General features: G+C 56.8%; 99 protein-coding genes and 4 pseudogenes (1 of these 103 running past the window's edge). 62 read left to right on the top strand and 41 right to left on the bottom strand.

Translation table 11 applies throughout. The features are described 5' to 3' along the window. Positions 1 to 215, bottom strand: partial view of a DMT family transporter gene (locus GNG29_RS11445; protein WP_103822045.1) — the 5' portion only. 235 nt of this gene lie to the left of the window's left edge; only the first 215 of its 450 coding nucleotides appear in the window; its start codon is at positions 213 to 215; its stop codon lies beyond the left edge, outside the window. Next, positions 212 to 730: a GNAT family N-acetyltransferase gene (locus tag GNG29_RS11440; RefSeq protein WP_156654548.1), complete on the bottom strand. Its 519-nt coding sequence runs from the start codon at positions 728 to 730 to the stop codon at positions 212 to 214. Before GNG29_RS11440 ends, GNG29_RS11445 begins: the two co-directional genes overlap by 4 nt. A gap of 150 nt (positions 731 to 880) precedes the next feature. Here GNG29_RS11440 and GNG29_RS11435 point away from each other — a divergent pair, with 150 nt between their 5' ends. From GNG29_RS11435 to GNG29_RS11420, 4 genes are all read left to right on the top strand, one after another. After that, positions 881 to 1,456, top strand: a complete 576-nt coding sequence (locus tag GNG29_RS11435) for a helix-turn-helix domain-containing protein (protein ID WP_103822044.1) — start codon at positions 881 to 883, stop codon at positions 1,454 to 1,456. Positions 1,457 to 1,521: 65 nt separating this feature from the next. Beyond that, positions 1,522 to 2,562 carry an NADP-dependent oxidoreductase gene (locus GNG29_RS11430; RefSeq protein WP_103179693.1) on the top strand — a complete coding sequence of 347 codons (1,041 nt, stop codon included), beginning with the start codon at positions 1,522 to 1,524 and terminating at the stop codon, positions 2,560 to 2,562. A gap of 255 nt (positions 2,563 to 2,817) precedes the next feature. Next, positions 2,818 to 3,486 (top strand): GntR family transcriptional regulator, encoded by a 669-nt coding sequence (locus GNG29_RS11425; protein WP_103179692.1) that lies wholly within the window; start codon positions 2,818 to 2,820, stop codon positions 3,484 to 3,486. Positions 3,487 to 3,667: 181 nt separating this feature from the next. Beyond that, on the top strand, positions 3,668 to 5,206 hold the full coding sequence (locus tag GNG29_RS11420; RefSeq protein ID WP_156654547.1) for a methyl-accepting chemotaxis protein: 1,539 nt from the start codon (positions 3,668 to 3,670) through the stop codon (positions 5,204 to 5,206). A gap of 32 nt (positions 5,207 to 5,238) precedes the next feature. Here GNG29_RS11420 and pqqU read toward each other — a convergent pair whose 3' ends face one another. Further along, positions 5,239 to 7,353 carry a TonB-dependent receptor PqqU gene (gene pqqU, locus GNG29_RS11415; RefSeq protein WP_156654546.1) on the bottom strand — a complete coding sequence of 705 codons (2,115 nt, stop codon included), beginning with the start codon at positions 7,351 to 7,353 and terminating at the stop codon, positions 5,239 to 5,241. Positions 7,354 to 7,617: 264 nt separating this feature from the next. On the opposite strand from pqqU, the gene GNG29_RS11410 reads away from it, so the two are divergent. Further along, positions 7,618 to 8,679, top strand: coding sequence for a YncE family protein (locus tag GNG29_RS11410; protein WP_156654545.1), 1,062 nt, complete (start codon positions 7,618 to 7,620; stop codon positions 8,677 to 8,679). A gap of 415 nt (positions 8,680 to 9,094) precedes the next feature. Here the strand turns inward: GNG29_RS11410 and GNG29_RS11405 are convergent, their stop codons facing one another. Continuing rightward, positions 9,095 to 9,694: a TetR/AcrR family transcriptional regulator gene (locus GNG29_RS11405; protein WP_156654544.1), complete on the bottom strand. Its 600-nt coding sequence runs from the start codon at positions 9,692 to 9,694 to the stop codon at positions 9,095 to 9,097. 127 nt (positions 9,695 to 9,821) lie between these two features. On the opposite strand from GNG29_RS11405, the gene GNG29_RS11400 reads away from it, so the two are divergent. Continuing rightward, positions 9,822 to 10,223 (top strand): RidA family protein, encoded by a 402-nt coding sequence (locus GNG29_RS11400; RefSeq protein WP_103179686.1) that lies wholly within the window; start codon positions 9,822 to 9,824, stop codon positions 10,221 to 10,223. A 54-nt stretch (positions 10,224 to 10,277) separates the two neighbouring features. On the opposite strand, the gene ansP is transcribed toward GNG29_RS11400, so the two are convergent. The 5 genes from ansP to GNG29_RS11370 form a co-directional block, all read right to left on the bottom strand. After that, positions 10,278 to 11,774, bottom strand: a complete 1,497-nt coding sequence (ansP, locus tag GNG29_RS11395; RefSeq protein ID WP_156654543.1) for an L-asparagine permease — start codon at positions 11,772 to 11,774, stop codon at positions 10,278 to 10,280. 360 nt (positions 11,775 to 12,134) lie between these two features. Beyond that, positions 12,135 to 13,442 (bottom strand): HdeD family acid-resistance protein, encoded by a 1,308-nt coding sequence (locus GNG29_RS11385; RefSeq protein ID WP_197431841.1) that lies wholly within the window; start codon positions 13,440 to 13,442, stop codon positions 12,135 to 12,137. Positions 13,443 to 13,444: 2 nt separating this feature from the next. Continuing rightward, positions 13,445 to 14,692, bottom strand: coding sequence for an MASE1 domain-containing protein (locus tag GNG29_RS11380; RefSeq protein ID WP_156654542.1), 1,248 nt, complete (start codon positions 14,690 to 14,692; stop codon positions 13,445 to 13,447). A 136-nt stretch (positions 14,693 to 14,828) separates the two neighbouring features. Continuing rightward, the gene (locus tag GNG29_RS11375; RefSeq protein ID WP_156654541.1) at positions 14,829 to 16,073 is read right to left on the bottom strand and encodes an MFS transporter; all 1,245 of its coding nucleotides are present in this window, start codon (positions 16,071 to 16,073) and stop codon (positions 14,829 to 14,831) included. Positions 16,074 to 16,220: 147 nt separating this feature from the next. Further along, the gene (locus tag GNG29_RS11370; protein WP_156654540.1) at positions 16,221 to 17,756 is read right to left on the bottom strand and encodes a methyl-accepting chemotaxis protein; all 1,536 of its coding nucleotides are present in this window, start codon (positions 17,754 to 17,756) and stop codon (positions 16,221 to 16,223) included. Between the two features lie 346 nt (positions 17,757 to 18,102). Here GNG29_RS11370 and GNG29_RS11365 point away from each other — a divergent pair, with 346 nt between their 5' ends. From GNG29_RS11365 to GNG29_RS11235, 26 genes and pseudogenes are all read left to right on the top strand, one after another. After that, the gene (locus GNG29_RS11365) at positions 18,103 to 18,642 is read left to right on the top strand and encodes an adenylate kinase (protein WP_103179681.1); all 540 of its coding nucleotides are present in this window, start codon (positions 18,103 to 18,105) and stop codon (positions 18,640 to 18,642) included. A gap of 110 nt (positions 18,643 to 18,752) precedes the next feature. Next, positions 18,753 to 19,748, top strand: a complete 996-nt coding sequence (locus GNG29_RS11360; protein WP_156654539.1) for an LLM class flavin-dependent oxidoreductase — start codon at positions 18,753 to 18,755, stop codon at positions 19,746 to 19,748. After that, the gene (locus tag GNG29_RS11355; protein WP_156654538.1) at positions 19,745 to 20,866 is read left to right on the top strand and encodes an amidohydrolase; all 1,122 of its coding nucleotides are present in this window, start codon (positions 19,745 to 19,747) and stop codon (positions 20,864 to 20,866) included. Before GNG29_RS11360 ends, GNG29_RS11355 begins: the two co-directional genes overlap by 4 nt. A gap of 15 nt (positions 20,867 to 20,881) precedes the next feature. After that, a pseudogene (locus GNG29_RS23330) lies at positions 20,882 to 23,142 on the top strand (NtaA/DmoA family FMN-dependent monooxygenase). Positions 23,143 to 23,151: 9 nt separating this feature from the next. Next, positions 23,152 to 23,661 (top strand): GNAT family N-acetyltransferase, encoded by a 510-nt coding sequence (locus GNG29_RS11340; protein WP_156654536.1) that lies wholly within the window; start codon positions 23,152 to 23,154, stop codon positions 23,659 to 23,661. Positions 23,662 to 23,670: 9 nt separating this feature from the next. Continuing rightward, on the top strand, positions 23,671 to 24,594 hold the full coding sequence (locus GNG29_RS11335) for an amino acid ABC transporter permease (protein WP_156654535.1): 924 nt from the start codon (positions 23,671 to 23,673) through the stop codon (positions 24,592 to 24,594). Next, positions 24,578 to 25,351 (top strand): amino acid ABC transporter ATP-binding protein, encoded by a 774-nt coding sequence (locus tag GNG29_RS11330; RefSeq protein WP_156654534.1) that lies wholly within the window; start codon positions 24,578 to 24,580, stop codon positions 25,349 to 25,351. Before GNG29_RS11335 ends, GNG29_RS11330 begins: the two co-directional genes overlap by 17 nt. A gap of 9 nt (positions 25,352 to 25,360) precedes the next feature. After that, the gene (locus GNG29_RS11325) at positions 25,361 to 26,248 is read left to right on the top strand and encodes a transporter substrate-binding domain-containing protein (protein ID WP_103179673.1); all 888 of its coding nucleotides are present in this window, start codon (positions 25,361 to 25,363) and stop codon (positions 26,246 to 26,248) included. Between the two features lie 43 nt (positions 26,249 to 26,291). Beyond that, positions 26,292 to 26,912 (top strand): glutathione S-transferase family protein, encoded by a 621-nt coding sequence (locus GNG29_RS11320; protein WP_103179672.1) that lies wholly within the window; start codon positions 26,292 to 26,294, stop codon positions 26,910 to 26,912. Between the two features lie 32 nt (positions 26,913 to 26,944). Continuing rightward, positions 26,945 to 27,175, top strand: coding sequence for a tautomerase PptA (gene pptA, locus GNG29_RS11315; RefSeq protein WP_156654533.1), 231 nt, complete (start codon positions 26,945 to 26,947; stop codon positions 27,173 to 27,175). A gap of 300 nt (positions 27,176 to 27,475) precedes the next feature. Further along, complete coding sequence (locus tag GNG29_RS11310) at positions 27,476 to 27,754, top strand: hypothetical protein (RefSeq protein ID WP_231736635.1); 279 nt, start codon at positions 27,476 to 27,478, stop codon at positions 27,752 to 27,754. Next, positions 27,751 to 29,865 (top strand): DUF3274 domain-containing protein, encoded by a 2,115-nt coding sequence (locus GNG29_RS11305; protein WP_156654532.1) that lies wholly within the window; start codon positions 27,751 to 27,753, stop codon positions 29,863 to 29,865. Before GNG29_RS11310 ends, GNG29_RS11305 begins: the two co-directional genes overlap by 4 nt. Before the next feature lie 9 nt (positions 29,866 to 29,874). Next, positions 29,875 to 30,582, top strand: coding sequence for a hypothetical protein (locus GNG29_RS11300; protein ID WP_156654531.1), 708 nt, complete (start codon positions 29,875 to 29,877; stop codon positions 30,580 to 30,582). Between the two features lie 3 nt (positions 30,583 to 30,585). Then, positions 30,586 to 30,776: pseudogene (locus GNG29_RS23325) on the top strand (tautomerase PptA). Between the two features lie 448 nt (positions 30,777 to 31,224). Further along, positions 31,225 to 33,360: a DUF3274 domain-containing protein gene (locus GNG29_RS11290; protein WP_156654530.1), complete on the top strand. Its 2,136-nt coding sequence runs from the start codon at positions 31,225 to 31,227 to the stop codon at positions 33,358 to 33,360. A 9-nt stretch (positions 33,361 to 33,369) separates the two neighbouring features. Beyond that, on the top strand, positions 33,370 to 34,077 hold the full coding sequence (locus tag GNG29_RS11285; RefSeq protein ID WP_156654529.1) for a hypothetical protein: 708 nt from the start codon (positions 33,370 to 33,372) through the stop codon (positions 34,075 to 34,077). A gap of 3 nt (positions 34,078 to 34,080) precedes the next feature. Beyond that, the gene (locus tag GNG29_RS11280) at positions 34,081 to 34,788 is read left to right on the top strand and encodes a hypothetical protein (RefSeq protein ID WP_156655480.1); all 708 of its coding nucleotides are present in this window, start codon (positions 34,081 to 34,083) and stop codon (positions 34,786 to 34,788) included. A 321-nt stretch (positions 34,789 to 35,109) separates the two neighbouring features. Next, positions 35,110 to 37,620, top strand: a complete 2,511-nt coding sequence (locus tag GNG29_RS11275) for a type VI secretion system tip protein VgrG (RefSeq protein WP_156654528.1) — start codon at positions 35,110 to 35,112, stop codon at positions 37,618 to 37,620. Further along, positions 37,617 to 39,752 (top strand): DUF3274 domain-containing protein, encoded by a 2,136-nt coding sequence (locus tag GNG29_RS11270; RefSeq protein WP_156654527.1) that lies wholly within the window; start codon positions 37,617 to 37,619, stop codon positions 39,750 to 39,752. Before GNG29_RS11275 ends, GNG29_RS11270 begins: the two co-directional genes overlap by 4 nt. Before the next feature lie 9 nt (positions 39,753 to 39,761). Then, positions 39,762 to 40,468: pseudogene (locus GNG29_RS11265) on the top strand (hypothetical protein). Between the two features lie 3 nt (positions 40,469 to 40,471). Continuing rightward, the gene (locus GNG29_RS11260) at positions 40,472 to 41,167 is read left to right on the top strand and encodes a hypothetical protein (protein ID WP_156654526.1); all 696 of its coding nucleotides are present in this window, start codon (positions 40,472 to 40,474) and stop codon (positions 41,165 to 41,167) included. A 3-nt stretch (positions 41,168 to 41,170) separates the two neighbouring features. Further along, positions 41,171 to 41,866 (top strand): hypothetical protein, encoded by a 696-nt coding sequence (locus tag GNG29_RS11255; protein ID WP_156655478.1) that lies wholly within the window; start codon positions 41,171 to 41,173, stop codon positions 41,864 to 41,866. A 3-nt stretch (positions 41,867 to 41,869) separates the two neighbouring features. After that, positions 41,870 to 42,577 (top strand): hypothetical protein, encoded by a 708-nt coding sequence (locus GNG29_RS11250; protein ID WP_156655476.1) that lies wholly within the window; start codon positions 41,870 to 41,872, stop codon positions 42,575 to 42,577. A gap of 3 nt (positions 42,578 to 42,580) precedes the next feature. Beyond that, positions 42,581 to 43,288: a hypothetical protein gene (locus GNG29_RS11245; protein WP_156655475.1), complete on the top strand. Its 708-nt coding sequence runs from the start codon at positions 42,581 to 42,583 to the stop codon at positions 43,286 to 43,288. Continuing rightward, positions 43,275 to 43,559, top strand: a complete 285-nt coding sequence (locus GNG29_RS11240) for a PAAR domain-containing protein (RefSeq protein WP_409201132.1) — start codon at positions 43,275 to 43,277, stop codon at positions 43,557 to 43,559. The genes GNG29_RS11245 and GNG29_RS11240 overlap by 14 nt, the downstream gene beginning before the upstream one ends. After that, the gene (locus GNG29_RS11235; protein WP_231736630.1) at positions 43,559 to 44,941 is read left to right on the top strand and encodes a hypothetical protein; all 1,383 of its coding nucleotides are present in this window, start codon (positions 43,559 to 43,561) and stop codon (positions 44,939 to 44,941) included. The genes GNG29_RS11240 and GNG29_RS11235 overlap by 1 nt, the downstream gene beginning before the upstream one ends. 134 nt (positions 44,942 to 45,075) lie before the next feature. On the opposite strand, the gene GNG29_RS11230 is transcribed toward GNG29_RS11235, so the two are convergent. After that, positions 45,076 to 45,972 (bottom strand): LysR family transcriptional regulator, encoded by an 897-nt coding sequence (locus GNG29_RS11230; RefSeq protein WP_156654523.1) that lies wholly within the window; start codon positions 45,970 to 45,972, stop codon positions 45,076 to 45,078. A 129-nt stretch (positions 45,973 to 46,101) separates the two neighbouring features. Here GNG29_RS11230 and GNG29_RS11225 point away from each other — a divergent pair, with 129 nt between their 5' ends. The 4 genes from GNG29_RS11225 (at position 46,102) to GNG29_RS11210 (ending at position 50,597) form a co-directional block, all read left to right on the top strand. After that, a complete protein-coding gene (locus GNG29_RS11225) occupies positions 46,102 to 47,409 on the top strand; it encodes an MFS transporter (protein WP_156654522.1) in 1,308 nt (435 codons plus the stop codon). A gap of 16 nt (positions 47,410 to 47,425) precedes the next feature. Continuing rightward, complete coding sequence (locus GNG29_RS11220; protein ID WP_103179663.1) at positions 47,426 to 48,493, top strand: tartrate dehydrogenase; 1,068 nt, start codon at positions 47,426 to 47,428, stop codon at positions 48,491 to 48,493. A 3-nt stretch (positions 48,494 to 48,496) separates the two neighbouring features. Then, entirely contained in the window at positions 48,497 to 49,759 is a 1,263-nt protein-coding gene (locus tag GNG29_RS11215; RefSeq protein ID WP_156654521.1) for a glycerate kinase, read from the top strand. A 391-nt stretch (positions 49,760 to 50,150) separates the two neighbouring features. Then, positions 50,151 to 50,597 (top strand): hypothetical protein, encoded by a 447-nt coding sequence (locus GNG29_RS11210; protein WP_103179661.1) that lies wholly within the window; start codon positions 50,151 to 50,153, stop codon positions 50,595 to 50,597. A gap of 149 nt (positions 50,598 to 50,746) precedes the next feature. On the opposite strand, the gene GNG29_RS11205 is transcribed toward GNG29_RS11210, so the two are convergent. The 3 genes from GNG29_RS11205 to GNG29_RS11195 are packed head-to-tail and all read right to left on the bottom strand — an operon-like array spanning position 50,747 to position 51,938. Beyond that, the gene (locus tag GNG29_RS11205) at positions 50,747 to 50,983 is read right to left on the bottom strand and encodes a hypothetical protein (RefSeq protein WP_103179660.1); all 237 of its coding nucleotides are present in this window, start codon (positions 50,981 to 50,983) and stop codon (positions 50,747 to 50,749) included. After that, a complete protein-coding gene (locus GNG29_RS11200) occupies positions 50,983 to 51,459 on the bottom strand; it encodes a DUF2778 domain-containing protein (RefSeq protein WP_103179659.1) in 477 nt (158 codons plus the stop codon). The genes GNG29_RS11205 and GNG29_RS11200 overlap by 1 nt, the downstream gene beginning before the upstream one ends. Further along, on the bottom strand, positions 51,456 to 51,938 hold the full coding sequence (locus GNG29_RS11195) for an Hcp family type VI secretion system effector (protein WP_156654520.1): 483 nt from the start codon (positions 51,936 to 51,938) through the stop codon (positions 51,456 to 51,458). Before GNG29_RS11195 ends, GNG29_RS11200 begins: the two co-directional genes overlap by 4 nt. Before the next feature lie 282 nt (positions 51,939 to 52,220). On the opposite strand from GNG29_RS11195, the gene fusA reads away from it, so the two are divergent. Together fusA and GNG29_RS11185 are read left to right on the top strand one after the other, a co-directional pair. After that, a complete protein-coding gene (gene fusA, locus GNG29_RS11190; RefSeq protein WP_156654519.1) occupies positions 52,221 to 54,323 on the top strand; it encodes an elongation factor G in 2,103 nt (700 codons plus the stop codon). A gap of 16 nt (positions 54,324 to 54,339) precedes the next feature. Beyond that, positions 54,340 to 54,957, top strand: a complete 618-nt coding sequence (locus GNG29_RS11185; protein ID WP_103179657.1) for a trypsin-like peptidase domain-containing protein — start codon at positions 54,340 to 54,342, stop codon at positions 54,955 to 54,957. Positions 54,958 to 55,098: 141 nt separating this feature from the next. On the opposite strand, the gene GNG29_RS11180 is transcribed toward GNG29_RS11185, so the two are convergent. Next, a complete protein-coding gene (locus GNG29_RS11180) occupies positions 55,099 to 55,671 on the bottom strand; it encodes a flavin reductase family protein (RefSeq protein ID WP_156654518.1) in 573 nt (190 codons plus the stop codon). A 136-nt stretch (positions 55,672 to 55,807) separates the two neighbouring features. Between GNG29_RS11180 and GNG29_RS11175 the strand changes: the two genes are divergently transcribed. From GNG29_RS11175 to nhoA, 4 genes and pseudogenes are all read left to right on the top strand, one after another. After that, positions 55,808 to 56,500 (top strand): ABC transporter ATP-binding protein, encoded by a 693-nt coding sequence (locus GNG29_RS11175; protein WP_103179655.1) that lies wholly within the window; start codon positions 55,808 to 55,810, stop codon positions 56,498 to 56,500. Further along, positions 56,497 to 57,465: an ABC transporter substrate-binding protein gene (locus tag GNG29_RS11170; RefSeq protein ID WP_156654517.1), complete on the top strand. Its 969-nt coding sequence runs from the start codon at positions 56,497 to 56,499 to the stop codon at positions 57,463 to 57,465. The genes GNG29_RS11175 and GNG29_RS11170 overlap by 4 nt, the downstream gene beginning before the upstream one ends. A gap of 38 nt (positions 57,466 to 57,503) precedes the next feature. Continuing rightward, positions 57,504 to 59,159: pseudogene (locus GNG29_RS11165) on the top strand (ABC transporter permease). Between the two features lie 72 nt (positions 59,160 to 59,231). Then, on the top strand, positions 59,232 to 60,077 hold the full coding sequence (nhoA, locus tag GNG29_RS11160; protein WP_156654516.1) for an N-hydroxyarylamine O-acetyltransferase: 846 nt from the start codon (positions 59,232 to 59,234) through the stop codon (positions 60,075 to 60,077). Between the two features lie 97 nt (positions 60,078 to 60,174). On the opposite strand, the gene narI is transcribed toward nhoA, so the two are convergent. From narI to GNG29_RS11130, 6 genes are all read right to left on the bottom strand, one after another. After that, complete coding sequence (narI, locus tag GNG29_RS11155; RefSeq protein WP_156654515.1) at positions 60,175 to 60,855, bottom strand: respiratory nitrate reductase subunit gamma; 681 nt, start codon at positions 60,853 to 60,855, stop codon at positions 60,175 to 60,177. Beyond that, positions 60,852 to 61,547, bottom strand: coding sequence for a nitrate reductase molybdenum cofactor assembly chaperone (gene narW, locus GNG29_RS11150; protein ID WP_156654514.1), 696 nt, complete (start codon positions 61,545 to 61,547; stop codon positions 60,852 to 60,854). Before narW ends, narI begins: the two co-directional genes overlap by 4 nt. Beyond that, a complete protein-coding gene (gene narH / locus GNG29_RS11145) occupies positions 61,547 to 63,091 on the bottom strand; it encodes a nitrate reductase subunit beta (protein ID WP_114314924.1) in 1,545 nt (514 codons plus the stop codon). Before narH ends, narW begins: the two co-directional genes overlap by 1 nt. Continuing rightward, on the bottom strand, positions 63,088 to 66,828 hold the full coding sequence (locus GNG29_RS11140) for a nitrate reductase subunit alpha (protein WP_156654513.1): 3,741 nt from the start codon (positions 66,826 to 66,828) through the stop codon (positions 63,088 to 63,090). Before GNG29_RS11140 ends, narH begins: the two co-directional genes overlap by 4 nt. 66 nt (positions 66,829 to 66,894) lie before the next feature. Continuing rightward, the gene (locus GNG29_RS11135) at positions 66,895 to 68,286 is read right to left on the bottom strand and encodes a NarK family nitrate/nitrite MFS transporter (protein WP_103179647.1); all 1,392 of its coding nucleotides are present in this window, start codon (positions 68,284 to 68,286) and stop codon (positions 66,895 to 66,897) included. 197 nt (positions 68,287 to 68,483) lie between these two features. Then, on the bottom strand, positions 68,484 to 69,059 hold the full coding sequence (locus tag GNG29_RS11130; protein WP_156654512.1) for a TetR family transcriptional regulator: 576 nt from the start codon (positions 69,057 to 69,059) through the stop codon (positions 68,484 to 68,486). A gap of 115 nt (positions 69,060 to 69,174) precedes the next feature. On the opposite strand from GNG29_RS11130, the gene GNG29_RS11125 reads away from it, so the two are divergent. Beyond that, a complete protein-coding gene (locus GNG29_RS11125) occupies positions 69,175 to 70,668 on the top strand; it encodes an MFS transporter (protein WP_103179645.1) in 1,494 nt (497 codons plus the stop codon). Here the strand turns inward: GNG29_RS11125 and GNG29_RS11120 are convergent. Both GNG29_RS11120 and GNG29_RS11115 read right to left on the bottom strand, forming a co-directional pair. After that, positions 70,665 to 71,693, bottom strand: coding sequence for a LacI family DNA-binding transcriptional regulator (locus GNG29_RS11120; RefSeq protein WP_156654511.1), 1,029 nt, complete (start codon positions 71,691 to 71,693; stop codon positions 70,665 to 70,667). The two genes, GNG29_RS11125 and GNG29_RS11120, sit on opposite strands and share 4 nt — an antisense overlap. Further along, positions 71,690 to 72,448: an MBL fold metallo-hydrolase gene (locus GNG29_RS11115; RefSeq protein ID WP_156654510.1), complete on the bottom strand. Its 759-nt coding sequence runs from the start codon at positions 72,446 to 72,448 to the stop codon at positions 71,690 to 71,692. Before GNG29_RS11115 ends, GNG29_RS11120 begins: the two co-directional genes overlap by 4 nt. Positions 72,449 to 72,598: 150 nt before the next feature. On the opposite strand from GNG29_RS11115, the gene GNG29_RS11110 reads away from it, so the two are divergent. The 4 genes from GNG29_RS11110 to GNG29_RS11095 are packed head-to-tail and all read left to right on the top strand — an operon-like array spanning position 72,599 to position 76,464. Next, a complete protein-coding gene (locus GNG29_RS11110; RefSeq protein WP_103179642.1) occupies positions 72,599 to 73,582 on the top strand; it encodes an ABC transporter ATP-binding protein in 984 nt (327 codons plus the stop codon). Between the two features lie 34 nt (positions 73,583 to 73,616). Next, positions 73,617 to 74,762, top strand: a complete 1,146-nt coding sequence (locus GNG29_RS11105) for an extracellular solute-binding protein (RefSeq protein ID WP_156654509.1) — start codon at positions 73,617 to 73,619, stop codon at positions 74,760 to 74,762. Positions 74,763 to 74,815: 53 nt separating this feature from the next. Then, positions 74,816 to 75,643 (top strand): ABC transporter permease, encoded by an 828-nt coding sequence (locus GNG29_RS11100; RefSeq protein ID WP_156654508.1) that lies wholly within the window; start codon positions 74,816 to 74,818, stop codon positions 75,641 to 75,643. Beyond that, positions 75,643 to 76,464, top strand: coding sequence for an ABC transporter permease (locus GNG29_RS11095; protein ID WP_156654507.1), 822 nt, complete (start codon positions 75,643 to 75,645; stop codon positions 76,462 to 76,464). Before GNG29_RS11100 ends, GNG29_RS11095 begins: the two co-directional genes overlap by 1 nt. A gap of 75 nt (positions 76,465 to 76,539) precedes the next feature. On the opposite strand, the gene GNG29_RS11090 is transcribed toward GNG29_RS11095, so the two are convergent. The 7 genes from GNG29_RS11090 to GNG29_RS11060 are packed head-to-tail and all read right to left on the bottom strand — an operon-like array spanning position 76,540 to position 82,990. After that, complete coding sequence (locus GNG29_RS11090) at positions 76,540 to 77,766, bottom strand: Zn-dependent hydrolase (protein ID WP_156654506.1); 1,227 nt, start codon at positions 77,764 to 77,766, stop codon at positions 76,540 to 76,542. After that, positions 77,763 to 78,245 carry an L-2-amino-thiazoline-4-carboxylic acid hydrolase gene (locus tag GNG29_RS11085; protein ID WP_103179637.1) on the bottom strand — a complete coding sequence of 161 codons (483 nt, stop codon included), beginning with the start codon at positions 78,243 to 78,245 and terminating at the stop codon, positions 77,763 to 77,765. The genes GNG29_RS11090 and GNG29_RS11085 overlap by 4 nt, the downstream gene beginning before the upstream one ends. A 17-nt stretch (positions 78,246 to 78,262) precedes the next feature. Next, positions 78,263 to 79,420, bottom strand: coding sequence for a branched-chain amino acid ABC transporter substrate-binding protein (locus GNG29_RS11080; RefSeq protein ID WP_156654505.1), 1,158 nt, complete (start codon positions 79,418 to 79,420; stop codon positions 78,263 to 78,265). Positions 79,421 to 79,447: 27 nt separating this feature from the next. After that, positions 79,448 to 80,167, bottom strand: coding sequence for an ABC transporter ATP-binding protein (locus tag GNG29_RS11075; RefSeq protein ID WP_156654504.1), 720 nt, complete (start codon positions 80,165 to 80,167; stop codon positions 79,448 to 79,450). Further along, positions 80,160 to 80,927: an ABC transporter ATP-binding protein gene (locus tag GNG29_RS11070; RefSeq protein WP_103179634.1), complete on the bottom strand. Its 768-nt coding sequence runs from the start codon at positions 80,925 to 80,927 to the stop codon at positions 80,160 to 80,162. The genes GNG29_RS11075 and GNG29_RS11070 overlap by 8 nt, the downstream gene beginning before the upstream one ends. Next, positions 80,924 to 82,030: a branched-chain amino acid ABC transporter permease gene (locus GNG29_RS11065; protein ID WP_103179633.1), complete on the bottom strand. Its 1,107-nt coding sequence runs from the start codon at positions 82,028 to 82,030 to the stop codon at positions 80,924 to 80,926. The genes GNG29_RS11070 and GNG29_RS11065 overlap by 4 nt, the downstream gene beginning before the upstream one ends. 9 nt (positions 82,031 to 82,039) lie before the next feature. Continuing rightward, entirely contained in the window at positions 82,040 to 82,990 is a 951-nt protein-coding gene (locus GNG29_RS11060; RefSeq protein WP_103179632.1) for a branched-chain amino acid ABC transporter permease, read from the bottom strand. A 171-nt stretch (positions 82,991 to 83,161) separates the two neighbouring features. On the opposite strand from GNG29_RS11060, the gene GNG29_RS11055 reads away from it, so the two are divergent. After that, positions 83,162 to 84,094, top strand: a complete 933-nt coding sequence (locus GNG29_RS11055) for a LysR substrate-binding domain-containing protein (protein WP_156654503.1) — start codon at positions 83,162 to 83,164, stop codon at positions 84,092 to 84,094. Between the two features lie 42 nt (positions 84,095 to 84,136). Here GNG29_RS11055 and yddG read toward each other — a convergent pair whose 3' ends face one another. After that, the gene (gene yddG / locus GNG29_RS11050) at positions 84,137 to 85,024 is read right to left on the bottom strand and encodes an aromatic amino acid DMT transporter YddG (RefSeq protein WP_103179630.1); all 888 of its coding nucleotides are present in this window, start codon (positions 85,022 to 85,024) and stop codon (positions 84,137 to 84,139) included. Between the two features lie 221 nt (positions 85,025 to 85,245). Between yddG and fdnG the strand changes: the two genes are divergently transcribed. The 3 genes from fdnG to fdnI are packed head-to-tail and all read left to right on the top strand — an operon-like array spanning position 85,246 to position 89,838. After that, positions 85,246 to 88,293: a formate dehydrogenase-N subunit alpha gene (gene fdnG / locus GNG29_RS11045; RefSeq protein WP_156654502.1), complete on the top strand. Its 3,048-nt coding sequence runs from the start codon at positions 85,246 to 85,248 to the stop codon at positions 88,291 to 88,293. An 11-nt stretch (positions 88,294 to 88,304) separates the two neighbouring features. After that, positions 88,305 to 89,189, top strand: coding sequence for a formate dehydrogenase subunit beta (gene fdxH, locus GNG29_RS11040; protein ID WP_156654501.1), 885 nt, complete (start codon positions 88,305 to 88,307; stop codon positions 89,187 to 89,189). Continuing rightward, positions 89,182 to 89,838 (top strand): formate dehydrogenase-N subunit gamma, encoded by a 657-nt coding sequence (fdnI, locus tag GNG29_RS11035; RefSeq protein ID WP_103179627.1) that lies wholly within the window; start codon positions 89,182 to 89,184, stop codon positions 89,836 to 89,838. The genes fdxH and fdnI overlap by 8 nt, the downstream gene beginning before the upstream one ends. Positions 89,839 to 90,080: 242 nt before the next feature. On the opposite strand, the gene ppk2 is transcribed toward fdnI, so the two are convergent. Then, positions 90,081 to 90,899 (bottom strand): polyphosphate kinase 2, encoded by an 819-nt coding sequence (gene ppk2 / locus GNG29_RS11030; RefSeq protein WP_156654500.1) that lies wholly within the window; start codon positions 90,897 to 90,899, stop codon positions 90,081 to 90,083. Between the two features lie 200 nt (positions 90,900 to 91,099). Between ppk2 and araJ the strand changes: the two genes are divergently transcribed. Next, positions 91,100 to 92,275, top strand: a complete 1,176-nt coding sequence (gene araJ, locus GNG29_RS11025) for an MFS transporter AraJ (RefSeq protein ID WP_156654499.1) — start codon at positions 91,100 to 91,102, stop codon at positions 92,273 to 92,275. A 108-nt stretch (positions 92,276 to 92,383) separates the two neighbouring features. On the opposite strand, the gene GNG29_RS11020 is transcribed toward araJ, so the two are convergent. The 3 genes from GNG29_RS11020 to adhP form a co-directional block, all read right to left on the bottom strand. After that, a complete protein-coding gene (locus tag GNG29_RS11020; protein ID WP_156654498.1) occupies positions 92,384 to 92,983 on the bottom strand; it encodes an NAD(P)H-dependent oxidoreductase in 600 nt (199 codons plus the stop codon). 74 nt (positions 92,984 to 93,057) lie between these two features. After that, the gene (locus GNG29_RS11015; protein WP_156654497.1) at positions 93,058 to 93,651 is read right to left on the bottom strand and encodes a TetR/AcrR family transcriptional regulator; all 594 of its coding nucleotides are present in this window, start codon (positions 93,649 to 93,651) and stop codon (positions 93,058 to 93,060) included. A 242-nt stretch (positions 93,652 to 93,893) separates the two neighbouring features. Next, positions 93,894 to 94,904, bottom strand: a complete 1,011-nt coding sequence (gene adhP, locus GNG29_RS11010) for an alcohol dehydrogenase AdhP (protein ID WP_156654496.1) — start codon at positions 94,902 to 94,904, stop codon at positions 93,894 to 93,896. Between the two features lie 267 nt (positions 94,905 to 95,171). Here adhP and GNG29_RS11005 point away from each other — a divergent pair, with 267 nt between their 5' ends. Further along, positions 95,172 to 95,771 (top strand): inorganic diphosphatase, encoded by a 600-nt coding sequence (locus tag GNG29_RS11005; protein WP_156654495.1) that lies wholly within the window; start codon positions 95,172 to 95,174, stop codon positions 95,769 to 95,771. 36 nt (positions 95,772 to 95,807) lie between these two features. Here GNG29_RS11005 and GNG29_RS11000 read toward each other — a convergent pair whose 3' ends face one another. Further along, positions 95,808 to 97,517 (bottom strand): ABC-F family ATP-binding cassette domain-containing protein, encoded by a 1,710-nt coding sequence (locus GNG29_RS11000; protein ID WP_156654494.1) that lies wholly within the window; start codon positions 97,515 to 97,517, stop codon positions 95,808 to 95,810. A 349-nt stretch (positions 97,518 to 97,866) separates the two neighbouring features. Between GNG29_RS11000 and GNG29_RS10995 the strand changes: the two genes are divergently transcribed. After that, positions 97,867 to 99,069, top strand: coding sequence for an MFS transporter (locus tag GNG29_RS10995; RefSeq protein ID WP_156654493.1), 1,203 nt, complete (start codon positions 97,867 to 97,869; stop codon positions 99,067 to 99,069). Between the two features lie 52 nt (positions 99,070 to 99,121). Here GNG29_RS10995 and GNG29_RS10990 read toward each other — a convergent pair whose 3' ends face one another. The 3 genes from GNG29_RS10990 to bdm all read right to left on the bottom strand — a co-directional run bounded on the left by GNG29_RS10990 (position 99,122) and on the right by bdm (position 101,430). Beyond that, on the bottom strand, positions 99,122 to 100,819 hold the full coding sequence (locus tag GNG29_RS10990; RefSeq protein ID WP_103179618.1) for an NAD-dependent malic enzyme: 1,698 nt from the start codon (positions 100,817 to 100,819) through the stop codon (positions 99,122 to 99,124). 177 nt (positions 100,820 to 100,996) lie between these two features. Continuing rightward, positions 100,997 to 101,134, bottom strand: coding sequence for a stationary-phase-induced ribosome-associated protein (gene sra, locus GNG29_RS10985; protein ID WP_103179617.1), 138 nt, complete (start codon positions 101,132 to 101,134; stop codon positions 100,997 to 100,999). Between the two features lie 80 nt (positions 101,135 to 101,214). Further along, positions 101,215 to 101,430, bottom strand: coding sequence for a biofilm-dependent modulation protein (gene bdm / locus GNG29_RS10980; protein ID WP_139565102.1), 216 nt, complete (start codon positions 101,428 to 101,430; stop codon positions 101,215 to 101,217). Between the two features lie 364 nt (positions 101,431 to 101,794). Here bdm and GNG29_RS10975 point away from each other — a divergent pair, with 364 nt between their 5' ends. Next, entirely contained in the window at positions 101,795 to 102,223 is a 429-nt protein-coding gene (locus GNG29_RS10975) for an OsmC family protein (RefSeq protein ID WP_156654492.1), read from the top strand. Positions 102,224 to 102,248: 25 nt separating this feature from the next. Here the strand turns inward: GNG29_RS10975 and GNG29_RS10970 are convergent, their stop codons facing one another. Then, on the bottom strand, positions 102,249 to 103,154 hold the full coding sequence (locus GNG29_RS10970; RefSeq protein WP_156654491.1) for a LysR family transcriptional regulator: 906 nt from the start codon (positions 103,152 to 103,154) through the stop codon (positions 102,249 to 102,251). A 125-nt stretch (positions 103,155 to 103,279) separates the two neighbouring features. Between GNG29_RS10970 and GNG29_RS10965 the strand changes: the two genes are divergently transcribed. The 6 genes from GNG29_RS10965 (at position 103,280) to glgX (ending at position 113,894) form a co-directional block, all read left to right on the top strand. After that, positions 103,280 to 104,029, top strand: a complete 750-nt coding sequence (locus GNG29_RS10965; protein WP_156654490.1) for an SDR family oxidoreductase — start codon at positions 103,280 to 103,282, stop codon at positions 104,027 to 104,029. 217 nt (positions 104,030 to 104,246) lie between these two features. Next, entirely contained in the window at positions 104,247 to 105,479 is a 1,233-nt protein-coding gene (locus GNG29_RS10960) for a diguanylate phosphodiesterase (protein ID WP_156654489.1), read from the top strand. A 198-nt stretch (positions 105,480 to 105,677) separates the two neighbouring features. Further along, positions 105,678 to 107,228 carry a methyl-accepting chemotaxis protein gene (locus tag GNG29_RS10955; RefSeq protein WP_156654488.1) on the top strand — a complete coding sequence of 517 codons (1,551 nt, stop codon included), beginning with the start codon at positions 105,678 to 105,680 and terminating at the stop codon, positions 107,226 to 107,228. A gap of 263 nt (positions 107,229 to 107,491) precedes the next feature. Next, positions 107,492 to 109,276, top strand: a complete 1,785-nt coding sequence (gene treZ, locus GNG29_RS10950) for a malto-oligosyltrehalose trehalohydrolase (RefSeq protein WP_156654487.1) — start codon at positions 107,492 to 107,494, stop codon at positions 109,274 to 109,276. Further along, positions 109,276 to 111,792 carry a malto-oligosyltrehalose synthase gene (gene treY, locus GNG29_RS10945; protein ID WP_156654486.1) on the top strand — a complete coding sequence of 839 codons (2,517 nt, stop codon included), beginning with the start codon at positions 109,276 to 109,278 and terminating at the stop codon, positions 111,790 to 111,792. The genes treZ and treY overlap by 1 nt, the downstream gene beginning before the upstream one ends. A 26-nt stretch (positions 111,793 to 111,818) precedes the next feature. Then, positions 111,819 to 113,894 carry a glycogen debranching protein GlgX gene (gene glgX, locus GNG29_RS10940; RefSeq protein ID WP_103179609.1) on the top strand — a complete coding sequence of 692 codons (2,076 nt, stop codon included), beginning with the start codon at positions 111,819 to 111,821 and terminating at the stop codon, positions 113,892 to 113,894. Here glgX and GNG29_RS10935 read toward each other — a convergent pair. Together GNG29_RS10935 and GNG29_RS10930 are read right to left on the bottom strand one after the other, a co-directional pair. Continuing rightward, positions 113,891 to 114,175: a VF530 family DNA-binding protein gene (locus GNG29_RS10935; protein WP_156654485.1), complete on the bottom strand. Its 285-nt coding sequence runs from the start codon at positions 114,173 to 114,175 to the stop codon at positions 113,891 to 113,893. The two genes, glgX and GNG29_RS10935, sit on opposite strands and share 4 nt — an antisense overlap. Before the next feature lie 119 nt (positions 114,176 to 114,294). Then, the gene (locus GNG29_RS10930; protein ID WP_103179607.1) at positions 114,295 to 114,522 is read right to left on the bottom strand and encodes a hypothetical protein; all 228 of its coding nucleotides are present in this window, start codon (positions 114,520 to 114,522) and stop codon (positions 114,295 to 114,297) included. Positions 114,523 to 114,669: 147 nt separating this feature from the next. Between GNG29_RS10930 and GNG29_RS10925 the strand changes: the two genes are divergently transcribed. Continuing rightward, positions 114,670 to 115,290: a LysE family translocator gene (locus GNG29_RS10925; RefSeq protein WP_103179606.1), complete on the top strand. Its 621-nt coding sequence runs from the start codon at positions 114,670 to 114,672 to the stop codon at positions 115,288 to 115,290. Positions 115,291 to 115,343: the final 53 nt, after the last annotated feature.

Here is a 115,343-nt window from a genome sequence, read left to right as displayed (position 1 = left end):
CACCAGCGCACGGTGTGAACCAGCTCGCTGAACCCGGCGACGCCGTTTTTAATCAGCAAAATCGAGACAAACAAGACGATCCCCACCAGCGAGTTGAGCAGCATGGCGATAAGAATAGTGCTTGAGGTCTGGGTGATGCGTACCATCAGGGTGTTCTGCACCACCAACCCAATGCCCGCCGCCACCAGAAATACCAGCGTCAGGGTCTGGTTCATCCGATGTTATCCGGTTCGCTGCGCTCATCGAGCTGAAGCTGCATAAAGGTCAGATCCAGCCAGCGGCCAAACTTAGTCCCCACCTGCGGCATCTGGCCAGTGGTGACAAAACCTAACGTCTCATGCAGATGAACAGAGGCATGATTCTGCGCTTCGATCCCGGCCACCATCACGTGCTTGCCGATGCGTCGGGCCTCAACAATCAGCTGTTCCATCAGCGCCCGCCCGATGCCTTTGCCCTGATGATCCGGATGCACATACACCGAATGCTCAACCGTATGACGGAACCCGTCAAAGGCGCGCCAGTCGCCGAAAGAGGCATATCCCGTGACCACGCCATCATGCTCGCTGACCAGCACCGGATAGCCCATCACCTGGCGCGCCTCGAACCAGGCGATGCGGTTATCGGTGTCCACGGTGGTGTCGTTCCAGATGGCGGCGGTATGCAGTACGGCGTGGTTATAGATCTCGCCGATAGCGGCGCAATCCTCTTTAGTGGCGTGACGAATAAGCATCTGAAACCTCGGGGTGTGTTGTTCACTATAGTGGTACGCAGTGTCACAATATTACACAAACAGTCGCTGAAAACGCTACGGCATAACACATATCTTTTCGTTATGAGAAATGCCGGTTGTAATCCATTACTTTGTCTATAGTATGGCGTGATGAATATTCTGTCAGACAATATGAATCAACGGATCAGCGCGCGCATTCGGCTTGAACGCGAGTCGCGCGGATGGTCCCTGAGCGAGCTTGCCGAGCGGGCGGGCGTGTCGCGGGCGATGATCCATAAAATCGAACGCGGCGACAGCAGCCCGACCGCCACCTTGCTGGCCCGTCTCTCTGGCGCGTTTGGCATTAGCATGTCGACCCTTATCGCCCGCGCCGAGATGCAGGAGGGCAAGCTGCTGCGCTTTGAAAGCCAGCCTGTCTGGCGCGACCCACAAACCCACTATCTGCGTCGACACGTCTCGCCGCGTACCGATCTGCCTATCGACCTGGTGCAGGTTGAATTGCCCGGCAACAGCGATGTACCGATGCCCGCCTCCTCTTATGCCCTTGCGCGCCAGCTTATCTGGCTTCAGTCGGGGGAGCTGGTGTTTCAGGAGGGGGATACCCGCCATGAAATGCGGGCCGGAGATTGTCTGGAATTAGGCCCGCCGAACGACTGCCGGTTTATTAACGAAAGCGGCGAGCCGTGCGTCTACCTTGTCGTCAGGCTTAACCAGTCCGGCTCATAATGTTAAAGCGGGCAGGGGAAGATGAGGCTAGGCTCTAAGGACGTTTCTATAAAAAGGAGTGAGGTATGAGTCAATCTTCAACGCAAAATCGTCAATGGGTTCTGGCTTCTCGTCCCCATGGTGCCCCCACCGCTGATAACTTTCGTTTAGAAACCACCGACATCCCTCAGCCCGCCGACGGCCAGCTTCTGCTGCGCACGATGTGGCTCTCTCTTGACCCTTATATGCGTGGCCGCATGAGCGATGCGCCATCTTATTCGCCGCCGGTAGAGATCGGTGCCGTAATGGTGGGCGGTACCGTCAGCCGCGTTGAGGCCTCGAACCATCCTGACTATCAGCCGGGTGAATGGGTGCTCGGCTACAGCGGCTGGCAGGAGTATGAACTCTCCGACGGCAACGGGCTGGTGAAACTGGGTGAGAACCCGGAGCACCCTTCATGGTCGTTAGGTATTCTGGGCATGCCAGGTTTTACCGCCTACATGGGACTGCTGGATATTGGCCAACCGAAAGCGGGTGAGACCCTGGTAGTGGCCGCGGCGACCGGCCCGGTAGGTTCCACCGTTGGGCAGATTGGCAAGCTGAAAGGTTGCCGGGTGGTAGGCGTTGCCGGTGGGGCGGAGAAGTGCCGTCACGCCACCGAGGTGCTGGGCTTCGACCAGTGCCTGGATCATCACGCGGATGACTTTGCCGAACAGCTTAAACAGGCGTGTCCGCAGGGGATTGATATTTACTACGAAAATGTCGGCGGTAAAGTGTTTGACGCGGTGCTGCCGCTGCTAAATACCGCCGCGCGCGTGCCGGTGTGCGGTCTGGTGAGCGGATATAACGCCACCGACCTGCCGCCAGGGCCGGATCGTCTCGGGTTGCTGATGGGCACCATCCTGAAAAAACGCATCCGCATGCAGGGGTTCATCATCAACCAGGATTACGGCCACCGCATCGAAGAGTTTCAGCAGCAGATGGGGCAGTGGGTCAAAGAGGGCAACATCCACTATCGCGAACAGGTGACGGATGGCCTGGAAAATGCGCCCGATGCGCTGATTGGCCTGCTGGAGGGGAAAAACTTCGGCAAAGTCGTGATACGTGTCGCGAACAATAACGAATAGTACCGGGTATGGCGGATTATTCCGCCATACTAAACTGTGCAAATTCCAAAATAACGTCTTTAATTATACAGGCATAGAATAAACGAAACGCGGTATACAAATCGGGGTCTATTATTTTTTCAATCACACAAAGTTATGATTGAAGGTTATCTTTTGACGTAAATCAGGCATGCGATACAGGATATATCAAATACTCAGCGGTCCTTATTTAACCGTCTGTGAAATATAGTTAAGTGTGGGTAACAGGAATAGAACATGCTGGATTTGGATAATTTAGAAAAAGCTCAACGAATGAGTCTGACGATGCAGGTTGAGGTGAGTCTGAAAAGCGCGCTGATTGCCGGCGCGTTAAAGCCAGGCGCACGGCTCGTCACCAAAGATATTGCGGATAAACTCGGTACCAGTATTACTCCTGTTCGTGAAGCGCTGCTGCGGTTGGTCTCCGCGGGCGCGCTGCACGCGACCCCGGCGCAGGCTTTTCTGGTGCCGGAAGTCAGTTTAGAGCGTTATAGCGAAGTCAATGCCATCCGTAAGGAGCTGGAATGCATGGCTGTCGCGGCGGCATGCAATCAAATGTCCGACGAGAAGTTAGAGACGCTGCGCGATCTTTCAGAAAAATTTCACGAGGCGATGAGCAATGGTGAGGTGGAGCGGGCGCTTCACACCAACCGTGCTTTTCGTTTTACGCTCTATCATTATGCCGATATGCCCACGCTGATGTCGCTTATCGAACAGCTTTGGGTGCGCATAGGGCCTTGCTTCAACTGTCTGTACAATCCAGACATTGTGCTGCCGAGCCGCTCCTATCGTTATGATGAACTGCTTGATGCCCTTGCGAAGGGCGATCAGGAGGCCAGCCGTGCGGCGATTGATAAAGTGATCGACGAAGCGAATGAGATATTAATCAGGCAGTTTGTGAACTAACCGCGCCATAAATAAACGAAGCGGTAATTTCACTAAATATGACCTGTTCTTTTTTCCGGCAGACGTGCTGCTGCCGGAAAGTTTATTTATTAGCCTACTGATAAGACCAGCTTAACTATGAAATAACCCTGACCTCTGCCGATAACCTTAAAAGGCACATTCGCCTTTTAAGGAGCCAGGAATGAGTGTCAGTCAACGATTACGTAATATAAAAATGAGCAGAAAGCTCGCGGCGGGTTTTGGTCTGGTACTGCTGCTGGTTGCAGTATCGACCCTGCTCAGCGTGATGCGCTTTAAAGAAATTCGCGACGTTTACCAGCAAACCAACCTGATCTACAACATTAATATCGAAGTCTTCCAGGCCAAGATCAACCGCCTTAAATTCCTCTATACCGGTGATGAAAAATCTGGCCAGCTGATGGCGAATTATGTCAAACACGCCGTGGAACTGACCGAAGAGGCCCGTGAGCTGGAGTGGACGGCAAAAGAGAAGGCCATCGTTGACGCCATTGCCGGGCACCTGGCCCGTTTTGGCAGCAGCGTGACGGAAATGCAGAGCGCGATGATAGCCTGGAACGCCAACAAAAACGACCCGGCGGCCACCGCGGCGCTGAAAGCTGCGGAAGACAAAGTCAAAACCGCTGGCGACGACAGCAGCGCTTCAATCCGCGAGATCATTGCCCTGGTCAAGACCCATAACGATTCGCTGGCCTACAGCTCAAGTACCATCACCGCTATTATTGGCGTGGCGGCGATCCTCTTCGGCATTCTGGTCTCCTGGTGGGTGACCCGCCAGATCACCCGTCCGGTAAAACAGAACCTGCAATTGGCTGAGCGTATCGCCAGCGGCGATCTCAGCTCCGATATCCACCCGCAAGGAGAAGACGAACTGGGCAAACTGACCGGAGCGATGGGGCGGATGAACGATAAACTGCGCTTGATGATTGGCGAGGTGCGCAGCAGCGTGGCGCAGGTGTCGCTAGCCGCCAGCGAAATTGCCGAAGGAAATACCGATCTCTCCTCGCGCACCGAGCAGCAGGCTGCGGCAGTCGTGCAGACCGCCGCCAGCATGGAGGAGCTCACCGCCACGGTGAAGAACAACGCCGATAACGCCCGTCATGCCAGCCAGCTGGCGGCAGAGGCCTCGCAGACTGCGACCCAGGGCGGACGGGTGATGCGCGACGTGGTCAGCACCATGAGCGATATCAACACCAGCTCGCAAAAAATCGCCGATATCACCGCGGTGATCAACAGCATCGCCTTCCAGACCAATATTCTGGCCCTCAACGCAGCCGTGGAAGCGGCGCGGGCGGGAGAACAGGGGCGGGGCTTTGCAGTGGTGGCCAGCGAAGTACGCAGCCTCTCCCAGCGCAGCTCTCAGGCGGCGAAGGATATCGAGCAGCTGATCAGCGAGTCGGTCTCCCGCATCTCTACCGGCAGCGAGCTGGTGGCGAAAGCCGGGCAGACCATGGAGCAGGTGGTGGATTCCGTCACCCGCGTAAATAACATCATGGGCGAGATCTCTTCGGCTTCGGAAGAGCAGAGCCGTGGTATTGAGCAGATCTCCCGGGCGGTGATGGAGCTGGATACCACTACCCAGCAGAACGCCTCGCTGGTAGGCGCCTCGTCGACGGCGGCAGGAGCGCTGGAAGATCAGGCCCGTCTGCTGGAGTCGCTGGTGGCGGCGTTCCGTCTGGAACAGCGCGCACAGATGGCGTAAAAAAAACCGGCAGCCTCGGCTGCCGGTTTTTTTCACTCGAAGCGATACGAGACGGAAAGGCCCACCCCGTAGTTACGCCCCGGTGCCGGTTCGTAGTAACGCCCGTTGGATTCGTTCACAATCACCGAGCCGACATACTCTTTGTCGAACAGGTTATCCACGCGACCAAAGAGGTCCATGCCCCAGTTGCCCATATTCAGCTTATAGCCGGTGTTCAGACCCACAACGGTATAAGAGGGCGCTTTGGCGGTGTTTTCGTCATCGGCTTCGATGTCGCTCATATAGCGTACATCCGATCCCGCATACCACCCCTCGACCGGCTGCCAGCCAAAGGAGGCATAGCCCATATTGCGGGCAATGCCCGGCATCCGGTTGCCGTTACAGTCGCCATCGCCACAGACGTTGGTGCGGTAGGTGGCATCCAGATAGGTCCACGCCATTTTCAGCTTCCAGTTTTCAGCAAACTGCTGATCCAGAGAGAGCTCCACCCCCTGACGGCGGGTTTTACCGGCGTTCTTGTAGCTGGTGCGGCCGCCCGCGCTGGCGTCAACGACGATCTCATCGTCGGTATCGGTACGGAAGAGCGCCGCGGTGAACAGGCCATTGCCGATCCGCGTTTTGCTCCCCACTTCATAGGTATTGTTGGTCGACGGCTTGAGGCCAAAGTTCAGGCCGCTCTGGTTATCGGAACGGTAGGAGAGCTCGTTGATGGTCGGGGTCTCAAACCCGCGGCCTGCGGCGGCATAGAGGTTCCAGGCGTCGGTCACGCGGTACTTCAGCGCCCCGGCCGGAAGCCATTTGTGGTAGCTGGCCTCGCCGCTGTCGTCGCCATTAGCGCCCTGCACATAGTGGTCGTTGGAATCGAACCAGACGGAGCTGTAGCGCACGCCCGCATCGAGAGAGAGCTTTTGCGTCAGCTGCCAGTTAGTTTGCAGATAAGGGTCAACGTTCCACATCAGGTTACGTTCATCGCGGCGTTTCGCCCCTTTGACGCCGTAGTCCGGCACCCCGTTGTTCATCACGAAGTTTTCATACCCGCGACGATCTTCGCTCAGGTTTTCGTAGTTCAGGCCGGTGGTAAAGGTCATCGGCACCAGCAGCTCCCCGCGGTGGGTCCAGCGGGTATCGATGCCCTGGTAGTGACGCTGCATGTCGATCACGCCGCCAGCGTGAGTAGGGCGCAGCTGTGGCTGGTACGGGATCGACTGGTACTGGGTCATCTCACGTTCACCGGCGTAGGCCATCACGCTGAGGTCGTCCTGCGCGGTGAGCTGGCGCTCATAGCGCAGGCCGGCCTGGGTCTGCTTGATGGTTTTGCGGGTGTTGTACTGATCGCCGCGCGGCGACTGGCGCGGGTTGTCCCGCCACTCCTGATAGTCCAGCCCGCCGGGATCGTTGGCTTTCATATCCACGCTGTTGAAAATCAGGCTCAGCTTGCTGGCGTCGTCGATGCGCACGCCGAGCTTGGCGTTGGCGAGATTTTTACGCGCCCCGCTGTGGTCGCGATAGCCATGGGTGGTGAAGCGAGTGGTGGAGACGGTGTAATCCACATCCCCCGGCTGGGTGCCGTCGCCCATCGCGCCGGTGGCCTTCAGCCCGTAGCGCCAGCTGCCGTAGCTGCCGTAATAGCTGCTGGCCTCGACGGTGTTCGGCTCACGCCCGGTTTCGGTGGTCATGTTAACCACCCCGCCGGAGGCGTTGCCATAGAGGGCGGAAAACGGCCCGCGCAACACTTCTACGCTCTCAATGCTGTTGAGATCGATATTCGAGGTTTGCCCCTGACCATCCGGCATCGTCGCCGGGATACCGTCCACATAGAGGCGAATGCCGCGCACCCCGAAGGTGGAGCGGGCGCCAAAACCACGGGTTGAAAGCTGCAGATCCTGGGCGTAGTTCTGTCGGTTCTGGATCTGTAATCCCGGCACGCTGCCGAGGGATTCAGAGAGGTTAATCCGCGGGGTCGCATGACGTATATCCTCGCCGTTAACCACGCTGACCGCGGCGGGGGTATCTAACTCAGAGAGCGATTGTGGGGACGCGCTGACGATCATGGTCTGTTCGTCGGCCGCCATCGCCGCGACAGGGGTTAAAACAGCAGGAACCAACAGCAGGGGGAGCGTTGCCCTGCGGGCAGAAAAGATTTTCATGAATTAAAAAACCGCTTAAAAGAGAGACGAACCAAATGGAACATGTGCGGGTATGGTAAATCTTTTGTAAATATTTTGAAAACCAAAACCGCACATAGCGTTAACCCAAGTGTAGGTTAAATCAGCGAATAAGCTTGATGCGATCAAGAATTACTCCACATTGAGATAAATAATGATTACTATTCTCATCCATAATCAGGCGAAGCGATGACTTTGCCAGCCGGAAGCGATGTCAGCGGTACCATTTACTCGAAGGGAGTTGTTATGAATTTACGTCACCTGTGCTCGCCGCGTCTGCGTAGCTCACTGCTGTTGGGGTCTTTGCTGGTAGCTGGTTCTTTTAATGTTCATGCCGCAGAAGAGATGCTGCGTAAAGCGGTGGGTAAAGGCGCATATGAAATGGCCGTCAGCCAGCAGGAAAATGCTCTATGGGTTGCCACCACCCAGAGCCGCAAAATCGATAAAGGTGGGGTGGTCTACCGCCTCGATCCGCTGACGCTGGAAGTGACGCAGGCCATTCATAGCGACCTGAAGCCGTTTGGCGCCACCATCAATAACGCCACCCAGACCCTGTGGTTTGGCAATACCACCAACAGCGCGGTAACGGCTATTGATGCCAAAACCGGTGACGTGAAGGGCCGTCTGGTGCTTGACGATCGTAAGCGCAGCGAGACTGTGAAACCGCTGCAACCGCGTGAGCTGGTGGCGGATGACACCACGAACACTGTCTATATCACCGGTATCGGCAAAGAGAGCGTGATTTGGGTGGTGGACGGCGAAACGCTGAAGCTGAAAGAGACCATTACCGGCACCGGCAAATTCAGCACCGGCCTGGCGCTGGATGCCCAGGCGAAACGTCTCTACACCACCAACGGCGACGGCGAGCTGGTGACCATCGACACCGCCAGCCATAAAATCATCGAGCGTAAGAAGCTGCAGGACGACGGGAAAGAGCACTTCTACCTGAACCTGAGCCTGGACGTTAAAGGCCAGCGCGCATTCATCACCGATTCTAAGCAGCCGGAAGTGCTGGTTGTCTCCCTGAAAGATGGCAGCATCATCAGCAAGGTGGCAGCCCCGGAATCTCTGGCGGTGCTGTTTAACCCGGCCCGGGACGAAGCCTACGTCACCCACCGTGAAGCGGGCAAGGTGAGCGTGATTGACGCCAAAACCTACAAAGTGACCAAAACGCACGACACGCCGACCTTCCCGAACAGCCTGGCGCTCTCCGCCGACGGCAAAACCCTGTACGTGACGGTGAAGCAGAAGTCGACCCGCCAGCAGGAAGCCACCCAGCCGGATGACGTGATCCGTATCGCGCTGTAAGGTTGGTTATGCCGCCCGATGGATGTTAAACCCCAGGCCCGCGCAAGCGCAGCGCCGCCGGTCAACGAGGACGAGTGCGGTCTTTATGCCGGGTGGCGGCTGCGCCTTACCCGGCCTACCAACAGCCAAACCGTAGGCCCGCGCAAGCGCAGCGCCGCCGGGCAACGAGGACGGGTACGGTCTTTATGCCGGGTGGCGGCTGCGCCTTACCCGGCCTACCAACGGCCAAACCGTAGGCCCGCGCAAGCGCAGCGCCGCCGGGCAACGAGGACGGGCACGGTCTTTATATCGAGTGGCGGCTGCGCCTTACCCGGCCTACCAACAGCCAAACCGTAGGCACGCGCAAGCGCAGCGCCGCCGGGCAATGAGGACGGGTGCGGTCTTTATGCCGGGTGGCGGCTGCGCCTTACCCGGCCTACGGAGCAGGACGCTGGCACAGGCCGCTTGCCAGGTGCGTAAACACCTTAATAATGTCCGGCAGCGCCTTCTGCGGGTCCTGGCTGGCGGCGATCCACAGCGCGGCATTCATGGCCGCGCTGTTTAACATATAGGCTGCACTGCCCGCATCCACAGGCTTAATCACACCGCGTTCGAGCATCTTGAGGATGCTCTGGCGCGTGGATTCAAGGCAGCTCAACTGACCGGGCCACTGGGCGGGATCGCCGAGAAAAGCAGGGCCATCAAGCAGCACGATGCGTCGCACCTCCGGATCAAGCGCCATTTTGATATAGGCGATCCCCTCCGCCAGCAGTCTTTCCCAGTCATCTTCCACCCCGGCGGCCTCAGCCTTCGCACGCTGCGCCATATCTCGATCTATCTGGTCGACAACGGCGGCGAGCAGCCCCTTTTTATCACCAAAATTGTGGTACAGCGCCCCGCGGGTAAGGCCGACGCTTGCGGTTAATTCATCCATGGATGCGGCGGCAAAGCCGTTTTCCGCAAAGGCTTTTCGTGCAGCCATCAGCAGTTTTGCACGGTTCTCTTCCATCGTTTCGCTGCGGCGTCTGGCAACCATAAGCTCTCCAATTTCATTTGACATACGCGGCGTATGTGATATTAATTTGACATACGCCGCGTATATTAAATCATCTTTACGCGCTGCGCGTTGCCTTTTCCAACGTTAATACAATACAGGATACCTTATGATCCAGCGCGAACCGGTTTTCCCCGCCAACCGTCATGCTCTTTATGAAGCACACGGTTATTCTGCCGCCATCCGTTCCGGCGATTTGCTGTTTGTTTCGGGTCAGGTGGGAAGCCGCGCCGATGGCACCCCCGAGCCCGATTTCGCCGCTCAGGTGCAGCTTGCGTTTGATAATCTGAAAGCGACCCTTGCCGCGGCGGGGTGTACCTTTGACGATCTGATTGATGTGACAACCTTCCACACCGATCCTGAGAATCAGTTCCCAACGATCATGCAGGTCAAACAGGCGATTTTCCCGCAGGCTCCTTATCCGAACTGGACCGCCGTCGGCGTCACCTGGCTTGCCGGATTTGATTTCGAAATTAAGGTCATCGCGCGCATTCCTGCTCCGGTTGCTTAGGCTCCCGGGCAAAAAAAAGGGAAGGCATCTGCCTTCCCTTTTTTATTGAAGCGATTAACGCGCGGTATCTTCCACCAGCGGAGCGTCATGCTTCTCTTCATCCGGGTGCTTTGGCGCGGTGCTGTGGACCGCATGCACGCGCTTGCGCACACCAAACCAGCCCGCGACCAGCAGAACCGCCAGCAGCGGGATGGTGGCGATGGTGTAGGTGCCGTTCGGGTAGTCGAACGCCATCAGCACCAGCACGCTGAACAGGAACAGCAGTGTCAGCCAGGAGGTGACCGGCGCGCCCGGCATTCTGAAGCTTACCGGGGCGGCGGTGCCTTCTTTGATCGCCTTGCGCAGACGCATCTGGCACACCACGATGAAGGCCCAGGAGGCGATAATGCCCAGCGCCGCAACGTTTAAGACGATCTCAAAGACCTGGGACGGCACCAGATAGTTCAGGAATACGCCGAAGACGTAGACCACCAGCGTCGCCAGAATGCCCGCATAGGGCACCTGCTGTTTGCTCATTTTCGACATAAACTGCGGCGCAGAGCCGCCCATCGACATGGAGCGCAGAATACGCCCGGTGGAGTAAAGGCCGGAGTTCAGGCTGGAGAGCGCCGCGGTCAGCACCACGATATTCATGATGCTGCCCACGTACGGCACGCCGAGCTTCGAGAAGAAGGTCACGAACGGGCTCTGGCCCGCCTGATAGGCGTTCCATGGCAGGAGCAGAACCAGCAGCACCACGGAGCCGACATAGAAGAGGCCGATACGCCAGATCACGCTGTTGATCGCTTTGGGTACCGTTTTCTCCGGCTCTTTACATTCGCCCGCCGCGGTGCCCACCAGTTCAATGGAGGCAAAGGCGAACACCACGCCCTGCACCAGCACCAGGGCAGGCAGCAGGCCGTGCGGGAAGAAGCCGCCGTTATCGGTGATCAGGTGGAAGCCGGTCATGTTGCCATCCAGCGTTTTACCGCTGCCGAGGAACACGGTGCCCACTACCAGGAAGATGACGATCGCCAGCACTTTTACCAGCGCAAACCAGAACTCCATCTCAGCGAACCACTTCACGCCGATCATGTTCATGGTGCCGACAATCGCCAGCGCGCCAAGGGCAAACACCCACTGCGGCACATCGCCAAACGCGCCCCAGTAGTGCATATAGAGGGCCACGGCGGTGATATCCACGATCCCGGTCATCGCCCAGTTTACAAAGTACATCCAGCCCGCCACGTAAGCGGCTTTCTCACCGAGAAACTCGCGAGCGTAAGAGACAAAGCTGCCGCTGGACGGACGGTGTAACACCAGCTCGCCAAGCGCACGCAGAATAAAGAAGGAGAAGATACCGCACACCAGATAGACCAGTGCCAGAGCCGGGCCAGCCATCTGCAGACGTGCGCCTGCACCTAAAAACAGCCCGGTACCGATAGCGCCGCCGATGGCAATCATCTGCACCTGACGGTTGCCCATCGCCTTGTGATAGCCCTCTTCGTGGGCGTTCAACCAGCGACGTTTCGCAGCGTGATGATCGGCTGCGCTTTTATTGCTTGTTTTCATTGAGTTACCTGTTTGCCTGTCTGAATCAAGAACATCGTGTCCATAACCGGCGCTCGGCAATACAAACGATTGCTCTCGCGCGGAAATATTCTGCCTTTCCAGTCATTCTGCGTATGGATAAGGCAAAACATGGCGAAGCATCCTACCTGCAATTAATAAACGACGCAAAAAATAACGGCGTGAAAGTGATGCAGATGGAATGATTATTTGCGTCCAACTGGATGCGGATTTCCTGTTCCTGAAGGATGAACGCCCAGGCATACAGACCACATGTGTGGCAGGCGCATAATGAGGCCGCGATGACCCATATCGCCATCGTCGAAGCGGTGAACGGCAGCCAGGTGGACTGGCTGGAGAAAGTCACCGACGAGCACTATCCGCAGATGTAGAAAATCTGTTTTTGATAAAGGCGATCAGCGAAACGCCATTGGGATGCACGATGGCGTGCAGCGCCCGGGTATAGTCCAGCACCAGCCCGGGCGTCCAGGCCATATTGGTGGCGCGTTTGCGCAGCTGCGCGGCGATCCACAGCTCCGGAATGAGCAGCAGCCGCAAAAAACCGCCCCGGGTACAGCGCTCTTTCAACACGCCATCCAGAGCCGCTTCAAGGGCATACGCCACGCTGCTGGAGCAGTTGCGCCAGGTGAGGTTATAGGTTTCGGTCTGGCGGTACTGCGTCCAGAAACTGTTAAGCGACGCCGCATTAAAAATGGAGAAGTGGATTTTGCGGTTAGACTCGCACCAGATCCCCGCCTCATAGCGATAGTCAGGTTGGTATTTCCCCGCCACGGTATTCGCTTCCACCGCTTTGAGCAGATTAAAAAACTCGGAGGGGGAACGGTCGATCTCCGCTGCCGGATAGAGGCTGATGTAGAGGTGGGGAGGGCACTCCAGCGCCGCATGGCCGGTGGATATCACCCCGTTGGCATCCACGGCGGCGATATAGCGGTTAATGACCGGGCGCGGCAGGGGCTGCTGTTTTGCCGATCCTTCCGGGGTCCAGACATGCACAATCAGCTGATTGCCCGGCGTGTTTGTCACGGTGGGGGGCAGCGCCTCGCGCGGGGCGGGGATCAACGTCTGCGGGGCGAGAATATCAAACACCGAGCGGCCATGACGGACCTGCCGCATCCGCAGGGAGAGGAGCACCGACTGCACCCCGCCGGTGAGCATGACCATGCCGATAAACTGCGAGACGGTGCCATCATGCTGCGTTGGAAAGGGCAGGAATAGAAAAATAGCGAACAGGATCTGTGCCACCCCGGCGAGCAGCGCTCGCCGCCAGTGGGTAAAGCGCACCACCACGGCAGAGGCGATGGTGAACAGGCCGGTAATGAAGTACGCCAGCCCAAAGACGATGGCCAGCGCCAGCGTGCCGTCGTGGCGTCCGGATAAAATCAACATGGCGATGAGCAGGAACAGGCCGCCCTTGAAGTAAAAGATGCCGCGCTGGGTTCCTTTCGCCGCCGACCCCAATGTCAGGGATACCAGACTGTCGAGCAGCAGAAACAGGCCAAAGATATGCAGCGGAAAGTGCAGCCCGCCCTGCAAGCCATCGATAAAAATGGCCAGCCCAAGCCCGCCCCAGAGCACGCCTGCCAGCATAAAGTAAGGTGCCGCTTTACGGACAAATGTCGCACCGGCGAGCAAAAAGGCGATCTGCAGCATCGTTAAACCTCCTCCTGCGGCGTGGTCTGGAACAGGCTTCCTCTCTCGCCGGACCAGAAGGCGACAATTACCGGGCGATCCTTATCCGCCATCAGCAGCATATTGCGCTCTGTTATCGATAGCGGTGGGCGGTCCGCCAGCGCCAGGCTGAAACGAAAGGGCTCGGTTACGGGCTGACCCTGCGCTACCGCCTGCCAGCGGGCAACCAACTGTTGCTTCTGCTTTGCATCGGGAACCCGGGCGAGCAGGGCTTCCCGGCTGGTGAGAGGGGCTAATACGGCACTGAGGCGCGGGTCGGCATGAGACTCCCAGACCAGACGACCGCTTTCAGGATCCAAAGAGTACGCCACGCCCTGAAAACGGCCATCCCCTGGACGGTGTGTTTTCTGGGCGCGGATAAAGACCAGCAGCAGGGCGGCCGCGGAAAGGTAGCACTGTGCCAGCAATATCGACTCTTCCGGCGTCAGGCGGGCAAAATAGAAGGGGCCGGTCTCCTGCCATGAGGCGTAGATAACCACCGCGCTAAAGAGAATAAAGGCCAGCGACGCCAGACGATTACCGCACACCACGGTGGTTGCGGTCAGCAGGATCAACGGCAGGCAGGCGAGGGAGTAAATCAGGGCGATATTGTCGCCGCGATCGGGCACATCGCTAAAGATGAACAGGGTCGCCAGCAGTATTGCAAACACTAAACAGACCCCGAACAGCGACTCGCGCCGCGCCGCTTTATCCCCCGGGGCCAGCAGGCCCATCAGCGGCGGGGTGACAAACAGCGTGCCGGTGACGTTGGCGCCCCAGGCGAGCCAGAACCAGCTCATCTGAAGGGTGCCGGCAAGAGAAGAGAGCCAGATCGCCCCTGCGAGCGCGTTCAGGGTACTGAAGACGACCGTGGCAATCGTCCAGGTGACGATCTTATGCAGCCGATCGTAATGCCGTGAAAAGTAATGCACCGACCAGGCAATCCCCAGATGGCTGGTCAGTGAAAACGCCCCCAGCGCCAGGGAGACGTGAAAAGTATGGTGAAAGGTGAGCCCCAGCACCAGACGGGCAATAAACAGAACCAGCCACAGCGCGAGCCATTGCTTTTTTGGACTCAGCAGAAAGGCGGTGACGGCAACACCTGAAGGTAGCCAGATAAAAGCCGTCCGGATGTCGGGGCCGTCGAGACAGAGCGACAGCCATCCCAGGAGATAGTAGAGCGCCCCCCAGGCGAGTAAGGAATACGCTGACGTCAGTTTCGCTGCTTTCATCCAGGCTCCCGGCGGCGGTTATCGCTTTAAAAAGATATGACCTTTTCGCCGGGTTAGCCATTTTTGCGGTGATCGGTAAGGCGTATTAGTCAAACCCCCGATCTCATGTCATGCACCCGATATTCACGCGTATTGTTCAAATATCAGAGTGCTGTTCTGCCTTTTTGGGGGATGGGTGTCGGAGAGACAGCAATACGGCAGCTAATGTCAGTAACGGGATACCATGAAAAATGACAATAACCAGCGCGGGGGTAAACCAGATATAGAATGGCGCGACAATTAACATACCCACGCCAAATCCGGTCATCTGCAGCAGCGTCATCAGGCTAAAAACAGGCAATCGTAATGATTCAGGCTCGCGTTGAATACGCGAGATCAGACTGACGTCCGCCAGACCATCTCCCACTCCGGCCACTGCGATAAACAGCAGTGCCAGCGGAAGGGCTGTCTGTTGAAAGGTAAAGATAAAACCAAGGGACATAAACGCCACGCCATAAAAAAACAGCCGATCTGTACGCATCTCGCAGCGCACTAACAGGTAGTTTGCCAGACGCGCCCCGGCGAATTTTCCACTGGCCCAGACTGCCAGCAAAAGACCCATTGTTTTCCCGGCTGATGCGGGTGTAAAAAGCGCAGAAATGATGGGAAAGCCTACGTTATGGGCAGCACTGCCCAGGGTATCGGCCATGGTTACCAGCAACATGCCTGCCAACAGCGGAGCCGTCCGCAGCCCTGTGACCAGATTACGCCACTCTTTACGCTGCTGGGTTGACTCATCAGCAACAGGCTGCACCAAAAAGCGTAACGGCAGTACGCACAAACCCGCCACCAGATAAGTCACAATATTCGCAGCAAACACAATCTCGTAGCCGCTGGTCGCCAGAAGAATACCGGATACAAGGCTTCCCGTCACCGCCCCCGTCGCAGAGGCAGAGGTTAACCAGGCGTTTGTTGATACACGTCGGGACTCATCAATCCACAAGGGCAGCTGACTGTTAAGCCCGATAGCGAACATCGAATTTCCCAGTCCAATACCCAGTGCAATCAAAGGCAAGATATAAAGCTGAGTCGCCGCAGGCAAAATTAACAGCGAGGCTAACAGCGCAGCGCGTATTACATCAAAAGCCACTAAAGGCAGACGGCCATGAAAGCGGCGAAAAAAAGGCACACCGACAGCACTTGCAATGATGCCTCCTGTCACCCGGCAGGCCAGAAAGATACTCACATGCGTTACGCTCTGGCTCAGCAAATAGACATAGGTGGACAGCACCACCATATTCAGGAAAGCACCAAAATCAGAGATAAACCTGGCCGTAATGATTAAGCCGCTATTTCTGGCGGAACGGGTATTCACTCTTTCGTCTGGCAGTCTATCACTCATTCAGGTTGCCCTTGTGGAAAACAGCGACAGGTATCTGTCTGATTATGCATGGTTTAACATATTCTTAACCCAGATGCGCTTTCCATCAAGTCATCTTCAGTTGGCGTGCGACCACCGTCTGTTTTTTATCGTTTTACCCCATCACTTTTAGCCGCCAAACACCGCAATCGCCTGTTGCAGGCGGGTGGTGCGCTGGGTGAGGTGGTTGGCCGCCTGAGTGACATGCTCGACCATCCCGGTATTGTTATGGGTCATTACCCCGATACGGGAGATGGACTCATTAATCAGGCTCAGGGCCTGGGTCTGCTCCTGGGTAGCGTGTCCTATCTCCTTAATAAGTGATGACATATTCAGTACGTTGACAATCATGGTGGTCAGCTGCGCTTCGGTCTGCGCTACCATATCCACCCCGGCATTGACGCTGGCGACGTTTTTCTCGATAAGCGCGGCGATCTCCTTTGCCGCTGACGCCGAGTGCTGGGCCAGATTACGCACCTCGGCGGCCACCACCGCAAAACCGCGTCCGGCTTCTCCGGCGCGGGCCGCTTCTACCGCGGCATTGAGCGCCAGAATATTGGTCTGGAAGGCGATCCGGTCGATCACTGCGATAATATCGACGATCTGACCGTTATCCTTTGATACCGACTGCATCACGCCGATGGTTTGCTTCATCACGGCTTCGCCACGGTACGCGCTGGCGCTGGTCTGGTCCGCCATCTGAATAGCCTGCTCTGCTGTTTCTGCGGTCTGCTGAACCGCGCTGGCTATCTCTTCCACCGCCGCGGCCGTCTGCTGGAGATCGTCCGCCGTCTCTTCGGATCGCGCCTGCAGGGCATCGCCTTCCTTCGCCACCTGCTGGCTGATAGCGCGAATGCCGCTGATTTGCGTTCCCACATCATCCACCAGCGAATTGAGGTTTAAGCCGGACTGGTTAACCAGTCGCATCATTAAGCCTATTTCGTCGACACGTTCAAAATGGGTAGAGTCCGTTTTGCGCCCGGAAACCACGCACTGCATCTTTTTGACGATGGTTTTTAACGGGCGACAAATCTGGGCATTAAGAAACAACCCCAGCAAAATAAAGAGGAGCCCCAGCGCCGCAATTTGAATTAATCCGCCGGGGAGAGATAAAGAAACGGCAAAGGCGAGCAGGGCGGTTATCCCAAGGGAGTAATTAATCCGTTTTGCCGTGCTGAGACGTTTGAAAAGCGAGAGAAAGGAAAATAGTCCCCGGCGAACCAGCACCCCTTTATAAAAGCGGTGGCCTTTTAGCTGATTATTACGCACCCGTCCATAGAGCGCTTCACTGGCATCAATCTCATGGCGCGCGGGAATATTGCGCACCGAGATATAGCCGGTAAGCATGTCATTCTGATAAACCGGCGTTACGTTGGCGCGCACCCAGTAGTGATCCCCGTTGTGACGGCGGTTCTTCACCAGTCCCGTCCAGCTTTCACCTGCTTGCAGGGTAAACCACATATCGGCAAACGCCTCTGCGGGCATATCCGGATGGCGGATCACATTATGAGGTTCACCAATAAGATGTTCTTCTTTATAACCGCTGGCATCAATAAAGGCCGAGTTCGCGTAAGTAATATGGCTCTGGATATCGGTGGTCGACATTAAGGTCGAGCCTTCGTTAAGCAAATACTCGTTTTGTGTAACGTGATTGTTACGCCTCATAAATTACTCCAGGCTGATGTCTGCGTAAATAAAAGCCACCCGAAAAAGATTCAGGTAAGGTTGTATATTATTTTAAATAGTCCGGACGGCGTATTCTCCACAAATTCCCGATAATTAGAAAGTATCGCCATTAACTATTTTTTATTGGTTATGGGTGGCGCGCGTAATAAAAATGTCATCAACAAGGAGAAAAGGTTGGGGGTGGCGGGGAATAAATTGACTTAAGCCAAATATAAAGAAAGTAATGGATACCTGACCGAAACCGGACTCTTCGAAATAGCGTTTCATTAACAATGATAAAACATTATCATGGTTGACCACGGTTATCCGCTTAACAGGTGAGACGATGAAAATTAATATTATTGGCACCAGCGGCAGCGGCAAGAGCACGCTCGCCCGCCGGATCGCCACTGAACTGGCGCTGCCCTGTATCGAAATGGATACCCTCTACTGGCTCCCGGAGTGGCAGGGTACCCCGGACGATGTTCTCTTTGCGAAACTGGAAGCCGCCCTCAGCGCGACACCTGGCTGGGTGCTGGACGGCAACTATAACCGCACCCGGCCCCTGAAATGGCGCGACGTGGATCTGGTGGTATGGGTGGATTACGGCCTGGCCCGCACCCTGCGTCAGGCGGTGACGCGGGCGGTAAAACGCGCCTGGACGCAGCAGGAGCTGTGGCCCGGCACCGGCAACCGGGAGAGCTTTCGCCGCTCCTTTTTCAGCCGCGAGTCGATCCTGCTCTGGACGCTTAAAACCTGGCGCAGCAACCGGGCGCGCTACGAGGCGGATATGCGCAACCCCTCTTATGCCCATATCCGCTTCGTCCGTATTACCACCCGACAACAGGCCGAAGCGCTGCTCGCGGAGCTACGTGCAGCGCGCTAACCCGCCGCGGTATTTCTGAAATATGGCAAACCAAATGTAAATTAATTGTTTCTCAGCGGTGAAATCGCCCCTTAATAATGGCGACATGTTTAGTCAAACGAGATTGCAACATGTCCTGGCGAATCAGCATTCTGGATAAAAGTCCTGTCGCAGAACACGAAACGGCCGCCGATGCGCTGGCCCGCACCCTGAGCCTGGCGCAGCAGGCGGAGACGCTGGGTTATCACCGCTTCTGGATTGCCGAACACCACAACACCCCGCAACTGGCGAGTCCGTCCCCGGAGCTGCTGATTGCCTGGATCCTCGGGCAGACCCGGCGCATTCGCGTCGGTTCCGGCGGGGTCATGCTGCAACACTACAGCCCCTACAAAGTGGCGGAAAACTTCAACCTGCTGGCGGCGATTGCCCCGGGGCGTGTGGATCTGGGCGTCGGCAAGGCGCCCGGCGGGCTGCCGCTCTCGACAAAGGCGCTCCAGCTCGGCCTCAACTCGCAGGAGAAGGGCGATTTCGCCGCACAGCTGGCGCAGCTGGATGGCTGGATCAACCCAGGTTCAGAGGAGGAGGCGGTGCGTGCCACCCCGCGGCCGCAGGTGCCTGCCGCCGGTTTTCTGCTCGGTGCCAGCGTGGAGAGCGCGCGTCTCGCCGCCCGCCTCAACTGGGACTTTGTCTTTGCCGCCCATCTGAATGGCGACCCCGAACTTTTGCGTGAGGTCATTGAGACCTGGCGCGCCCACAGCGCCCGGGAGGTGATTGTCGCGGTGCAGGCCATCGTTGCCCCCACACAGGCGCAGGCCGGGGCGCTGGCAAGCGCAGTAGAAGTATGGGGCGTTGAGCTGGCCAACGGCCAGCGGGTGACCGTCGCCAGCGAAGAGCAGGCCTACGCCTTTGCCCGCCAGGCGAACAGTGAGCCGCTGCGCATCGCCCGTCGCGCCCAGTCCTTGCTGGTGGGTACTGCGGAGTCTGTGCTGGAACAGCTGGAGGCGTTGCATCAGCAGTGGGGCATTGACGAGTTCATCATCGATACGCCGGTGGCCGACGGCGCTGCGCGGGTGCAGTCCCTGCGCCTGCTGGCCCAGGCCCGACAGCAACGGGAGGTGGCGGTATGAGCCTGGAGCAACAGCTGATCGCCTGGCGCCGCGAGCTGCACCAGAACCCGGAGCTTTCCGGCGAGGAGGTAGAAACCACCGTGCGCCTGCGCCAGTGGCTGGGGGATGCCGGGATCGCCATCCTTCCCTATGACCTGCAAACCGGCGTGGTCGCCGAGGTGGGGAGGGGGGAAAAACAGATTGCCCTGCGCGCGGATATCGACGCCCTGCCGATTGAGGAGCGCAGCGGGGTGGCGTTCACCTCTCAGCGTGCCGGGGTGATGCACGCCTGCGGCCACGACATACACACCAGCGTGATCCTCGGCGCCGCCTTGCAACTGAAAGCGCGGGAAGAGGCGCTCAATGGCCGGGTGCGGATCCTGTTCCAGCCCGCGGAGGAGAACTTCGGCGGCGCCAAAAGCCTGGTCCGCGCCGGGGCCCTGCGCGACGTCAGCGCCATCTTCGGCATGCATAACGAACCTGGTTTACCGGTCGGACACTTTGCCACCCGTGGCGGCCCGTTCTACGCCAACGTCGACCGCTTCGTGTTGCGCATTACCGGTAAAGGCGCTCACGCCGCCCGTCCTCATGAAGGTCACGACGCTATCGTGACCGCCAGTCAGCTGGTGACGGCCCTGCAAAGCGTTGCCAGCCGCAACGTCAACACCCTCGACTCGGTGGTACTGAGCGTGACGCGCATTACCGGGGGAAATACCTGGAACGTGCTGCCGGAGCACGTCGAGCTGGAAGGAACCCTGCGCACCCATCGCACCGAAGTGCAGCAGAACGTGAAGGCCCGGGTAGCTGAGATCGCCGCCGGATTCGCCAGCGCCTTTAATGCGCAGATCGATATCACCTGGTATGCCGGGCCTACCGCGCTGGTCAACGACGCCACCTGGGCCGAGTTTGCCACCTCGGTGGCGCGGGAAACTGGCTACGAGACGCAGCAGGCGGAGCTACACATGGGCGGGGAGGATTTCGCCGTCTACCTCCAGCAGATCCCCGGCGCCTTCGTCAGCATTGGCAGCGCCAGCCCCTATGGATTGCATCATCCGGCTTTTAACCCGGACGAAGCCCTCATCGCACCCGCCGCGCGCTATTTCGCCCGGCTTGCAGAAAAAGCACTGAATCAACTTTAAGGGGAAGGAGTCACTATGACCGCAACACGACAGCTGCGTCTGGGCACGATATTGCATGGCGCGTCGGGGAATATGTCGGCCTGGCGCCACCCGGCAGCAATCGCCGATGCCAGCATCAATTTTGATTTCGTCAAAGAGACGGCCCTGAAGGCCGAAGCGGGCAAGCTCGACTTTATCTTTGTCGCGGATGGCCTCTACATCAACGAGAAGTCGATCCCGCACTTCCTCAACCGCTTTGAGCCCCTGACCGTGCTGTCAGCGCTGGCGACCGTCACCTCCCGGCTGGGGCTGGTGGGGACATTATCTACCTCCTACAGCGAGCCGTTCACCGTGGCGCGCCAGTTCGCCAGCCTCGATCACCTGAGCCATGGCCGGGCGGGCTGGAATGTGGTCACCTCGCCGCTGGAGGGGTCAGCAAAAAACTTCTCCCGGGATAAGCACCCGGAGCACGCCCTGCGTTACCGGATTGCCGACGAATATCTCGACGTGGTGAAAGGGCTGTGGGACTCCTGGGAGGGCGACGCCTTCGTGCGTAACAAAGCGACCGGGCAGTTCTTTGATCCGCAAAAGCTGCACACCCTCGATCACCACGGGGATTTCTTTAAGGTGACCGGGCCGCTGAACATTGGCCGCACGCCGCAGGGCAGGCCGATTGTCTTCCAGGCCGGCGCCTCGGACGATGGCAAAAGGCTGGCGGCGAAACATGCCGACGCCATCTTTACCCACCATGACACCTTTGATGAGGCCCGGGCGTTCTGGCACGACGTGAAAAGCCAGCTTAAACAGCATGGCCGTCGCGAGGACGAACTGCATATCTTCCAGGGGGTAAGCGTCATCGTCGGGAAAGACAGTGACGATGTGGAGCAGCAGTACCAGACCACCGCCGCGCTGGTCTCCATCAACGATGCCCTGAACTATCTTGGCCGCTACTTTGAGCATCACGATTTCAGCCAGTATCCGCTGGACGAGGCCTTCCCGGACATTGGCGAGCTGGGCAAAAACAGCTTCCGCAGTACCACCGATGAGATCAAGCGCAACGCCCGGGAGCGCAACTTAACCCTGCGTCAGGTGGCGCTGGAAGCCGCCTCGCCGCGCCCGCGTTTTTCCGGCACCCCGGAGCAGGTGGCCGATGGGTTACAGCAGTGGTTTGAAGGCCATGCGGCGGATGGCTTCATTATTCAGGGCGGCACGCCGGACACCTTCCCGCGCTTTGTTGACCAGGTGGTGCCGCTGTTGCAGGCGCGCGGCCTGTTCCGCACTGAATACCCCGGCACCACCCTGCGCGAGAGCCTGGGTTTAGCGCAGCCCGTTAATCAGTTCACAAAACAATAAGAGAACCTGCCATGAAAAAATCATCGCTTATTCTGGCGCTCGCGCTGGCCTTTACCCCTGCCGTCTGGGCAGAGAACGTCACAATTAACGGCACCGGGGTGAGCCTCGAGGCCAATAAAACGCCGATCAACACGGCAAAAAATCCCCAGGCCATCGCCCAGTTGCCCGCCAGTTTTAAACCGGTGGTACCGGGAAAATTCACCGTAGCGATTGCAGGCCTGAGCCAGCCGCCGCTGACGGTCTTCGCCGATGACAACAAAACCCTGATTGGCAGCGAGGCGGATATCGCCCGTCTGGTGGCCGACAGCCTCGGTCTGGAGCTGAACGTGGTGCCCACCTCCTGGGAAGACTGGCCGCTGGGGGTCTCCTCCGGGAAATACGACGCGGCGATCAGCAACATCACCGTGACTAAAGCGCGCAAAGAGAAGTTCGATTTCGCCACCTACCGGAAAGATTCGCTGGGCTTCTATGTCAAATCCACCAGCCCGATCAAGAAACTTGAGCAGGCTGAGGATATCGCCGGGCTACGGATCATTGTGGGCTCCGGCACTAACCAGGAGGCGATCCTGCTGGCGTGGGATGCGGAGAACCAGAAGAAGGGGCTGAAGCCGTTCACCCCCATCTACACCAAAGACGAAGCCGCCCAGACCCTGGCGTTACAGTCCGGTCGCGCGGACGCTTACTTTGGCCCGAACGTGATCGGCGCATGGAAAGCGGCCCTGAACGGGAAAACCAAACTCGTGGGCAGCGTGGACGGCGGCTGGCCGAAAGCGGCGCACATCGCCGTCACCCTGAAAAAAGGCAGTGGCCTTGCAGAGCCGGTGCAGACCGCGCTCAACGGCGTGATCAAGAACGGCGACTACGACAAGGTACTGAACCGCTGGGGTGAAGGCGTGGAGCGCATCCCGTACTCCGAAGTTAACCCGGCTGGTCTTGGCGACTAAGGAGATCCTATGACCGACCTTTTTCGTGACGTTTCACCGGAGGACGCCGATCTTCAGCCCATTATTAACGGGCTGTTCGGTGAATACGCGGCGCGCTACGGGGACTACTTCTCTAAAGATGCCGAGGTGGAACTGACCGAGTGGTATCTGCCGCCCCAGGGTCTGTTTATCGTGCTGGAGCGCGACGGAAAGATTATCGCCACCGGGGCCTACAAGCCTTTCGATGCCCGAACCGCCGAGATCAAACGTATCTGGACCGACAAATCCCTGCGTCAGCAGGGGCTTGCCGCCCGTGTGGTGCAGGAGCTGGAGCGCCGGGCGTGGCTTGCCGGTTACAGCCAGATCTACCTCACCACTGGCTTTCGTCAGCCGGAAGCGGTGCGGCTCTATCTGAGCCAGGGCTACGCGGCGCAGTTCGATCTTAACCGCGACCCGGAAGAGTACAGCCAGCCGCCGTTTGACGGACGGCTGCGCTTCACCAAAACGCTGGTACGCGAAGCGTTCAGCAAATCGGCATGAGGAACGACGATGAACAACGTTGAAACCATCAAAGTGGTCCCGGCGCGCTATCCGCTGCGCACGGTGGGGGCGATTGTGGCGCTGTTTGTGCTGGCGGTGGTCATTCAGTCGGTGGCCTTTAACCCCCGCTGGGAGTGGGCGGTGTTTGCCCGCTGGTTCTTCGACCCGGTGATCCTCGAGGGCGTTGGGCAGACATTGCTCCTGACGCTGATCGGCACCCTCCTTAGCGTGGTGTTTGGCGGCGTGCTGGCCCTGGCGCGGTTGTCCTCCTCGTGGCTGTTGAGCAGCCTCGCCTGGGGGTACATCTGGCTCTTCCGCTCCCTGCCGCTGATTGTGGTGCTGATCGTTCTCTACAACTTCTCCTATCTCTACGACAGGCTGTCGCTCGGCGTGCCGTTTACCGGCATCACCTGGGGCAGCTTTGAAACTATCAACGTGCTGGGGCAGTTCTCTACGGCGGTGGTCGGGCTGACGCTGGTGCAGAGCGCCTATACCGCGGAGATCATTCGCGGCGGCTTTTTAGGGGTCGATCACGGCCAGTATGAAGCGGCAGCGGCGCTGGGCTTACCGGCCTCACGCCGTACCCTGCGTATCATTCTGCCGCAGGCGCTGCGCACCATTTTGCCTTCCGGGTTCAACGAAATCATCAGCCTCGCCAAGGGCACAGCGATGGTTTATGTCCTGGCGATGCCGGAGCTGTTCTACACCATCCAGATGATCTACAACCGCACCCAGGAGGTGATCCCGCTGCTGATGGTCGGTGCCGTCTGGTATCTGGCGATCACCACCGTGCTCTCGGCCATTCAGCACCTGGTTGAGCGAGGCCTGGCCCGCAGCGAGCGCCGCTCGGCAGTGAACAGCTCCCGCGCCACCCGCACCCGTTCAGTCACCACCCCAACCACACAGGAGCCCGTCCATGCCAGCCTCTCCTGAAGGACATATTTCGATTACCGGTGTGAGCAAGTTCTTTGGCCGCCACAAGGCGCTGGATAACGTCTCGCTGGAGATCCCGCCCGGCTCGGTAACGGTGATCCTCGGCCCATCTGGCTCGGGCAAATCGACGCTGCTGCGCACCATTAACCACCTGGAGCGGGTCGATGAGGGCTTTATTCAGATTGACGGGGATTACATCGGCTATCGTCGGGAGGGCAACACGCTGTACGAGCTGAAAGAGAAGGCGATCCTCAAACAGCGGGTCAATGTCGGCTACGTGTTCCAGAACTTCAACCTGTTCCCGCATCTGACGGTGCTGGAGAACCTGATCGAAGCGCCCATCGCCCACAGACAGCTGAGCCGTAAAGAGGCCATCGAGCGGGCTTACGAACTGCTGGACGTGGTGGGGCTGCGGGATAAAGCCGACGCCTGGTCGCGTCATCTTTCTGGCGGGCAGCAGCAGCGCATCGCCATTGCCCGGGCGCTGGCGTTGCGTCCGCGGGTGATCCTGTTTGATGAACCCACCTCGGCGCTGGACCCCGAACTCGTTGGCGAGGTGCTGGATGTGATCAAAAAGCTGGCCCGCTCCGGCACTACGCTGGTGGTGGTGACCCATGAGATCGGCTTCGCCCGGGAAGTGGCGGACCAGGTGGTGTTTATGGTCGACGGCAAAATCGTGGAGCAGGGCAGCAGCGACGAGGTACTGAACCGACCGTCCCACGCCCGAACGCGGCAGTTCCTGTCCAAAGTGCTGTAAGGAGTGAAGATGAAAAAGGGCGTACTGGCGTTACTCATGGTGGCATCCACAAGCCACGCCGCGATTGATTTACAGGCCAACGAACAGCCACTGCCGGTGACGGTGGACAAGCAGGCGGTGGCGAAGATCCCGGCTAACTATAAATTTGTCGAACCGGGCACCCTGACGGTGGCCATTTCGGCGCTCAACTCCCCGCCGCTGGCGCTGCTGGCCAGCGACAACCGCACCCGCATCGGCAGCGACCCGGATATCGCCCGATTGCTGGCGGGCAGCCTCGGGCTGAAATTAAAGCTGGTACCGACGGCGTGGGAGGACTGGCCGCTGGGCATCACCTCCGGGCGTTACGACGTGGCGCTGGTGAACATTGCGGTGACCGAGCAGCGTAAAGAGAAGTTTGATTTTGCCACCTATCGCGTCGATAACCTGGCCTTCTCGGTAAAATCCACCAGCGAGGTGCAATCGATTAAAAGCGCCGCCGATCTCTCAGGCAAAAAGGTGATTGTCGGCTCCGGCACTAACCAGGAGCGCATTCTGCTGGGCTGGAACGAGGAGAACAAAAGCGCCGGGCGAGAGCCTGCGCTGCCGGTCTATCTGACCGACGACGCCTCCGGCAATCTCTATATCCAGTCCGGCAGGGCGGATGTCTTCTTCGGCCCGCAGTCGGTCTCGGCTTACAAAGCGGCGCTGACCGGCAAAACCCGGGTGGTGGGCTTAGGGCCGAAGAAGGCGTATGTGGCGACCACGACTAAAAAGGGGAACGGGCTGGTGTATGCCTTACAGGCCGCCCTCGACGGGGCGATCCAGCGGGGAGAGTACCAGAAAGTGCTGGCGCGCTGGGCGGAGCAGGGCGAAGCGGTAACGCAGTCGGAGGTCAATCCGCCAGGCATCACCTACTGATGCTGCTCTACACTTAGGGTTTTGACCCTGAAGTGGAGCGATCATGATCAAAGTGTATGGCGTACCGGGCTGGGGTTCAGCCATCAGTGAGGTGATGCTGACCCTCGCCGACATTCCGTATCAGTTTATCAACGTCGACGGGTTCGATAAGCCGGGGGCAACCCGTGAGCTGCTGGAAAAACTCAACCCGCTCTGTCAGGTGCCAACCCTCGAGCTGGAAAATGGCGAAATCATAACGGAGACGGCGGCGATTGCGCTGATGATCCTCGATCGTTGCCCGGAACTTGCGCCTCCGGTTGGACGCGCGGAGCGCCAGCAGTTTCAGCGCCTGCTGATCTGGCTGGTAGCCAACGTCTATCCCACCTTTACCTTTGCCGACTACCCGGAGCGCTGGGCACCGGACGCCCCGGAACAGCTACAGCAAAACTGCCGTGAATACCGGAAATCGCTCTACCTGTGGCTGGATAATCACCTCAAAGCCACCCCATACGCCTTTGGCGAGCAAATCACGCTGGTGGACTGCTACCTGTGCGTGATGCGTACCTGGGGACCACGTCCGGACTGGTTCGCTGCCAATACCCCGAAGATCACGGCCATCGCCGATAGCGTGTGCAAGCTCCCGAAACTGCACAAGGTGCTAAAAGACAACACTATTCTCTGCTAGTCTGGAATGCTCATTCAAAAGGAGCCCTGCACATGCCACACGTTGATATCAAATGTTTCCCGCGCGACCTGAACGACGAGCAAAAAACCGCCCTGGCGGCGGATATCGCCGAGGTGATTACCCGTCATCTGAACAGTAAAGATCGCGCCATTTCCGTAGCCCTGAACGAGGTCGCAGAAGCGGACTGGAAAGCGCAGGTCTGGGACAGGGAGATTGAGCCGAAGCTGGATGAGTTGATTAAAAAGCCGGGTTATTCGATGTAAGCCTTTTGCCCGGCCTGCGTGTACTGTACCCGTGTAGGCCGGGTAAGGCGCAGCCGCCACCGCAACCCGGCAAATAAGGTTGCCGGTTAAAATAACGTATTCGTCATTTTGATATTTAAAACTGGATGAACGGTATTTATTTTATATTTACGTGGTGATTTTTTAAAGAGTATAGATTTATTTTGTGAATAACCTGATAATTATCATATCTGGTTTCATATAGCCAGGTCATATTTTGATAACGGGTTTGGGTGTATTATTTAAAAATACACCCACCGTTTATTAAAAGGATGTTTAACTATGCCAGGGAATTCCGCGGCGGTCCAACAACAGGACACCTTGAATCGTTATTTGTTGTATTTTCCCCGAAGTAAAAGCGTTATTCCGGATGTTCACTCGTTTACCGGAACAGAGGGGTTAAGCGAGCCCTGGCTACCAACACAACAGATTAACGGCTCGACTACGCAATTTTCCCGCCTTAAGTCATACGTTGTTGAAGCGCTGTATGAGTGCGTGCTGGAGCATGAGCTGGCACTGCTGGTCAGACGCTATCGTTACAAAAAGGGGCTGATGGAATGAGGGAGACGAAGACAAAACCGTACGCCCCGCGGGTGGTCTCGGATGGCGATATTCCGGTACACAAAAGCCTGGGCGAAGTGGCCCAGACGCGCAACGTGGGCGTGCCGCGCCCGATGCCGGGCATTGTGATTCTGGTCCACGGGGTGAACGACGTGGGTGAGTCCTACCAGAACCAGGAGAAGGGCATTCTTGCAGGACTGGGAAAACGGCTTAACCGGCAGGATTTTTATGCCCATACCTGGAAAGACTACAGGATCACCGCTCCCGGCCGTTCGCCCGTCATCCCGTTTTACTGGGGATATAAACCGGTGACCTGTGACGACTACCGGGCAGACCAGAAACGCTACCGGGAGGAAGTCAGCAAGCTGAGTGAGAAAGCCCATCTGCCGTATGACGCCTGTCAGGAAAATAACGAGAAGAATAAAGCGGCGCTGGGTAATGACGGCAAAGGACTCTTTAAATTCCAGAGCGATAACTTTAAAAACGCGCTTGATATGCATTTTGCCAAAGGGGGCGGGACCTTTGCTAATGCGACGACCACTATTCCCGACATGTTAGGGCCGGGTGCCGGTGGCTTTGGTGTGGCCGCAGCGGGATTTGCTTCTCTGCACCTGAATGGCGGCGATTTCACCCATCCTGTTTATGAAAACCCGCACCGCATTTATCAGTTTTTTGCTGCGCAACGGCTGGCGGATTTGATTATTCAGATTCGAAGTGAGCCTGTCACTGAAAAGGATGTGATTAATGTGGTCGCCCATAGCCAGGGAACTATCATCACCATGCTGGCAAATATGCTGGTCAAACAGGCCGGTTATGACCCGGTTAACTGCGTCATTCTTAACCACTCTCCCTATTCGCTGGAGTCGCGCGCGTTTGAAAATATTCAGCCCGGATATCAACAGACCAACGCGGCCAGGCAGAACACCTTCAAAAACTTCTGTCGCCTGATGTACACGCAGTGGAAAGGGGGCGGAAAAATAACAGAGGGTGAACTGCAGGCGATGGAGGCCTCCTGCACCCTGCGTAAACCTTCCGATAATCCGCTGCGGACCGATGACCGGTATTGCCGGAGCAACGACGGCAAGGTGTACAACTACTTTTGTCCGAACGACGGTGTCGTGTCGCTGGAAAATGTGCAGGGGATGGGCTGGCGGGGCATCCCTCAGGAAATAGCCCGGGATATTCCTAATCTCTTTCAGCGCGTCTTTTATCAGCACGGCGAGGTAGGGAAAGCCCCCAACGCAAAGCCTTTTGCGTTGCCGCCGCGAAAGGAGGGGGATGCAGAATACGCTTTCCTGACCAACAGCAGCTACAGCTACCGCGATGTGGTGGTGAACGGCGAGGAATTACCGGAGCCGTTTACGTTTAAACTCCAGGGACAGGATAACAGGTCTGATAACGATCCGCAGACCAGTGACAAGCCCTATACCTATTATATCGATCCCGACAGCCCGGATGCCTACATCTCTTATTCCGCTAAAGCCAGTGCTATTAAGCGCACCGCATCGGCCGTTTATGCAGTTAATAAATATCAGAGTACTGGCTGGTGTCCCGGTCACGTTTTGACTCCTTCAGAGCTCAGTGTCGAGAGCATTGAACGTAAGCGTGAGGTCATTCATGGTGAGGTGTCAGGTTCACGTGACTTTCAGCTAGTCACTCTTACATGGCGTAAAACACCAGAAGAATTGCAGGCTGAATGGCAGAAAACCGATCCGGTAGGTTACAGCCAGCACTCGTCTATTGTGATGAGTGCATTTGCGCCATCACACGCGATGGCCTTTGATCTGGCTATTGGACAATGCAAATCATTTGACTATCAGGCGGGAAAGTTCTGGGAAGGGCTGTTACATCGTGCGGACTGGCGTGATCCGCAGAATAGCTATCCTGCCGCTAAAGAGTATTACCGTAGAGGAAAACTAGATGAACAACAGACCAAATGGTTTATGAATAAGCCAGATGAAATTTTACCAAAAGGTGAGTTTGGGGTAGAAAATCAGTTTAGCAATCCTACAACTGTCAAACCTTCACGCAATCTGGCCGCCGGAAATCAGGAGGTAAAAAATCTGCAATGGGATATGCCCAAACCCAAGAGTGATCGCCAACTGGCTTAAGGACTAAATATGAAAGGATTATCTGCATGTTTTGCGACGCTGATCTTTCTGCTTACTGCGGGTTGCAAGGCTTCAGAGCAGCCGACACAGATCATTTATCGTTTTGATGATCACCGATATCTGGAGCTTAAAGGGTGGAATTGCGAAGGTGAACTTTGGTATACGGACACGAAGCGAGGGATTCACACCAGGCCTGTCAGCCAGTTTTACAGGCTATTTACCCGTAAATTTGTCCATCCTTCAGAACGTTACATTGCAATAACAGGCTGGGGTGCTGGCGGTTTTATGGTGTCTAAAGACTATGGGCAAACGTGGCGTTCCGTTGCATTCGCTCCTGGCCATAATGAACCGAATGGGGATGATTACGCGCCTTATGAAGATGTTATTTCTTTCACCGTCGTCAACGATCAAGGCTTTTTGCAGACCAAACATAGGCTTTATATGTCTTCAAAACCGTTTGAAGATCCGCGCATTCTGCCGGGGGGCCCAGGGATTGAATTTTCCGTGGATGACGGTATGGGAAGCACAGTAAACGGGAAGCTGGAACCCCGATCCCCTGGCTGGGCCTGGGGGATGATCTACATGACTAAACAAGGGCTTGAAAACAGCACTCAACAATTTAAAACGAACTGGCAGGATTTACCCGACAAAGTCCCCGAAGTGAAGGGCTATACAGGTTGGGATCGTATGCGCTGTGACATGGATGCGGGGCGATAATTGATGAAAGAATTATGCACTGTTCTCCCTTGGGATATCGCCGAGGTGATTACCCGTCATCTGAACAGTAAAGATCGCACAATCTTTGTCTTGCTAACGAGGTCGCAGAAGCGGACAGGAAAGCGCAGGTCTGGGATACGGAGATTGGCCCGAAGCTGGATGAGCTGATTAAAAAGCCGGGTTATTCGATGTAAGCCTTTTGCCCGGCCTGCGTGTACTGTACCCGTGTAGGCCGGGTAAGGCGCAGCCGCTACCCGGAAAATGAGGCTACCGGATAAAATAAGGTGTTCGTCATTTTGTTATTTAAATCTGATTAAAAGGCGAGTGTTTTATATTTGCGCGGTGATTTTTTTACGTCACTAAATTTATTTAGTGAATATCCTTGTATCTATAACGTCTGGTTTTACATGGCTAAATCATATTTTAATGATAGAGGTGGGTATATTATTTGAAAACAAGCCCACCGTTTATTAAAAGGATGTTTATCTATGGCAGGGAGCAACGAGGCTGTCCAACAGCAGGCTATCTTAAATCGTTATTTATTGTATTTTCCCCGTAGTAAAAATCTCTGTATGAGTGCGTGCTGGAGCATGAACTGGCTCTGCTGGACAGAAGATATGGTTACAAAATGGAGTTGATGGGATGACGGAGTCAAAGACCAAACCATATGCCCCGAGGGTGATCTCTGAAGGCGATATTCCGGTACACAAAAGTCTGGGAGAAGTCGCCCAGACGCGCAACGTGGGCGTGCCGCGCCCGATGCCGGGGATCGTGATTCTGGTCCACGGCGTGAACGACGTGGGTGAGGCTTACCAGAACCAGGAGAAGGGTATCCTTGCCGGACTGAGTAAACGGCTTAATCGCCAGGATTTTTACGCTCATGAATGGAAAGACTACAGGATCACGGCTCCTGGCCGTTCGCCCATTATCCCGTTTTACTGGGGATATAAACCGGTGACCTATGACGACTACCGGGCAGACCAGAAGCGCTACCGGGAAGAGGTCGGCAAGATGAGTGATAAAGCCCATCTGCCGTATGATGCCTATCAGGAAAATAACGAGAAGAATAAAGCGGCGCTGGGTAATGACGGCAAAGGACCCTTTAAATTCCAGAGCGATAACTTTAAAAACGCCCTCGATATGCATTTTGCCAAAGGTGGCGGGACCTTCGCCAATGCCACCACCACCATCCCGGATATGCTGGGACCGGGTGCCGGTGGCTTTGGTGTGGCCGCAGCGGGATTTGCCTCGCTGCACCTCAATGACGGGGACTATACGCATCCTGTTTATGAGAACCCGCATCGCATCTATCAGTTTTTTGCCGCTCAACGGCTGGCGGATTTGATTATTCAGATTCGAAGTGATCCTGTTACTGAAAAGGATGTGATTAATGTGGTCGCCCACAGCCAGGGTACGATCATCACCATGCTGGCAAATATGTTGGTTAAACAGGCCGGATATGATCCCGTTAACTGCGTCATTCTTAACCACTCTCCCTATTCGCTGGAGTCGCGCGTGTTTGAAAATATTCAGCCCGGATATCAACAGACCAACGCGGCCAGGCAGAACACCTTTAAAAATTTCTGTCGCCTGATGTACACGCAGTGGAAAGGGGGCGGAAAAATATCAGAGGGTGAATTGCAGGCGATGGAGGCCTCCTGCACCCTGCGTAAACCTTCCGATAATCCGCTGCGGACCGATGACCGGTATTCCCGGAGCAATGACGGCAAGGTGTACAACTACTTTTGTCCTAACGATGGCGTCGTGTCGCTGGAAAATGTGCAGGGGTTCGGCTGGCGGGGTATCCCTCAGAAAATAGCCCGTGATATTCCTAATCTGTATCAGCGCGTTTTTTATCAGCACGGCGAGGTAGGGAAAGAGCCGGACGGTGCGCCTTTTACGTTACTGCCGCGAAAGGAGGGAGATGCAGAATATGCCTTCCTGACGAACAGCAGTTATAACTTTCGTGATGTAATCATTAACGGCGAGGAATTACCGGAGCCGTTTATTTTCAAGCTCCAGGGGCAGGATAACCATCCTGATAACGATCCAAAAACCAGTGACAAACCCTATACCTATTATATCGATCCGGAAAGTCCGGACGCTTACATCTCCTATTCCGCCAAAGCCAGCGCTATTAAGCGCACGGACTCTGCAATGTATATGCTCAACAGCTATCAGCGAGTTAGCTGGAAACCAGGGCATGTCTTAACGCGCGATGAACTTGAGATTGAAAGTATTGCCCGGAAACACACAGTCATTGAAGGGAAGGTTACGGGTTCAAAAGAGTACCCGGTACTGTCCATAACCTGGCTGAAAACCCGTGAAGAGCTGGAAGCAGAATGGCAGAAAACGGATCCGGTTGGTTACAGCCAGCACTCTTCCATTGTGATGAGCGAGTTTGCGCCGTCTCAGGCAATGGCCTTTGACCTGGCGATTGGACAGTGTAAATCGTTTGATTTCAAAGCGGGGAAATTCTGGGAAGAGCTATTGCATCGTGCAGACTGGCGGGATCCATTAAATGGTTTTCCTGCTGCTAAAGAATATTATCGTTCCGGAAGATTACCAGCGGGTACGACTAAAAACTTTATGAATAAACCTGACAATGTGCTACCACAAGGTGATTACGGTGTAAAGAATGATTATGCCGGCATCCGACCTCGGTCACGTCATCCGAAAGATATTGATATGGGTATTGTCAGGTTGGAAGACTTCAAGGAAATGAAGTTATTGCAATGGGAAATGCCAAAACCTAAAAGTGACAGCCAGTTGGCTTAAGGACAGAGCATGAAGGGACTTTGTGTTGTTTTCGCATTCGCTACTATTTTACTGACTGCGAATAGTTTGGCGAAAACGCCACCGACGCAGGTTGTTTATCGGTTCGATGACCATCGCTACCTTGAGTTAAAAGGTTGGGATTGCCAGGGGGAACTCTGGTATACGGATATAAAGCGAGGCATTCATTCACAGCCATATTTTCAGTTTTACCGAATATTCACCCGCAAATTTATTCATCCTTCAGAGCGTTATATTTCTATCCCAAACTGGGAGGTGGATGGATTTCTTGTTTCGAAAGATTATGGCGAAACATGGAAGGCTGTTGGCTTTGCTCCCGGGCATAATGAACCTAATGGTGATGACTACGCGCCTGCTGAAGACGTATTATCCTTCACCGTCGTCAACGATCAGGGTTTTTTACAGACCAAACACCGTCTGTATATGTCGTCAAAGCCGTTTGAAGATCCGCGTATTCTGCCTGGTGGCCCAGGCATTGAATTTACCGTGGAGGACGGTATGGGAGGCATAGTTAACGGGAAGCTGGAACCCCGTTCTCCGGGCTGGGCCTGGGGGATGATTTATATGACTAAGCAAGGGCTTGAAAACAGCACTCAACAATTTAAAACGAACTGGCAGGGTTTACCCGACAAAGTCCCCGAAGTGAAGGGGTACACCGGCTGGGATCATATGCGCTGTGACATGGATGCGGGGCGATAAATGATGAAAGGATTATGTACTATTCTCGCAGTCGTCACCGTTGTGCTGGCTTCTGAGTGCCAGGCGAAAGAGTCACCGACACAAGTTATTTATCGGTTTGATGAACATCGTTACCTCGAGTTGAAAGGATGGGATTGTGAAGGAGAACTCTGGTATACGGATACCAAACGGGGTATTCACACAATGCCAGCCAGTCAGTTTTATCGAATTTTTACGCGAAAGTTTATTCACCCCTCTGAGAAATATATAGCAATTACCAACTGGCAAGTGGATGGATTCCTTGTTTCAAAAGATTATGGCGAAACATGGAAGGCTGTTGGCTTTGCTCCCGGGCATAATGAACCTAATGGTGATGACTACGCGCCTGCTGAAGACGTATTATCCTTCACCGTTGTCAACGATCAGGGTTTTCTGCAGACCAGACACCGGCTGTATATGTCGTCAAAGCCGTTTGAAGATCCGCGTATTCTGCCGGGTGGTCCAGGCATTGAATATACCGTCGATGACGGTATGGGAAGCAAAGTAAATGGGAAAATAGAACCCCGTTTCCCAGGGCCAGCCTGGGGGATGGATTACATCACCAAACAAGCACTGAAAGATAATACAGCCCAATTTAAAGCAAACTATCAGGGCTTACCCGACAAGGTACCTGAAGTGAAGGACTATACCGGTTGGGATCGGATGCGCTGTGACATGGATGCGGGGCGATAGGTGATGAAAGGATTATGCCGGGCGGCGCTGCGTTTGCCCGGCCTACAGTTTCCGTGCCCTTCCAGGCCGGGTAAGGCGCAGCCGCCACCCGCAAATGAGGCCGCCGGATAAAAAAACGTGTTCGTCATTTTGTTATTTAAATCTGATTAAAAGGTGTGTGCTTTATATTTGTGTGGTGATTTTTTTATGCCTATGAATTTATTTAGTGAATATCCTTGTATCTATAACGCCTGATTTTACATGGCTAAATCATATTTTAATAATAGCGTTGGGTGTATTATTTAAAAGCAAGCCCACCGTTTATTAAAAGGATGTTTATCTATGGCAGGGAACAACGAAGTTGTCCAGCAGGCTACCTTAAATCGTTATTTGTTGTATTTTCCCCGTAGTAAAAGCGTTATTCCGGATGTTCACTCGTTTACCGGAACAGAGGGGTTAAGCGAGCCCTGGCGCTATACCATCCGCTTTACCAGTCCGGATCAGAACATAGCCATTGAGGCTGTTCTTAACCAGATGGCCGAATTTATTCTGCGAGCCCCGAATCCAAATGCCTCCTGGCAAGGGCAAACGCCCTGGCTGCCGGTACGACAGATAAACGGTACGATCACAAAATTTTCCCGCCTTAAGTCATCCGGTGACGAAGCCCTGTATGAGTGTGTGCTGGAGCATGAGCTGGCATTGCTGGACAGGAACTACCGTTCGGCGGTGTACATGGACATGACGGTGCCGGAACTCGTCACGAAGCTCATGAAGGAGAGTGGGTATTTTGACGGCTACAACATCGATTTTGACCAACTCATCCATAATTACCCGCGACGGGAGATGATTATTCAGTGGAAAGAAACCGATCTACAGTTTATCCGCCGGTTACTGGCGGAGGTGGGGATCTGGTTCCGCTTAGAGAATCACGACAAAGTGAAGGCTGAAACCGTCGTTATTTTTGGGGATTCTGAACGCCGTTACCTCTTCTGCGACAAACAAGTGCCTTATGTCCGCCGTTCTGGCATGACCAGTTACGCCGATTACATTACCGATCTGGAGGAACAGCACGATTTAATCCCCCAAAACGCGTTGGTACGCACCTATAACTACCGCGACCCGCACTCGCCTCAGGCCGACAAAACTATCGACATAAGTGATATCCCTCAGGGTGTCACCACAGGACAACATTATCACTATGCCGATCCTTACCTGACTAACGGTGATTATTATGGCGAAGAGGCGGAAACGGCCACGTTTTACGCCCGGCTTCGTTATGAGCGTCTGCTGAACGGCCAGAGTGTTCTGGGGGCGACGACCAGCGATCCCGAACTTCACCCGGGTATCATATTTCACCCCACGGGGCCCATTCCAGACGGTTTTAAACCCGGCTTTCTGATAACGAAAATGACCATCCGCAGCAGTCGCGCGGAACATTACCGCGCCGTGCTGACGGGTATCCCCTACATCCACGGCTACAGCTTCCGCCCTGAATATATACCCCGGCCAGTGATAGCCGGAACCGTGCCTGCAAGAGTGGCGGCTATCGGGGGAGATAAAACTTATGCCGGGCTTGATGCGCACGGGCGCTACCGGGTGAAGTTTGATTTTGACCTGGATGAGAAGCGTGACGGGTTTGAAAGCGCTCTGGTACGTCTTGGAAGAGCCTATGCCGGTGACACCTTTGGCATTCACTTTCCGCTGCTGGACGGCACCGAGGTGGCCATTGGTTTTGAAGGCGGCGATCCGGACCGACCTTTTATTGCCCACGCTATGCATGATGGCAGCCGCCCGGATTTAGTCACCAACCGCAACGATACCCGCAATGTGATCCGCACGGCTGCGTTCAACAAGATTCGTCTTGAGGACCGCCGCGGCCAGGAGCATATCAAGATTTCTACGGAGTACGGCAAGGGGCAATTCAGCGTGGGACATCTGGTCGATGCTGAAGGGAAAAAACGTGGCGAAGGCCTTGAGGCCCGTACCGATGACTGGATGTCACTGCGTGCCGCCAAAGGGGTGATGATCACTACTGAAGCCCAGCCACGCGCCGCAGGGAAACAGCTGGATATGGCAGCAGCCATCGCGCAGCTTGAGAAAGCTTTATCGCTGGCGATGACCCTGCAACAAAGTGCGCTGACGGCGGGGGCCTGTAATGTCGAAACCGACCAGCAGAATGCGCTCAGTCAGGCGTTAAGTCATCTCACGGAACCCGGCATTCTGGCCTATGGCAAAAACGGGATTGCTCAAATCACACCGGACAGTCTGCAACTGTCTGCCGGGAAGGACCTGATCGCCACGGCGGGCAATGATACCAGCGTGAATGTGGTGAAAAAATTCTCACTGGCCGTGGGGGAGAAAATTTCGCTGTTTGCCCGCAAGCTCGGTATTCAGATGATTGCCGGTGCAGGGGATATCACGACCCAGGCGCAGCGCGGTGAAATGCACATGCTGTCACAGCAGGATTTCACGCTGACCAGTACCGCCGGGAAGATGAACGGCAGTGCCAGAGAGGGGATGCAGTTTGTCTGCGGTGGGGGCGGGATCCGCATCAGTCCGAACGGGCTGGTCACCATTTTCTCGCCAACCGGCATTGAGCTTAAAGCACCGAACCTGAAATACGACGGTCCGGAAAGTGCGTCAGTTCAATCGCCATCCTTCGAGAAAGGTGCTTTTAAGCTCCGCTATAAGCTGCACGCGGGCGATGACCCGGAGCAAATTCTGGCAAACAAAAAATTCAGACTGACGAATTCGTCCGGCCAGATTGTAGAAGGCGTGACGGACAGCAATGGTCATTCACCGCTGCTTGATGCTGACGATCTCGATAGTTACAAAATGGAGTTGATGGAATGACGGAGTCGAAGACAAAACCATATGCCCCACGGGTGATCTCTGAAGGCGATATTCCGGTACACAAAAGTCTGGGAGAAGCCGCCCAGACGCGCAACGTGGGCGTGCCGCGCCCGATGCCGGGCATTGTGATTCTGGTCCACGGCGTAAACGACGTGGGTGAGGCCTACCAGAACCAGGAGAAGGGCATTCTTGCAGGATTAGGGAAACGGCTTAACCGACAGGATTTTTATGCCCATGAATGGAAAGATTACCGAATCACCACTCCCGGCCGCTCCCCCATTATCCCTTTTTACTGGGGATATAAACCGGTGACCTGTGACGACTACCGGGCAGACCAGAAACGCTACCGGGAGGAAGTCAGCAAGCTGAGTGAGAAAGCCCATCTGCCGTATGACGCCTATCAGGAAAATAACGAGAAGAATAAAGCGGCGCTGGGTAATGACGGCAAAGGACCCTTTAAATTCCAGAGCGATAACTTTAAAAACGCGCTTGATATGCATTTTGCCAAAGGGGGCGGGACCTTTGCTAATGCGACGACCACTATTCCCGACATGTTAGGGCCGGGTGCCGGTGGCTTTGGTGTGGCCGCAGCGGGATTTGCCTCATTGCACTTTAATGACGGGGACTATACGCATCCAATATATGAAAATCCTCACCGTATTTATCAATTTTTTGCCGCTCAGCGGCTGGCGGATTTGATTATTCAGGTCAGGGCAGAGGATATAACAAGGAATGATATTATGAACGTGGTAGCTCATAGCCAGGGAACTATCATCACCATGCTGGCAAATATGCTGGTGAAACAGGCTGGATATGCTCCGGTTAACTGCGTCATTCTTAACCACTCCCCGTATTCGCTGGAGTCGCGCGTATTTGAAAATATTCAGCCCGGATATCAACAGACCAACGCGGCCAGACAGAACACCTTCAAAAACTTCTGTCGCCTGATGTACACGCAGTGGAAAGGTGGCGGAAAAATAACAGAGGGTGAATTGCAGGCGATGGAGGCCTCCTGCACCCTGCGTAAACCTTCCGATAATCCGCTGCGAACCGATGACCGGTATTGCCGGAGCAACGACGGCAAGGTGTACAACTACTTTTGTCCTAACGACGGCGTCGTGTCGCTGGAAAATGTACAGGGGATGGGCTGGCGGGGTATCCCTCAGGAAATAGCCCGGGATATTCCTAATCTCTTTCAGCGCGTCTTTTATCAGCACGGCGAGGTAGGGAAAGCGCCGGACGCAAAGCCTTTTGCGTTGCCGACGCGAAAGGAGGGGGATGCAGAATACGCCTTCCTGACCAACAGCAGCTACAGCTACCGCGATGTGGTGGTGAACGGAGAGGAATTACCGGAGCCGTTTACGTTTAAACTCCAGGGACAGGATAACAGACCTGATGACGATCCAAAAACCAGTGACAAACCCTATACCTATTATATCGATCCCGACAGTCCGGACGCTTACATCTCCTATTCCGCCAAAGCCAGCGCTATCAAGCGCACGGACTCTGCAATGTATATGCTCAACAGCTATCAGCGTATCAGCTGGAAACCGGGGCATGTCTTAACGCGCGATGAATTAGAGATTGAAAGTATTGCCCGGAAACACACAGTCATTGCAGGGAAGGTTACGGGTTCAAAAGAGTACCCGGTACTGTCCATAACCTGGCTGAAAACCCGTGAAGAGCTGGAAGCGGAGTGGCAAAAAATCGATCCGGTTAGTTATAGCCAGCACTCATCTATTGTCATGAGTGAGTTTGCGCCGTCACACGCGATGGCGTTCGATCTGGCTATTGGGCAGTGTAAAGCGTTTGATTATAAGGCAGGAAAGTTCTGGGAGGAGCTGTTACATCGTGCAGACTGGCGCGATCCAATGAATGGTTTTCCTGCTGCTAAAGAATATTATCGTTCCGGACGACTGCCAGATGTCTCGACAAAGAACGTAATGAATAAACCAGATGAAGTGCTGCCTAAGGGTAATTACGGTGTGGATAATGATTATGCCGGTATCCGACCAAATGTTCGTAACCCGAAAAATATCGATATGGGCTTTTTCAAAGCAGAAGACTTTCAGGAAAGGAAGTTATTGCAATGGGATATGCCAAAACCTAAAAATGATAACCAACTGGCTTAAGGATTGAGCATGAAGGAACTTTGTGTTGTTTTCGCATTCGCCACTATTTTACTGACTGCGAATAGTTTGGCGAAAGAGCCGCCGACGCAGATAGTTTATCGGTTTGATGATCATCGTTATCTTGAGTTAAAAGGGTGGGATTGCCAGGGAGAACTCTGGTATACCGATACAAAGCGGGGTATTCATTCACAACCTTACTTTCAGTTTTATCGAATATTCACCCGCAAATTTATTCATCCTTCGAAACGTTATATTTCTATACCAAACTGGGAGGTAGATGGATTCCTTGTTTCAAAAGATTATGGAGAAACATGGAAGGCTATTGGCTTTTCTCCTAAGCATAATGAACCTAATGGTGATAACAGAGCCCCTGCCGAAGACGCGGTATCTTTTACCGTCGTGAACGATCAGGGTTTTTTACAAACCAAACACCGGCTGTATATGTCGTCCAAGCCTTTTGAAGATCCTCGCATTCTGCCCGGTGGGCCAGGGATTGAATTTACCGTGGACGATGGTATGGGAAATAATGTAAACGGGAAGCTAAAACCTGGCTCCTCAGGCCCTGCGTGGGGACTAGATTACATCACCAAACAGGGTCTGAGAAGGACATAGCCCAGTTTAAGACAAACTATCAGGGCCTACCCGACAAAGTACCTGAAGTTAAAGGCTACACCGGCTGGGATCATATGCGCTGTGACATGGATGCGGGGCGATAATTGATGAAAGGATTATGTACTTTTTTCGCCGTCGTCACCGTTGTGCTGGCTGCTGATTGCGTGGCGAAAGAGCCACCGACGCAGATAGTTTATCGGTTTGATGACCATCGATTTCTGGAGCTTAAAGGCTGGGACTGCGAAGGAGAACTCTGGTATACGGACACTAAACGAGGTATTCACACAACACCAGCCAGTCAGTTTTATCGAATTTTTACGCGAAAGTTTATCCATCCCTCTGAGAGGTATATAGCAATTACCAACTGGCGAGTGGATGGATTCCTTGTGTCGAAGGACTATGGTCAAACCTGGAGGGCCGTCGGCTTTTCTCCCGGTCATAATGAACCGAATGGAGATAACAGAGCGCCTGCTGAAGATGTTGTGTCGTTTACCGTCTTCAACGATCAGGGTTTTCTGCAGACCAAACACCGGCTGTATATGTCTTCAAAACCGTTTGATGATCCGCGCGTCGTGGCAGGTGGGTCTGGTATTACATACAAACTGAATGATGGCACCGTCCAGACAATTAGCCCCGACTTTCCAGGTTGGAAATGGGGAATGGTGTACTTTACTAAGGAATGGCTGAAAGGAAAGGTTGTAAGTCATGAACAAAACTATCAGGACCTGCCCGACAAAGTTCCGGAAGTGAAGAATTATACAGGTTGGGATCGTATGCGCTGTGACATGGATGCGGGGCGATAAGTGATGAAAGGATTATGTACTATTTTCGCAGTGTTCGCCGTTGTTCTGGCTGCTGATTGCGTGGCGAAAGAGCCGCCGACTCAGGTAGTTTATCGGTTCGATGACCATCGCTATCTTGAGTTAAAAGGGTGGGATTGCCAGGGGGAGCTCTGGTATGCGGATACTCAGAAAAAGATCCATTCGCAAATTTTTTCACAATTTTATCGAATATTTACCCGAAAATTTATTCACCCCTCTGAACGATATATTGCAATAACTGGTTGGGGTGCAGATGGCTTTCGCGTATCGAAAGATTATGGGAAAACCTGGGCAAGTGTACGCTTTGCGCCTGGTCATAATGAACCGAACGGTGATGATTACGCACCTTATGAAGACGTATTATCCTTCACCGTCGTGAACGATCAGGGTTTTCTGCAGACCAACCACCGGCTGTATATGTCTTCAAAACCGTTTGATGATCCGCGCGTCGTGGCAGGTGGGTCTGGTATTACATACAAACTGAATGATGGCACCGTCCAGACAATTAGCCCCGACTTTCCAGGTTGGAAATGGGGAATGGTGTACTTTACTAAGGAATGGCTGAAAGGAAAGGTTGTAAGTCATGAACAAAACTATCAGGACCTGCCCGACAAAGTTCCGGAAGTGAAGAATTATACAGGTTGGGATCGTATGCGCTGTGACATGGATGCGGGGCGATAAGTGATGAAAGGATTATGTACTATTTTCGCAGTGTTCGCCGTTGTTCTGGCTGCTGATTGCGTGGCGAAAGAGCCGCCGACTCAGGTAGTTTATCGGTTCGATGACCATCGCTATCTTGAGTTAAAAGGGTGGGATTGCCAGGGGGAGCTCTGGTATACCGATACAAAGCGAGGCATTCATTCACAGCCTTACTTTCAGTTTTATCGAATATTCACCCGCAAATTTATTCATCCTTCGAAACGTTATATCTCTATCCCAAACTGGGAGGTAGATGGCTTCCTTGTTTCGAAAGATTATGGCGAAACATGGAAGGCTGTTGGCTTTTCTCCCGGACATAATGAACCCAATGGTGATAACAGAGCGCCTGCAGAAGATGTCGTGTCTTTCACCGTCGTCAACGATCAGGGTTTTTTACAAACCAAACACCGGCTGTATATGTCGTCAAAGCCGTTTGAAGATCCACGGATTTTACCTGGTGGGCCAGGGATTGAATATACCGTAGATGACGGTATGGGAGGCATAGTAAACGGAAAATTAGAAGCCCGTTCTCCTGGGTGGGCCTGGGGGATGATTTACATGACCAGGCAAGGGCTTGAGGGGAGCACGCAACAGCTTAAGACGAACTGGCAAAATTTGCCCGACACAGTCCCCGATGTAAAGGGTTACACCGGCTGGGATCGAATGCGCTGTGATATGGACGCGGGGCGATAAGTGATGAAAGGATTATGTACATCTCTCACAGTTGCCGCTGTTGTATTAACTGCAGAATGCCTGGCGAAAGAGCCGCCGACGCAGATAGTTTATCGGTTTGATGATCATCGATTTCTGGAGCTTAAAGGCTGGGACTGCGAAGGAGAACTCTGGTATACGGACACTAAACGAGGTATTCACACAATACCAGCCAGTCAGTTTTATCGAATTTTCACGCGAAAATTTATTCATCCTTCTGAGAAATATATAGCAATTACCAACTGGCAAGTGGATGGATTTCTTGTTTCAAAAGATTATGGCAAAACCTGGAAGGCGGTTGGCTTTGCGCCCGGACATAATGAACCGAATGGAGATAACAGAGCGCCCGCAGAAGACGTGGTGTCTTTTACCGTCGTCAACGATCAGGGCTTTTTACAGACCAAACATAGGCTGTATATGTCTTCAAAACCGTTTGAAGATCCGCGCATTCTGCCTGGTGGCCCAGGGATTGAATATACCGTGGATGACGGTATGGGAAGCAAAGTAAATGGGAAAATAGAACCCCGTTTCCCAGGGCCAGCCTGGGGGATGGATTACATCACCAAACAAGCACTGAAAGATAATACAGCCCAATTTAAAGCAAACTATCAGGATTTACCCGACAAAGTCCCCGAAGTGAAGGGTTACACCGGCTGGGATCGGATGCGCTGTGATATGGATGCAGGACGATAAGGAGATAGAAATAATGAAAGGTGTCATTCGAGTAAACGACCCGCTGGTAAGCGGTGGAAAAGTAACGACAGCTTCCGGTGCGCCCTTTATGGGCAAACCCGTGGCCCTCAGGGCCGATCTGGTGACTTGCCCTTTGCACAGAGGGACATTTCCAATAAATGAATGTCATCCCACCTGGACTATGCGCGGCAGGGGGGTTGTGGTGGATGGTTGTCACGCGGCCTGTGGTTGCGAAATCAAAAGTACCTTGCCTGTCGCGGGGGCTGCGTGATGAAAGAGTGGTGGTTATTCAAGAAACAGCCAGATGCAGATACCGATGTGCCAGTCGCGGTTATTATTGTCCTGTATGTTGTCGCCATAGGAGCGAGCCTGCTGATCAGAGCTTTAACCTGGCCTGAAAAGGAACAGGTTACTGCCATTTTTTTTGTGCCTTCAGTTATTTTACCCTTTTGCCTTGTCTCTGTGATTGTTTATGTAGCGTTCATGTTTCATGACGCCAATATTCACTATTTTGAAACTCGTAAATTCATTGCAAAAGAGCGGGAAATTCATTTAAAAGCTTATGCTCGAAAAAATGTGGCTATTGCAGCATGGTCTGCCATCACTCCGCTGGAGCAACCGGCACTGAACATGTTGAAGCTGGAAGGGGAGTTTCCACTGGCGCCGAAAACACCGGTAAAAATTCTGCTGGAAGCGCTTTTCGACCAGACGCGCAATGAACAGGTATTTTGCCGCCTACTGGCTCCGATGGCCGAAAAGCTGAAGGGATACAATTACCGGGTTTTTGAAACCATTGTCTGGGTTCGCGGAGGGAATGAAAATTGTATAGAAGAGCTGAGGCGCTCGCTGGACCGATTAGGTGTGGTTCATGCCAGTACCTGCAAAATTGAATACAGCACTGAATGTCCCGATTATGCACTTATCAGCAAATGGACCAAACTGTCAGATTACAGGGTTGAAAACCGATTATTGGTTATCGTTGATTTACATGAAGAAGAAAATGAATCAAAGAACATGGAAAATGCTTGTGCATTCCTGCTGACCAACCATTATGTCCGGGAGGAAGGTGAAAAACCGGTTTATCTGTATCAGCCCATGGCCGGTGTGACAGATGTTGAGGCAAAAATGCCGATCTATCTGGAGGCAGGCTCGGTACTTACACCGAAAACGCTCTGGCATACCGGGCTGCCCCGTACTGAGAAATACCCGTTAATGCAGGTTCTGGATGAAAGGGGGCTGGCATCGGAGCGGCTGGATGTAGATGCCTCTTTCGGCGAAAAGAGTGCCGGGTATCGGTGGCTGGCGCTGGCTTTGGCGGCAGATGCGGTGAAATATGCCCAAGGGGAGCAGTTGGTGGCCTGTTCAGAAAAAAACAAATTTTGTATTACTGCACTCTCTTCCCAGAAAACCAGTATCCCGGCAAACCTTGAATGGGGAAGCTGGAGTAATCCACTTATGCCTTCGGTTATGGCTGCATTTTTCTGTGTAATTTCATTCTTTGCATATCAGATTACTTTCTCAGATAAAAATGTCCCGCTATCTCTTTGGGGGCTTATTGCGAGTATCTTTATCCCTTTCGTCGGGTTTATTAGCATAGGCTGCTTAGCGTTAGTTATAAAAACCAATGAAGCATATAGGGACATGGGATATTAGTGTGCAGCTGAATCAAAAGATCTGTTTCCCGAATTCAGACCGTCATCAGGATTTGCCGGGCGGCGCTGCGCTTGCCCGGCCTACGGCTTCTGTACCCTTGTAGGCCGGGTAAGGCGCAGCCGCCACCCGGCGATTCATACATACAGCTCCGGATGCGCTTCAAGCATCGCCAGCATATTATCCCGAATCTCATCCTGCGCCCCGGCCATCCACACCGCCTCCAGCGGCATCCCCATCTGCTCCGCACCGTTCAGCTGCACAAATTTCACGCCCGGCATCAGATAGCGGCTACTCCAGGCGGGCACAATCGCCAGACCAATACCCGCTGCCACCAGGTTGATAATGGTCTGCTTCTCGCCCGCCATCTGTGACACTGTCACTTCTATCCCGGCGTGATGGAAAAGATTCATGGTCAGGTCGTGGCTGTGCGGGCGCGAGCGCCGCTCCGGCAGGATCATCGGCATCCCTTCCAGCTCCGCGATATCGACCTTCTCCCGGTCAGCAAACGGATGGCTGGCGGGCAGGGCGAGAATTCCCGGCTCATTGCATAAAAATGCCCGGCCAAACTGGGCGTCGAGCTGGGCAGGCGGGCGGATAAAGACCAGATCCAGCCTGCCGCTTTTCAGCTTCGGCAGCAGATGCACGGTCTTATCTTCGAAAAGCTGGATCTCCACATCCGGGTAGTGCTGGCGGAAGAGATGCAGCAGTCCGGGCAGCAAACCGATGGCCGCGCTGTCGATGGTGCCGACGCGCAAAAGCGGCTGCGCCCGGCGTGGATTTTGACGAAATTGCAACATAATCGCGTCGGCATGGGCGAGCAGCTTACGTGCCTCTTCCCGCAGCAAGACGCCATTCTCCGTCAGCGCCACCCGGCGGGTCGAGCGGGTAAATAGCCTCGTGCCAAGTGCTTCTTCTAAAAGACGAATATTCCTTCCCAGGGCGGAGGGCAGCATATCCAGGCGCTGGGCCGCCTGACCGAAATGCAGGGTTTCGGCTACCGCCAGGAAACAGCGCAGGTGTTGTAGTTCCATTCTGGCTCGCTCTCGATTATTGCATTTTTTTGTATAAACCGATGCGCATGATCATGCAAGAAATATCAGCATACTCATCAAGGCAGCCCGACTGCGTACCCTACAAAATAATTATGAGGAACACCTCACATGACCTGCACAATCGAACAACGGGTAATGCGCAAAATCACCTTGCGCATCGTACCCTTCATCATGCTGTTGTACTTCATCGCCTTCCTCGACCGCGTGAATATCGGTTTCGCGGCGCTCACCATGAACGCCGACCTCGGCTTCTCCCCGGCAGTGTTTGGTTTCGGTGCCGGGATCTTCTTTCTCGGCTACTTCCTGTTTGAGGTGCCCTCCAACCTGATCCTCCACAAGGTCGGGGCGCGTATCTGGATTGCCCGGGTGATGATCACCTGGGGGCTGGTCTCCGGCGCCATGGCTTTCGTGCAGGGTACGACCAGCTTCTACACCCTGCGTTTTCTGCTCGGCGTGGCGGAAGCGGGCTTCTTCCCGGGGATCATCCTCTACTTAAGCTACTGGTTCCCGGCGCAAAAGCGCGCCCAGGTGACGGCCATCTTTATGGCGGCAGCACCCATTTCCACCGCCCTCGGCTCGCCGATATCCGCGGCGCTGCTGGAGATGCACGGCATGATGGGCTTCGCCGGCTGGCAGTGGATGTTTGTTCTCGAAGCGGTGCCGGCGGTGATCCTCGGCGTGGTGGTGCTGTTCTGGCTCACCGATCGCCCGGAAAAGGCGAAATGGCTCAGCGAAGAGGAGCGTGGCTGGCTGATTGCCACCCTGCAACGCGAGCAGGCGGCGAAACAGGCCACGGCCCAGCACAGCGTCTGGAAAGGGTTGCTGGATAAACGCGTTCTCGCCCTGTCGCTGGTCTACTTCGGCACCTCCGCCGGACTCTATACCCTGGGCATCTGGTCCCCGCAGATCATCAAAACCCTCGGCGTCTCCTCCATGACCGTTGGCCTGCTGAATGCGATCCCGGCGGTGCTGGCGGTAGCGGCCATGGTGCTCTGGGCGCGTCATTCCGACAGAACCGGCGAACGCTCCTGGCACGTAATTGCCGCCTGCATTGTGGCTGCGGCAGGGCTGTTTATGGCGGGCAGCACGGCAAGCATCGTTGGGGTGATCCTCGCCCTGACCATCGTTAACTGCGGCATCAGCGCCTCCAAGCCACCGCTGTGGAGCATGCCAACCCTGTTTCTTTCCGGTTCGGCGGCGGCGGCGGGGATCGCCACCATCAACTCCCTCGGCAACCTGGGCGGCTTCGTCGGTCCGTTCATGATTGGCCTGATCAAGCAACAGACCGGCAGTTACGCCTGGGGGCTGTGGTTTGTCGCCGGGCTGCTGATCCTCTCTTCACTGGTTGTGCTGTGGCTCTCGGCATCCAGCCGTAAAACGCAGGCCAACGAAACATTAATTCAGTCAAAACATTAATTTAAGGAAAAAAACTATGAAAGATTACGCCATTGCAGCCATCCCCGCAGACGGTATCGGCCCGGAAGTGATCACCGCAGGGGTTGAGGTCTTACACGCCCTGGCCCAGCGTCAGGGAGATATGCGTTTCTCAGTACATACCTTCGAGTGGGGCTCGGACTACTACAAAGCCCACGGCGTGATGATGCCGGAGGACGGGCTGGAGCAGTTAAAAGCCTTTGATGCCATCTACTTTGGCGCGGTGGGTGCTCCGGACGTGCCGGATCACATCACCCTCTGGGGGCTGCGTCTGCCGATCTGCCAGGGCTTCGATCAGTATGCCAACGTGCGGCCAACTAAAATCCTGCCGGGCATTCAGTCCCCGCTGCGCAAGGCGGTACCCGGCACCCTCGACTGGGTGATCGTGCGTGAAAACTCCGAAGGGGAATATTCCGGCCACGGCGGTCGCGCGCACCGCGGCCTGCCGGAAGAGGTGGGCACCGAGGTGGCGATCTTCACCCGCACCGGGGTGACGCGCATTATGCGCTACGCCTTTCGCCTGGCGCAGTCGCGTCCGCGTAAGCTGTTAACCGTCGTCACCAAGTCCAACGCCCAGCGTCACGGGATGGTGATGTGGGATGAGATCGCCGCCGACGTCGCCCGCGAATTCCCGGACGTCACCTGGGACAAGATGCTGGTGGATGCCATGACCGTGCGCATGACCCTGCACCCGGCGTCGCTGGATACCATCGTGGCGACCAACCTGCACGCCGATATCCTCTCCGACCTGGCCGGGGCGCTGGCGGGCAGTCTGGGGGTCGCGCCGACCGCCAATATCGACCCGGAGCGTCGTTTCCCGTCGATGTTCGAACCGATCCACGGCTCGGCCTTTGATATTACCGGCAAGGGTATCGCCAACCCGGTCGCCAGCTTCTGGACCGCGGCGCAGATGCTGGAACATCTGGGGGAAGGGGAAGCTGCCGCGCGCCTGATGGCGGCGGTGGAGCAGGTCTGCGCCGAAGGGATCATGACCCCGGACGTGGGCGGCACGGCCAACACCCGCGAGGTCACCCAGGCGGTGATCCGCGCCATTGCAGAAGGCTGATCTATGGCACAACACGACGATAGCGCCCTGCGAGGGGCGCTTACTGAGATCTTTATGGCGGCGGTGAAAAGCGCCGACCCCCATGAGGCGCTGATTAACGCCCTGCCGGCGAAACCGCACGGCCGCTGCATTGTAGTCGGTGCCGGGAAAGCCAGCGCCGCCATGGCCGCCGCGCTGGAGGCCGCCTGGCCGGATGTCGATCTGCAGGGCGTGGTGGTGACCCGTTATGGCCATGCCGCCTCGACGCAAAAAATTCGTATCGTCGAGGCGGCGCACCCGGTCTCCGATGCCATGAGCGAAGTGGCCTCAATGCTGATGATGGAGCAGGTGAAGCACCTCACCGCCGACGACTGCGTGATCGCGCTGATCTCCGGCGGGGGATCGTCCCTGCTGGCCCTCCCGCGCCAGGGCATTACCCTGGCCGATAAGCAGGCGGTAAACAAAGCGCTGTTGAAGAGCGGGGCGACCATCAACGAGATGAACACCGTGCGCAAGCAGCTGTCGGACATCAAAGGCGGACGTCTGGCGCTGGCGGCGCTGCCTGCCAGGGTGATGACGCTTATCATCAGCGACGTACCGGGTGACGATCCCCAGAGCATTGCCTCCGGCCCGACGGTGGCGGACAGCGCCACGCCAGAAGAGGCGCTGGAGATTATCGCCCGCTATGGCCTGAAACTGCCGGAGCCGGTAATGCGGGTGCTACGCACCCCGCGTGCCCCGGTGACGACAGCAGAGATTGACGAGGATATCCGCCTGATCGCCACCCCCTCCGGCGCGCTGGCCGCTGCCGCAGCCGTGGCGCAGAAGATGGGATACACACCGCTGATCCTGGGGGATGCCCTGGAAGGGGAAAGCGCGCAATTAGGTATCGTGATGGCCGGGATTGCGAAATCCGTGAAACAGCACGGCCTGCCGGTAGAAGGCCCGGCGGTGCTGCTGAGCGGTGGAGAGACCACGGTGACGATTGGCGATACGGGATGTGGCCGCGGCGGGCGCAACACCGAGTTCCTGCTGGCGCTGGCCTGTGCCCTGAAGGGCGAGGCGGGGATTTACGCCATCGCCGGGGACAGCGACGGCATCGACGGCACCGAGGATGCGGCGGGAGCGATAGTGACGCCGGATACGCTGGCTCGCACCGCCCTGGATGCTAAGGCGATGCTGCGCGGGCATGACAGCTATAGCTACTTTGCCGCCGCAGGCGATCTGGTGGTGACCGGCCCGACATTAACCAACGTGAATGATATCCGGGTGATAATGATCGCCTGACAGGAGCAGTGCCGGGCGGCGCTGCGCTTGCCCGGCCTACAACGGCACCGGCCCCGTAGGCCGGGTAAGGCGCAGCCACCACCCGGCGTTTTTTCAACAATTTGCGAGGCTGCTTCCGGGAATGCCTCTTGCCGTCTCGTCTGTATCGCAGTATCTTCTTGTTGCGCTTGCAAAATCAGGCGTCGGGATTAGCCTCCTGCAACCTTAGTGACGGCGCAAAGCTTCATTTGCGCCGTGCGACCTGCTACACCTCAATGGTGGGCTGGACGGGGGCGCTGCAAAGCGCGCCGGTGTCACTAAGGCCGGTAAGGCTAACTCCGTTCAGTTCACCACCAGCGAGATTAGCCTCTCCTGTGGTGATGTAAATTAATCACTTAGTGAGGTTGCCAATATGGCTACGACCCTAACCCCAATTCACGCATTAATTACCAGACCCTTCAACCATCTTACCGATTTCATCGAGCTTGCAGATAACTGCGAACGCTACGTTGAAGCGATGGTAGAAGCCGACGATCCCCGAGATAAACTGGCTCTGTGCGGACGGCTGTCTACCAGCCTCTCTCTGCTGATGCCGACGCTTAACGAGCCCATTCCTCCGGAAATGGTGGATGTGTTGACCATTGATACGCTGCCCACTCATCTCCCCGTGTTCGAGCCGGAAACCGATACTCTGTGCCGGTACTGTCAGGAACTCACTCAGTTGACAATGAGTGGCATGCTGACAAGCGAGCAGCAGCGCGTTATCGAAGATTTGCTGTTTGACCTAGTGAGTTATTTTACTTACAGGCTGAAAGCTCCGCGCTGGCTGAGGACAGAGCAGGGCGATGTATTACTTTGAAAACGATAAAATTTACTTCTTAATGCTTAGAGTATCTGGCATGAAAATGAATCTCTGAATTTAATTCGGCCAACATGTATATCGAAGAGTCGTTAGGTTGTGATATTCACGAAACACCCTTACAGTTATTATCTATAAGGGTGTTGATTTTATCTCTTTTTCAGTGATGCAGTTATATAAACGATGATGGCTACGATGAGTAATGATAAAATGCAGAGGGAAAGGAAATAATATTTATCCCATGTATCACCAGGGATGACATCTGTAAAGATTCTCACCAAACTATAGGCTTTCATTTCTGGTATCAGTAAAAATAAGGCCGCTAACACCAGGGTGTATAGCAGCGCTTCCCCAATCCATAATAACACGTAATGCAGTGGCTTCATTAATACACCTGTATAGTACCGAAAGCAGTTAATGAGGACGTTACTTGTATGGTTGGCGTTTTAAGCAAAGCATCGCGTAACAGCATAAAATCTGATAGACGCGGCAAGGTAATACAACCTTCGCTTACGCCTTTATAACCAGCGGGATGCAAGCGAAAGTGTCCTCTTTCTACCTGTCCTGTGAACGTAATATCATCAATCTGTGCGTCATGTCTGTACAAAGCAAACCATACTGACCTGTCCGAACCGGATACGAACGATGCAAAAGCATCACTCAACCCTGTTAGTGCACCACCTGTACCACGTGTAACAATGTAGTATAAACCTGGCGGTAGCGGTCCGATAGAAGGGATTGCAATATCATTAGCATTGTTGCGTGATGTGCCTGTACCAGAATAAGCCGGAAAAAAACCTATTCCGGGGCAGCTCAGATTACTTAGTTGATTCCCATTTAGATGGAAAGTGCATTGGATCATCGTTCATTCCAGCTATCGGAGAAAATGACATTCCCATCACAATACTTCCATGTTATTTTCTCATATCGTAAGGATACTGCTTCCAGATGATTATGCTTTTCAGTTGTTGGATTTTTACAATCGTGCATCATGGGGCAAATTGAAATAACCTTAACGTTCTCAAGTAACATATTGAAGTACTCTTCCTCTTGTCCTGAGTGATTAATTTTATACCATTTCAATTCTACGCTTTTTAGTGTCTGCCCCTGAGCTACAGCCTTGTATATATATGGGCTTGAGGAATCAAATTCTTTCTGAAATGTTAATGGCGCATGTAAGCGCGTTCCGGTGATTTTGCCTGTGCTATTATCAGTCGGTAAGTGTAATCCATGACTAAAACCCAGAACCTCAATGCTTCCTTCACGATCTTTAACATCAATCGATCCTTTAATATCAGCTCCACCATCGTCTTTCATCCATAAGTAAGCTGGAATTGCCATTTGTGTAATCCTTTAATTAGTTGATAAACGAAAAAAAGCCTACATACATTAAGGTTAATTTGCAAAAACATTGATCCCGAAAATAAATAAGGTTTTTTTATTCGTTTAAACAAAGTTGATTCATGCGGGCTAGCCTGCATCGAACTCCTGGCGTTGAAATGTTCTCAGTACATTCACCGCAGAATCACCCGTCCCCCCTTTGACAGGGCACTACACTGATCTACATACCTGCGCGCGCTAACCCAGCGCGTGTTTGTCATGTCCATAAAATAAGGATGCATCATGATCCGGCCTATTCCTCTCGAGCGTTATCGCAACATCGGTATCTCCGCGCATATTGATGCCGGTAAAACCACCACCACCGAGCGCATCCTCTTCTACACCGGGGTGAGCCATAAGATGGGGGAGGTCCACGATGGCGCGGCAATCACCGACTGGATGGCGCAGGAGCAGGAGCGGGGGATTACCATCACCTCGGCGGCGGTAAGCTGCTTCTGGTCCGGCATGGATCGCAGCTATGAGCCGCACCGGATCAATATCATCGACACCCCCGGCCACGTCGATTTTACCATCGAGGTGGAGCGCTCCATGCGGGTGCTCGACGGGGCGGTAATGGTCTATGACTCGGTAGGCGGGGTACAGCCGCAGTCGGAAACCGTCTGGCGGCAGGCCAATAAGTACCGGGTGCCGCGTATCGCCTTTGTCAACAAAATGGACCGTCCGGGGGCCGATTTCTTCCACGTGGTGCAGATGATGATCGACCGGCTGAAAGCGCACCCGGTACCGATTGTCATCCCCATCGGCGCGGAAGAGCATTTCACCGGGGTGGTGGACCTGATCCACATGCGGGCCATCATCTGGGATGACGCTACCCAGGGGATGACCTTTACCTATGCCCCGGTGCCGGATGACTTAAAGGCCACTGCCCGGACCTGGCGGGATAAAATGGTCTCTGCGGCGGCGGAGGCCAGCGACGAGCTGATGGATAAATACCTCGACACCAACGAGCTCGACGAGGCAGAAATTATCCGCGGCTTACGTAAACGGACGGTGGCCGGGGAGATCCAGCCGATGCTCTGCGGCAGCGCCTTTAAAAACAAAGGGGTGCAGCGAATGCTCGATGCGGTGATCGAGCTGATGCCGTCCCCCCTCGACGTGCCCGCTATCGACGGCGTAGATGAAAAAGGCCAGCACGCCGAGCGCCACCCTAATGATGACGAACCCTTCTCGGCGCTGGCGTTCAAGCTGATGTCCGACCCCTACGTCGGTCAGCTAACCTTTATCCGCGTCTACTCCGGGGTGCTGAAAAAGGGCGACGCGGTCTTTAACCCGGTAAAAGGCAAGAAGGAGCGGATCGGGCGTATCGTCCTGATGCACGCCAACGACCGGCATGACGTGGAGGAGCTGCGCACCGGGGATATCGCCGCCTGCGTCGGGCTGAAAGATGTCACTACCGGCGATACCCTGACCGACCCCAACGCGGCGATCACCCTTGAGCGGATGGCGTTCCCGGACCCGGTGATCTCCCTCTCCATCGAGCCAAAAACCAAAACTGACCAGGAGAAGATGGGCATCGCCCTGCATCGTCTGGCGGCGGAAGATCCCTCCTTCCACCTGCATACCGATGAAGAGTCCGGTCAGACGATCATTTCCGGGATGGGCGAACTACACCTGGAGATCATCGTCGACCGCATGAAGCGGGAGTTTGGCGTCGAGGCCAACATTGGTCGCCCGCAGGTGACCTACCGGGAAACCATTCGCAAAGCGGTGAGCGACGTTGAGGGCAAGTTTGTCCGCCAGTCCGGTGGGAAAGGACAGTATGGCCACGTGGTGCTGAGCCTTGAGCCGCAGGCGCCGGGCAGCGGCTTTACGTTTGTCGATGCCACCAAGGGCGGGGTGGTGCCCCGGGAGTATATTCCGTCGGTTGAGAAAGGGCTGCGGGAAGCGATGAACAGCGGGGTGCTGGCGGGCTATCCGGTGGTGGATATCAAAGCGACCCTGACTTTCGGCTCTTATCACGATGTCGACTCCTCGGAGATGGCCTTCCGCATGGCGGCGATCTTTGGCTTTAAGGACGCAGCGCGCAAGGCCGACCCGGTGATCCTGGAGCCAATGATGCATGTGGAGGTGGAAACCCCGGAAGAGTATGCCGGGAACATTATGGGCGATCTCTCCTCCCGGCGCGGGCTGGTGCAGGGGATGGAGGAGCGGTTCGGCAGCCAGATTATTCGCGCCGACGTGCCGCTGGCGGAGATGTTCGGCTACGCCACCACGCTGCGCTCCATGTCCCAGGGGCGGGCCACCTACAGCATGGAGTTCCACCACTACGCCGAAGCGCCGCGTATCGTGGCCGATGAGATCATCGCCGGGCGGTCGAAAAAGTAGGCCCGTGGGGTGAACCATGAAGCGTCTGCATTATGCTCTCGCCGCACTCATGGCACCCCTGTTACTGCTGGGGTGTGTGGTGATGTCTGGCACCAGCAAAACCGACTTTGCCGCCACCCGGCAGGCGGATCTCGTTTTTATCGGCCTGCCGGCACCGCTGAACTGGCTTGCCGCCGGGATGCAGGGCACCACATTCCCGGTTTCAAGCCAGCTGTCGCTCACCGCCGCGCACGTCGCGGTGCCGCTGCTCAAGCCGGTCAGAGCCCAGCATCCCACCTGTGATGTCGCGGTAATTGGCGATAACAACCGCGGCAAGATCGTCCATCAACTGGCCTGGGCCCGGGCCGGACGCAACGTTACGCTGTTTGGCTATAGCGCCATCAACAGTTTGCCCAAATCCAGCCGGGGCAAAATCGACGGCTTTGTGAAGCGCAACGGCTGCTACTACGGCATCATTACCGGGGCGGGGGCGGTATCGGGCATGTCCGGCGGACCGGTAATAGACAGCCTGACCGGGGAGACGGTGGGGATCATCACCAACGTCATCCCCGGCAAGGGCGCGGTGGCCTTTGTGGCGGTGCAGGACTTTACCAACCTGCTGGACCGCATGCGGATCCCTTATAAGACCTATTAGACGATATTGACTACAGTGCAGGACCTGCAACGCCGGGTGGCGGCTGCGCCTTACCCGGCCTACGTGTCCCGTGCTCGTGTAGGCCCGTGCAAGCGCAGCGCCGCCGGGCAAAATCCGGCACCTGAATAAACACCGGTTATTTCACTCAGGCGCTTTCACCTGCTTCCCGCTGGTCGCAAAGGTGCCTGCGCCCAGGTGGTGCAGGGTGTTGCGCTTGTCGTCGTCAAACTGCCAGCGTCCGGCCACGAACGCCCGTTCATCGGCGGCGGCTGAGACCACCTCGCCAAACAGAGTGTCATACTTTTCTGCCGCGGAGGTGGCGGGCAGCAGACGGCACTCCATCCACGCCAGGCACTTCTCTTCAATGACCGGCAGCCCCAGCACCGGACCGTTAATCACCGGAATCCCGTAGCAGTTGAACTTATCCTCATCGCGCCCGCTGACGCTGCCCACGGCCCAGGTCCAGTTAGTCGCCGCCACGCCGGGCACCACGATCCCGAACATGCCGCTGCGCTCAATCAGCTCCCGCGACCAGGCGCTTTTATCCACCACGATGGCGATCCGTGGCGGCTCGAACTCCACCGGCATCGACCAGGCGGCGGCCATGACGTTGCGTCGGTCCAGGCTGTCGTCGCGGCTGGTGATCAGGATGGTCGGGCCGTGATTTAACAGGCGGCTGGCGTGCATTAACTCAACGGGGCGGAAGTGGCTCATAGAAATTCCTCATCAATAGCATCAGAGCATTAAACGTCTGAAAGCCACCGGAAATCAATACGCAACAAAGGTGTCATGTTTTCGCAACACAAGCTGCCTACAGTGGCGGGCATCAAATCCCAAAGAGGATAACAAGATGCTCACTTCCATATCGCTTAAAGGCGTGTCGTACGCTTTTGGCGCGAATACCGTATTGAATCAAATCGATCTGCATATCGAGCCGGGTAGCGTGGTTGCGCTGCTGGGGCCGTCGGGCTGCGGCAAAAGCACCCTGCTGCGTCTGCTGGCGGGGTTAACCCAGCCTGCACAGGGTGAGATCCATTTTGGCGATCGCCTGGTGGCGAAAAGCGGATGGGCGCTGTCGCCGGAAGCTCGGGACATCGGCATGGTGTTCCAGGATTACGCCCTCTGGCCGCACATGACCGTGGCGCAGAATGTGATGTTCCCGCTGAAGATGCGCCATGTTCCGCGTCAGGAACGCGAAAGCCGCGTGGCGCAGGCACTGGATCGCGTCGGCTTAAGCGCTTTTGCCGATCGCAAGCCGGCGGGGCTCTCGGGCGGACAGCAACAGCGCGTGGCGCTGGCCCGGGCGATTGTCGCGGAACCGAGAGTGCTGCTGTTTGACGAACCGCTCTCTAACCTCGACAGCGAGCTGCGTAGCGCCTTATGTCACGAGATGGCGTCACTGCTGCGCCAGCTCGGCACCACCGCCGTCTATGTTACCCACGACCGCCGGGAGGCTGAAATCCTGGCCGATCGCATCGTGCATTTGTCTGCTGGCAGCGTCGCTGCCGATCGTTTGATTACCACCTCAGGGGAGTTCGCATGAAAGCTACAATGTCCGTTAGAAAAGGAGTGCTGTTAGCCATGGCGTTATCGTCCGTTATGATCTCCAGCGCCCACGCGCTGACCGTCTACACTGCCGGGCCCGGGTCGCTCGCCAAAAACCTGGCCAGCGGCTTTGAAAAGAAAACCGGCGTGAAGGTGGATATCTTCCAGGCCACCACCGGCAAAGTGATGGCCCGCCTCGAAGCGGAGCAGGCTAACCCGCAGGCCGATATTCTGATCTCCGCTTCCTGGGATACCGCGGAAGATCTGCACAACCGCGGCTGGCTGTTGCCGTACCAGAGCGCCAATGCGGCTAACGTGCCTGCGGATCTGAAATCAGAGGACTTTGTCGCCCAGGGCGTCTCGGCGCTGGGCATCGTCTGGAACACCAAAAGCGGCACCCCGGAACCGAAAGAGTGGCGCGATCTGACCACCGCCGCCTTTAAAGACAAAGTCACCACCCCGGACCCGGCGCTGTCCGGTGCTTCTCTCGATCTGCTGATCGGGTTGCAGAATGGCATGGGCGACAAGGCCTGGAGCCTGTTTGATGAGCTGAAAAAGAACGGCATGGTGGTAAGCGGCCCGAACGCGCAGGCGGTCACCCCGGTGATGCAGGGAGCCAAAGCGGCGGTGTTCGGCGCGGTGGATTATGTCTCGTATGGCAACATCAGCCAGGGCGAATCACTGAAGGTGATCTTCCCGGCCAGCGGCACGGTGATTGCCCCGCGTCCGATGATGATCCTCAAATCCACCCAGCATGCGGATGACGCTAAAGCCTTTGTGGATTACGTTCTCTCCCCGGAAGGTCAGGCGATGGTGGCCGACGCCTGGCTGATGCCCGCCCGCGGCGACGTGCAGGCCAAACGTCCGCTGCTTAACGACCTGAAAATTCTGCCGACCAAAAGCGATGGCAACAGCGAGCGCAGCGATATCCTCAAGCGTTTCAACACGCTCTTCACCTTATAATCAGGCGACGGGGGCAACCCCGTCTTCAGGACGGCTTCGTGAATCCTAAATATTTATCGGTAACGACGCTGGGATTATTGCTGATCCTGGTGGCGTTTCCGCTCACCTTTATTCTGCTCCAGGCGGTGTTTCCGCACCTCAGCGCCGGACAGTTCTCCGGGGCGTTCAGCGGCATCAGCCAGCTACTGGCGGAGCCGCAACTGCCGGGCATGTTGGGGGGTACGCTGCAAATTGCCCTTGGCGTCGCGCTGGTCAGTGCGCTGATCGGCTTTCCCCTCGGCGTGGCGCGCGGGCTGTTTAACCTGCCGCTGCCGAGGCTGTGGGATCTGCTGTTTCTGATCCCGTTTTTAACCCCGCCCTATATCGCCGCGCTCTCCTGGATGCTGGTCCTGCAAACCAACGGCTATCTGCAACAGATCACCGGGGTCAACCTCAACGACCTGCTGTTCAGCAGGAGCGGGATCGTGCTGGTGATGGCGCTGAATATCTTCCCGGTGGTCTATTTTGCGGTGTCGCGCAGCCTTCTGGCGAGCGGCCAGCGTCTGGCGCTGGTGGCCCGCGTTCACGGTGCCAGCCCCGGCCGGGCGTTCTGGCATATCACGCTGCCCATGCTTTCGCCGTCGCTGGCGGCGGGGATGCTGCTGGCCTTTACCCTGGCGATTGAAGAGTTTGGCGTGCCTGCCGCTCTCGGCACGCGCGCTGGCGTGGTGATGCTCACCACCGATATCGAGAAAAAGCTGGCGGACTGGCCGATCGATCTTTCGGGCGCATCGATGCTTTCCGTGGTGCTGGTAGTTATCGCCCTGAGTGCCTGGTGGCTGCAGAAAAAGCTGACCGGGCATCAGGATGTGACCAGCATTACCGGCAAACCGACCGAGAATATGGGCGCCAGCGCCGGGATTTTTACGCTGCCGGTTATCGCTGTTTTTGCGCTGACCGGGTTTATCGCGGTGATCCTGCCGGGGGCGTCGATGGCGCTGTCCGGGGTGCTGGGAACCCTGTCTGGCGGGGTGACGCTGGATAATCTGACCGGCGGGCACTATGCGGCGCTTTTCAGCCAGCAGGGGGATGCGCTGTCGGCGCTGGGCACCAGCCTGTCGCTGGCGCTGGGGGCGGCCTGTATTACCGGCGTGCTGGGCCTGCTGGCCGCGTGGCTGGTGGTGGTGCAGAAGATCAAAGGGCGCGGCGTTCTGGATGCGCTCTCCCTGATGCCTGCCGCCTTGCCGGGCGTGGTGGTCGGGGTGGGGCTGATCCTGCTGTGGAACCGTCCGTTCTGGCCGGTCTCGCCCTATAACAGCTGGGCGATATTGCTCCTGTCCTACTGCTGCCTGTTGTTGCCGTGGCCGGTGCGCTATGTCGGCAGCGCGCTGCGCCAGCTGGGAGGGAATCTTGAGCCTGCCGCGCGGGTGCATGGCGCCTCGGCGTTGCAGGCGCTGCGCTTTATCGTGTTGCCGCTGGTCTCCCCGGCGATGCTGGCGGCGATGCTGATGGTGTTTGCCATCGCCTCGCGCGAGCTGGTGACGTCGCTGCTGCTGGCCCCGGCGGGCACACAGACCGTCTCGGTATTTATCTGGCGGCAGTTCTAGCAGGGTTCTGTCGGACAGGGAATGGCGATGGCGACCCTGACGCTGCTGACCGGGCTGGTGCTGATGCTAACGGCGCTCGGGATCATGCAACGCACCACGCGCGGATAAAAAGCACTTTTGAAACAGTGACTGGGGTAAATTAGTTTATAAACAAGGAAAACTGTAAAAAGGAAACTGATTATGACCCCGTTTTTGACCGCTTATCTCGCCCGTACCGGCTGGCAGCAGCCGGTTTCTGCGGACATCGCCACCCTGCGGGGCCTGCACCTGCATCACAACAGCGCCGTCCCGTTTGAGAATATCGATGTGGTGCTGCCGCGTGAAATCCAGCTCGACGAGCAATCCCTGGTGGATAAGCTGGTCACCGCCCGCCGCGGCGGGTATTGCTTTGAGCAGAATGGGTTGTTCGAGCGGGCGCTGCGTGAGGTGGGATTCCATGTGCGCAGCCTGCTGGGGCGGGTGGTACTGGCGAATCCGGCCCAGATGCCGCCGCGCACCCACCGTCTGCTGCTGGTGGAACTGGAGGGCGAACGCTGGATCGCCGACGTCGGTTTTGGCGGGCAGACCCTGACCGCGCCCATCCGTTTGGTCGCCGAAGAAGAGCAGGCGACGCCGCACGGCCTGTACCGGCTAATCAACGACGGTTGCGACTGGGTGCTACAGTTCCGCCACCACGAGCACTGGCAGTCGATGTATCACTTCGATCTCACCGCGCAATACCAGGCCGATTACGTGTTGGGCAACTTCTGGTCAGCGCACTGGCCGCAATCCCATTTCCGTCATCATCTGCTGATGTGCCGCCATCTGCCGGACGGCGGCAAACTGACCCTTACCAACTTCCACTTCACCCACTGGCAGGACGGCCACGCCCTGGAGCAGGTTAACCTGCCGGATGCAGAAGCACTTTATCAGGTGATGCAGGAGCGATTTGGGCTGGGGGTGGATGATCCGAAGCACGGCTTTACGCTGGCGGAACTCACGGCAGTGATGGCCGGGTTTGAAACCCATCCGCAGGCGGGGAAATAGCCTGCAACGCCGGGCGGCGCATGCGCTTGCCCGGCCTACGGTGTGGTGCGCTTTTCAGGCCGGGTAAGGCGCAGCTGCCACCCGGCGTGGCTGGGGGCTACCTTCGCGACCGCACCAGCTGATAACGCCGCGTAATATACTCAAACGGCGCGCTCCAGACGTGTACCAGCCGGGTGAAGGGGAAGATCAGGAAAATGGTCATCCCCAGCACCAGATGGACGCGGAAAATAAAAGCCACGCCGCTGAGCATCTCCGATGAGCCGCCGCGGAAGGTGACAATCCCCTGGGCCCATCCCACCAGCTTGAGCATCTCACTGCCGTCCGGGTACTGCGCCGAAAACGGAATGGTCGTCAGGCCGAGCACGCACTGGATCAGCAATATACTCATAATGACGATATCCGGCGTGGTCGACGTGGCCCGCACCCGCTGGTTAAACAGGCGGCGGTAGAGCAGCATCGAGCCGCCAATCAGCGTCAGCACCCCGCAGATCCCCCCGGCGATCATCGCCAGCTGCTGTTTCACCGCCATCGGCAAAAACCAGGCGTACATCCAGTGCGGGGTCAACATCCCGAACAGGTGGCCGAAGAAAATTCCCAGAATGCCGATGTGGAACAGATTAGAGCCCCAGTTCATGCCGCGCTTATCCAGCAGCTGGCTGGAGGAGGCGCGCCAGGTATACTGGCCGTAGTCATACCGCAGCCAGCTGCCGAGGAAAAAGACCGCGGCGCAGATGTAGGGGTAAATATCGAAGAAAAAGACGTTCAGATGGTGTGTCATTTTGGGCCTCCGGCGCTGACGTCCACGTACTGAGGTGCGACGTCCTGGCTAAAGCGTCGTTGATACTGCTGCATCGGCGAGCTGTCGCAGGCCGTGGCGTTATCTTCAATAAACTTCACCTGTTCCTCTTCCCAGACCGCATCCAGTGCCTGGCGGGTGTCATCCCGTTTTTCGCCTGCCACCTGCTGCGTGACACTGTCACTTGATAGCTTGCTGCCTGCGAATTTCAGCAGGGCGTCGAACAGCTGATACTGCATCACCTCCCGCTGTTTTAATCGCCCGCCAATCAGCGCCAGGATCGGCGCCACGTTTTGCAGTCCCTCTTGCGCCTGCGCCTCGGGCAGGATGCTCAGATACTCCAGATAGAGCGGCAGATAGTCCGGCAGTTCGCGGCAGTCGAGCTGCAAGCCGGCCTGCTCGTACTGGTTCATCAGGTCGACCATCGCCTGGCCGCGATCCCGGGATTCAGCATGAACATGCTCGAACAGCAGCAGCGAGGTGGCACGCCCGCGCTCGAATACCTCGCACCACTCGGCCTGCCGGTCAAGCAGCGGGGCGTTGAGATAGTGCTCTGCAAACGGCATCAGCCTCGGCGCGTCCTGCGCCACCAGGGCGAGGGCTTCGTCGCGGCTCTCCCACAGCGCCTCGTCCGGGTACTCAATCAGCAGGGCGATAATTTTGAGGATCTGCATTACTCTCCCTCCCCATGTTCGCGCACCTCGGTGATGTTGATAGCGTCGATGCGGCTGCTGTTGAACAGATTGAATTTGGTGTCGGAGCCGTGGCAGCCGTCACCGAAAGTAAAGCCGCAGCCGTTGCGCTCCGGGAAGGCGTCCCGGGCCATTTCCCGGTGGCTGGTCGGGATCACGAAGCGATCTTCGTAGTTGGCGATGGCGAGATAGCGGTACATCTCCTCTACCTGTTCCACGCTCAGACCCACCTCTTCGATAGCGCGGGTATCGGTCACCCCCTCTACGGTCTGGGAGCGCTTATAGTGGCGCATCGCCATCATGCGTTTCAGGGCGCGCAGTACCGGGCCGGTATCGCCCGCGCTGAGCATGTTCGCCAGGTACTGCACCGGAATGCGCAGGCTTTCCACCGCGGGGAGGATGCTGTCGGTCTGCGGCAGGCCACCGGCATCGGCGTAAGACTGGATCGGTGACAGCGGCGGAACATACCAGACCATCGGCAGGGTGCGGTATTCCGGGTGGAGCGGCAGGGCCAGCTTCCAGTCCATCGCCAGTTTGTAGACCGGGGAGCGCTGGGCAGCATCAATCACGTTCTGGGGGATGCCCTGTTTCAGCGCCTCTTCAATCACCGCCGGATCGTTCGGATTGAGGAACACGTCGCACTGACGTTCGTAAAGATCGGTTTCATGCTCGGTGCTGGCCGCCTCCTGGATACGGTCTGCGTCATAGAGCAGGACGCCGAGATAGCGGATGCGCCCGACGCAGGTCTCCGAGCAGACGGTCGGCTGGCCCGATTCGATACGCGGATAGCAGAAGATGCATTTTTCCGACTTGCCGCTCTTCCAGTTGAAGTAGATTTTTTTATACGGACAGCCGCTGATGCACAGGCGCCAGCCGCGGCATTTGTCCTGGTCGATCAGCACAATGCCGTCCTCTTCACGCTTGTAGATGGCGCCGCTCGGGCAGGTCGCCGCACAGCTTGGGTTCAGGCAGTGTTCGCACAGGCGGGGGAGATACATCATGAAGGTATTTTCGAACTGGCCGTACATCTCCTTCTGCATCCGGTCGAAGTTGCGATCCCGGGCGCGTTTCTCAAACTCGCCGCCCAGCAGCTCCTCCCAGTTTGGCCCCCACTTGATTTTATCCATGCGCTTGCCGTCAATCAGCGAGCGGGGACGGGCGGTAGGGAGATGTTCGCTCTCTTTGGCCCGATGCAGATCCTGGTAGTCGAAGGTAAAGGGCTCATAGTAATCGTCGATCTGCGGCATTTGCGGGTTAGCGAAGATTTTGGACAGCACCCCCAGCTTGCCGCCCAGCCGCGGGGTCAGCTTGCCGGAGATGCCGCGGATCCAGCCGCCTTGCCACACCTCCTGGTCCTCCCAGTTTTTCGGGTAGCCGATGCCCGGCTTGGTTTCGACGTTGTTAAACCAGGCGTACTCCATCCCTTCGCGCCCGGTCCAGACGTTTTTGCAGGTCACCGAACAGGTGTGACAGCCAATGCATTTATCGAGATTTAACACCATGCCGACCTGTGAGCGTATTTTCATTTTTTCGCCTCCTGTACCTGGTCGTTACCTTCGCCATCCAGCCAGTTAATGTTTTTCATTTTGCGGATCATGATGAACTCGTCGCGGTTAGAACCTACGGTGCCGTAGTAGTTAAAGCCGTAGGCGAGCTGAGCGTAGCCGCCAATCATATGGGTTGGTTTCGGGCAGACGCGGGTCACGGAGTTATGAATGCCGCCGCGCCGTCCGGTCACTTCTGAACCGGGGATGTTCAGAATGCGCTCCTGGGCGTGGTACATCATGGTCATGCCCGTCGGCACGCGCTGGCTGACCACCGCCCGGGCGGTGAGCGCCCCGTTGGCGTTGAAGGCTTCTATCCAGTCGTTATCCTCAATGCCCAGCTCCCGGGCGTCGGTTTCGCTCATCCAGACGATGGGCCCGCCGCGCGACAGGGTCTGCATCAGCAGGTTTTCGCTGTAGGTGGAGTGGATGCCCCATTTCTGGTGCGGCGTCAGGAAGTTGAGCGCCTTCTCCGGGAAGCCGTTCGGCGGAATTTCGCGCATATGGCTGACGCTGCGGGTATCAATCGGTGGACGATAGGCCACCAGGCTTTCGCCGAAGGCGCGCATCCACTGATGATCCTGATACAGCTGCTGACGCCCGGAGAGGGTGCGCCACGGGATCAGCTCGTGTACGTTGGTGTACCCGGCGTTATAGGAGACATGCTCGCTCTCAATGCCGGACCAGGTCGGGCTGGAGATAATCTTGCGCGGCTGGGCCTGAATATCGCGGAAGCGGATCTTCTCGTCCTCTTTGTTCAGCGCCAGATGGCTGTGTTCGCGCCCGGTGAACTCCGCCAACGCTTCCCAGGCTTTGACCGCCACCTGGCCGTTGGTTTCCGGGGCGAGGGCGAGAATAACTTCCGAGGCGTCAATGGCCGTCTCAATGCGCGGGCGGCCTTTCGCCGGGCCGTCGAGCTTGACGTAATTGAGCTTGCCGAGGAAATCGACCTCATCCTGGGTGTTCCAGGAGATGCCTTTCCCGCCGTTGCCGAGCTTGTCCAGCAGCGGGCCGAGGGCAGTGAAACGCTCCCAGGTATCCGGGTAGTTACGTTCGACCACGGCGATAGTCGGCGCGGTTTTACCGGGGATGAGATCGCATTCACCCTTGCGCCAGTCGGCGATGTCAAACGGCTGGGAGAGCTCCGCCGGGGAGTCATGCTGTAACGGCTGCAACACCACGTCGGTTTCAGTGCCCAGGTGGCCGACACAGACCTCAGAGAAGACTTTGGCGATGCCCTTGTAGATCTCCCAGTCGCTGCGTGACTCCCAGGCCGGATCGACGGCGGCGGAAAGGGGATGAATAAACGGATGCATATCCGAGGTATTCATATCGTCTTTCTCATACCAGGTGGCGGTGGGCAGGACGATATCCGAGAACAGGCAGGTGCTGGACATGCGGAAATCGAGGGTGACCAGCAGATCCAGCTTGCCCTCAATGGCGGCGGTCTGCCACTCCACCTCTTCCGGCTTCACCTCATCGGTGGTGCCCAGATCGTCGCCCTGAATGCCGTTTTCGGTGCCCAGCAGGTACTTGAGCATGTACTCATGCCCCTTGCCGGAGGAGCCGAGCAGGTTCGAGCGCCAGACAAACAGGTTGCGCGGGTGGTTATTGCCGTTGTCCGGCTGCTCGCAGGCCATACGGATATCGCCCGATTTCAGCGCCTGGGCGGTGTACTCCTGGGGCGACATGCCAGCCACATCGGCCTGAGCCTTGATGTGCAGCGGGTTGAGGTTGAGCTGGGGGGCGGAGGGGAGCCAGCCCATCCGCTCGGCGCGCACGTTAAAATCGATCAGGTGGCCGGTGAACTTCGAGGCGTCCGCCAGGGGGGAGAGCAGCTCCCGGGCGGTGAGTTTCTCATAGCGCCACTGGCTGGCGTGGTTGTAGAAGAACGAGGTGCTGTTCATCTGCCGTGGCGGGCGGTTCCAGTCGAGGGCAAAGGCCAGCGGCAGCCAGCCGGTTTGCGGGCGCAGCTTCTCCTGGCCGACATAGTGCGACCAGCCGCCGCCGCTTTTACCCACGCAGCCGCAGAAGACCAGCATGTTGATCATCCCGCGGTAGTTCATGTCCATGTGATACCAGTGGTTGACCCCGGCGCCGAGGATAATCATCGACCGGCCATGGGTTTTATGCGCGGTGTCGGCGAACTCCCGGGCGATCTGCTCGATATGACGACGCGGTACGCCGGTGATCTGCTCACCCCACGCCGGGGTGTAGGCTTTGATCTCGGCGTAATCTTTGGCCGCGAGGTTATCCTCCAGCCCGCGGTCGAGGCCGTAATTTGCCAGTATCAGATCGTAGACGCTGGCGACCTGCAGCTGGCGGCCATCGGCGAGGGTCAACGTTTTCACCGGCAGCTGGCGCACCAGCACCGGCTCCTGCTTCACGCTGCGAAAATGCGGGTTCTCATTGCCGCCAAAGTAGGGGAAGGCTACCCCGGCGACGCTGTCGTGAGTGCCCAGCAGAGAGAGCGCCAGTTCGGTCTCGTGGCCTGCCGCCAGCGGCTCGAGGTTCCATTTGCCTTTTTCACCCCAGCGGAAGCCGATAGAGCCGTTCGGCACCACCAGATCGCCGGTGGTGGTATAGGCGACGGTTTTCCACTCCGGGTTGTTGGTTTCACCCAGCCCGTCGGCGAGATCGGCGGCACGCAGCATCCGACCCGGCACCAGGCTGCCATCCTCCCGCGGATCGAGCATCACCAGCATCGGCATGTCGGTGTAGCGGCGGCAGTAGTTAAGGAAGTAGTCGCTCGGGTTATCGATATGGAACTCTTTCAGGATCACGTGGCCCATCGCCATGGCTAAGGCGCTGTCGGTGCCCTGTTTCGGCGCCAGCCACTGGTCGCTGAGCTTCGCCACTTCCGAAAAATCGGGGGTGATGGCGATGGTTTTGGTGCCCTTGTAGCGCACTTCGGTGAAGAAGTGGGCGTCCGGGGTACGGGTCTGGGGCACGTTCGACCCCCAGGCGATGATATAGCTGGAGTTGTACCAGTCGGCGGATTCCGGCACGTCGGTCTGCTCGCCCCAGGTCATGGGTGACGCAGGCGGCAGGTCGCAGTACCAGTCGTAGAAGCTCAGGCAGGTGCCACCCAGCAGGGAGAGATAGCGGGTGCCTGCGGCGTAGGAGACCATCGACATCGCCGGGATGGGCGAGAAGCCCGCCACCCGGTCCGGGCCGTAGTGTTTGATGGTCCAGACGTTAGCGGCGGCGATAAGCTGGTTCAGCTCTTTCCAGTTTGAGCGAACAAAGCCGCCGTGGCCGCGGGCCTGCCTGTAGCTCTGGCGCTTTTGCGGGTCGTTCTGGATGGCGTTCCAGGCCAGCACCGGATCGCTGTGCTGCGCCAGCGCCTCGCGCCAGAGCTCAATCAGCTTCTTGCGCACCAGCGGATACTTCAGGCGGTTGGCGCTGTAGAGATACCAGGAGTAGCTTGCCCCGCGCGGGCAGCCGCGCGGCTCGTGGTTCGGCAGGTCGGGGCGAGTGCGGGGATAGTCGGTCTGCTGCGTTTCCCAGGTCACCAGCCCGTTCTTGACGTAGATTTTCCAGCTACAGGAGCCGGTACAGTTTACGCCATGGGTGGATCGCACAATTTTATCGTACTGCCATCGCTGGCGATAGCTGTCTTCCCAGTCGCGGTTGGTGTGCATCACCTGACCGTGTCCATCGGCGAAGGTGTCGCCTTTGAGTTTGAAATAACGAAAGCGATCCAACAATTTACTCATGACATTTCTCCTGACGGGGCGACGCACCACCCCGGGGTTACACTGCTCACAAAATATTGAATATCGTTATGATTTGACGTGCTTTTGCCGACGGCCATACACCAGCCAGGTGACGAACACGCAGACGATGTAGAACACCAGGAAGACCTTCATCGCCCCCACCGGTGAGCCGGTTAACGCCAGCGAGGTGCCAAAGGCTTTGGGAATGAAGAAGCCGCCCACGGCACCAATGGCCGAGATAAAGCCCAGCGCGGCCGCGGTGTCGGTAACTGCCTCTTTCTGCGCCTGTTCTTCCGTGCCGCCGCGCAGTTTCACTCTATAGACGGTGATTTGCCGGAAGATGACAGCGATCATCTGGAAGGTCGAGCCGCTGCCGAGCCCGGCGGTAAGGAACAGCCCCATAAACACCAGATAGAAGGCGGTAAAGCTGCCAGAACCGGAGCCTGGAAGGGTAAGGAAGAGCAGGGCGGTAAACACTGCCATAAAGATGAAGTTCACCAGCGTGACGCGCACGCCGCCGAGCTTGTCGGAGATCACCCCGCCAGCGGAGCGGGCCAGCGCGCCAATCAGCGGGCCGAAGAAGGCCAGATGCAGGATGTTAACGTCCGGGAACTGGGTTTTCGACAGCATGGCGAAGCCCGCGGAAAAGCCGATAAACGAGCCGAACGTCGCCAGATAGAGCAGGCTCAACAGCCACAGATGAAGGCGCTTGAGCACCGGCAGCTGGCTGGCGATGGTTGCTTTTGAACTGGCGATATCGTTCATGCCAAAAAAGGCAGCAACGGTTGCCAGCAGCAGCAGCGGGGCCCAGATCCAGGCGGCGTTCGCCAGAAACAGGGACGAGCCATCCTCCTGCGGCACGCCATGTACCCCGAGAAAGGTAAACATCGGCAGGAAGATCACCACCGGGGCCACCATCTGCATCACGCTGACGCCGAGGTTGCCCAGCCCGCCGTTAATACCCAGCGCGCTGCCCTGTTTCGATTTGGGGAAGAAAAAGCTGATGTTGCCCATGCTGGAGGCGAAGTTGGCGCCGGCAAAGCCGCACAGCAGGGCGATAATAATAAATACCGAATAGGGGGTAGCAGTATTTTGCACCGCAATACCCAGCCAGACGCAGGGAATAATCAGAATGACGGTACTTAATACCGTCCAGTAACGGCCACCGAATATAGGCACCATAAAGGAGTAGGGAACCCGTAATATTGCGCCGGAGAGAGACGGCAGGGCGGTTAACATAAAGAGCTGGTCGGTGGTGAAATTAAAACCGACCTTATTCAGATTGACCGCCACCGCGCTAAATAACATCCAGACGCAGAATGCCAGTAGCAAACAGGCCACGGAGATAACCAAATTTCGTCGCGCAATCGGCTTGCCTTTATTTTCCCAAAAAGCAGGATTTTCCGGTTTCCAGTTACTTAAAAGATAATGATTATTCTTCTCAGTTTGTTGCGACATATTATCCTCTTGCTTATCCGAACGGCAGAAAGAGAAGTACAATCAGACAGAAGTCTGAAATTTTGATGAAGGTTGTAGGAAGTTTTTGGGAGTCTTCTGAAAAGAATAGATAAAAAAAAGCGAGCTACTGCCCTGGGAGGGGAGAAGTGGGCTCGCTTAATGTGTTACAAATCGTAACAGTTAAACGAAATTAATCATTAATAGAGTTCGAGGGTGATTAATTTTTCCAGATGCTGATTAAATGCGGTCTCATCCATCTCCGGCATGGATAACACGTAAAAGCTGTCCAGGCCGCAAACCAGGCCTATTAAGCGCCAGGCAATATTTTCGGGCCGATCTTTTAACGTAAAGGCTTGCGCTTCTGCCCCGGCGCGAATAATCGCCACCGTCTCCTGATGCCACATCTCCATAGTTAATACGTAAGCGCCTTTTATTTCCTCGTCCCGGGTGGCTAACAGCTGCGCCTCGCGCCACAGGCGAATATAGGGCTCAAAACTGCGATCGTCGCTGCCGAGCATGGAATGCAGGCGTTCGCGCCAGCTGGCGTTTTCTGCCACCACGTCGGCATCCAGCAGGGTGCGGATCAGGCGGATAAAAGCCTGCGCCTTAAGTTCGCCTGCGGAGGAAAAGTGGTGGTGGACCTGGCCGGTCGCCACCTCTGCCTCGGTCGCGATCCGCCTGACGGTCATCGCCGTAAAGCCTTCGCTCAGCGCCACGCGCATGGCCGCCTGCAGGATCGCTTCCCGCCGTTCATCTTTGCTCAGATAGCTCATTTTTTTCACTCTCAACTGGGGGATCACGAGTGTAACAAAAAGCTGGACATGCGTTCAACTTTCCGTAGGATCGCAATCTGGACATGTGTCCAGTTTTGGTCAAATAAGGAAAATTATGATTCGTCAGTGGGTAGCGTTAGTGATTATTGTGCTCGTTTATATCCCGGTCGCAATTGACGCCACGGTGCTGCACGTTGCCGCGCCGACGCTGAGTATGACCCTGGATGCCAGCGGCAATGAACTGCTGTGGATCATTGATATCTACTCGCTGGTGATGGCCGGGATGGTGCTGCCGATGGGGGCGCTCGGGGATCGTATCGGTTTTAAACGCCTGCTGATCCTGGGCAGTAGCCTGTTCGGCCTCTCGTCGCTGGCGGCGGCGTTTGCGCCCTCCGCCGGGTGGTTGATTGCGGCGCGGGCGCTGCTGGCCATCGGGGCGGCGATGATCATTCCCGCCACCCTCGCCGGGATCCGCACGCTCTTTGCCGATGCGCGCCAGCGCAATATTGCCCTCGGCGTCTGGGCGGCGGTGGGATCTGGCGGGGCGGCCTTCGGCCCGCTGATTGGCGGCATATTACTGGCGCACTTCTACTGGGGCGCGGTGTTTTTAATCAACGTTCCCATCGTGCTGCTGGTGGTCTCCCTGGCGGCGCGTTTTGTGCCCGCCCAGCAGGGCCGACCCGAGCAGCCGCTTAACATCACCCATGCCCTGATGCTGATTGTGGCGATTTTGCTGCTGGTCTACAGCGCCAAAACCGCGCTTAAAGGGGCGATATCGCCGTGGTTGGTGGCGGGGACACTGCTGACCGGGGCAATGATGCTATTGGCATTTATCCGCATTCAGCTTCGCGCCCGCACGCCGATGATCGACCTGCGGCTGTTCGGCCATCGAATTATTTTAAGCGGGGTGGTGATGGCGATGACGGCGATGATCGCCCTGGTGGGCTTTGAGCTGCTGATGGCCCAGGAGCTGCAGTTTGTCCACGGCTTCACCCCCTTTGACGCGGGCATGTTTATGCTGCCGGTAATGGTCGCCAGTGGATTCAGCGGGCCGATCGCCGGGGTGCTGGTCGGGCGTCTGGGGCTGCGGATCGTGGCGACCGGCGGCATGGGCCTGAGTGCGCTCAGCTTCATTGGCCTGTCGATGCTCGACTTCAGCACCCAGCAGTGGCAGGCCTGGAGCCTGATGGTGCTGTTGGGGTTTAGCGCCGCCAGCGCGCTGCTGGCCTCGACCTCGGCCATTATGGCCGCCGCGCCAAAAGAGAAAGCCGCCGCTGCCGGGGCGATTGAAACCATGTCCTATGAGCTGGGGGCCGGGCTGGGGATCGCGATCTTTGGCCTGCTCCTGACCCGCAGCTTCTCGGCGTCTATTGAATTGCCCCAGGGGCTGAATGCCAGCCTGGCGGATCACGCGTCCTCCTCCATCGGCGAGGCGGTGAAGGTCGCGCAAGATCTGCCGCCAGCCCTTGCTGAATCGGTGATTGAGGCAGCGAAAACAGCCTTTATCACCTCGCACAGCGTGGCGCTGGGCAGCGCAGGCGGGATGCTGCTGCTGCTGGCCGTCGGGATCTGGTTTAGCCTGGCGAAGGTACCGCGCGACGGGGGCTAAGCCCCTTCGGGCCGGGGGGAGGTGAGCCGGTAAACCAGCTCCACCTTCACCCACTCCACCTGCGAAGGCTGGTGCGGGTTTTGCGCCCGCGCCAGCAGCCGCGTCAGGGCGCGGCGCGCGATCCCGGCGACATCCTGATGCAGCGTAGTCAGTTGATAGCTTAACTGACCGCTTTGCGGCGTGTTATCGAAGCCAATCAGATGAAAATCGTGCGGGGCCGATTTGCCCCGCTGGCGCATCCCATCCAGAAACCCGCAGGCCAGCTGCGCATTGGCGCAGAAAATTCCCTCCGGCAGCTCGGCCTGATAATCCAGGGCTGTGGCCAGCCCGCCATCGTAACCCTCCGTCGGGGCGGCGAGCCAGCTGAGCTGGCGCAGGGTGTCGACCCCCAGCTGTTGCAGCGCATGGACAAATGCCTCGCCCCGCATCATGCCCGCCCAGGTGGAGGCCGGGTGATTAAGCCAGCCGAAGCGACGGCACCCGGAGTGCCAGAGCTGTTCGGCAGCCAGCTGTGCGCCGCGCTGGTTATCCGAGCAGATAAAATCCACCCACGGCATGTCGGGAGGGCGGTTGATACCGACCACCGGGATCTGCTGGCTGACGCACTCATTCACGATAGCTTCCGGCGGCCTGCCTGAGGTGACTATCACCCCGGAGACGCGAAACTGGGTGAAGCGTCGCAGAGTGTTTACCAGATCCTCCTCGCCGGTGATCTCGCTCACCAGAGCCTGGTAGCCGCGCCGCTGGATCTCATGCAGTAATCCCTCCAGCAGGCTGCTGCGAAAGGGATCGCCAATGCGGGCGACGATCACCCCAATCAGCTGGCTACGCTGGCGGTTCAATCCCTGGGCGAGAAAATTCACCTGATAGCCGAGCTCCCGGGCGGCTTGTAATACCTTTTCCCGGGTGGCGGGGGAGATGCTGCCGTTGCTGCTCAGGGCGCGGGAGACCACGGCGCGGGAAACGCCCGCTCTTCTCGCCACATCCTCGGCGGTCACCGCCTGCTTGCGAGGGGCGTCGCTCACAGCGTTTCTCCCCGGCGAAGGGGCAGCTCGAAGGTCATGCCCTCTTCGCTGACGAACAGACCAGGGTGGGGCTGACAGGCCTGCGCCAGGATGGGGCGGGCGCTGTCGTGGCAATGATAGAGGCCCAGCGCAGGCAGTTTGAGCCGGGTAAAGAGCGCCAGGCAGTCGGGGAAATCGCCATGCGAGGCATCGCAGGGCAGCGCTGTTGCCGAGGCGCACTCCTGAAAGGCCAGATCGGCTCCCGCCATCAGGGCAATACTTTCCGGGGTCGGGCGGCCATCGCCGCTGTAAAACAGGGTGGCGCCCGGCGCCTCAATCCGCAGGGCAAGGTTCGGGATTTCGTGATGGGTAAAGGCGGTCCGCAGGAGCCAGTTCCGCCAGCGCCACTTCGGCGTGCTGTCGCGCCAGTCGATAGCAAAGCAGAGCCCGGTATCCGGCCAGTTCGCGAGGTTTGCCAGCTCAAGCAGTGCCGGGCGGTGGGCAGGCTGGGACCAGATAATCAGCGGTTTCGTTCGCTGAAAACTTTTCCAGTGGTTAAGGAGCGCCGTCAGCCCGGTGCAGTGATCCGGATGGATATGGGTGAAAAAGAGGGCATCAATGTCGTTTACGTCCAGTCCCCGTTGCCATAAGGCGCGGGGAATGGTTGGCCCGCAATCAATCAGCAGCTGATAGCCCGCGTTATCGATGACCCGGATTGCCGACGTATTATTCAGCAGGGAGAAAGCACTGCCGCAACCCAGAATATCTATTTTCATTTCGCCTCACCAAAATTTTTGCGGACTTAATCAAATTGTCACAAACAGACGACACAGTAGGCGCACATAATGGCGCTGGAACGTTGCGTTTTTTTTACAAAGAAATGAACACGTGTTCATCGGCGACGTGAAAGAATTAAGGGATCGTGCGTGAGTTATTTGCAAATAGATAAACTGAAAGTTGCCTACGGGAATAATATTGTCCTTCACGATATCCATCTGGCGGTCGGTAAGGGCGAGATGATCGCGCTTCTCGGCCCCTCTGGCTGCGGAAAGACGACACTGCTCAATGCGTTATGCGGTTTTTTACCCGTGCACTCCGGTACCGTGGCGATTAATGGCCGGGATATCACCCATAGCTCCCCGGAACAGCGAAATATTACCATGGTGTTTCAGAGTTATGCCTTGTGGCCGCATTTGACGGTCGCGCAAAATATCGGTTACGGATTAAAAGTCCGTCGCGTTAAAAAAGAGGAAATAACCCGTCGGGTGCAGGCGCTATTAAAAATAATTAACCTCGAAGGTTATGCGGAAATAAAGGTAACGGCCCTTTCTGGCGGTCAGCGTCAGCGGGTTGCCCTGGCCCGGGCGCTGGCAATTGAACCCGATGTGCTGGTGCTCGATGAGCCCCTGTCGAACCTGGATGCCAAAGTGCGCCTCAATGTGCGCCATGAGATCAAAGCGCTACAAAAGAGACTCGGCTTCACCTCGCTGATCGTCACTCACGACCAGCAGGAAGCGCTGGTGATGGCCGACAGAATTGCCGTGCTCAATAACGGTCGCATCGAACAGATCGGCACCCCGGAGGCAATTTACCACCGCCCGGCAACGCCTTTTGTCGCCGATTTTATGGGGGCGGATAACTGCATCACACCTGATGAGGGGCAGGGGAGAACGCTCTATTTTCGCAGCGCCGATATCGCCATGCATGCCGCACTGCCGTCCGCGCCGGGAGGATTAACCCTCGAAGGGATTGTTGAGGAGAGTGCCTTCTTAGGTCATCACTACCGGCACAGCGTGCGCTGTGGTGGAAAGATCTTACTCGCAGACTCAGCAACATGCTGGCCTGACCGTTCGCCAGTGGTGCTGCATGTGCCTGATGCTGCGCTCCATGCCTTTGAACCTGCTTTGTAATGCCAACCGACACACACTTTTCTGGGGATCAATCATGTCCGTAAAAACAAAAATGGCTATCACTACCGCACTTTATCTGGGCTGCCTGCACGCTGCGCATGCCGAAACGGTACTTAACGTTGCCACCGCCGGGGACCAGAATATGGTGGATTACGTCAAAACCTGGCTGGGGCCGAAATTTGAAGCCACCCATCCGGGAGTAAAAGTGCAGGTGGTCGGCACCGGGCCCGGCGATGCCGGATCAAATAAGATCGTTGAAAAGCTGACGGCGCAGGCGCAGAGCAGCGCGAAAAGCTGGGATATAGATGTGGCGGTGGTCCATCAGGCCGCAGGCGGCCAGCTGGTAGAGAAAGGGCTGCTTGAGAATTACCGCCAGGCGGTGAAAACCGGCACCATGACCACCGCAGAGAACGCTAAAAACGCCCTGGGGGTCAACGTTGACGGCTACGTGATGCCTATGTTCCTGAGCCAGACGGCGATGGCTTACAACAGCGATCTCATCACCACTCCGCCGAAATCTTATGACGAGCTGGTGCAGTGGTCGGAAAAAAATCCCAAAGCCTTCGGCTATAACGGCATCAAAAACGGTATGTCAGGCGTGAGCTTTGTGGTGGGCTGGATCTACGCCTATGGCACGCCAGCCGAGCGCCTTACCGCGCTGCCGTATGATAAAGGGGTTGAAAAAGAGTGGGGCCCGGCCTGGACGAAGCTGAAAGCATTTAATAAAAACGTCACCTTTACCCCGGGCAATGCCGGGACGCTGGATATGCTCAGCCGGGGCGAAATCGCTATGGGGCCGGTATGGGTGGATATGTTCTACAGCTGGAAAGATCAGGGCAAGCTGCCGCCGTCCATCAAGCTTACCTTAATCGCACCCGGTATGCCGGGGCAGCCAATGTATTACGTCATCCCGGCCAAAGCCACCCAGGCAAAACTGGCGCAGGAGTTTATCGAGCTGGCGACCAGCCCGGAGATTCAGGCGGAGGGGATCGTGAAGCAATTTAACTGGTACCCGGGCATCGACGCGAAATATGTGAAGGGGGCGCTGGATGATGCGACGTGGCAGAAGCTGTTCGCGGAAATTTCGCCAGAAACCTTAGCGGAGAACGGCAAAAGTTTCCCTCTCAAACCCTACTTTGACGCTATCAAAGAAGGTTATGAGAGCCAGGTTTCGAACTGAGGGTATGGCGTGCCTGGCAGAATATTGCCAGGCACCTTTAGCGGTGATTATTCATGCGACAGACATTTAACGCTTTCCTGCTGGTTCTTCCGGCGACGCTGATGATTGGCATCTTCTTTCTCTGGCCGCTGGGCTATTCGCTTATTTCGGCTTTTACCCATGAAACAGGTTTGACGCTGGCGCACTTTGAAAAAGTGTTTAGCCTCTATTCGATCGATATTCTCTTTACCCTGATCATTGTGCTGGTTTCACTGGCGATCCTGGCGCTGCTCTCCATCATTATTTCCGCCGTGATTGTGCTCTCGCCCTGTCGTCGTCTCGTTAAAGCGCTGGCCTTTTTATACCGCCTGCCGCTGTTTATCCCATTCATCGTTGCCGCGCAGATGATGCGGACCTTCCTGGCAAAAAACGGCCTGATGAACAATTCCCTGGTTGCCCTCGGCGTAATGACGCCGATGGAGACCACCTCGCTGCTGGGCTGGAGCGGGATCATTATTACCTTTGTCTGGAAACAGATGGCCTTTACCACGCTGCTGATTAGCGGCGCCATGGCGGCGGTGGAGTCTACCCATATTCTGGCGGCGAAAAACCTCGGTGCCTCCCGGGTGCGTATCCTGTTCGACATTATTTTGCCCCAGGTGTTGCCGACCATTGGCATCGCGATGGTGTTATCGACGGTCACCATGATGTCGGTGTTGTCAGTTCCTCTGATGATCGGCACTGGCGCCCCAACAATGATGACCGTTGATATGGCATTTCGCGTCAACTCGTATGGCGACTATCCGGTTGCCAATGCGATGGGGGTCATCTCGTACCTGATGTGCGCCGCGATGTCCTGGTTCTATCTGCGCCACAGCCTGAATGCAAAAGGAAACCCCTGATGAACACGCTGTTTAATAGAGTTCGCGGTAGCTTTATTCTGCAAACCCTGCTGCTTACCTTTCTGGTGCTGGCGCTGTTTGGCCCGCTGCTGAACCTGCTGATCTGGACGGTGGCGGAGAGCTGGTTTTTCCCGCACACCTTGCCCAGTCAGTGGGGGCTGAAGTACTGGGGGCAGGTTTTTAGCCCTTACAGTGACGTCTCCGGTTCGTTGTCCATCAGCGTCCTGATAGCCCTTCTGTCGGTGGTGGTGTGTCTGCTGATTTCAATCCCGGCAGGGTACGCACTTTCGCACCGGTCCATGCCGTGCCGCGCCTTCTTTATGCTGCTGTTTTTGATCCCGCAGGCTTTCCCGAACCTGACGGTCTATATGAACGTGGCGCGGCTGTTCTACCAGTGGGGGTTGAACGGGACGATTGCCGGGGTAGTGCTGGTGCACAGCGTGCACGGGCTGATGTACTCCATCTGGATAAGCGTCGCGGCGTTCTCGGCGCTCGATCCGCTGCTGGCGCGGGCGTCACGCAATCTGGGCGCCGGGTCGGTCTACACCTTTTTCCATATCATCCTGCCGCAGGCCGCCCCCGGGTTGATTGCCGCCAGTATCTTTGTCTTTCTTGAGTCGCTGGATGAGTTTACCGCCACGTTCTTTGTCGGCGCGCCGGAGATCAACACGCTGCCAATACTGCTCTATACCGCCAGCATGTCGGGAAATTATCAGATGTCCTCCATTACGGCGCTGATTCTGCTGGTGCCGTCGGTGATCTTTATGTTGGTGATCCATAAATTTATGCGCCCGGAGATGCTGTCGAAGCTGGGGAAATAACCGCAATTAGTTACAACATACTGTAAGCGTTTTCGATTAATGGTTCCCCGGCCGTTGGCCGGGGAAAGTGCCTGTTTATGACTCCTGCGCCGCACTCAACACGCTATGCAGCAACACATTGGCCCCTTTTTCTGACCATTCCGGATGAATCTTTTCCGCTTCGTTATGGCTAATGCCCTTCACGCAGGGGATAAAGATCATGCTGGCAGGCGCGATTTTGCTGACGTAACAGGTATCGTGCCCGGCGCCGGATACCATCGATTTTGATGAATAGCCCAGCGCGGCCACAGCCTGTTCCGTTCGGACAAGACAGGTTTCATCAAAGGCGACAGGTGCATAGTCGAAGATGCGCTCGACGCTGGCGCTCACGCCACGCGCCGAAAGACCTGCAGCCGCCTGATGCAGCGCGGTTTCCATCGCCTCCAGCGCCTCGCTGAGCGGATGGCGGAATTCTACGCTGCACACCACCCGGGACGGGACCACGTTACGTGAATTCGGGGTTACGTTCACCATGCCGATGGTGGCACGCCCGTCCGGGGCATGTTGATAACCGATCGCCTCCACCTTCAGCGCCAGCTCCGCAAAAGCGGTCAACGCATCGCGGCGGCTGTGCATTGGCGTGGTGCCCGCATGTGCGGCAAACCCGTCGAGGGTAAGGGTAAACCAGCGCTGACCCATCGCCGCACGCACCAGGCCGATATCGATGGCTTCGTCTTCCAGAATAGGCCCCTGTTCGATATGCAGCTCATAGCAGGCGTGGATCGGGAAGGCGCGGGCAGGGCGGGGGCCACGATAGCCGATGGCCTCAAGGGCGTCGCGAACGGTGATCTGTTTGCTGTCCATCCTGGCGTAAGCAAAGGCTTCGGAAAGTTGACCGGCCCAGACCCCGGAGGCGAGCATCGCCGGGGCAAAGCGCGCGCCTTCTTCGTTGGTCCAGTTCACCAGCACGATATCGCGCTCGGTTTCTACCTGACGATCGTTCAGGGTGCGCAGCAGCTCCAGCCCGGCCAACACGCCGTAGATCCCGTCATAGTTGCCGCCGAGCGGCTGGGAATCCACGTGGGAACCAGTCATCACCGGGGGAAGCGCCGGGTTTTTACCGGCGCGGCGGATAAACATGTTGCCCATGCTGTCCACTTCGCAGCTAAAACCGGCCTCCAGTGCCCACTCGCGCAGCAGGTTGCGGGCAATACGGTCTTCCTCGCTTAGCGCCAGGCGGGTCACCCCGCCGGCGGGGGTGCCGCCGATCTGCGCCATCGTCTCGAGCGTAGACCACAAACGGTCTGCATTAACGCGGATCATGCTTTGTCCTTCGTGCTGCGGTAGCGGAAGTCGCAGCATGCGCCGCCCTGCATAATGGTGGTGGTGCGGGTCAGCTCCACGTCCGGCGCGTAGCCGACGATGAATTTCTCATCCCGGGCGCACGACAGCAGATGGCCGATCTCGCCGAGGCCCATCTCGTGATACATCTCGGCATAGCGGCAGCGGGTCACGTTGTAGTTGTACTGCTGGTCGTCGGCGTCGATCACCTTCACGTCGAGAGCGTTATCCTTCTCCCACAGATACTGCAGAGCAATAAAGCTCTTCACGTCCGCGCCGTTTGGCTCCTTGCGGGCAAATTCTTTGCCCGCATTAATGGCGGCCTGCTCAATGGCCTCGCCAATCACCGCCTGGGCGCGGGACTTGCCGATCTCACGCACCAGGATTTCATAAATTGGTTTAATAATTTCTGCTTCAATTTTGCGGCGGGCAAGAATGCCCAGCTCATTATTATCACTCATCACATTGCCTCACTGCGTTACTTAGCTTTTGCGCCGCCGAGCACGGTCTGCGGCTGCCATTTGCCATCGACCACTTTATAGACGGTGAAGGACGGGGCCTTCAGGTTGCCCTGATCGTCAAAGGCGATCTGCCCGGTGACGCCGGAGTAGCTGATGGCGCGCAGGGCAGGCAGGTACTCTGCCGGATCAACCGAGTCGGCTTTTTCCATCGCGGCAACCAGTACGCGGGTGGCGTCATAGGCGAACGGGGCATGAAGTTCAATATGGGTGTGGTAGCGGGACTGGTATGCCTGCTCGAAGGTCTTGCCGCCCGGCATCTGATCCACCGGCAGGCCCGGCTCCAGCGCGACAACGCCTTCACCCTCTTTCTGCGCCAGCTGCAGGAAGGTCTGGCTGACAAAGCCGCCAGCGCCCATCAGGGTCGTCTTCATACCCAGCTGTTTGATACGACGTGCCAGCGGTGCCGCCTGGCTGTCCACGCCGCCGAAGAAGATCAGATCGGCGTTCTTACTGCGAATGGCGGTCAGTACGGCGCTAAAGTCGACGGTTTTGTCGTCAACGTACTGGCGGTCAACAATCTTCACGCCCTGGGCTTCCAGCGATTTAATAAACTCATCCGCCAGGCCCTGACCAAAGGCGGTACGATCGTCGATGACCGCGATGCGTTTGGCTTTAAGGGTATTTACCGCGTACTGTCCGGCAAACTGGCCGCCGTCATCGTCGTGGCCCATCACGCGGAAGCTGGTGTCGAACCCCTGTCTGGTATAGGCATGACCGGTAGCAACGGGGGCCACCTGAGCGATACCGGCATCGTGATAGACGCGGGCCGCCGGGATGCTGGTGCCGGTGTTCCAGTGGCCGACTACGCCTGCCACGCCGGTATCCACCAGACGCTGAGCCACAGCCACGGCGGTGCGCGGATCCGACTGGTCATCTTCCGACTGCAGCTTAAAAGTCACCGCCTTGCCGCCGATGGTCGGGTGCTGTTTGTTGATATCGTCAATCGCCAGCTGCGCGCCATTCTCCAGATCTTTACCGATACGGGCAGACGGGCCGGTCAGCGGACCCGCCAGGCCGATCACCACGGTTTCGCTGTCGGCGGCCCAGGCGCCGGTAGAGGCAAATCCGCTGAGCACAATGGCCGCGCTGAGCGCGCTGATTTTAATGGTTTTCATTATTTTTCCCTGATATTGGTTGGTGTGTTAAGCGGGCATTTCGCCCAAATAAATCTGTGCAATCTGGTCGTCGTCGAGCATCGCCCTGGACTCGCCGTGATGAACGATGCTGCCGCTGTCCATCACCCAGGCCTGATCGGTCACCTCCAGCGCCAGCCGGGCGTTTTGCTCGATCAGCAACAACGCCACGCCGCGCTCGCGCAGTCCGGCGATGACGGCGAAAATGTTCTCGACCATTTTGGGCGCCAGGCCCATCGAGGGTTCGTCGAGGATCAGCAGGCGCGGGCGGCTGAGCAGGGCGCGGTTCAGGGCTAAGAGCTGCTGTTCCCCGCCTGAGAGCAGTCCGGCCAGCTGGTGCTGGCGTTCGCCCAGACGCGGGAAACGTTCGAAAATCGCGTTCATCTCCTGCCGGACGGTGACAGTGTCACGGCGGAGCCAGGCGCCCATCTGCAGGTTTTCCAGCACCGTCATACGGGCGAAGATGCCCCGGCCTTCCGGGACCATCACCAGCCCGTCGCGCAGCAGCGCTTCGGCTTTCTGTTTGCGGATCGGTTTGCCATTAAATTCGATGTTACCGCCAAAACGCTCCAGTCCGGTGATGGCCCGCACGGTGGAACTTTTGCCTGCGCCGTTAGCCCCAATGAGCGTGGCCTGTTCGCCTTCACCCAGGCTAAAGGAGACATCCCGTACTGCCTGGATACCACCGTAATGCACGTCCAGACGTTCCACTTTCAGTAATTCAGACATGGGCATTGCCTCCAAGCCAGGCGGCGATCACCGCCGGGTCGCGACGCACGCTGTCAGGGGTACCGCTGGCCAGCGTTTTGCCGTAATCCAGCACCGTGAGCCGATCGCAAATCCCCATCACCAGCTTGACGTCGTGTTCAATCATTAGCAGGGTTTTGCCGTCGTCACGAATACGGGTCAGCAGCTCACCCAGCGCCACTTTTTCCGCCGCGTTCATCCCGGCGGCGGGTTCATCCAGCGCCAGCAGCAGCGGATCGGTCGCCAGCGCGCGAGCTATCTCCAGCCGCCGCTGATGGCCGTAAGCCAGATCGCAGGCGCGGTAGTGGGCAAACTTCGCAATGCCGGTGTAGGCCAGCCAGTGCCAGGCCTGCTCGAGGGTCTGAGCTTCTTCTGCCCGGGCGCGTTTGTGACGGCTCAACGCCGCCCAGAGTCCGTTGTGGGTGCGCACGTGGCGACCCACCATCACGTTCTCCAGCACCGACATCTCGTTAAACAGACGCACGTTCTGGAAGGTACGGGCGATGCCCGCGGCAGTTACCTTTTCGATCTGGTTCGGGAAGTAGGGCTTATCGGCAATGGCGAACTCACCGCTGTCAGCGGGATACAGGCCGGTGATGAGGTTAAAGCAGGTGGTTTTTCCCGCGCCGTTGGGGCCAATCAGGCCGTAGATCTCGCCCTTATTAATCGACAGCGAGACGTTATCCACGGCGGTAAGGCCGCCAAAGCGTTTGGACATATTGCGCACGGTTAACAGGCTCATGCTTTTACCTCCTTGTGGCGCTTCGGCCAGATGCCCGACGGGCGAACAAGCATCACCAGCACCAGCGCCAGGCCGTAAAACAGCTGACGCAGGATCTCCGGATCAATCAGTACCGAACCAAACAGCGCCTGCTGCACCGGGGCCGCCTGGCTGCGCAGCAGCTCCGGCAGGGCGGTGAGCAGTACCGCGCCGAGGATCACCCCCGGGATATGGCCCATCCCACCCAGCACCACCATCGCCAGTACGGCTATGGACTCCTGCAGGGTGAAGGATTCCGGCGAGACAAAGCCCTGGAAGGCGCCGAACAGCGCTCCGGCCACACCGCCAAAGGAGGCACCCATGGCAAAGGCCAGCAGCTTAAAGTTGCGCACGTTGATACCCATTGCCCGGGCGACATCTTCGTCTTCACGGATAGCGTGCCACGCCCGGCCAATACGTGAGTGTTGCAGGCGAAGGCAGACAAAAATGATCCCGACAATCACCAGCATCAGCAGGTAGTACCAGAGCCACAGGGCGGGCACTTTGACGCCGAACCAGTGGTAAACGCCGCTGAACTTCAGGCCGAACAGGTTGAGGGTGTCAACGCCGGTAATGCCTTTTGCGCCGTTGGTGATGTTCACCGGGCGGTCGAGGTTACGCATCAGAATGCGGATGATCTCCCCGAAGCCGAGGGTCACAATCGCCAGGTAATCCCCGCGCAGCTTCAGCGTCGGGGCACCCAGCAGAATGCCGCATACCGCCGCGACCAGCGCTGCAATCGGGATAATCAGCAGGTACGAGGTGTGCAGCCCGTGCGGGAACCAGAGGTTCAGGATCGGGAACACGTCTGCGAGATGCGGTGACGCCATAAGCGCCGCCAGATAGGCGCCAACGGCATAGAAGGCGATAAAGCCCATATCCAGCAGGCCGGTGTAGCCGACAACGATATTCAGCCCCAGCGCCAGCATGATGTAGAGCAGGGCGAAGTCGATCACCCGCACCCAGTAGTTGCCGCCCAGCTGGGTAGCCACAACCGGCGCAAGCAGGAGGGCAAGCACGAAGAGGGTCATGCCGGACCAGAATTTACCGCTGGCCGCCGGGGTTTTGATTTCAATGGCAGTCATGATTTCTCCTTACGCCCTGTGCGCCACGCGCTCGCCCAACAGACCAGCCGGACGGAAGACCAGCACCAGAATCAGAACGATAAAGGCGAATACGTCCTGGTAGTTACTGCCGAACACGCCGTGAGTCAGTTCGCCGAGATAACCGGCGCCCAGCGCTTCGATAATCCCGAGCAGGATCCCGCCAATCATCGCCCCGCGAATGTTGCCGATGCCGCCGAGCACCGCCGCGGTAAAGGCTTTAATGCCGGGCAGGAAGCCCATCGAGAAGCTGGCGTTGCCGTAATTGCTGGCCATCATCACCCCGGCGAGTGCGGCAAAAACGCCGCCGATGGCAAAGGTCAGAGTGATGATGGCGTTCGGATTAACGCCCATCAGGGTGGCGACGCGTGGGTTTTCAGCCACCGCCCGCATACCCCGGCCAAGGCGGGTATACTCCACCAGCAGCCACAGGCCGGTCATGACGATCAGTGCCAGCGCCACGGTGACGATGCCGGTGACCGTGACAATCGCCGGGGGATGCGCCTCGCTGCCCGCCGTGATAGCAATCGGGTCCATCGGCAGGATCTGCGGGAACATCAGCGGATTACGCGACCAGATAATCATCGCCACGGTTTGCAGCAGCACCGATACGCCAATCCCGGAGATCAGCGGTGCCAGCCGCGGCGCATTTCGCAGGCGGCGGTAGGCAAAGCGCTCAACGGACATCGCCAGCAGGGCGCAGACCGTCATGGCGATCAGCAGCGCAAAGCCGAGCTGTAACAGCTGCGGCATGGCGGGGAAATAGCCAGTCAGGAGATTCAGCGCCGACAGAGTGGTCAGCGCGCCGACCATCAAAATATCGCCATGGGCGAAGTTAATAATGCGCAAAATGCCATACACCATGGTATAGCCCAGCGCGATCAGCGCGTAGATGCTGCCCAGCATCACGCCGTTGATCAGTTGTTGTATGAGTGTGTCCAACGTTGTTACCCGACAAATTGCTCTTTTCAGCGGCTAACATCTAATAATTGAATTAAATTGTGAAATACACATATATTCTTTCTTATGATTTTTGGAGCTTGCTTTATCTGATTGATTTTAATGATGATGATAAATGGCTGATTAACCGGATTATCCATAACAGATCAATATATGAATAAAACAGAACAATCCCTGGCGTTGTCGGCCTTTGCCGAGAGCCGACTGGCGAACGATCCGCCGCTGCGGGCGGTGCGGGCCTTCGAGGCGATAGCGCGGCTGGGAAGCGTGACGCAGGCGGCTCAGGAGCTGGACATATCGCCCTCGGCGGTGAGTCACCAGCTGAAAGTGCTGGAAGGATACTTACAGATGCCGCTCACCGAGCGTCATGGGCGCGGGCTGATCCTGAGCCAGCAGGGGCGGGATTATTACCGTTCCATCCGCGCGGCCTTTAACGTGCTGCGCCAGGCCACCGGGCATCTGCTGGAGCAGGTGCAGACCCGCCAGGTGACCATCAGCCTGATCCCGCTTTTCGGCATGGGGTGGTTTATCCCGCGTCTGCCCGGGTTTATGCGCGCTAACCCACAGACCGAGATCAACGTGGTCTACGCCAACCACCGCAACTACCTGAGTGACGCGTCGGATATGTCCATCCGCTTCGGCAACGGCCAGTGGGCGGGCTACCAGAGTGAAAAGCTGATCTCCGGGCAGATGGTGCCAGTCTGTAGCCGGGCATTTTTGCGCCTTCACGGGCATGTTGATACTCCCGAACAGCTATTACAGATGCCGCTGTTGCATGATGAAGAGCGCGCCACCTGGCAGCAGTGGTTTATCCAGCAGGGGGTGAAACGCCCGCTGCGGCGCAGTGGCCCGATGTTTGAAGACGGGCTGTTAACCCTGGCGGGCGTGCAGGCAGGGCTGGGCTGCGCGTTGATGCGCGAACCGTTGATTGCGCCCTATCTGGAGAGCGGTGAGCTGGTGAAGATCTTCGATCTCCCTATCGACGATGGCCGGGATTACTACCTGTGCGTGCGTCAGGATGGAGAGATGAGTCAGGACGGGAAGTTGTTGCAGAGCTGGTTGCGGCGGGCGGCTGGGCAGGAATAGTCTTCGCCGGGTGGCGGCTTCGCCTTACCCGGCCTACAAAACTCACTCCCTACGTGCCCGGGTGGCGTACCAGCACAATAGCGATCCGGCGCACACCATCATCGCTCCCTGCCAGAAGCTGAACGACAGCGGCGCATTCAGCAGCACCGCTGCCAGTGCCGCTGACAGTACCGGGGTGAAATAGGATGCTGCCGCCAGCAGCGTTACGTTGCCGTGCAAGATACCGATATTCCACGACGCGTAGCCAAACCCCAGCGCCACGCCGCACATCAAAAGTTTGATCACCACCGGCACGCTAAACACCATCTCCGGCTGCGGGCTGAAAGCATATTTCAGCCACAGGGTCAGGGCGGTGAGCAATACAAACAGGGTGATCCCGTTCTGGCCGTTGGCGTATTTACTGGTCACGGTGCAGTAGGCTGCCCAGATGAAAGCGCCAACGAACGCCAGGCCGTAACTTAGCGGGTTGGAGGTGATGTTACGGGCGATATCCGTTGGGTTCAGCCCATTTTCGCCGCCTAATACCCAGCTTACCCCCAGCAGGGCGATGATCAGGCCCGGGATCACCCATAGGGTGGTTTTCTGGCCGTTGAACAGGATGGCGAACAGAATGGTCAGGCTCGGCCAGAGATAATTCACCATCCCCACCTCAATCGCCTGGTGGCGAGTGGCGGCATAGCCTAACGAGAGGGCAAGACAGATTTCATAGCTGACAAACAGTACGCTGCCGGCAATGAGATAGCGGGGCGAGAAACGTCGCAGCCTGGGGAAACCCACCGTTACCAGACAGAGTAAACCGCTTAGCGTATAGATTGCCGCCGCGCCCCCAACCGGACCTAATCCCTCGCTAACGCCCCTAATCAGACCCACCATCGTGCTCCAGAGCACGATCGCGGCCAGACCGACCAGGGTGGCTTTTTTTCTCTCCATCGCATTTCCACCGGCTATCAATTTAAGGGGCAAATTTATAGCACTGTTTCAGTACCTTCCGCGAATTTATCTGTGCCGAAGTAACCCTTTAGCATTAGCAAAAGCCGCCAGCGCTGACTATTAAGAGGGCGAAGATCGGCGATATTGATTTGCCGCAAAAAAAACAGGGGCTTTGCTGTTAGTTTTCTGCCGGATTTCTCAATGATCTAACGAGGACAACGATGGACGTCAGTCGCAGACAGTTTTTTAAAATCTGCGCGGGCGGTATGGCCGGGACAACAGTAGCCGCTCTGGGGTTTGCCCCCAAAATGGCGCTGGCTCAGGCGCGCAACTATAAGTTGCTGCGCGCCAAAGAGATCCGCAACACCTGCACATACTGCTCCGTGGGATGCGGGCTATTGATGTATAGCCTGGGTGATGGCGCGAAGAACGCTAAAGCGTCGATTTATCATATTGAAGGCGATGCGGATCATCCGGTCAGCCGCGGGGCACTCTGCCCGAAAGGGGCAGGTCTGCTGGACTATGTTCACAGCGACAACCGTCTGCGTTACCCGGAATACCGCGCGCCGGGCTCCAATAAATGGCAGCGCATCTCCTGGGATGAGGCTTTCACCCGCATTGCAAAATTGATGAAAGCCGACCGCGACGCCAACTTCGTTGAGACGAACGAACAGGGTGTAACGGTCAACCGCTGGCTCTCCACCGGGATGCTCTGCGCCTCGGCGGCGAGCAATGAAACCGGCATGCTGACGCAAAAATTTGTGCGCTCACTCGGCATGCTGGCGGTAGACAACCAGGCGCGCGTCTGACACGGACCAACGGTAGCAAGTCTTGCTCCAACATTTGGTCGCGGTGCGATGACCAACCACTGGGTTGATATCAAAAACGCTAACGTCGTGGTGGTGATGGGCGGTAACGCCGCCGAAGCCCATCCGGTGGGTTTCCGCTGGGCGATGGAAGCGAAAAATAACAACGATGCGACGCTGATCGTCGTCGATCCGCGCTTTACGCGGACGGCATCGGTGGCCGATATCTATGCGCCGATCCGCTCCGGTACGGACATTACGTTCCTCTCCGGCGTGCTGCTGTACCTGATCGAAAACAACAAAATTAACGCCGAGTACGTTAAGCACTACACCAACGCTAATCTGCTGGTGCGGGAAGACTTTGCCTTTGAAGACGGGCTGTTCAGCGGCTATGACGCCGAAAAACGCCAGTACGACAAATCCTCCTGGAACTATCAGTTCGATGAAAACGGCTATGCGAAGCGCGATGAAACCCTGACCGATCCGCGCTGCGTGTGGAACCTGCTGAAGCAGCACGTCTCCCGCTATACGCCGGAGGTGGTGGAGAACATCTGCGGTACGCCGAAAGCGGACTTCCTGAAAGTGTGTGAAGTGCTGGCCTCCACCAGTGCCGCGGACAGAACCACCACATTCCTCTACGCGCTGGGCTGGACGCAGCATACCGTCGGGGCGCAGAACATCCGTACCATGGCGATGATCCAGCTGCTGCTCGGCAACATGGGCATGGCCGGAGGCGGCGTAAACGCATTACGCGGTCACTCTAACATTCAGGGGCTCACCGATCTGGGGCTGCTCTCCACCAGTCTGCCGGGTTATCTGACCCTGCCGTCGGAAAAACAGACCGATCTGCAAACCTATCTGACGGCGAACACCCCAAAAGCGACCCTGCCGGACCAGGTGAACTACTGGAGCAACTATCCGAAGTTCTTCGTCAGCCTGATGAAATCGTTCTACGGCGATGCGGCGCAGGAGGAGAACGACTGGGGCTTTAACTGGCTGCCAAAATGGGACCAGGCTTACGACGTCATCAAGTATTTCAACATGATGGCGAAGGGCGACGTCACGGGGTACATCTGCCAGGGCTTCAACCCGGTGGCGTCGTTCCCGGACAAAAACAAGATTGTCGCCAGCCTCAGCAAGCTGAAGTACATGGTGGTGATCGATCCGCTGGTGACCGAGACCTCTAACTTCTGGCAGAACCACGGCGAGATGAACGATGTGGATACCGCGTCGATTCAGACCGAGGTGTTCCGCCTGCCGTCTACCTGTTTTGCAGAAGAAGACGGCTCCATCGCCAACTCCGGGCGCTGGTTACAGTGGCACTGGAAGGGGCAGGATGCGCCGGGTGAAGCGCGTAACGACGGTGAAATTCTGGCCGGGATTTACCATCGCCTGCGTGAGATGTACCGCACCGAAGGCGGGAAGGGCGTTGAGCCGCTGCTGCGGATGAACTGGCACTACAAACAGCCGGATCACCCGGAATCGGAAGAGGTGGCGAAAGAGAACAACGGCGTTGCACTGGCGGATCTCTATGATGCCAATGGCGTGCTGATTGCGAAGAAAGGCCAGCTGCTGAGCAGCTTTGCTCATCTACGTGATGACGGCACCACGGCATCGTCGTGCTGGATCTATACCGGCAGCTGGACCGAGCAGGGCAACCAGATGGCTAACCGCGATAACGCCGATCCGTCGGGCCTTGGCAATACGCTGGGCTGGGCCTGGGCGTGGCCGCTTAACCGTCGCGTGCTCTATAACCGCGCCTCGGCGGACATTAACGGCAAGCCGTGGGATCCAAAACGGATGCTGATCCAGTGGAACGGCACGAAGTGGACCGGGAACGATATTCCGGACTTCAACACCGCCGCGCCGGGCAGCAACACCGGGCCGTTTATCATGCAGCCGGAGGGGCTGGGACGTCTGTTTGCCATCGACAAGCTGGCGGAAGGGCCATTCCCGGAACACTACGAACCGATGGAAACGCCGCTCGGCACCAACCCGCTGCACCCGAACGTGGTCTCCAGTCCGGTGGTGCGTGTCTATCAGGAAGATGTTGTGCGCATGGGCAAGAAAGACAAGTTCCCGTACGTCGGCACAACCTATCGCCTGACCGAGCATTTCCACACCTGGACCAAGCATGCGCGACTGAACGCCATCGCCCAGCCGGAGCAGTTTGTGGAGATCAGCGAAACCCTGGCGAAGGCCAAAGGGATTGCCAACGGCGATCGCGTTAAGGTCAGCAGCCAGCGCGGGTTCATTCGCGCCGTGGCGGTGGTCACCCGTCGTCTGCAGGCCCTGAACGTTCACGGTCAGCAGGTGGAAACCGTGGGTATTCCGCTGCACTGGGGCTTTGAAGGGGTGGCGCAGAAAGGCTATATCGCCAACACCCTGACGCCATCGGTGGGGGATTCCAACTCGCAAACGCCAGAGTACAAGGCGTTCCTGGTCAACATCGAGAAAGCATAAGGAGCGAATAAATGTCGATGGAAACACAAGACGTCATCAAACGCTCCGCCACTAACGGCTTTACCCCCGCGCCTCGTGCGCGGGATTACAAAGCGGAAGTGGCAAAGCTTATCGATGTCTCCTCCTGCGTGGGCTGCAAAGCCTGCCAGGTGGCCTGTTCCGAGTGGAACGATATCCGCGACGAGGTAGGGCATTGCGTTGGGGTTTACGATAACCCGGCGGATCTGAGCGCCAAATCCTGGACGGTGATGCGCTTTAGCGAAACCGATCAGAACGGCAAGCTGGAGTGGCTGATCCGTAAAGACGGCTGTATGCACTGCGAGGATCCGGGCTGTCTGAAGGCCTGTCCGTCTGCCGGGGCGATCATTCAGTACGCCAACGGTATCGTCGATTTTCAGCAAGAGAACTGCATCGGCTGCGGATACTGTATCGCCGGGTGTCCGTTCAACGTGCCGCGCCTCAATAAAGAGGATAACCGGGTCTACAAATGCACCCTGTGCGTGGATCGCGTCAGCGTCGGCCAGGAGCCCGCCTGCGTGAAGACCTGTCCGACCGGGGCCATCCACTTTGGCACCAAGAAGGAGATGCTGGAGGTGGCACAGCAGCGGGTCGATAAGCTGAAAGCGCGCGGCTATCCCAACGCGGGCATTTACAACCCGCAAGGGGTGGGCGGGACGCACGTGATGTATGTTCTGCACCATCTCGACCAGCCGGAGCTGTATCACAACCTGCCGAAGGACCCGGCGATCGATACCTCCATCAATCTGTGGAAAGGGGCGCTGAAGCCGCTCTCTGCGGCGGGCTTTATCGCCACCTTTGCCGGGTTGATTTATCACTACGTGGGTATCGGGCCGAATAAAGAGGTGGATGACGATGAGGAGGAACATCATGACTAAATCGAAAATGATTGTGCGCACGAAGTTTGTCGACCGCGCCTGTCACTGGACGGTGGTGATCTGTTTCTTCCTGGTGTCATTGTCGGGAATTTCGTTCTTCTTCCCCACGCTGCAATGGCTGACGGAGACCTTTGGCACCCCGCAGATGGGCCGTATTCTGCATCCGTTCTTCGGGGTGCTGATTTTCGTGGCGCTGATGTTTATGTTCGTGCGTTTTGTGCATCACAACATCCCGGACAAGCAGGATATTCCCTGGCTGAAGGGTATTGTTGAGGTGCTGAAGGGCAACGAGCATAAAGTCGCGCGAGTGGGTAAATACAACGCCGGGCAGAAGATGATGTTCTGGACCATCATGAGCATGATTTTTGTGCTGCTGGTGACCGGCGTCATTATCTGGCGTCCGTACTTTGCCCAGTATTTCCCGATGCAGGTGGTGCGCTATAGCCTGCTGATCCATGCGACCTCGGCCATTATTTTGATCCACGCCATTCTGATCCATATGTATATGGCGTTCTGGGTTAAAGGCTCGATTAAAGGGATGATCGAAGGGAAGGTGAGTCGCCGCTGGGCGCAGAAACACCATCCTCGCTGGTATCGGGATGTGGAGCGTATGGAAGCGCAAAAAGATGTGAGTGAAGGGATGAAGTAAGGTGCTCTGTTGCCCGGCGGCGCTGCGCTTGCGCGGGCCTACGGGGAAGAACCCCGCTCCGGACGGTGTTTCGGAGCGGGTTTAATGCTCCTTACCGGCGTTCTTTTCCTTAATACTTGTTTCCATGAGTTAGTTCTTCTTTACGGGCAATGTCATATCCATCCCGAAAAATAAAGACAATATCGCTTCGCCTGGTAATAGTTAAATGGCACTCTCCCGATAAATAACCGGGAGGCCGATACTCAGAACTTCTCTTTAATATAACGGAACGGATAAGCGGTCGGCTTAATTTTGCCAATTTTTCGTTTCGGTAATTTCACCGGTTCTTCTGGAATATCTTTATAGGGAATCTGCGACAGCAGATGCGAGATAATATTCAGCCGCACGCGCTTTTTATCTTCGGAGCGGGCGACAAACCACGGGGCCCAGGCGGTGTCGGTGGCGGCGAACATCGCATCGCGCGCTTCGGTGTAATCATCCCAGCGGGTGAAGGATTTAATGTCCATTGGGGAGAGCTTCCAGGTTTTCCGCCCGTCGTTAATGCGGTCGCGCAGACGACGCTCCTGCTCTTTTGGCGTCACTTCCAGCCAGTATTTAATGAGAATAATGCCCGCATCGACCATCGCTTTTTCAATGATGGGCGCACCGTCGAGGAATTTCTCTACCTGCTCTTCCGTACAGAACCCCATTACCCGTTCCACCCCCGCGCGGTTGTACCAGCTGCGGTCGAAAATCACGATTTCCCCCGCCGAGGGCAGATGCGGGACGTAGCGCTGGAAGTAGAGCTGGCTTTTCTCTTTTTCCGTCGGGGCGGGCAGCGCCACCACCCGGAATACGCGCGGGCTGACGCGCTCTGTCAGAGCTTTGATCGTGCCCCCTTTGCCGGCGCCGTCGCGGCCTTCAAAGACGACGCACACCTTCAGGCCCTTACTCACCACCCAGCGCTGAAGCGTTACCAGCTCCTCATGCAGGCGATGCAGCTCTTTTTCATACTCCTTGCGTTTAAGGGGGACGGGAGGCGTGTTAGTCGCAACGGGTTTGCTTTTCTTTTTATCTGCCATGATGCGTTCCTTTCAGGGATTCTGCCGGGACGGAGTGACATAACACTTTGAAGTGTAATCACCGACAGGGGGATTGGTGGAAAATATTCACACCCCACCCGAAATAATGGATGAAGCTGCCAGCGGCGCGATTTGAACTGGCTCACCATACAAGATTGTTCAATAATGTCTGTCGCAATTTTTTAACAAGTGGCTGTGGTATGAAAAAGACGGTGTTTTCGTTAGCGCTTGGCACGTTCGGTCTGGGGATGGCCGAATTTGGAATTATGGGTGTATTAACCGAGCTGGCGCGTGATGTGGGCATTACCATTCCCTCTGCCGGGAATATGATCTCATTTTATGCCTTCGGGGTAGTGATTGGCGCGCCGATTATCGCGCTCTTTTCCAGCAAGTTTTCGCTTAAAACCATTCTGTTGTTTCTGGTAACACTCTGTCTGATCGGCAATGCGATTTTTACTTTCTCCAGCTCATACACCATGCTGGCGATCGGACGGCTGGTCTCCGGCTTTCCACACGGTGCGTTCTTCGGCGTCGGCACCATTCTTCTCTCCCGCATTGCGCCCCCGGGCAAAGTGACGCTGGCGGTAGCGGGGATGATTGCCGGGATGACGGTCGCCAATCTTGCCGGCGTACCGCTTGGCACCTGGCTTGGGCACCAGTTCAGCTGGCGCTATACCTTCTTTCTGATCGCTGCATTCAATCTGCTGGTGCTGCTCTCTGTCGCCCTGTGGGTGCCGCAAACGTTCGATAAGACGCAGACCCGTCTACGGGAGCAGTTTCTCTTTCTGAAAAAGCCGGAGCCCTGGTTTATCTTTGCCGCCACCATGTTCGGCAACGCTGGGGTCTTCGCCTGGTTCAGCTTCGTTAAGCCGTTCATGATCAACGTGTCGGGCTTTTCCGAAGGGGTCATGACCGCGATCATGATGCTGATGGGGCTCGGCATGGTGCTGGGGAATCTCTTTAGCGGCAAACTGTCCGGGCGCTACAGCCCGCTGCGGATTGCAGCCTTCACCGATCTGGTCATTGTTCTCTCCCTGCTGCTGCTGTTTGCCTTCGGTGCATTCCCTGCGGCCTCGCTGGTGATGGGCTTTATCTGCTGTGCCGGGCTGTTTGCGTTGTCGGCACCGTTGCAGATCCTCCTTCTGCAGAATGCGCAGGGCGGGGAGATGCTCGGTGCGGCAGGCGGGCAGGTGGCGTTTAATCTCGGTAGCGCCATTGGGGCTTACTTTGGCGGGATGATGATTACCCTGGGCTATAGCTGGAGTTACGTCACATTACCGGCGGCGCTGCTTTCATTCTGCGCCATGTCGTCGCTATTGATTTATGGCCGTCTGAAATCGCGGCGGGGAGAGGCTAACGCACAGGCGATAGCCTAAGCAACGTGCGCGCAGATGCCCGGCGGCGCTGCGCTTGCACGGGCCTACGTTTTCCCCGGTCTGGCTTTTGTAGGCCGGGGAAGCGAAGCGCCACCCGGCAAAAAGCATTCACATCACGCTTTCGAGGTTTTTCAGGAAATCTTCAACCTGCTCTGACGAGGCAGTGTCTGCCTCGTAAAGAATATCCAGCGTGACATCCTTCAGGCCGCAAAAACCGAAAACGCCTTCAACCAACTGGGTTCGTATCGCCGTCGAATAGCCGTGTTTATCAAAGCCCTTGAGATCGCTGCCCGCCGTCGCGACAAGGCGTACCGGTACATCGCGTAAGTTACCCACAATCCGACCATCTTCCGCCACCTTGTACGCCCAGTTCAGGGTGAGTACCCGATCAAACCAGCCTTTCAGCAGACCCGGAACGGACCACCAGTAGATCGGGAAGACAAACACCAGCATATCTGCCCGCTCCACGCGCAGTTGTTCACGCCGGATATCGGCAGGCGGGGCGCTGGTCTCCCGGTGATACAGCGCAAGATCGGGACGCAGCATTGCCGGTGTAAAGGCTTCAGCGTGGAGATCGGCAATCTCGACCTGCGTACCTTGTTCACGTAAGCGGGCAGCAATTCGCGCCGCCAGTGTGTGGGATAACGAATTTTCGACAGGATGAGCCGTCACGATCAGCGCATTATCTATGACATGTGTTACAGACATAACCACCTCAGCACGCAGTTAACCTGTCACTTATCTTACTATTGGTAACTTACATGTCAATCCGGCAACACCACTCATTTTGTGCTGTCGGCACAGGTGTTCAGTACGCCAAACATCGCGCCGCAGAGCATATCTTCTGCGACGTTACGGGCCAGTGCCCCGTTGCTCGCGGCGGTACTAAGCGCCTCCGCCGCACCGATAATGGCCGTTAGCGCCGCTTCACCCTGCACCCCTTTCAGGGTGATATAGGGGGAGAGCGCCATGCGCAGGCAGTCTGCACATTCGGCAACGCAGGCTTCCCGAAATGTCAGCAGCGCCCGGGAGCCGGACAGGGCAGCAGCGATAGGGCCTGTCTCTGGCCCGGCGCTGATGGCGCAATCAATATAGGCGGCACTGAAAAAACGGACGGTGTTTTCCAGGGTTTTATTATCGACATTCAGCGTTTCACGGAATTTTTTTAACTGCCGATCGCTGTAATCCTGATACAGCGCCATCAACAACCCTTCACGATCGCCGAAGTGATCGTAGGGAATGGGCTTGGTGACGTTTGCCCGCTCGGCCAGATAGCCCAGCGTCAGTGCCTCGGTGCCTTGCTGACGCACGATCCCACGTGCCACTTCCAGCAACTGTACCCGTCGATCCTCTTTTCTTAACCGTTTAACGACCATATTGTCCTCGCGCCAGTGCCTACTAAAGGTAGTTTACACGGTTTATTCGCGAGGCTGTATGCTTTGCAATAATATCGCCGTCTCGTTGCTCCATACCAAATGGTTCCCTGGGTTAACATCAAACGGTTAACGCTCGCGAGGACCGCGGCGGCAGGATATGTTTCATATTACGGTGCAGAAGTGGATAGCGGGGTGTTGTGGCCGTAGGCCCGGCAAGCGAAGCGCCGCCGGGCATGCGAGAGTTATGAACGGAAATCAATCACCATACGGCCACGGATCTGGCCTTGCTCCATCTCTTTAAAGATGGCGTTGATATCCCCCAGCGGACGCAGCGCCACTTTCGGCACCACTTTGCCTTCGGCGGCGAACTGGAAGGCTTCGGTCAGATCCTGACGGGTGCCCACCAGCGAGCCCACCACCTGAATGCCATCCAGTACCAGACGTGGAATATCAAGGCTCATTGACTCCGGCGGCAGGCCAACGGCCACCACGCGACCACCGGCACGAACGGCATCTACCGCCGAGTTAAAGGCCACTTTCGCCACCGCCGTTACCACCGCAGCGTGGGCGCCGCCGGTTTTTTCCTGGATGAATTTCGCGGCATCCTCCGTGCGGGAGTTAACCGCCAGATCGGCGCCCATGCTCTCGGCCAGTTTCAGCTGTTCATCATTGATATCAACCGCAATCACTTTGGCGTTGAACACATTTTTGGCGTACTGCAGCGCAAGGTTCCCCAGCCCGCCGAGGCCATAGATAGCGATCCACTGGCCAGGCTTAATCTCAGAGACTTTTACCGCTTTATAGGTGGTTACCCCGGCGCAGGTGATACTGCTGGCGGCGGCGGAGTCCAGGCCGTCCGGCACTTTTACCGCATAATCGGCGGTGACGATGCACTCTTCCGCCATCCCACCGTCTACAGAGTAACCGGCGTTCTTCACGTTTCGGCACAGGGTTTCGTTACCGGAGTTACAGTATTCGCAGTGGCCACAGCCTTCGAAAAACCACGCCACACTTGCGCGATCGCCCGGTTTGAGCGAGGTGACGCCCGGGCCAATCTCTTGTACCACACCAATGCCTTCATGCCCGAGGATCACCCCGGTTTTATCCCCAAAATCGCCGTTTTTGACGTGAAGATCGGTATGGCAGACGCCGCAGCAGTCCATCTTCAGCAGCGCTTCCCCATATTTCAGCGGGCGCAGGGTTTTCTCGGTCACTTCTACCTGATGGTCTTTGGCCACGACAGCAGCTTTCATATGTTTCTCCATTTTCATATTGCGGATCTGCGGGGCAGGTTCGACAGAACGAAATACCCATTAAGGATTAGGTTATTTAATGATTGTGACAAGGCCATAGCAACATAATGTAATAATTTAATTGATTTTGTGCGGCCCGGGTCGCGCAAAATGAGTAATGGGCATAATAAAAGAGCGGTTATTATTTCTGCAGTAAATGTGTAATGTTTCTGACATAACCAGACCGTAAGGTGTTGTCTTCTCAATAACCGAAGAGTTAAAAAGACGATGCATCTGGTAAAAAAACTTCTCGCAGTGAGCGTTCTTTTGTCCGCTTCCGTACAGGCGCAAAACATCCTCGAATTCCCTCAGCCTGACAACAACCCGGAAGAGTTCTACGCCGTCACCGAAATTCCGGCGGGCGGGATCATTAAGTATGAAACCGACGCCAAAACCGGCTTTATCATCGCCGACCGTTTCCAGTCGATGCCGGTGGCTTACCCGGCAAACTACGGCTCGCTGACCCAGTCGCTGGCGGGGGATGGCGATCCGCTGGATGTGATTTTCTACACCCGCGCGCCGATGGCCCCGGGCACCCTGATTAAACTCCGCGCCATTGGCGTGCTGAAGATGATCGATGGCGGCGAGAAAGACGATAAAATTGTGGCGGTGCCAGCCAGCAAAATTGACCCGACCTATGACGACATCAAAGAGTTGAGCGATCTGCCGAAGATTGAGCAGCAGCGCCTGGAGTCGTTCTTCCGCGTCTACAAGCAGTTGCCGGAAGGGCGCAAGACGGTGGAACTGAACGGCTTTAACGATGCCGCCACCGCGAAGCAGGAGATCAAACAGGCATGGGATGCCTGGAAAACCCGTCAGCCGAAGTAAAAATTGCCCGGCGGCGGCTACCCGCCGGGCGATCTCCTACAGCTGCGCCGTCAGCGCGGCAATCTCCTCCAGCCACTGCGCCTGAAGCTGCGGCTTCTGATGTTTAGGCTTACGCAGCCGATCTTCTTCCAGCAGTCTTTCCAGCGTGATCAGCCGCTCCAACAGATCGTCAGCGGGTTCAGCCTGGCTGACGGACAGGGTAGCGGGAACCGGTTGGGCTTGTAATCCGCTCTCCTCACGCAGCCGGGCAAACACCGCGTCGGCATCGTGCCATTCGCTGAGTTTGCCCTTTTCAATCAGCCAGAAACGGTTACAGCTCTGACTGATTAACTGCCGATCGTGGCTGACCAGCAGCACGCCGCCTTCAAACTGTTGTAGCGTCTCCGCCAGCGCCTCTTTGCCTTCCATATCCAGATGGTTGGTTGGCTCATCAAGCATCAGCAGACTGAAGCGGGCCAGCGTCAGGCCAATAAAGAGCAGGCGCGAACGCTCTCCGCCGCTGAGGGTGCTGACCTTTTGCCCGTGGCGCGCCCAGGCGAACCCGGCGGAGATCAGCGCCATTTTGCGATCCTGGATGTTCGGTGCGAAGGGCTCCAGAGCATCAATCAGCGTGGCGTCATCCGCCAGCTGATGCAGGGTCTGGTCGTAATAGCCCAGCGTCACGCGCGGATGGATAGTCAATCCGGCGTGGCTTGCACTGGCGATAATCTGCTGCCAGATAAGCCGCATTAACGAGGATTTACCGCAGCCGTTACGCCCGACAATGGCGACCCGATCGCCGCTTTTTAAGCGGACGTTTTCTACCGAGAAGAGCGTCGGCAGCCCTGGAGCAGGCGCCACACCCAGCCTGTCGATCTCCAGCAGACGGTCGGCCCGCAGGGCATCGCCGCGCAGGGTTAAGGTCCAGGGGCTGCCCGAGGTCAGCGCCGTCTGGCTCTCCTTCAGCCGCTCTACCTGGCGCTCCATCTGTTTGGCTTTGCGAGCCAGATCTTCGTTGTCGTAGACCTTGCCCCAGGTCGCCAGCCGTTTCGCGCTGGCGGTGACCCGGTCGATCTCCTTTTGTTCCGCTTTATGGCGCAGGGCGTCGCTCTCGTCTTTCTCTGCCAGCGCCTGACGCGCGCGGGTGCAGGGAAGGGCGAAGTAGTGCAGCGTTTTGTCGCGCAGGATCCAACTGCCGTTGGTAACGGCATCCAGGAGCTGTCTGTCGTGAGACACCAGCACAAAGCTGCCGGACCAGCGCTGGAGGAACTGTTCCAGCCACAGCAGCGTAGGCAGATCCAGGTGGTTGCTGGGTTCATCGAGCAGGAGCAGATCCGGCTCGCTAATCAGCGCCCGCGCCAGCAGCAGACGGGTATGCTGGCCGCCGCTGAGGGTCGCCGAGGGCAACGCCATATCGTCCGGGGTAAAGCTCATGCTCGCCAGCAGCGTTTCTGCCTGCCAGCGCAGGCTTTCACGCTCGGCTACCGGCAGCTGCGCCAGCACCGCATCCAGCATGGTTAACGGATAGATCGTCTCCGGAAGATGCTGTTCCACCCGCGCCATCAGGCAGTGGCCGGCCAGCGCCACCGTGCCGGAAAGCGGCGTTTCGGTGCCATCGAGGATCTTCAGCAGGGTACTTTTGCCGCAGCCGTTATCGCCCAGCAGACCAATGCGGTCGCCTTTTTTCAGGCTAAAGGTGAGGTCGTTAAACAGCGTGTCAAAGGCGGTATCAACACGAAGAGAAAGTGCAGTCAGTAATGTGCTCATTTGCTTACTCAAGAGTTACAGGCATGGAAATGCCTCGTCAATCAACGCTGACGATAACCCGGTAAGCCCGAGAGAAGGGATGTCTTAGGTGTCTTCGCTCAAGCCGAAGTTATCGCAGCACGAAACCGATAACGCTTGAGCAGGTGCGATCACCAAGGTGGAATGAAATATCAAAGATTTCATTGCACAGCATAATTAGCCTCCTTTTTATTCAGTGGGTTGATGGATGAAGCGAGTGTAGCGGGGAAGGTGTCTTTCAGCAAGGAATGTTAGTTGGTTGCATTTTAAAACCACATCATCTAGCCTTTATTTGGTTTTACTTTAAAACCAATTGAGAGGATGTGAGAGCATGAAAGTGGAAATGGCGTTATCGACAGGGGAGGCGAAACCTGCGGGTCTGTCGCGTAGCCTGGTATGGCTCTTCGCGATCGCCAGCGGAATGAGCGTGGCGAATGTCTATTTCGCGCAACCGCTGCTGGATGCGCTGGCGCAGGATTTTGCTATCAGCCAGGCGGCGGTCGGCGGCGTTGTCACTGCTACCCAGGCCGGTTGTGCGCTGGCGCTGCTCTTTCTGGTGCCGTTGGGCGACGGGATGGATCGCCGTCGATTGATGATGATCCAGCTTCTGGCACTGGTGGCCGTGCTGGTGGCGGTGGGGATGGCACAATCCGCGCCTGTGCTGCTGACGGCGATGCTGGCTGTCGGCCTGCTCGGTACGGCGATGACCCAGGGGTTGATCGCTTATGCGGCGAATGCGGCTGCGTCTCACGAGCAGGGGCGTGTGGTGGGGGCGGCGCAGGGCGGAGTGTTTATTGGTTTACTGCTGGCGAGGGTTTTCGCCGGGAGCGTGAGTGATCTCGCGGGCTGGCGCGGGGTCTATTTCTGCGCAGCGGGCCTGATGCTAATGCTTGCGATCCCCCTGCTGCGAGGGCTACCTGCCACACCCGCGGTTAGCGGTACGCTCAGCTATCCGCGTCTGCTCGCCTCAATGGTGACGCTGCTTCGTCAGGAAAAGGTCTTACAGGTCAGGGGCATTCTGGCGCTGCTGATGTTTGCAGCGTTCAACATTTTCTGGAGCGCGTTGGTATTGCCCCTGAGCGCGCCACCCTTTAATTTCTCCCATACCGCCGTAGGCGCGTTTGGGCTGGTTGGGGTAATTGGTGCCCTTGCCGCAGCGCGGGCCGGGCAGTGGGCCGACCGGGGACTGGCGCAACGCACCAGCGCGATGGCGCTTCTGGCGCTGCTGCTTGCCTGGTGGCCGCTGTCGCTGATGGAGGTGTCGCTGTGGGCGCTGGTGATCGGCATCGTGTTGCTCGATCTGGGCGGTCAGGCATTGCATGTCACCAATCAGAGCCTGATCTTTCGCACCCGGCCAGAGGCGCACAGTCGGCTGGTTGGCCTCTATATGCTGTTTTACGCCGTCGGCAGCGGGCTGGGGGCGATTGGCACCACTTTTACCTGGGCTCATCTGGGCTGGCAGGGGGTCTGTTTGCTGGGGGCGATGGTCAGCCTGCTGGCGCTGGTGTTCTGGTGGGTGACGCGGGGCAGGTAAGGTGCGGTCGGTTCGCCGGGCAAGCGTAAGCGCCGCCCGGCGATGCAGGAGGTTAGATCGAAGTCCGACGGTAGCTGCGGTATTCCGGCTTCCAGAAGTTCTCGTCAATCGCCTGCTGCAGGGCGTCAGCAGAGGTTTTCACCGCCACCCCTTGCTGCTGCGCCATCTTACCCACCGCAAAAGCGATCGCTTTCGACACCACGTGAATATCCTTCAGTTCCGGCAGAACCAGCCCTTCACCGTTATTGACCAGCGGAGAGTGCTTCGCCAGGGTTTCGCTGGCGGACATCAGCATCTCATCGGTGATGCGCGAGGCACCCGAGGCGATAACGCCAAGGCCAATCCCCGGGAAGATATAGGAGTTGTTGCACTGGGCGATGGGGTAGATTTTGTCCTTCCAGACCACTGGCGCAAACGGGCTGCCGGTGGCGACCAGCGCATTGCCTTCGGTCCAGGCGATGATGTCCTGCGGGGTGGCTTCCACGCGCGAGGTCGGGTTCGACAGCGGCATCACGATTGGGCGGGCGCAGTATTTATGCATCTCGCGGATGATCTCTTCCGTGAAGAGCCCGGTCTGGCCGGAAACGCCGATCAGAATGTCCGGCTTCACGTTGCGGACCACATCCAGCAGTGAAAGCACTTCGTTATCGGTATCCCAGTTTTTGAGGTTCTCGCGCTTTTGCACCAGCTTGGTCTGGAACGGCAACAGGTTCGGCATGGCGTCGGTCAGCAGGCCGAAGCGGTCGACCATAAAGACGCGGGAACGCGCCAGCTCTTCGCTGAGCCCTTCGCGCTGGGTCTGGGCGATGATCTGCTCGGCGATGCCGCACCCGGCGGAACCGGCGCCGAGGAAGACGATTTTCTGGTAGCTGAGCTGATTGCCCGCCGCGCGGCTGGCCGCAATCAGCGTACCGACCGTTACCGCTGCGGTGCCCTGAATATCATCATTAAAGGAGCAGATTTCGTCGCGATAGCGATTCAGCAGCGGCATGGCGTTTTTCTGGGCGAAATCTTCAAATTGAAGCAGTACGTCCGGCCAGCGGTGTTTTACCGCCTGGATGAAATCATCCACGAACTGATAGTACTCGTCGTCGGTGATGCGCGGGTGGCGCCAGCCCATATAGAGCGGATCGTTGAGCAGCTGCTGGTTATTGGTACCTACATCCAGTACCACTGGCAGGGTGTATGCCGGGCTGATGCCGCCGCAGGCGGTGTAGAGCGACAGCTTACCGATCGGAATGCCCATTCCGCCGATCCCCTGATCGCCGAGTCCCAGAATACGTTCCCCGTCGGTTACGACGATCACTTTGATGTTATGGTTGGAGACGTTCTGCAGAATGTCATCCATGTTGTGACGGTTCTGATAGGAGATAAACACGCCCCGTGAGCGGCGATAGATTTCCGAGAAACGTTCGCAGGCGGCGCCGACGGTTGGGGTGTAGATCACCGGCATCATCTCGTCGAGATGGTTTTGCACCAGGCGGTAGAAGAGGGTTTCGTTGGTGTCCTGGATATTGCGCAGGTAGATATGTTTATCGATCTCGGTTTTGAATCCCTGGTACTGGATCCACGCGCGTTCGGCCTGTTCTTCAATGGTTTCGACCACTTCCGGCAGCAGGCCCAGCAGGTTGAAGTTGCTGCGCTCTTCCATGCTGAAGGCGCTGCCCTTGTTCAGGAGGGGAAACTCCAGCAGTACCGGACCGGCGTAAGGAATATAGAGGGAGCGATTTTTTTTGGCTTTGTTGTCCATGTTACTCACTTAATTTTTTGGAAATCCGTCCCTGGCACTGGTGTTGATCATTGTCGCTGTCGTGCCCGCAGGGGATGTCAGGCGCATAGTATAGAGGAGGTGAATGTTAAAAACTGCAACATACAAATAAAAACACCATCGGTTTTGCCGATGGTGTCGGGGATCTTTAGGGAGAACTTACTTTGGTTGCTGGCGTTTTCTGCCGGTGGCGTGGGTGACCTGCGTTTCGCTGCCTCCCTCAATGACCACTTTGCGCTGGTTAGACACCTTGTAGTTCATTCCCAGAATATGGCGTGCCTGACGGTTCGATTTCATATTGACTCCTCCATCCTGTTGATAGTGATAAGGTGATCGAAATATAACCCTTAAGGTTGCCTCTCCAGCATAGCAGGTTTTCAGAAACTGTCGTGCTGGCCGCTTACGACGTAGTTAATGGTTTGCTGGTAGATATCACTGAGGATGTCATTGTCTGAGGCTTCTACCCACTTTGTCAGTTCCATTAAAATGTCATCTTCAGTGACCGCGCCCATTTCAGCGCGTAAACCCTGTGCGATAGCGTTAACCAATTCCGGCTGTGCGGATGTCGTATTTGCAGAATAATAATTAAACATGTTGCCTCCGTGTCGTTTTCTGTTTAATGGTCCGGCTCGCAAAAACATCGTGATATTCAGAATGACAAATATTTTTGCCGCTGTGTTTAAGAATCCTCTCAGAAATATTGCTGTCATAAAATCATGCTTTTTCATGATCTTAGAAAATAGAATATATTCTTTAGACTCCTTAAAAATAATCCTGTGTCAGTTGGCCCCGAATTAAATATTATTGTAGACAGATTTAAATTACACGGAAAAATCCTGGTTGCAATAGTCATAACCTCTCCGACTTCACAGATTAATCCTGATATATCACACTTTCGGGCTCTCTCTTCAGCGTGGTCTATACTGAAGGCTTTGTAAGCCAACAAGGAGAGCAAGAATGACAATTCATAAGCACGGTTCAGCACACTGGTCTGGTGATATTAAACGCGGCAAGGGGACGGTTTCGACTGAGAGCGGCGTTCTTAATCAGCAACCTTACGGCTTCAACACCCGCTTTGAAGGGGACAAAGGCACCAACCCGGAAGAGTTGATTGGTGCTGCGCATGCGGCCTGTTTCTCTATGGCCCTGTCGTTGATGCTGGGTGAGGCGGGCTATACTGCGGATTCCATTGATACCAATGCAGATGTCTCTCTGGATAAAACCGACAGCGGTTTTACCATCAGCAAAGTCGCTCTGCAGAGCAAAGTAACCGTTCCGGGCATCGACCCGCAGCAGTTTGACGGCATTATCCAGAAAGCGAAAGCGGGATGCCCGGTTTCACAGCTGCTGAAAGCGGAAATCACCCTCGACTATCAGCTGAATTGATTGTCCTGCCGGGCGTTGCGCCCGGCTATCCCTTCACCGCGGCGGGAAAGACCTCCGCCAGCCACGCGATAAATACCCTCAGACGATGCGTCATATGCCGGTTTTGCGGATAAACCACGTAAAATGGGTAGTGCGGCGGGCGCCACCTGTCGAGGATCTCTACCAGCGTGCCCGCTTCCAGCAGTGCGCCTGCTGAGTAACGAAACGTCTGTATTATCCCCATCCCGGCCACCGCTGCCGCCAGATGACCGTTGCTCTCGTTCACACCTATATGATGCACCAGATTAATGTCGCGGATCTCATTCTCATGGGTAAAGCGAAACGGCACGGCGCGTCCGGTTACTGGCGACAGATAACTTACCAGCTTATGGCCGTTGCGCAGCTCCTCCGGATAAGCGGGGGTCCCGTACTGCTTCAGATAGCCCGGTGTGGCACAGGTGACCATCTCTGCATTGCCAATATGCCGGGCAATAAGCGAAGAGTCCTCCAGCGCGCCGCCGCGGATAACGCAGTCCACGTTGCCGCTGATAAGATCCACTGGCCGGTCGGCCACACCAAGATCGATACGGATAGCGGGGTAGCGGCGTATAAAATCCGGCAGCGCAGGGATCAGCACGTCTCGCGCCGTAGAGCCGCCCACGTCGATGCGGAGGTGCCCCTGGGGCTGCTGTTTCGCCTGGCTGAAAGAGGTGTCTATCTCTTCGATATCAATCAGCACCCGGCGGGCTTTTTCGTAATAGTCCTGGCCCTCTGGCGTCGCCGTCACCCGGCGGGTTGTGCGTTGCAGCAGCCGCACGTCCAGATGGGCCTCCAGCGCTTTCACCAGCTTGCTGAGGCTGGCGATGGGCATATTCAGTGAGTCCGCCGCCCGGGTAAAGCTGCCGGTTTCTACCACGCGCGTAAAGGCGCGCATGGCCTGTAATTGATCCATAGAGGGGCGCTCCGCCACAGAGATTATTCCCACAGGGAAAAAGTGATTTCCATTTTTGCTAATTTTTCACTAATGCCGCAAGGGCTACAGTGCTTCCACACCAACAATGTGGAAGGAAAAGCAAAATGAACACAGCATTAACAGATAAAATCGCACTCGTCACCGGCGGCACCAGCGGCATCGGTCTGGCAACGGCAAAAGAGCTGCAAGCCCAGGGGGCGAAGGTCTATATCACCGGTCGCCGCCAGGCGGAGCTGGACAACGCCATCGCCACCCTCGGCGGGCAGGTCACCGGCATTCGCGCCGACGCCTCCGTACTCGCCGATCTTGATACCGTTTATGCCCAAATCGCCGAACAGTCCGGGCGGCTGGATGTGCTGTTCGCGAACGCCGGCGGGGGCGATATGCTGCCTCTGGGGGCGATAACCGAAGAACAGTTCGACCGCATTTTTGCCACCAACGTCCGCGGCGTACTGTTTACCGTTCAAAAAGCGCTGCCGCTGCTGGCCGACAAAGCCTCGGTGATCCTGACCGGCTCCACGGTCTCCATTAAAGGTACCGCTAACTTCAGCGTCTATAGCGCCAGCAAGGCGGCGGTAAGAAACTTCGCCCGCTCCTGGGCGCTGGATTTGCAGGGGCGCGGTATCCGGGTGAACGTGGTCAGCCCGGGCCCGATTAAAACCCCGGGGCTGGGAGAACTGGTGCCAGAAGATCAGCGGCAGGGGCTGTTTGATGCCTTAGCCGCTACGGTACCGATGGGGCGTATTGGCGAGCCGGAAGAGGTGGGGAAAGCGGTGGCGTTCCTCGCCTCCGATGCCGCCAGCTTTATCAACGCCGTCGAGCTGTTTGTGGACGGCGGGATGGCGCAAATCTGACGCAAACAGGACTGACTGAACGTGCCACGGACGGCATGTCTGTCTGCAACAACAAGGATGTTTCTCTACTTTATGGCACCAATAAGCATTCACACTGATTATTTTTGAGCCGAATCGATCTTTTCTGAATATATCCTCGTAATACTATTAGGCCACGAATGTAATTTATGCTAAACAATAGCTTAAAAGCCCTAACATTCGACCAGGAACACTAGCTGTGCTGACGACTCTTATTTATAAAAGCCAGTTAAATCCATCCTGCCAATCATTATCTCTTATTTCACTTGTTGAAAAAGCCAGGCAGCGGAATTCCGCCCTGGATGTGACGGGCATTTTGCTGTTTAACGGCGTCGACTTTTTGCAGATCCTTGAAGGATCGGAAGAGGTCATTGAAAAACTGTTTTGTAAGATCCGTAGCGACAAACGCCATCACAGCGTGGTAGAGCTGATGCGCGATTATGGCCCGCACAGACGCTTCGAAAATGTCGGCATGCTACTCTTCGACCTGCTGGTTGATAGCCAGAAATCGGTGCTCTCATCGGTGCTGCGCTACAGCAAGCTGGACTACTATCTGGCAGCGCAGGATCGGGTGTTCAAGTTTATTCAGTCGTTTATTACCCGGGAACAGCCCACCCGCGACCGGACGGTCTTCCTGCCGGAGAGATGGAGACTGGCCCCGGAGCATGCCCCGTTTGGGCAAGGCATCAACGCGCTCATCGAAAATCAGGTCTGCCAGTTTGCCCTGCAACCCATTATTGAACCCACCGAGGGGAAAATCTCCTCGCTGGAGGCGTTAATTCGCGGTAACGACGGAGGAAGTCCGGAACGCTTCTTTAGCGCCATCGATCAGGACAAAATGTACGAAGTGGATCTCCAGACGAAGGCATATGCTTTTGCCCTGGCGGAGAAAATCGGCATCGGCAATCATAAAATCGCCGTCAATCTGCTGCCGATGTCGCTGGTGAATGTCCCTGGTGCTGTTGATTTTCTGATGGACCAGATCCTCATCCACGGCCTGCAGCCGGAGCAGGTGGTGATTGAAGTCACCGAAAACGAAATGATCTCCGGGTTCAACCAGTTTAACAGCGCCATTAAGCAGCTTCGGGCGGCAGGTATTGGCCTGGCGATCGATGATTTTGGCTCCGGGTATGCCGGGCTGTCGCTGTTAACCCGTTTCCAGCCGGATAAGCTCAAAATCGACCGTGAGATTGTCAGCGACATCCATTTGAGCGGCCCGAAGCAGGCAATTGTGAAGTCGATTATCAGCTGTTGTACAGACCTTGAAATTGCGCTGGTGGCCGAGGGCATTGAGAAGATCGACGAGTGGTGCTGGCTGGAGTCGGCTGGCATTAAGCGTTTTCAGGGCTTTCTCTTCTCCCGGCCAAAATTAAACGGGGTAGGAGAGATCCACTGGCCGCAGTTGTCCAGCACACCTTTCCTGAGCGATTAAATATTCAGCAATAAGGATTGGGTAAATAGTTGAATATTTACAATGCTTCGCAGGTTAAATTATTAGCAAATATTTTGTAATGCAGTGATTTTAATAAATTTAATGTTTTTTCGGCTTTTTTATTAATAAATAACTTTAACTCAATGTTAATTTTGCGCTGCCGATAATACCTCAGACCGTATTGTTTCTGAGGTATTTATGTCATTAAAAAAGTCATCTCTTGCCATCCTGCTTGCCCTGCTGTTTTTCTTTGTCGCCAGTGCCGCAACTAACGTCTGGCTGGCCATTAAAAGCAACAACTCCCTGGATAACGTGAATAAAGAGATTCAGGTGGTGTTATCCATTATCGATCCCATTAACCATAGCCGTACCCTGCGCGTGCGGGTTATGGAGTATATGAAACAGGTGGAAAGTGGCGACACCACCGGTCTCGATGAGAAGCTGGCCTCCGTTAAGCTGGCTCTGACCAAAGCCGATGGCGCCTTCGCCGCGTTTAATGACGCCCCCCGCCTGGCGGACGAAGCGCCGCTGGTGAAAAACTATAATGACGGCTGGCTGGCCTACCGCGATCGTGGCCTGGTGCCGATGATTGAGGCGGCTTCCGCCCATGACAAGGCAAAGTTTGATGCGCTGATCCCGCAGATTTCTGGCCTCGACCGTCAGTACGAAATTGTCCTCGATCAGGTGCTGTCGGTGCACCAGAAATACGCGAAACAGTTAAATGATGATGCGCGGACGCAGTTTTCATCCGGCTTAACCATCATTATTGCTTTTGCCGCCCTGTTTGTGGTGGTCATTGTCGGGGTGAGCGTGCTGATGAAGCGGTTTGTCTTAGCGCCGATTCATCTCGCCCGTGAGCACTGCAGCCAGATCGCCGCCGGTAAATTAACGGAAGCGGTACCGCAGAAAACCGGATCGAACAATGAGATCGACCTGCTGATGGGCTCGATGGAGGAAATGCGTCTGGCCCTGCTGGATACCGTCTCTCAGGTACGTGCCGCCTGCCATACCGTTAACCACGCCTCGCAGGAGATTGCCTCCGGCAATATCGACCTGGCTTCCCGCACCGAGCAGCAGGCTGCCGCCCTGACGGAAACGGCCGCCAGCATGGAGCAGCTGAGCGCGACGGTTGCCAATAATACCGAGAACGTCAACCAGGCAGGTAAGCTGGTGCAGGATGCGGTAAACAACGCCCGTACCGGGGAGGCCGTGACCCGCGAGGTGATCGAAACCATGAACACCATCGCCGCCAACTCTCAGCGCATCGAAGATATCACCAGCGTCATTAACAGCATCGCCTTCCAGACCAACATTCTGGCGCTGAATGCCGCCGTTGAAGCGGCGCGCGCCGGGACGCAGGGGCGTGGATTTGCAGTGGTGGCGACTGAAGTGCGCACTCTGGCGCAGAAAAGCGCCGTGGCGGCGAAGGATATTGAGAACCTCATCGCCCAGTCGGTTTCCAGCGTGAAAAACGGTTCGCAGCTGGTGAATCGCTCGGGTGAGGTCATTCATGCCATCATCACCTCGGTGAACAAAGTCAACGCGCTGATGGAGCAGATTCAGGTGGCGTCCGAAGAGCAGAGCCGCGGCATTGGTCAGGTAGGGCAGGCCGTGACCGAAATGGATGGCGTGACCCAGCAGAACGCCGCGCTGGTGCAGGAGTCTGCGGCGGCAGCGGCTTCGCTGGAAGAGCAAGCCAGACACCTCACCCAAAGTATTGCCAGCTTCCGCCTTCCGGAACCAGCATAAGGCAATGTCTGATTGCCCGGCAGCGCTGCGCTTGCCGGGCCTGCAGTTTTATCGTTCGTAGGCCGGGTAAGGCGCAGCCGCCACCCGGCGATACCCTGACCACACCTTTTCCTGCCGCTTCGTCGTGACCCATCTCACATTAATTTCCTGGTCTATGCTTGATGTGCATGCGCGGCGGATTGCCGCCGCACTTTCTCTTTTTCCCTCTGCGTAACGATAAACGTTAAGCACCCTGAGGAACACGGGTCAAACGAGGTGGTGGAATGACAGCTAAATCTATTACGTATTGGGGTTGTGAACACATTGATGCTAACACGGTTCGCTTCCATCTATGGGCCAGCGGTCAGGAGCAGGTCTCCCTGCGCCTCAACGACGAAACGCTGGCGATGCACCCGACCGGTGACGGCGGATTTGAACTGACGGTTGACTACGTCAAACCCGGTTCACCCTACAGTTATATTCTGGCAGACGGCACTGCGGTGCCGGATCCCGCCTCCCGCGCCCAGCAAGGGGATGTCAACGGTCCTTCGCTGGTGTGCGATCCCGACAGCTATGTCTGGCGCAATACTGAATGGCAGGGCCGACGCTGGGAAGAGAGCGTGGTCTATGAGCTGCATATCGGTACCTTTACCCCGGAAGGCACCTTCCGCGCGGCAGCCGACAAGCTGCCGTATCTGGCCTCGCTGGGTATCACAATGATTGAACTGATGCCCGTATCGCAGGCCGGAGGCAATCGCAACTGGGGCTATGACGGAGTGCTGCTCTATGCCCCGCACAGCGCCTACGGTACGCCAGATGAGCTGAAAGCCTTTGTGGATACCGCTCACGGACTGGGACTGTCGGTGGTGCTGGATATTGTGCTGAACCATTTTGGTCCGGAGGGAAACTACCTCCCGCGCCTCTCCCCGGACTTTTTCCATCCGGAGCGAATGACCCCCTGGGGAAATGGCATCGCCTACGATGTGGCCCCCGTGCGCCAGTTTATGATCGGCGTGCCGCTGTACTGGCTGGAGGAGTTCCGCTTCGATGGATTGCGCTTCGACGCCATCGATCACATTGCAGATTCGTCTGAAAAACATATCCTGGTTGAAATTGCTGAACGCATCCGGGCGCAGATAACCGATCGCCCGATCCATCTCACCACCGAAGACAACCGCAACATTATCTCGTTGCATCCTTACGGTGAGGATGGCTCCCCGTCGCTTTATACCGCCGAATGGAATGACGATCTGCACAATGCCATTCACGTCCTGGCCAGCGGGGAAACCCACGCCTGGTACCGGGACTTTGCGCATCAGCCGGAAAAATGGGTCGCCCGGGCGCTGGCGGAAGGGTTTGCCTATCAGGGCGAAATCACTCCCCGGGACCGGGAGCCACGCGGGGTTAAAAGCATCGACCAGCCGCCGGTGGCCTTTGTCGACTTTATCCAGAATCACGACCAGGTGGGTAACCGGGCGCAGGGGGATCGTCTGCTCTCCCTTATCGGGGAGGATCGCACCCGGGTGCTGCTGGCCGCGCTGCTGCTGTCGCCGCATATCCCGCTCATGTTTATGGGCGAGGAGTTCGGCGAAACCCGGCCATTCCTTTTCTTTACCGATTTTCACGGTGATCTTGCGCGGGCGGTACGGGAAGGACGGGCGAAGGAGTTCGCCGACCATGCCAGCCACCAGGAGGAGGGCGTGCCCGATCCGAATGCGCTGGAGACCTTTACACGATCGAAACTCGACTGGGACAAAGTTAACCAGCCGGAGGGGGAAAGCTGGTTGAGCTTTACCCGTCACCTGTTGCAGCTGCGTCAGCAGGTGATTGTGCCGCTGCTGGCAACCGCCCGCAACGGTGGGGGCAAGGTGCTGGACCTGGCACCCGGCTGCGTGGCAGTCACCTGGACGTTTCCACGGGGAACCCTGTCGCTGGCGTTTAACGTCGGCGGCCATACGGAGGCGTTGCCCGATCTGCCGGGTGAAACCCTCTTTGCCTGGCCTGAGATCCATACCGAATTACGGCCCGACACCCTTATTGTCCGCTTTGCCCCTGGAGAACCAACCTGATGATCCCCACAGCGACCTGGCGTATCCAGTTTCGTAATGGCATGACGTTCGATCGTGCCGCCAGTCTGGTGCCCTATCTGCAACAACTTGGCATCAGCCATCTGTATGCCTCGCCGATTTTTACCGCTGCCCGTGATTCGACCCACGGTTATGACGTGACCGACGCCAATGAGATCGACCCGGCCATTGGTGGCCGCGCCGGATTTGAACGGCTGGTCAGTGCCCTTAAGGCGGCTGGCCTGGGGCTGATTCTCGATATCGTCCCGAACCATATGTCCACCTCGCTGGAAAACGCCTGGTGGCGTGATGTGATTGAACATGGCGAGAAGAGCCGCTATGCCCGTCACTTTGATATCGACTGGTCCCGCCGCCTGACGCTGCCGTTTCTGGGCGATGACTTTGACGTGGTACTGGCAAACGGGGAGATCAGCATCCAGCGCGATCCCAACACCGGTAAACCGGCGCTGGCCGTTTATGACAACTTCTATCCGCTCACCCCGGAGAGCTGGATGGGGCGCGAGGAAGAGGTTCTGAACCTGCGCGAGCCTGAGGCGATTGCACGCCTGCATGACCAGCAGCCGTGGCGGCTCAGCAGCTGGCGCGACGCCCCGCGGGATCTCTCCTGGCGGCGCTTCTTCGAGATCACCGGTCTGGTGGGTGTGCGCGTTGAGGACGACGCGGTCTTTGATGACAGCCATGCCCTGATCCTGGCCCTGGTGCGGTCGGGGGCGGTGGACGGGCTGCGCATCGATCATGTGGATGGTCTGGCCGACCCGCGCGCTTACCTGCAACGTTTGCGGCAGGAGGCGGGAGCCGATTGCTACATCACGGTAGAGAAGATCCTCAGTAAAGGGGAGAACCTCCCCGCAGACTGGCCCATCTCCGGCACGACCGGGTATGAATTCATCGCCTCGCTCTCGGAAGTGCTGGTGGATGACGACAAAATCGACAGCCTGCGTCAGGCTTACGACGCGGTGGTGGGTAGCCCGGTGGACATGCACGCTGAACTGCGTGCGGCGCGCCTGCTGATGGTGGATCGCAATTTCGCCGGGGAGTTCTCCACGCTGCTGACGCTGGCCAAAAAACTGGCGCAGGTGGAGGGCGTGGCGATTGATGAAGAGCTGCTGCGCCTGGCGCTGCGGGAACTGCTGGTGGCCTTCCCGGTCTATCGCACCTATGGCACCGCGCAGGGGATGTCCGGCGCGGATATCCGGCTGCTACAAAACGTGCTGACCCACGTTAACGCCGACCCGGACGCGCTCACGCTGTTGACCCGTATCCTGACCGGCGAGGTCAGCGATGAGGCCCGCGATACCGCCAGCCAGTTCCGCACCCGTTTCCAGCAGCTGACCGGGCCGCTGATGGCGAAATCCGTTGAAGACACGCTCTTTTTCCGCCAGCACATGGATCTGGCGCTTAACGAAGTCGGGGCCGAACCGGTGCCGCGCGCCTTCTCACTGACACGTTTCCATACCGAAATGACGGCGCGGCGTGAACGCCAGCCGGATGCGCTCTCGGGCACCTCAACCCACGACACCAAGCGCGGGGAAGATGCCCGCGCCCGGCTCTATACCCTGACCGAAGCGCCGCAGGTATGGGCCGAGTGCGTGGCCCGCTGGCAGCAACTCAACCAGACCCATGTCCGCTTTCTGAACGATGGCACCGCGCCGCGAGCCGCTGACACCTGGATGTTATATCAGGCGCTGGCGGGGGTCTGGCCACCCGCACTCGATCCCCAGGATTCGGCGGGTCTGAATGCGCTGGAAGCGCGCTTCCTGGCTTTTGTGGAGAAAGCCCTGCGCGAGGCCAAGCTGCGTACCGACTGGGTAGACAGCAACGAAGCCTATGAGACGGTGGTGCTGGAGTATGCCCGCCATCTGCTCTCGCCGGACAATCAGGATTTTCTGCGCGACTTCAGCACCTCGTTACGCCCGTTTATCCGCGCCGGGCTGGTAAACAGCCTGAGCCAGACGGTGATCAAACTGACCGCTCCGGGCGTACCGGATGTTTATCAGGGCAGCGAGGGGCTCAACTTTAGCCTCGTCGACCCGGATAACCGCCGCGAGCCGGATTTCGCGCAGCTCAGCCAGCAGCTCAACAGCGCCGATCTGCATACTGCCTCCCGTGAGGCGAGCTGGCTCGACGGCCAGCTTAAGGTGTATGTCACCAGCACGCTGCTGAATCTGCGCCAGCGTAAACCGGCGCTGTTCCGCTTGGGCAGCTATGTCGCGTTGCTGACCCGGGGGGAAAGGGCGGACAAAGCTATCGCCTTTGCCCGCGTGGATGACGACGACGTATTGATCGTGGTCGCCCCACGGCTGGCGTTTGCCAGCGCCGCACAGACGTTTCCACTGACCGGCGCGGCACTGTGGGGCGATACGGAGGTTGTCTTGCCTGCGGAACTGGCCGGGCGTCGCTATCAGGACTGTTTCAGCGGTGAAATCGTTATACCGGGCGAAAGCCTGAAGTTACATGATGCACAGGATTGCTGGCGGGTGTTACTGGCCTGCGGCTAATAATGATGGTTCGAGGGAGAGATGTTATGGCAAATAATAAGATCTATCAGATTGAGGCGGGGCAGAGTTACCCGCTCGGCGCAAACTATGACGACAAAGGCGTCAATTTTGCGCTCTTTTCGGCCTGTGCCGAACGCGTTGAGCTATGTCTGTTTGATCCGACTGGCCAGCATGAAATTGCCCGCCTGGAGCTACCGGAATACACTCACGAAGTGTGGCACGGCTACGTTCCGGATCTGCAGCCGGGCGCGTTGTATGGCTATCGTGTGTATGGTCCTTACGATCCCGAAAACGGCCACCGCTTTAACCCGCATAAACTGCTGCTCGATCCCTATGCCCGGGCATTAACCGGCGAGCTGAACTGGAACGCCGCCCATTTTGGCTATGAGCTGGGGCATGACGATCTCGATCTCAGCTTTGATACCCGCGACAGCGCGCCGTTTACGCCGAAATGCCGGGTTATCGACCCCCGGGTGTTTGACGGGCAGGATCCGCATCGCCCGGCGGTGCCGTGGTCTGAAACCATTCTGTACGAAACCCACGTGAAGGGCTTTACCCAGCTTCACCCGGCCGTTCCGCCTGAGCTGCGCGGCACCTTTGAAGGGATGGGGCATAAAGCGATTGTCGATTACATCAAAAGCCTCGGCATTACTTCGGTGGAGCTGCTGCCGGTGCACGCCTTCCCGGACGATCAACATCTGTTGGACAGGGGGCTGAAAAACTTCTGGGGTTATAACACCCTGAACTTCTTCTCCCCGGCATCCCGCTATTACGGTCCGAACGGCATCCAGGGATTCCGCGATATGGTGCGCGCCTTCCACGATGCGGGTATCGAAGTGATCCTGGATGTGGTCTATAACCACACCGCCGAGGGCAACGAGCTGGGCCCGACGCTCTCTTTCAAGGGGATCGACAACTTTTCCTACTACCGGACCATTGCAGGCCAGCATCGTTACTATGTGAATGACACGGGGACTGGCAACACGGTGAATACCTCCCATCCCCGTGTGCTGCAGATGATCATGGACTCTCTGCGCTACTGGGCCGAATCGATGCATATCGACGGTTTCCGTTTTGACCTCGGTACCATTCTGGGTCGCGAGCCGGAAGGGTTCGACCAGCGCGGGGGCTTTTTCGATGCCATGATGCAGGATCCGCTGCTCTCGCGGCTGAAACTGATTGGTGAGCCGTGGGATATCGGTCCTGGCGGGTATCAGGTAGGGGGATTCCCGCCAGGCTGGGGCGAGTGGAATGACAAGTATCGTGATACCGTGCGCGAATACTGGCGCGGGGATAACGTCTCCTCGGACTTCGCCGCGCGTCTGCTCGGTTCCGGCGATCTCTACGACCAGCGCGGGCGCCGTCCGTGGGCGAGCATCAACTTTATCACTGCCCATGACGGCTTTACCCTGAACGACCTGGTCTCTTATAACGAGAAGCACAACGAGGCGAACGGGGAAGATAATAACGACGGCCACAATGATAACCGGTCATCGAATTATGGCGCCGAAGGGCCTACCGACGACGAGCAGATTAACGCCCTGCGCGAACAGCAGAAGCGCAACTTCCTCACCACGCTGCTCTTTTCTCACGGTACGCCGATGCTGCTGGCGGGGGATGAGTTTGGCCGCAGCCAGATGGGGAACAACAACGGCTACTGTCAGGACAGCGAGATCAGCTGGGTGCACTGGGAGGATCTGCCGGAAAGCGCCGAGATGCTGCGTAATTTTACCCGGCATCTTATTGAGCTGCGTACCCGCCAGCCGCTGTTACGCCGCGAGAGCTGGCGTGATGGGATGGAGATCCTGTGGTACAACGCGGGTGGCGGCCTGCAATTGCCAGAACACTGGGATGAAGGCACCACCCTTGGGCTCTATCTGACCCGGGCCGATTTAGAGGCTGCAAACGGGATCTGGCAGGAGGTGCTGCTGCTGATCAATCCATACGAGGCTGCGGTACCGTTCCGTATCCCGGATTGCGGCGAGGGGGGCTGGGTGCTGGAGCTAAGTACGGTACAGGATGACAACCTGGGCCAGGCTATCACCCCGGATAGTGACTTCCCGCTGGCGGGCCGCAGTATCGTGCTGTTGCGTCGACCTTAACGGTAAGCCCGGGCTCTCTCCCAGGGGCTGGAGGTATCGTCGTCGGCTTTGGCCGGCGCGGTATCTTCCAGCGAATCCAGATAGAGCGCTTCGACTTCGGCGCGAGCCCAGGGCGTGCGGCGCAAAAATTTGAGGCTGGATTTGACGCTGGGGTCGCTGTTAAAACAGTTGATTTTAATCAGCTTGCCCAGCTGCGCCCAGCCATAGCGCGCCACGAGGGCGTTAACCATCATCTCAAGGGTGACGCCGTGCAGCGGATCTCTGGAAGGGTGAGCGGTCATATGCGTCCGGTTATTATTATCAAGGTTCTGAAAGCGGGGAAGGGTACAAGAAAAGCGGGAAACCAGCAACGTTACCCGTCGACATTACAGGCCGATTATTGCCTCAATCTTACTGGAATTTATGCCAGTAAAAACTGGAGCAATAATGTGAAGAGATAAACCATTGCTGCAATCTGAATTGCCCGGAAGCCCCATATTAAATAACGCCATGCGTTGCGTTCTCTGGCATCTGCTTCTGCAATGGCAGGATCAGAATGCTGTTTTTTGGCTTTAGCCCTGAATTCACTCACAACCCACAGCACAAGAATAAAGGCAACGATCGCTTTCTGAAGTAAGGGATTATCCATAGTGCATTATTCCCGACGGGTTGTTATGACCTTCACAATAGACCAACGGTCGTTCTGTGGCTACTACCTGATATGAACTCTCCCCAAATCTAAGAGGTTGATCGCAAGGCGTAAAGTGGATAGCATCCACTCTTTCGGATAAACAACATGTCTGTCACCGATTCACTTCTCGCTTTCTCTTTCGCTGCGCTTTTACTTACCCTGACGCCTGGCCTGGATACGGCACTCATTCTGCGCACCGCCTGCGCGGAAGGCGGTAAAAAAGCCTTTCAGGCTGCGCTGGGTATTGATGTGGGTTGTTTCATCTGGGGTGCGCTTGTCGCATTCGGTCTGGGTGCGCTGCTGGCAGTGTCTGTGCTGGCTTATACCTTACTCAAATTCTGTGGCGCCGCGTACCTGTGCTGGCTGGGCGTACAGTTGCTGAGGCGTCCTCGCTCAACGTTCAGTCATGGCGAGAACAATATCGCTGCCAGTGGGAACTGGTTTATCAAAGGCATGCTGGGAAATGTGCTTAACCCCAAAATGGGCATTTTCTATCTCTCTTTCTTACCGCAATTTATTCCAGCCGGGCATTCTCCTGTAATATGGACCTTTATTCTTGTCACTATTCACGTGGCAATCGGTACGCTCTGGTCGGTCACGCTGATTTTAACCACCCACTTTGCCTCGGCCATCCTGAGAAAAAGCGGCGTCGTTAAAGCGATGGACAGAGCGACAGGATGTCTGTTTTTAGCCTTCGCCGCTAAACTTGCGCTCAGCTCGCGATAGTGCCGTTTCAGGCCGGGCAAGCGCAGCGCCCCCGGCATTATGTTCATAGGCGA

This window comes from Leclercia sp. Colony189 (genome assembly GCF_009740165.1).
Taxonomy (GTDB): Bacteria; Pseudomonadota; Gammaproteobacteria; order Enterobacterales; family Enterobacteriaceae; genus Enterobacter.
The sequence above is the reverse complement of the archived record's forward strand: the minus strand, read 5'-3'. Positions and strand labels throughout refer to the sequence as shown.

Coding starts and splice junctions, on each gene's coding strand:
- GNG29_RS11220 (WP_103179663.1), top strand. CDS start 47,426: ATGAAAGATTACGCCATTGCAGCCATCCCCGCAGACGGTATCGGCCCG.
- GNG29_RS11430 (WP_103179693.1), top strand. CDS start 1,522: ATGAGTCAATCTTCAACGCAAAATCGTCAATGGGTTCTGGCTTCTCGT.
- GNG29_RS11375 (WP_156654541.1), bottom strand. CDS start 16,073: ATGAGTGATAGACTGCCAGACGAAAGAGTGAATACCCGTTCCGCCAGA.
- GNG29_RS11055 (WP_156654503.1), top strand. CDS start 83,162: ATGAATAAAACAGAACAATCCCTGGCGTTGTCGGCCTTTGCCGAGAGC.
- GNG29_RS11235 (WP_231736630.1), top strand. CDS start 43,559: ATGAAAGAGTGGTGGTTATTCAAGAAACAGCCAGATGCAGATACCGAT.
- GNG29_RS11275 (WP_156654528.1), top strand. CDS start 35,110: ATGGCAGGGAACAACGAAGTTGTCCAGCAGGCTACCTTAAATCGTTAT.
- GNG29_RS11210 (WP_103179661.1), top strand. CDS start 50,151: ATGGCTACGACCCTAACCCCAATTCACGCATTAATTACCAGACCCTTC.
- GNG29_RS11300 (WP_156654531.1), top strand. CDS start 29,875: ATGAAAGGATTATCTGCATGTTTTGCGACGCTGATCTTTCTGCTTACT.
- GNG29_RS11175 (WP_103179655.1), top strand. CDS start 55,808: ATGCTCACTTCCATATCGCTTAAAGGCGTGTCGTACGCTTTTGGCGCG.
- GNG29_RS11075 (WP_156654504.1), bottom strand. CDS start 80,167: ATGTCTGAATTACTGAAAGTGGAACGTCTGGACGTGCATTACGGTGGT.
- treY (WP_156654486.1), top strand. CDS start 109,276: ATGATCCCCACAGCGACCTGGCGTATCCAGTTTCGTAATGGCATGACG.
- GNG29_RS11435 (WP_103822044.1), top strand. CDS start 881: ATGAATATTCTGTCAGACAATATGAATCAACGGATCAGCGCGCGCATT.
- GNG29_RS11015 (WP_156654497.1), bottom strand. CDS start 93,651: ATGGTCGTTAAACGGTTAAGAAAAGAGGATCGACGGGTACAGTTGCTG.
- GNG29_RS10925 (WP_103179606.1), top strand. CDS start 114,670: ATGTCTGTCACCGATTCACTTCTCGCTTTCTCTTTCGCTGCGCTTTTA.
- narH (WP_114314924.1), bottom strand. CDS start 63,091: ATGAAAATACGCTCACAGGTCGGCATGGTGTTAAATCTCGATAAATGC.
- GNG29_RS11240 (WP_409201132.1), top strand. CDS start 43,275: ATGCAGGACGATAAGGAGATAGAAATAATGAAAGGTGTCATTCGAGTA.
- GNG29_RS11400 (WP_103179686.1), top strand. CDS start 9,822: ATGATCCAGCGCGAACCGGTTTTCCCCGCCAACCGTCATGCTCTTTAT.
- GNG29_RS11440 (WP_156654548.1), bottom strand. CDS start 730: ATGCTTATTCGTCACGCCACTAAAGAGGATTGCGCCGCTATCGGCGAG.
- GNG29_RS11140 (WP_156654513.1), bottom strand. CDS start 66,828: ATGAGTAAATTGTTGGATCGCTTTCGTTATTTCAAACTCAAAGGCGAC.
- GNG29_RS11335 (WP_156654535.1), top strand. CDS start 23,671: ATGAACAACGTTGAAACCATCAAAGTGGTCCCGGCGCGCTATCCGCTG.
- narI (WP_156654515.1), bottom strand. CDS start 60,855: ATGACACACCATCTGAACGTCTTTTTCTTCGATATTTACCCCTACATC.
- GNG29_RS11200 (WP_103179659.1), bottom strand. CDS start 51,459: ATGATCCAATGCACTTTCCATCTAAATGGGAATCAACTAAGTAATCTG.
- treZ (WP_156654487.1), top strand. CDS start 107,492: ATGACAGCTAAATCTATTACGTATTGGGGTTGTGAACACATTGATGCT.
- GNG29_RS10995 (WP_156654493.1), top strand. CDS start 97,867: ATGAAAGTGGAAATGGCGTTATCGACAGGGGAGGCGAAACCTGCGGGT.
- GNG29_RS11080 (WP_156654505.1), bottom strand. CDS start 79,420: ATGAAAACCATTAAAATCAGCGCGCTCAGCGCGGCCATTGTGCTCAGC.
- GNG29_RS11355 (WP_156654538.1), top strand. CDS start 19,745: ATGAGCCTGGAGCAACAGCTGATCGCCTGGCGCCGCGAGCTGCACCAG.
- GNG29_RS11330 (WP_156654534.1), top strand. CDS start 24,578: ATGCCAGCCTCTCCTGAAGGACATATTTCGATTACCGGTGTGAGCAAG.
- GNG29_RS11005 (WP_156654495.1), top strand. CDS start 95,172: ATGCATCTGGTAAAAAAACTTCTCGCAGTGAGCGTTCTTTTGTCCGCT.
- GNG29_RS10965 (WP_156654490.1), top strand. CDS start 103,280: ATGAACACAGCATTAACAGATAAAATCGCACTCGTCACCGGCGGCACC.
- fdnI (WP_103179627.1), top strand. CDS start 89,182: ATGACTAAATCGAAAATGATTGTGCGCACGAAGTTTGTCGACCGCGCC.
- pqqU (WP_156654546.1), bottom strand. CDS start 7,353: ATGAAAATCTTTTCTGCCCGCAGGGCAACGCTCCCCCTGCTGTTGGTT.
- pptA (WP_156654533.1), top strand. CDS start 26,945: ATGCCACACGTTGATATCAAATGTTTCCCGCGCGACCTGAACGACGAG.
- GNG29_RS11135 (WP_103179647.1), bottom strand. CDS start 68,286: ATGTCGCAACAAACTGAGAAGAATAATCATTATCTTTTAAGTAACTGG.
- GNG29_RS11405 (WP_156654544.1), bottom strand. CDS start 9,694: ATGGTTGCCAGACGCCGCAGCGAAACGATGGAAGAGAACCGTGCAAAA.
- GNG29_RS11420 (WP_156654547.1), top strand. CDS start 3,668: ATGAGTGTCAGTCAACGATTACGTAATATAAAAATGAGCAGAAAGCTC.
- GNG29_RS11260 (WP_156654526.1), top strand. CDS start 40,472: ATGAAAGGATTATGTACTTTTTTCGCCGTCGTCACCGTTGTGCTGGCT.
- GNG29_RS11170 (WP_156654517.1), top strand. CDS start 56,497: ATGAAAGCTACAATGTCCGTTAGAAAAGGAGTGCTGTTAGCCATGGCG.
- GNG29_RS11130 (WP_156654512.1), bottom strand. CDS start 69,059: ATGAGCTATCTGAGCAAAGATGAACGGCGGGAAGCGATCCTGCAGGCG.
- GNG29_RS11115 (WP_156654510.1), bottom strand. CDS start 72,448: ATGAAAATAGATATTCTGGGTTGCGGCAGTGCTTTCTCCCTGCTGAAT.
- GNG29_RS11255 (WP_156655478.1), top strand. CDS start 41,171: ATGAAAGGATTATGTACTATTTTCGCAGTGTTCGCCGTTGTTCTGGCT.
- GNG29_RS11020 (WP_156654498.1), bottom strand. CDS start 92,983: ATGTCTGTAACACATGTCATAGATAATGCGCTGATCGTGACGGCTCAT.
- ansP (WP_156654543.1), bottom strand. CDS start 11,774: ATGAAAACAAGCAATAAAAGCGCAGCCGATCATCACGCTGCGAAACGT.
- GNG29_RS10970 (WP_156654491.1), bottom strand. CDS start 103,154: ATGGATCAATTACAGGCCATGCGCGCCTTTACGCGCGTGGTAGAAACC.
- sra (WP_103179617.1), bottom strand. CDS start 101,134: ATGAAATCGAACCGTCAGGCACGCCATATTCTGGGAATGAACTACAAG.
- GNG29_RS11180 (WP_156654518.1), bottom strand. CDS start 55,671: ATGAGCCACTTCCGCCCCGTTGAGTTAATGCACGCCAGCCGCCTGTTA.
- GNG29_RS11360 (WP_156654539.1), top strand. CDS start 18,753: ATGTCCTGGCGAATCAGCATTCTGGATAAAAGTCCTGTCGCAGAACAC.
- narW (WP_156654514.1), bottom strand. CDS start 61,547: ATGCAGATCCTCAAAATTATCGCCCTGCTGATTGAGTACCCGGACGAG.
- yddG (WP_103179630.1), bottom strand. CDS start 85,024: ATGGAGAGAAAAAAAGCCACCCTGGTCGGTCTGGCCGCGATCGTGCTC.
- GNG29_RS11065 (WP_103179633.1), bottom strand. CDS start 82,030: ATGACTGCCATTGAAATCAAAACCCCGGCGGCCAGCGGTAAATTCTGG.
- GNG29_RS11385 (WP_197431841.1), bottom strand. CDS start 13,442: ATGCTGCAGATCGCCTTTTTGCTCGCCGGTGCGACATTTGTCCGTAAA.
- GNG29_RS11370 (WP_156654540.1), bottom strand. CDS start 17,756: ATGAGGCGTAACAATCACGTTACACAAAACGAGTATTTGCTTAACGAA.
- GNG29_RS11225 (WP_156654522.1), top strand. CDS start 46,102: ATGACCTGCACAATCGAACAACGGGTAATGCGCAAAATCACCTTGCGC.
- GNG29_RS10990 (WP_103179618.1), bottom strand. CDS start 100,819: ATGGACAACAAAGCCAAAAAAAATCGCTCCCTCTATATTCCTTACGCC.
- GNG29_RS11290 (WP_156654530.1), top strand. CDS start 31,225: ATGACGGAGTCAAAGACCAAACCATATGCCCCGAGGGTGATCTCTGAA.
- GNG29_RS10930 (WP_103179607.1), bottom strand. CDS start 114,522: ATGGATAATCCCTTACTTCAGAAAGCGATCGTTGCCTTTATTCTTGTG.
- GNG29_RS11195 (WP_156654520.1), bottom strand. CDS start 51,938: ATGGCAATTCCAGCTTACTTATGGATGAAAGACGATGGTGGAGCTGAT.
- nhoA (WP_156654516.1), top strand. CDS start 59,232: ATGACCCCGTTTTTGACCGCTTATCTCGCCCGTACCGGCTGGCAGCAG.
- GNG29_RS11425 (WP_103179692.1), top strand. CDS start 2,818: ATGCTGGATTTGGATAATTTAGAAAAAGCTCAACGAATGAGTCTGACG.
- fusA (WP_156654519.1), top strand. CDS start 52,221: ATGATCCGGCCTATTCCTCTCGAGCGTTATCGCAACATCGGTATCTCC.
- GNG29_RS11000 (WP_156654494.1), bottom strand. CDS start 97,517: ATGAGCACATTACTGACTGCACTTTCTCTTCGTGTTGATACCGCCTTT.
- GNG29_RS11070 (WP_103179634.1), bottom strand. CDS start 80,927: ATGAGCCTGTTAACCGTGCGCAATATGTCCAAACGCTTTGGCGGCCTT.
- GNG29_RS11125 (WP_103179645.1), top strand. CDS start 69,175: ATGATTCGTCAGTGGGTAGCGTTAGTGATTATTGTGCTCGTTTATATC.
- GNG29_RS11365 (WP_103179681.1), top strand. CDS start 18,103: ATGAAAATTAATATTATTGGCACCAGCGGCAGCGGCAAGAGCACGCTC.
- GNG29_RS11230 (WP_156654523.1), bottom strand. CDS start 45,972: ATGGAACTACAACACCTGCGCTGTTTCCTGGCGGTAGCCGAAACCCTG.
- GNG29_RS11245 (WP_156655475.1), top strand. CDS start 42,581: ATGAAAGGATTATGTACATCTCTCACAGTTGCCGCTGTTGTATTAACT.
- GNG29_RS11095 (WP_156654507.1), top strand. CDS start 75,643: ATGAACACGCTGTTTAATAGAGTTCGCGGTAGCTTTATTCTGCAAACC.
- GNG29_RS11090 (WP_156654506.1), bottom strand. CDS start 77,766: ATGATCCGCGTTAATGCAGACCGTTTGTGGTCTACGCTCGAGACGATG.
- GNG29_RS11325 (WP_103179673.1), top strand. CDS start 25,361: ATGAAAAAGGGCGTACTGGCGTTACTCATGGTGGCATCCACAAGCCAC.
- GNG29_RS11320 (WP_103179672.1), top strand. CDS start 26,292: ATGATCAAAGTGTATGGCGTACCGGGCTGGGGTTCAGCCATCAGTGAG.
- GNG29_RS10935 (WP_156654485.1), bottom strand. CDS start 114,175: ATGACCGCTCACCCTTCCAGAGATCCGCTGCACGGCGTCACCCTTGAG.
- GNG29_RS11305 (WP_156654532.1), top strand. CDS start 27,751: ATGAGGGAGACGAAGACAAAACCGTACGCCCCGCGGGTGGTCTCGGAT.
- GNG29_RS11340 (WP_156654536.1), top strand. CDS start 23,152: ATGACCGACCTTTTTCGTGACGTTTCACCGGAGGACGCCGATCTTCAG.
- GNG29_RS11185 (WP_103179657.1), top strand. CDS start 54,340: ATGAAGCGTCTGCATTATGCTCTCGCCGCACTCATGGCACCCCTGTTA.
- GNG29_RS11100 (WP_156654508.1), top strand. CDS start 74,816: ATGCGACAGACATTTAACGCTTTCCTGCTGGTTCTTCCGGCGACGCTG.
- GNG29_RS10955 (WP_156654488.1), top strand. CDS start 105,678: ATGTCATTAAAAAAGTCATCTCTTGCCATCCTGCTTGCCCTGCTGTTT.
- GNG29_RS11215 (WP_156654521.1), top strand. CDS start 48,497: ATGGCACAACACGACGATAGCGCCCTGCGAGGGGCGCTTACTGAGATC.
- GNG29_RS11410 (WP_156654545.1), top strand. CDS start 7,618: ATGAATTTACGTCACCTGTGCTCGCCGCGTCTGCGTAGCTCACTGCTG.
- GNG29_RS11280 (WP_156655480.1), top strand. CDS start 34,081: ATGAAAGGATTATGTACTATTCTCGCAGTCGTCACCGTTGTGCTGGCT.
- GNG29_RS11380 (WP_156654542.1), bottom strand. CDS start 14,692: ATGAAAGCAGCGAAACTGACGTCAGCGTATTCCTTACTCGCCTGGGGG.
- GNG29_RS11285 (WP_156654529.1), top strand. CDS start 33,370: ATGAAGGGACTTTGTGTTGTTTTCGCATTCGCTACTATTTTACTGACT.
- GNG29_RS11085 (WP_103179637.1), bottom strand. CDS start 78,245: ATGAGTGATAATAATGAGCTGGGCATTCTTGCCCGCCGCAAAATTGAA.
- fdxH (WP_156654501.1), top strand. CDS start 88,305: ATGTCGATGGAAACACAAGACGTCATCAAACGCTCCGCCACTAACGGC.
- GNG29_RS11250 (WP_156655476.1), top strand. CDS start 41,870: ATGAAAGGATTATGTACTATTTTCGCAGTGTTCGCCGTTGTTCTGGCT.
- GNG29_RS10975 (WP_156654492.1), top strand. CDS start 101,795: ATGACAATTCATAAGCACGGTTCAGCACACTGGTCTGGTGATATTAAA.
- glgX (WP_103179609.1), top strand. CDS start 111,819: ATGGCAAATAATAAGATCTATCAGATTGAGGCGGGGCAGAGTTACCCG.
- GNG29_RS11270 (WP_156654527.1), top strand. CDS start 37,617: ATGACGGAGTCGAAGACAAAACCATATGCCCCACGGGTGATCTCTGAA.
- bdm (WP_139565102.1), bottom strand. CDS start 101,430: ATGTTTAATTATTATTCTGCAAATACGACATCCGCACAGCCGGAATTG.
- adhP (WP_156654496.1), bottom strand. CDS start 94,904: ATGAAAGCTGCTGTCGTGGCCAAAGACCATCAGGTAGAAGTGACCGAG.
- GNG29_RS11310 (WP_231736635.1), top strand. CDS start 27,476: ATGCCAGGGAATTCCGCGGCGGTCCAACAACAGGACACCTTGAATCGT.
- ppk2 (WP_156654500.1), bottom strand. CDS start 90,899: ATGGCAGATAAAAAGAAAAGCAAACCCGTTGCGACTAACACGCCTCCC.
- GNG29_RS11205 (WP_103179660.1), bottom strand. CDS start 50,983: ATGAAGCCACTGCATTACGTGTTATTATGGATTGGGGAAGCGCTGCTA.
- GNG29_RS11105 (WP_156654509.1), top strand. CDS start 73,617: ATGTCCGTAAAAACAAAAATGGCTATCACTACCGCACTTTATCTGGGC.
- araJ (WP_156654499.1), top strand. CDS start 91,100: ATGAAAAAGACGGTGTTTTCGTTAGCGCTTGGCACGTTCGGTCTGGGG.